We start from the raw sequence: 110,944 nt of genomic DNA, 5'->3' as shown, positions 1-110,944 counted from the left end.
ACGCGATCCCAGATCCTCGCCAAATATCACCGGCTTGGGTTTGATTTTCAGCCCGACGAAGTCATTTCCAGCCGCGATCTCGCTCTTGCGAACTTGCCGCCTTTGGCGTCGGGCCTGCTTTGGGCCGCCGGGGCCGCGGCAGATGACAGGTTCGACGACACACCGCACACGTTCGGGCAATTGCTGGACGATCCCGATCTGTACCAAACCGCAGGCGGGTTCCTGTTGCTCTCCAGTATCCGGTGGACGGATCAGGACACCCAACGCCTGATCGCTGCGCTGCGCGAAAATCCCAGACCCGTTGTGGTTGCCAATCCGGACCTCGTCGCCCCGCGTGAGGAGGGTCTGACCATCGAACCGGGTACTTTTGCGCATGCGCTGATGGATGCGACCTCCGTGACCCCTCTCTTTTTCGGCAAACCCTATCTGGACGCGTTCGAGGCCGCGATTGCCAAAATGCCGGGCATACCGCGCCGCCGCATCGCGATGGTTGGCGACACCCTGCACACCGACATTCTTGGGGGTGCGGCTTCGGGCGTCGGTTCGGTCCTGATTACGGATCACGGGCTTTTTCGTGGGCTGGACGTTCAGCAATTCATTGAGCGGTCAGGAATCCGACCGACATGGATCGTTCCTACAACTTAAAATTTGCCAAATTCGGTGCCCCTGCATTTGCCAATGGGCGCTCGAACTCAAATGGAGGCGTAAACAGAATTGATCGAGTTTCTGATCAACATCGCGGGTGCCGCGGCCTTGCTGATCTGGGCGGTTCGGTTGGTTCGAACCGGTGTGGAACGTGCGTTTATGGTCCAGTTGCGTCTTTGGTTAAGACGATCCGCGCATAACCGGCTACTCGCCGCAGGTACGGGAATGGCGTCTGCCATGATGCTGCAAAGCTCTACTGCGGTCGCCATTCTGGTGTCCAATTTTGCCGCCACCGGTGCCGTCACCACGGCCGTTGGGCTCGCGATTTTGCTGGGCGCCGATCTAGGTTCAGCCGTCGTTGCCCAGGTATTATTGGTGCGGCAAACCTGGTTGATCCCCGTTTTGTTGGTCAGCGGTGTAGCCTTGTTCCTACGCGGCCGCGCGCGACGTGTTCGGCAAAGCGGGCGTATCCTTATTGGGCTGGCGTTGATCTTCGTCTCGCTCGACATGCTTCGGGCAGCCACTTCTCCGCTTTTGGAAAGCGAAGGTGCGCTAAATGTCCTCAGTTATCTTGAAACGGACCTGTTTGCGGCTTTTGCATTGGGAGCGTTCTTTGCGTGGCTGGTGCATTCCAGTGTCGCGGCAGTGCTATTCTTCGTCACGATGGTCTCACAGGGTGCACTTCCGGCGCCTGCAGCAATGGCAATGGTACTTGGGGCCAATCTGGGCGGGTCCATGATTGCCTATGTGCTCACCTTTACTGCACCTCCCGAAACGCGACGGATGGTTGTTGCCAACCTCGTGCTGCGCGGCGGCGGTGCTGCGCTTCTTCTGGTCGCCCTTGGCACGTTTTCTACACATCTGACCTGGCTCGGACCAACAGGAGCAACCCAAGCCATCAACCTGCACATGGCTTTCAATGCACTTCTATGTGTTGTCGCCCTGCCCTTTGTCGCGCAAATCACCAGAATTTCCGAAAGCTTTGTGGCTGACAAAAGCACGGAAGACGCAAACCAGATACCATCTGCCCTTGACCCTGGTGCATTGGACGTCCCGACCCGAGCGTTATTCTGCGCTTCGCGTGAGATTATTCGGATAGGAGAGCGGATCGAGGCGATGCTGATCCGTTCCAGCGGGCTCTATGATGCCTGGGACGATGCCGCCGCTGCGCAAACACGCGCCAGCGACGCGGCCGTGCGTCAGGCTCATCAAGAGATCAAATTGTATCTCGCGGATCTGAACCGCCGCGAACTGGATGAGGGCGTGGTGAAAGGTGCGATGAATCTGTCCCTCCTCGCCGCCGGGCTGGAAGCCGCGTCTGATCTGCTTGTGCGCAACTTGCTAAGCCTCGCGCAACGACTGGAGCTTGAGGGGCTGAGCTTCTCACCCGATGGGCGAAAGGAAATCGGTGACTTTCACGATCGTGTTTTGGCCAACGTTCAACTTTCGCTGAATGTCATGATGAAGGAAAACCCTGATGACGCCCGTGAACTGGTCGCCCAGAAAGAAAATATGCGCGGGTTGGAGCAGTCTCTACAGCGAAGGCACCTAGGGCGATTGCGAGAAGGCCTCGCCGAAAGCATCGAAACCAGCACTATTCATCAAGAAACGCTCCGTGTTTTGAAACAGGTGAACACAGCATTTGCGATGGCTGGTTATCCTATCCTGACTGAGACCGGCGACCTCCTGTCGAGCAGGCTTTCTGAAAGCGGAAAATGAAGAGCGATGAATACTGATGTTTCAGCACAGTGCGTTGGTGGCTTTCAAATGTGTTTGGTGAAACGAGATCCAAGAAACCGTCCCATTGGTCATACGCTGCATGGCAAATGAAGGCACGTGACGACTGCGAAGGTCCAAATTTCAAGATCGAGAACGCCCCGCGTTTTTCAGTTGGTGTGACGCGAAGCGGATCCCGCGCATGGGCTGTCGGGCTGTACTGCTGGCCAGTTCAAGAAAGCCGTGACCCAAAAGATCGAGCTGCCGTTTACCGCCAGCTTGGGGTTGGTCACGCGGTTTCACAACCTTAGAGAAAATGGATCGACGCCAAAGCCAACTCTAGGATAGCCCACAGACGAGGTCTACAAAGAGCCCTAAGAGTGCCCAGTGCGGGTTCGGACAAAGCAGGCTCAAATGGCCTTGAGCGGCCGTTCATCTCACCCCAGGCGCGGAGCCAAGGCCGCAGGCCGCCGCGCCCATCGACGGGCCGTCCCCGCGGCACGGCGATTGAGTTGGAGTAGCGAGCCGCATAAGCCTTGCGCGCCAGTGGCTGGGATAAATCGAGGGGATAAACGGTTGCATCGCCGCACCACGGCCCGTCGATAGGCGCGGCTTGTGCTCTAACCTTGAAGTCCCGGATCAAGCCCGGGAAGAGGTGAATTCAATGACTGCTCAAGGCCAATTTCGATAACGGAACTGCTAACGGCCAGCGACCGCTTCGCCCCGCGAAGCCGACATTCAAGTCCCGCAATGACGCAACATCCTTCAAGTGACGTAGACGGGGTCAAACACTTTCCGCCTGCTCCTTCAGTCCGGAGAGCAACCCGCGCATACCTCGCCGATATGCTTTCTCGACAAATGTCTTGTCCAAGAGACGTCCCAAAACACCGTACTTCAAGGAGTAGTTCGGAGACACCGAAACGTCAGTCCTCTGGCCGTAAGCTGTCAACGTGAACGCGATATCCGCAGAGCGAAATAGCAGCGTCGAGCGGGTAATGCGGAAGGTGATGCTGCGTTTCGGTTCAAATTTGACGACTTCCTCGTCAAGGTTTTGCCGACCGTCAATATCGCAGTAGCGCGTCGCCCCCACGCCGACGACATCGTTTGTGGCTTTCGAGCCGATCAGACCGGGGTTCCAACTTGCTATGGACCCGACGTCGGCAAGTATGGCCCAAACTTGATGGACGGGGGCGTCGATTTCGATGGTTTCGGTGAAGGTGGTCATGGAAGTCTCTTTCTGATTATTGGTTTTCCCTGAACCCCTTACTGACGCCGCCGAAAAGCAAAGTGCATGACTTGTTCTGCACGCGATTTGATGAAACACGCGGAAATGGTAGGTTGCCGAATGGCCCGTCTCAGCTCCAACATCATCGCTTTCAGAATTGCCATTGCCGCTCAGGAAGGCGCTGACATGGATGACATTCTGAAAGCGTCCGGCGCACCACCCGGTGTGATGCGAGGCGATCCGCCCTACGTCGATCTTCAGACCGAGCGCAACGTCTGGCGAGCCATCGTTAACGCAACCGGTCGCGACGACATCGGACTGGTCTGCGGCCAGAGGTTCCCGACACAAGCCAACGGCATACTTGGCTACGTCATGGCGAACGCACCCACGATCCGGGTCGCAATCGAAAAGTGCTGCGCATATCAGCGCGTGATCGGGGATTCGATGGGCATGGCTTGCGACCGTGGCCCTGACACAACGCGCATCCGGATCGAACAATGGAGCCCGTGGGACGACACGTTGCGCTATACTGTCGATCTGTTCATGGCGGCAATCATGAGCTGGTCAACGGCCAATGCCCCCCAGCCCCTCAGACCGCTACGTGTCGGTTTTCGGTACGAGCGCCCCTCGGATGTGACACCCTATGACGCCCTCTTCTCGCCAGCGCCCGTCACCTTCGGAGCGCAGGACTGCTACCAGATTTACGAGAACGCCGCTTTGGACCAGCCGGTCATCGGGGCAAGTCAGGACGTCTTCGCAATGTTCGAGGACAAGGTGCAACGGTCTCTGGGCAACCTCAAGCAAGCCGATACCTGGGCCTTCCGAACACGCCAACGCATCCTGGATGGACTGAAAGGTGAGGCACCGAGCGTCGAAAAGGTCGCCGGCGAACTGGCGGTCAGCGTGCGGAAATTACAGCAACGGCTGTCCGACGAACAAACCAGTTATTCCAACGTTCTGACCGACGCTCGACGCGATCTGGCCGAAGAATTCCTGAAGGCTGGCGAGGTGGGCAATGACGAGATTGCCTACCTCCTTGGGTATTCCGAAGTGTCGGTTTTTTCGCGCTCGTTCAAGAAATTGACCGGTCAGACACCCAGCGATTTCCGCGCTGCCAACGCCTAGGCCGTGCTTGTGAGACGCGCGAGCAGCCGGTTCGTCAGTTTGTGCAGTCCCGGCGTCCAGTAGATTCCGGCGGCCACAGCGAGATATGGGAGGAAGCCTTCCAGTACAGGCAGTTGCGTAGCGACAAATGCGAGGATCAACGGAAAAACGCCGATGGCGAGGTTATCCACCGCAAAGCGGACAGCACCGTCGATCCTGCCTTTGTGGCGCAGTTTGCGTTTGCCGGGCGCCTCCGCCCCGTGCGCCTTGAACCAGGCAAGCGTCTCGGCGATCGCCTCGCGCATCGGCGTCTGCATAAAGTCGGGGTGCGCGCGGCGGAACCTGGCGTCATTCAAGATCACTGTCGTCTCGTACTTGTAGGACAGCGACGCCACTTCCCGCATCACCGGGATAACCCGTCCCAAGGCCGACACCATAAACTTCGGGGCCACGCTGGTTCTTGCCGGTACGCCCGCAACATCTGCGATCTGTTCCAGCCAGGACTGTACTGACGGCACAAGCGTGCCACCGATGTTAACGACCTCATAGGCGTTGCGCTCACGTTCATGCGCAAGCGCCATTATCGCCCGGCCCGCATCGGGCGCATAGAGCAACTGCTGCGCCGGTTCGGTCGAGATCAGCCACGGCATCGCCCTGCCCTTGAGCGCGTTTTCAAACACGGGAGCAAATTGCTTGTTGGTGACGTTTGGCCCCCAAATCTCGGCCATCCGAACGACCAGAGTTCGAATGCGGCCCTGATCGGTCGCGCGTTGCAGCATTTTTTCCAGACCAACTCGCACCTTGCCCAAAGGTGCCGAGGGATTGAACGGTGTGATTTCACTGATGGGTTGGTCGGTTTGGCCAAAGTTATAGTTGTTGCCTGGGAAGATCACGGTTGCGCCGGAATGTTCGGCGGCCTCGATCACGTTTTGGGTCATGATCGGCATCGCCGTCGCCCAGTGTTCATAGGATGCGTTGGCACCGCGGAAAATATACTCCGCCCCTTCCGCGATGCTTTTCAGAAGCGCCGTATCATTCACGTCGCCCTCCACGATGGTGAAGCCGCCCGTGTCGCCAAAAAGCGCAATGGCCTTTCGGCGGTCTCGCACCAGAAGCGTAGCCTGTTCGCCGGCCTCCTGCAGGGCCTTCGCGAAGGCATGTCCGATAGCGCCCGTGGCGCCTATGATGAGATATTTGTTGGGCATTGGTCTGGGTATCCTGATGTGTAAAGGGCGCGTGATTGCGCTGATGACCCAACCCTAGGACCAGCCGCTGCGGCTGTGATTGACGGCCCGCGCAGGAGGCTTGACCGATCGCGCAGATCGACACCAAAACGAAAAAGGGCGCGCCAGAGGCACGCCCTTTCAAGGATAGCGCGTTGTGTCAAAACTCCGGCTCAAACCCCATGGCAAGGAAAGCCTCGCGAGGTTTGTGAACCACCAGCGCCCGGCCAGAGAACTGCCGGAAGGGGATTTTGCGTCCGAAAATCTCAAAGGAAATCATACCGGTTGTACCGTCCACAAGCACATTCACAACGTAACCGCGCTTGGCAATCCCGGTGGCGGTCCGGTCCATGGCAAACCAGTCAACCGGCTCACCGGTGACGCCATCATAGGGCGCTTCATAGCCGCCGCTGGTGTTGTCGAAGTCACTGATGTCCAGCCAAAGTCCAACGGCCAGAAGAACGACAGCGGTAAATCCGATGGCGGCGAAGGGATACATGATGTAGGTCATACCGCTGCCTCCGCTTTCGCCACCTGGCAGGCAAGTCGCAGAACGGTTTCGCCTGTTGCCTTATGGGTGGATGATCCGATTGGGTGGAAACCGTACCTATCATAGAAGCGACGGCCGACGGCATTGCGGCCAAACACCTCGACTTCAAGCGTACCGAGTTTCCGTGCGGCATCGTCGACTAGTGCAAGACCGTATCCATTTCCGTGCAATGCGGGATCAAGGAACAATCCGCCAATCTCATTGCCGATCATGGCGATGAAGCCCACGACCTGACCATCCATCTCCATCACCCGTGTTGCGGCGTGAACGAGGTAGATATTGCGAAGATTCTCAGCTTCCTGCTCAACGAGTTCGTCGGCAAGAAACGGATGAGCAACCCGTGTCGCCGCGCGCCAGACCGACACAACGGCTTTGGTATCTTTGGATTCGAAATTGCGTATCATTGGTTCATGTCCTGAGTTGTTGATGCAGGACTTGTCGCCGATCTAACGCTTTCGCAGCATGACCGGAGGTGCAGAGTATTTGGCAATTTGCGCGAAAGCGCTGTGAGAAGATACTCACGGCCCATTACTGCCAATGCGAGTTTGATTGCGCGCGGCAGCGTCGCCCTCCAAAAGCCGACCCTGCAACGTCATCGCTATAGGCTAATTTTGATTAAGAAGGCCCGCCCCAGAGCGGTCAAGCGTCGCCCGACTCACCTTCATCGTGCAACGTCACCGAACTGGCGTGGCCACGGCTGCAAACTCAGGATGGGCCGGAATTGGACGTCTGCGGATCACGCAGTCGCTCGTTGACGCCAGAGCCTGTGCAACTCACGGAGTTGGCGCAGGGTGATCAGCCCCCTTCAGAGCTGGCGAACCAACTCATGGCGGATGTGGGTTTTTGAGCCGGCCGTCCACGGAGGCGTCCTCTTGCGTAACTCAAACCCCTCGCGGTGCCAGAACGCCTGAGCCCGGAGGTTTTCCTCCAAAACGCACAGCAGCAGACGTTCCATCCTGGCGCCTCGTGCCTTTTCCACGATGCGATCCAGTGCCCGCTTGCCGAAGCCTTCGCCGCGTCTTTCCCGGTCGATGCCGAGAAATCCGATGTACCAGTCCATGGGGTCGGGGTAGCCGCGCAAGATTTCCACCAACCCAACCGGTACCCCTCTCTGATCCACTACAATAAGGGATAACGTGGCGCTACGGCTGATCGTGGGCGGATGATCCTCGAAGAACTCGGTCACTGTTTCATTTGTCGGCGGATGCCCGGTCTCCAGTTCCACGTAGTCGCGACATGCGTCGAACATCGCGCGGACCTTACCAGTGTCTTTTCCTTGGGTCAGTCCAATCAATTCCAGGTCCTTGTTCATTTTCGTTTTCTCGATCTGCTGCAAAAGACTGGCACCAAGTGCACTATCGCTGGTCCCAACCGAGCGTCACGTTGCGGATCCCGACCATCGCATCGGCCCAAGCGTCGGGCTGGTCATGGAGCACCATGTGCGCGGCATCAGGAATGCGGTGGAAGCTCTTGTCCGGGGCATCGAGCGCCTGATAGTAGGCAAAGGCCAGATCTGCAGGTGTGTTCCAGTCGTCGGCGCCGGTTATGAAGTGAACCGGGATATCGGTAGCGGGCAGCAGCTCGAACAGATCGTACGTCGCTAGAAATTCTGCTTGTTCCACAGCGTCGCTCGAGATTTCCAAGCCGGGAATGTAACTCTGGACATCCGCCATGGTGTAGTATGGGCTTTGGCCGCCGAGCGCGTAGGAAAGGTATTGCTCCTCCAAGCCCGGCGTATGGTAGTCTCCGCCGAAATAGTGCGCGACCGCCTGCCGCTGGACCGAAAGATCGGCTTCGTCGAAAGCATCAAACGGAGCGATTGCTTCAAGCTGCGCCAGAATATCCGCGTCACCGCCAGCGCGCGCCTGTTCCAAAGCCCATTCATATCCCATCTCGAAGCTCCGGTCCCACACCACGCGTTCAGAGACTGCTATGAAGGCATGGAAAGGCGTGCTGTTCCGGGCAATCGTCATGAAGCCGAGCGCGCTGCCCCAGGACTGGCCGGTCAAAAAGATGTGTTCCTGTTCAAAACGCTCGCACAGGATATCCGTGAGTTCCAGTGTATCCGAAATGAAATGCCGGGGCGTCAGATCATCGACCGTCAGGTCTGGGTCATAGGAGCTTCCGGCGCCCCGCTGATCCCAGTGAACGACGACGAAGCTCTCCTCTAGAAGCGGCGTGTGAAAGAGATCAACCCACGGCATGATCGCTCCGCCCGGCCCGCCATGGAGAAACAGGAGCACGGGCAGGTCAGTGCTTGCTCCTCGAATGAGGATCGTTTGTTCGACACCACCGAGCGTGACGCGTTCGAGTGACACGATCCCGTCAGGCGCCACGTTGCCCTCCGGGGTCAAGACAGGCGGCAGGTCGTCCGCAGTCGCTTCCCGGCTCAAGGTCAGCCCAATGCCAACCAGTGTTGCCAATATGAACGGTTGGGCTCTATGTCGAATGGTCATTGTGTTCTCCAGATCTCATTGGCATCTCAAAAGGTACAATTTGCAGATCAAGCATCTGTTCGTGTTTGATTTTTTGAGCCCTCCTCAGAGGAATGCTCCGGATGCAACTGCAACTGAACCAACGATCACGAACGTTCCTTCCTGTCCGTGCAGAATGACAGGAAACCAGTTGCTGCGAAATTGCTTGGCGGGCCAGACCCAGGCCATGGTGCCAAGGATGAAGCCGAGAAACTGCGTCGGGCGGTGAAGGTGGTAGCATGCGAACAGGACCGAGTTGGCAACTCAGTCCCACTTGCCGAAAAAGCCGTTCATCTTTGGCAGAAGAACGCCGCGGAACAGCAACTCTTCCCCCAACAGGTAGTTGAAGACGCAGGAGATCACGGCAACCCCGACCAGCCACCAAGCGCCCTCCAGCTCCGGCACAGCCAATTGGGACAGGTCGAGAAAAGGGAGATCAGCAATCCATGGGAACGGGATCAGGATGAGCTCGCCGATGAACGCCCCGACTGGCGACACCTCAAGCGCTATGAAAAGTCCGAACATCGGAACAAGCCACAGGAGGAGCCAGTAATTGGCGCGCCCCGTTTTCGGACAGCGCGGCGCATTCAGCCAGACCCGATCCTTGAACACAGCCCATGAACGGAGCGCGCCTTCCTGGTAGAGCAGGATCATCGACAGGATGAACTGCCAGACCATGCCGCCGATCAGCAGATACCAGACCAGAAGGAACCACGATACTGAGCCCACCTCGACAAACATCGGAGGAATTACAAAGGCCAGAACTGGCATGGGGATCGTGACGGCGGCCCAGATCACGAGGATCTTGGTCAACGAGTATTGTTCGTGATCTTCGGAGGTCATTGCGCATACTCAAATGGGAGGTCGTTTCTCGAAGGGGCCATGACGGCGCCGAGCATCGTCGCGTCGTTATCAAGCACCCAGAGGTGCCCTGCATCGGGAATGAGGGTCAGGGAGGAATTCGGCAGTGCCTCGTGAAGATAGATCGGCATGTTGCCGACAAGCTGATCTTTGGCGGCATGCCAGATGTGGATGTGTGACTTGATCTGATGCAGCGGGATCGGCCAACACCCCGGCAGCGTGGTATCGTATGCCGAACCTATGCCGCCCTGCCGGTAGGCTTCCGGGAATTCCCGGGCAAAGAGGGCTTGCAAATCAGGACGGTCGAAGATCTTGCGATCAGCCTCGGTCAGTTCCGCGTCTCGGATCAGTTTCATGAGGCGCTCGGGGCTGTGTTGCGTCAGCCATGCAAAGATCCTCATCTGCAGGCGGACCACGGGGTAGAGCGGTCCTGCAAGGCGCCAGAGCGTGCGCAGAGATTTGAGAGCGCCCTTCACTGCTTTGGGATGGTTTGGTCCAACCGCTCCGAACAGCAGGATCTCGCCAAAGCGTTCTGGCGCTTTCCACGCACAGGCAAGCGCGTAGGGCGCGATGATCCGGATGTCATCCCGAAAAGGCGAGCCAGGCAGATCGCCCCAGGACAGGCGAGACCCGGGGTTCCCGTGCAGCATCACAACGGGTTCCCCTTTGGAAGAGCCGTACTCGGCGAAACACATTTGGGTTCCGTCAGACAGGCGAATGAAGTTGGTATCTTTGCTCATTTCTTCTCACCATCTTCGGAGTTGCGGGAAGATAGGGAGCCAGTCGACCGAACCGAGGTGAGGATCAGAGCTATGCCGGCCAAGATGAGACAAAGGCTGGCGACGACGCCCCACGACATCCTGGGCAAGACGCCAAACCCGCTGATGCCGATCACGAGTTCAAAGAAAGCCGCGGCAACGATAAAGGCGAGAAGCCCGTATCCGACGAGCGCTCGCCCATCCTTGCGTGCATCGGACTTGCCGTGGGCAACCCCAACGGCCTGCCATGCGGCTCCAACTGCCACAGGGCCCACAAGGATCCAAGCATAGGCCCAGTTTTGGAAGTGATCGAACCAATCCTGATAGGCAAGGACAAGTCCGGTTGCCAAAACGACCGAACCAAGCGTCGCTGCAAGTTGACCGAATTCCCGGACCGTTAGGCCCGCAAAGACCAGCAAAGCCCCTGGGGCGATTATGAAGAGCGACCAGTGAACAGCGTCTGCGAAGGGTACGAAACCCAATTGCGTAGACGCAAACAAAACGAGTCCGGCCTTCACGAGAGCAATGCCAGGAATGGTGGTGTCCAACTTTCGTTTCATGGTGTTTTCCACTTTGTTGCGACGTCTGACCTGTCGTCCGGTTTCCTATGGCGTGTTGGCTTGTGCGCGGAGCAATCACGAGGCGACCGCCCCCGGATCGCAAACGAGCGCCAAAAGATGTGGGCAAGCCCCCCGAAAAGTCGCGGCCAACTGAGTTTTCGCGCGCCGATGTAACGCTCCGGCCCAGTGACCGTTACAAACCGACCTGACATAGCGAGAACGCGAAACGCGCTTTTTTTCAGTTTCGCGACCGCCGACCATGTCGAAGACGATGTCACAGGAGTTTTCAGGCGCGTCTCCATCATCTCAAGGGCCCGGGCAACGCTCTCAACCTTTGGACAACACTTCACCCCAACGGCCCGCATCGTCCCGAGCAGATGGGCATCTGCTGCAATCGGCAGGGTCGCGCATGTCACATCAAGTACCGCCATCTCGGGTCGCGGGATTGCGGGGGTAAAGGTGGCAAGCCGATGTCGCGCCGGATGTGATTTGATAGGTCTGGGCAGACCCGCGGAAGCCGATTCCGCGCCTTGTGCTGTCCGGCTGTTCGAAGCCAGAACTGAAAGTTCTGAAGTGCATTCTTTAGAGCGCCGGCTTCCTGCAAGCCTTGCTGCCTCAGTAAGCTTTCCATCGTCTTTGGTCTCCATTCTCTTGGCACAACCCGACCGTCCGGCGCAGAGCATGCTCGCGGCGGCGCAGGGCTGCGATTTTAATGGTTGCGGCAGCGGGTTTTGGAAACTTGGCCTTGCGCCGCGGCCTGAGTCGAACTAAATACAGACCGATGGTCGGTATTTAAAGACCGGCGGTCGGTTTGCAAAAGCAGAAGTGGTATGAAAAAAGAGAAACGCACCAACATGAAGCCTGAAGAACGGCGCAACCAACTCCTTGATTGCGCCCAGATGTTGTTTTTTTCCAAAGGCTTCGAGGATACGACGATGCAAGACATCCTTGCCTCGGCGGGTGTGTCAAAAGGTGGCTTCTACCACCATTTCAAGTCCAAAGATGAGTTGCTTGAAGGAATCTTGAACCGATTTGTCGAGCAGACCCAGACTGCACTTAGACCGGTTCTGGAGCAAGAATATCCGACATGGCTGGATTTGTATCACGCCTACTTTGACGTGCTGCGGGCTCAGATGTCCGATGGGGCTCGCGCGCGCCTGCCGCTCTTCGTAATGATGTTTCAGGATCGAAACGCAGCTCTCCAACAACGGATGTCTGACGCCATCTACATCGCTAACCTCGAAATCTTCGCGGAAGTCTTACAAAGAGGCGTACGGAGCGGCGATTTAGACCTTCCAGACGCCGAGGTTGCAGCAGGTTTAGCTTTGAAAATCGGAACAACCCATCAGGACTGGATGAGAAAAGCCCTTCGTTCTACGGATTTGTCCGAGCTGGTCACTACTGGGCAGAAGATCGACATATCCCTGCAACTTCAGGGCATTGCAATCGATCGAATGCTGGGTTTGCCGGATGGGAACACGTGCATAAGGGCAGATGGTTTCGCGGACGACATAACAGCGGGCATCAAGGATCTTCTGTTCGATGAAGACGGACAACTGAAGTGATCGCGCCTTGGACGATGAAGCGTTTGTTGCGCGCCGATCCAGCTGTCGAGTTTTCCAACACGCGCAACCTGCTTGCCGATGAACCCGAGGTGGAAATAGGCCTCGAAAACACAGCCAACCATACGACTTCGCATAGCATTGTCGGCGGAATCGAACGGTTTCATGCGCAACCCAGAAAGAGGAACTCTCATCCGCCTTTGCTGATGGTTCACGGGATGTGGCACAACGCATCGTGCTGGAAGAACTGGCAGGCTTGGCTGGCCGATCACGGCTGGGAGAGCGTGGCATTCTCTCTGCCGGGGCACGGTCGCTCGCCCGTGCAGAGGCCTGTCGCGACCTGTTCGTTGGCGTATTATCTGAAGTTCTTGGTCGGCGAGGTTGAACGTCTCGGAGCCGCGCCGGTGCTGGTCGGCCACCGCATGGGTGGGGCGCTTGTTCAATGGTATCTGAAGCACGTGGGTCAACCCGTGGCAGCAGTTTTTGTCGCGTCCTGGACCTCGCATGACGTGCTTCGTGACTGTCTTCGCTCGGCGCTCTTGATCGACCCTTTGGGAACACTGTTGGGGGCCGTGCTCGGATGGAAGTTTCAGTTCCGTTCCGACCGGCAGGTGCGCGACTGGTTCTTTTCGAAGGCAGCGCAGGACGAAGTTACACAGTTGCGTTCAGAACTCGGCCCAGAATCCGAAATCGTCTTGATGCAGCATCGCCCCCCGCTTTGGACTCCCCCGCCATCTGTAGGCTGCCAGACGCTTTGGCTGTCTGCAGGATCCGACGCCATCATCCCGCTATCGGCGTCCCGACGATCGGCGCAGCACTATGGTTCGACGTTCGTCCGCGTCGCGGATGCCGGGCATGACATAATGCTCGATCGCGAATGGGATGCAGCTGCCAATACGGCTCACTGCTTTTTGGAGAACATGATCGGTAACGAGCCAAACGGATCGTCTCAAACGAAATGCGGCCGGTCGAGGATCTCCGAGGATTTTTCCCGATTGCGACCAGGCCAGCCACTATAAAGGCTGCGGAAGCCCTGCTCATGTTTCCATTCCTTGTCTTGGGCCTGAGCCATATCGTGAAGCCGATCCTGCAGCCTGACATGTTCGCGGAATTCTTCGACGAAGGTCACGCCGGCGCGATCAAGCGCACAGTCCTCTTCGATCTTTTGCCAGCCATCATCATCGTTGCCTTCCACCACGATTGGAGTTGGCCCGGTGTAATGTTGACCATTTAAGGACATTCTCTCGCTTGAAAGTCCGCAATCGGCCCAAAGCCGACCTTAGACGCCGGTTCGGGATGCTGCAGTGGCAGCCCTCTTAGCGGCCATTCGCTGCGATAGAGAGAACTCAAAAGTTACGAAGGGGGAAAGTGCGGGACGATTCCGACTTTCGCTGCAGCTGCGCCAATGACAGCTTTCTGAGTATAGCGCCCGCATCAACACTGCCTCAGATCGAAAAGAAGTCCTCCAGTACGCCGTTGAATAGCCACGGCTTTTCCAAGTGCGCCGCATGGGCACATCCCGGCATCACCAAAAGGTTAGCGTTGGAAATGGATTGCCACAATTGCTCGGTCTGGCACCATGGGTAGGTGCGATCGTGGTCCCCCCAGATCACCAGTGTTTTTGTCTCAATGTTCTCCAGGTGCTTGACACCACTCCAGTCTTCCATCGCGTCGAGCCCATTTAGCATAGCCGGAAGTCTGCATTTTTCGGCGATCGCTGCGCAGCCCTCATAGCCGGCAGCGTTTTCCCGTTCGAAAAACCAAGTCGCCGCGATCCGCCTGGCTGTGACCTGCGGCCCGTCCGCGAGAGCGCGGCGTTTAGAGGTGCCGATGGTCTCGAACCTACCTGGCAGGATTCCTGTGGCGCCGGTGCCGTAGAGCACCAGCCGCTCTATTCTTTCCGGCGCGCGCGCGACCATTTCTTGCACGACCATCCCGCCCATCGAATGGCCGACCAGGTTGAACCGGTTAATGCCACGGGCGCTCAGTTCGTCCAGGGCCCAGTCAGCATAGCCGGCAATACTGTCCAGAGCGTCAAGGTGAGCATTTTCGCCAAACCCTGGCAAATCCAGGCTGATGATCTCGTGCCCGGCCGCAGAGCCGGCCTGCCCCTGCCATTGCCGGCTTCCCCCCATGAAGCCATGAACGAAAACGACCGGGGTCATCTGCGTCCGCCCTGCACAATACGATCAAGGATCATGGCACAGAACAGTATCGAGAACCCGGCAAGGATACCTTGTCCGACATTGGCATATTGCAGCGCTTCCAGAACGTCTTCGCCGAGTCCCTTGGCCCCGATCAGCGAGGCCACCACCACCATGGCCAGAGACAGCATGATCGTCTGGTTGATCCCGGCGCGGATCGACGGGCTTGCCAGTGGCAGGTCGACCTTGGTCAGCAGATACCATTTGTTGGCACCAAAGCTGATTGCCGCCTCACGTACGCTTTCGGGCACGCCGCGCAGGCCCAGCACGGTCAGGCGTACCACCGGGGTGCCACCAAAAATCATGGTCACAACCACCGCCGCAGGCTTGCCGACACCGAAGAACGCGATTACCGGCACCATGAAGACAAAGGCAGGCATGGTCTGCATGAAATCCATGATCGGTTGGATGAAGGCATAAAACCGAGGCCGGCGCGCGGCGAACATGCCCAGCGGGATTCCAATGACGATGGACAGACAGGCCGCCGTGCCCAAAAGGGCCAGGGTGGTCATCGCGCCCTCCCAGAAGCCCAGAAGCCCCATATAGGCCAGAAAGGCCCCGGAATAGATGGCGGTGCGAATGCCCGCGGTGAGCCATGTCAGAAGCACGATCAGGCTTGCAATGACAATCCAGGGCGTGTGGACCAGGATGACCTCGAGCGCATCGAGTAGCGCGCGAATCCCAAAGGTCAGCCCGTCGAAAAACGCCTCGCTGTTGCGCACACACCAGGCGATGAAGTCTTCGACCCCCTGGATGCTGGTCAGGCGAATGTCCGGGTCGGTGGGAAAGTGGCTGAGCAGGGAAAACCGGCCCGGAAAGCTGTAATGCAACATGGCGGCGGTGACTATCAGCAACATGAAAACCGCGCTGAACACGATATGAGTGCTCGGCATTGCCGAGCGGATCGAACGATCCGACAGCCATTCGGAAAACCGCGCCTCGAGTACCCAGTTGGCTCCGATGGATTGCGCGGCCTTGACCAGCAACAGGATCACGATCCCGGCCATTACGATCGTGGGGCCCTGGGCGGCAAGCGCATCGGCCTCGGCGCGGATGCCACCGATGTTTTGCTCAAGGGATTCGACCGTACGACGATAGACATCAATCTTGTCTGACTCGTTTTCAATCGCGGCGGCCAACTGTTTGCGGCGCAACTCGAGCGTGCCTTCAATCGAGGCAATGCGTTGCATGGCATCGGCGGCCAGATCGCCGAACAGGCCACGGGCGATCTGCACAAATCCCAGGGTTTCGAGGATCAGAAACGGCAGTGCCCAGGACCACAACCCACGGGCCCCGAACCAGACCGGGCCCAATAGTCCAGCCATCAGGTTGAAGGTCGGCGTGAAGCGGGACGCGGCACCGATCTTGTCAAAATTCCGGATGTAGTAATCCGGGCTGGTGCGCACGAAGGTGCGAATGTTGTTGCGGCGTTCCTCGGCATAGGCCAGAGCGGCTTCGCTTTCGGTGTCTTCAAGCGGGTTGACGCCAAGATCGTCAAGATTGCTCATGATACTTCGGTCCCTTCGATCACGGTGCGCAGCAGGTCGGCGCGAGTGATGATGCCTACGTCCTTGCCGCCGTCCTGCACGAGGATGGGTTTTTCGTCGTCAATCGCCAAGTTGATCAGGTTGCTCAAGGTTTCGCTTTCGGCGACCCGGGGCACATCACTGGGAACCGGTCCGTTGGCAGCGGTATACTGGTTAAGCGGTTGCATCACTGCGTGGGCGTGCACGACCTTGAGCCGCGAGATGCCGGCGACAAAATCGGCCACATAGTCATCCGCGGGATGCATGACGATATCCTCGGCAGTGCCAATCTGTACCATCTTGCCATCGCGCATGATCGCGATCCGGTCGCCAATGCGGACCGCTTCATCCAGATCATGGGTGATGAAGATCGTGGTCTTTTTCAGGATCTTGGATAGGCGGATGAACTCGTCCTGCAATTGGCGCCGGATCAGAGGGTCAAGCGCCGAAAACGGCTCGTCCATCAACAGGACATCGGGGTTCGCGGCCAGCGCGCGCGCCAGGCCGACACGTTGTTGCATACCACCAGACAGTTCATGGGCGAATTTCGACCCCCAGGCGCCAAGCTCGACGATGTCGAGAATGGCTGCGGCCTGACGCATGCGTTCATTCTTGGCGACCTGGCGGATTTCCAGCGGCATCGCCACATTGTCCAATACCGAACGGTGCGGCATCAGGGCAAAGTTTTGGAACACCATGCCGATCTTGCGATTCCGGAACGCCTGAAGCGCCTTCGGATCCAGCGCCATCACGTCGGTGCCTTCGATTTCGATCTTGCCGGCCGTGGGTTCCAACAGGCGGTTGAAATGGCGCACCAGCGTGGATTTACCACTGCCCGACAGCCCCATGATACAAAAGATTTCGCCGCGCTTCACCGAAAGGCTGACATCGGCAACGCCAACCACGGCGCCCATTTCGGCCAGGACCTCGGCCTTGCAAAGACCCCGGTCCCGGATAGCCTGAAGGGCGGCTTGCGGGTTCGCACCGAAAATCTTCCAGACATTCGAGATTTCCACAACAGTATCTGCGGGTTCAGGGCTCATGCGAGGCATCCCAAAGCTTGAGGAGGAAAAGAGGGGAAGAGGCCGACACCGAATGGCATCGGTGTCGGCATGGGTTTACGGGGCCGGATTACAGGCCCAGCCAGGCGTCAACGCGGTCGGGGTTGGCTTCTACCCATTCACGGGCAACTTCTGCCGGATCCCGGCCTTTGCCGCTGATTTCGTAAGCGAAACCCGAAACGTCGTCGGCTGTCAGCGCGAAGTTGGCAAAGAATTCCGCAATCGCAGGAGAGCGACCTTCAAGCGAGTTCGACCATGCAATCTGCACGTTCTTCAGCGCGTCCTTGGTGGCAACTCTGGATTGGTTGTACCAATCGGGGTCATCCGACGGCTGCACCATCACGTAATTGGCCGGATCGAAAGTCGGCTCGGTCAACATTTTGACGTCGAACATGTACCAAACCGCGTGCGGTTTATAGCAGTAGAACGCATAGCCTTCGCCCTTGGCGATGCTGTCCTTGATGCGTGCGGTCTTGACGCTTTCCTCGGCGCGGATCGGATCGATGAAATCCAAAAGGCCATAGTCGCGGGTCTTGACCTCGTTCACGTTGGCCGAGGCCCAGCCCGGCGCGCCGATCCACATTTCACCCTTGCCATTGCCATCACTGTCCATCGCCGCGGCGACGTCCGGGCGACCCAGATCGGCGATATCGGTAATGTTCATCTTGTTGCCGAAATCCTGGCTGACGCAGAATCCCTGGTTACCTTCATAAGGGTTGGACGACAGAGTCACGGTGCCGGCACCGTCAACGTATTTCTTGGTAAAGCTCTCCTGGTTGGGCAGCCAGACATCGGGGTGCACGTCGATGTCACCCTTGCCCTGGTCCATCGCCTGGAAAATCGTGGCGTTGTTGCCCGGCACATATTCAACCTTACCACCGATGCGCATTTCGACCACGGCACCCAGAAGGTGGGCGATGGCTTGTGCGCCGGTCCAGGACGGCACGCCGATCTTGACCTCTTCAGCCGCGAGCGCGGGCATCGCAAAGACGCTGACCGCGGCTGCCAGGCCGAGTGTTTTCAGTTTGGTTCTCATGGGTAGTCTCCTCTGTTGAGATGCGTCGTATTCCGACGTCGGTCTGTTGTTCATTCAGTTATCCATGAATCGCGCCAGTGGCGGGGAGGCCATCATACGCGCCAGGATCCTGGACAGAGGTCCGGCACAGTGCCGGTCCGCCGATTCCTGTCTGAAAGTCTAGATCAAAGGGATTCCCGCGGGCCAATTCGAACATTTCATCAAACTATTCCATTTGTGCATAGTTTTAACTACGCTCGCCACGACCAATGGACAGGTGGGGTTACCCGGTGGATTTGAATTGGCTCCGTGATTTTGAATGCCTTGCCCGGACCCTGAACTTTACCAGGGCTTCAGACGAGCGGAACATTACGCAATCGGCTTTCAGCCGTAGGATCAAGGCCTTGGAAAACTGGGTTGGATTGCCCTTGGTCAATCGCGCCACTTATCCGGTGCAGCTGACCGACGCCGGAAAACAGTTTCTGCCGGTGGCATTGGCGGCAATTTCCCAACTGTCCGAGACCCGCCAATCGCTGCGCGATGCGGATCGTGGCGACAGCCGGTTCATCCGGTTTTCGGTGCTGCACACCATTTCCGTCAATTATCTCGCAGCGCGAATAGAAGAACTGCAACTGCAAATCCCGGAACTACGTACGCGGGTGGTGTCTGATTCCCTCAGCACCTGCTGCGAACTACTGGTCGAAGGGGCCGTTGACGTTATGCTATGTTATTATCACCACTCGGTTTCGCCAATGATCGACGAGGCAGCGTTTGAGCGAAAGGACCTGCTGGCAGACCGGCTGATCCCCGTCGCCGCCACCGGACCTACCCGAGCCAACGGATGGAACCTTGGCAAGTCAGAAGGCCCGCCGATTCCGCATCTGGCATATGAGCGGTCATCGTTCCTGGGTATGGTGGTCGAGAACACCATCGAGCGGCACATGCTGAATGCCGAGACAATCTATGTCGATGGATTGGTCGAAACGATCAAGCGACGGCTGTTGAAAGGCAGCGGATTTGCTTGGATGCCCGAAACCGCGATTTCGGCCGAACTTGCCAATGGGGTGCTGGTGCCGGTTGGAGACGACAGCTGGAGTACCACATTGACGATCTCTGCCCTGTCAAACCCCGAGGCCTTTGATACGACCGCACGCAAGCTGTGGGATCTGCTGTAACAGATCGGTTTTTGCGTGCTGATGCTTTGGCGTTTTCGAACATTTTGAATCGGAAATACCTGCCATGTCGTCGGCATTCTCGGGACATTTCCGATGGCCCAATTCAGGTTGGTTCAAAAACGCTCTAGCGGGCGGCGGTGATGATGATCTCGACCTTGAGTTCGGGCCGCGCCAACGCGGCCTCGCCGCAGGCTCGGGCGGGTTCGGTTCCGGGCACAACCCAGTTGTCCCAAACCGCGTTCATTTCAGCAAAATCCTCCATCGAGGCCAGCCAGATCGTTGCCTGCAGGATCTTGGTCTTGTCCGAGCCTGCCTCGGCCAGAAGACCCTCGATCTTGGCAAGGGTTTCGCGGGTCTGATCTGCGACGCTGGACTCCGCGTTGCCAACCTGTCCGCAGAGATAGATGGTGTCACCGTGGATCACGATCCGGCTCATCCGGCCGGTGCTGTGCAAGCGTTCAATCTGGGTCATGGGATGTCCTTTTAAGGTAATCTAGTCGCGATCCGACTGTGTTTTTGCGATAATCGCCTGCACCAGCAAATCGACCGTATCAACGGCATTGGCACCCTGTGCCACGCTGTCGGCAATCAGTGAAAACTCGGAACAGGCAACAAATTGCAGGCCGGCCCCGGCAGCGGCAACCTCTTGCGAGGCCGCCAGAAGCGTGTCACGCGCCATGTCGCACCGGCCTTCTATCTTGATCGCGCGGATCGCGGCCAGCATGGGGGCGTCCTTGGCGGGCCAGGTGACCAAAAGCCCCCGCGCCGACAGCGCCTTTTCGAAAAGCTGCGTGCGCCGCACTGCGGGCGAGGCCAGCATGCCGACACATCCCCCCGGCCCGAGTGCTCTGGCCGCGTGATCCGCCGCCAATTCGACCATGTTCAAAAGCGGGATATCGACCGCCTCGGCGATTGCGCCAGCGTAGTGATGCGCGGTGTTGCATGGCATTGCCAGCGCCACGGCACCAGCCGTCTCAAGACGCCGCGCCATATCGGCAAGCGTCGGCCCCGGATCCGTGCCCGTCCCCTCGATCAGGTGCGCGATCCGTGATGGTACCTGCGTATTCATGTCGATCAGCAAAGGGATATGGTCGCTGTCATCGCGCGCCGGTACTGCCTCCAGCAGCTTGCGCTGGAGCAGGATGGTGGCCTCCGGCCCCATCCCGCCAAGAATGCCAATTGGGCGCTGTAGGCTCATGAGTTAGAGGTTCACCCAGCGGTTCGCATTGTCAAAGGCAAAATCGTAACCGCCCAGGGCCGCCGCGCCACCGGTGTGCAGGAACACCACGCGCTGATCCTTGAACTCGCCCTTGCGCGCGAGGTCGATCAACCCCGCTGCGCCCTTGGCCGAATAGCACGGATCCAGAAGGATGCCTTCCAGCTCGGCAAACATCCGGATCGCCTCGATCCCGCTTTCGGTTGGCAGCCCATAACCTTCACCAACGTAATCGGTGTTGGCCATCACGTCCTCGCGCTTGACCACACCGGCGCAGCCCAGCTTTTCGGCGGTTTTGCAGGCAAGATCGTAAACCATCTGTTCCTGCTTGGGTTGCGGTGCCCGCGTGCCGATGCCCAGAACCGGAACCAGAGAATTCATCGCGCACATGCCTGTGACCAATCCCGCCTGCGTACCCGACGACCCGGTAGCATGAACCAGCCGGTCGATCCGCAAACCGCGGTCATTGGCCTGGGACAGAAGCTCAAAGGCTGCGTTTACGTAGCCAAGCGCCCCGGTCGGGTTCGAGCCGCCACCGGGGATAACGTAGACGTTGCGCCCTTCGGCGCGCTTTTTCTCAGCGGCCTTTTCCATCTCTTCCACCATATTGTGGCCGCCCGGGAATTTCTCGGTCGTGGCGCCATGCAGGTGATCCAGAAGAACATTGCCATTGTGGTTGTAGTTTCCATCCTGATATCCGGTCCGGTCTTCAAGCAGGATATGGCAATCTAATCCCAGCTTGGCGGCGAAGGCGGCGGTCTGGCGACCATGATTGGTCTGGGTTGCCCCTTGCGTCATCACCATGTCGGCACCCTGCGCCTCGGCTTCGGCCATCAGGAACTCCAGCTTGCGGGTCTTGTTGCCGCCGGTCGACATGCCAGTGCAGTCGTCGCGTTTGATCCAGATTTCGCAGCCAAGCTCCTTGGACAGCCGCTTCATCGGCTCCAAAGGTGTCGGCAGGTGGGCGAGGTGCAGGCGAGGAAAACGAGCAAGATGCATAAGAGGACTCCTAATTGCGATTTTCTTCAATTTACCTCCGGAAAAAGGCCTTTCCTAATGCGAAATTGGACGCATAAGTTGCGTAATTTGCATATTACTGCGACTTGCCCTATGTCACCCCCATGCGACTTGAGTGGATCGATGACATTTTGGCTGTGCTCGACGGTGGCTCGCTTGCGCGCGCGGCCGAGAGGCGATTGCTCACCCAGTCCGCCTTTACCCGGCGAGTGCGTCTGATCGAGGACAATGTCGGTGTCACCTTGTTTGATCGTCGCCGCAAACCGGTCACCCTTATGTCCGGGATCGAGGCGTTGGAACCTGATTTCCGCGACCTCAGCGCCCGTCTGCACAAGCTGCGCCATCAAATGCAGACCGCCGGTGAAAAGGCCGCGAGATCAGTGGCGTTTGTCTGTCAACACGCATTGACGACCACCGTGTCCCCTCAGGTGGTGCGCGCCTTGTCACCGGAAGGCGAGGCCACGGTTCGGGTGCGTTCGGGCAATCAGGACGAATGCCTGATGCACCTGATCTCGAAAGAGGTCGAATTCGCGATCATGTATGCGCTTCCCGATGACGCCCCCCTCGAACCCGGGAATGCGTTCGAGTCGGTGGACCTTGGAGCCGACATTCTGGTCCCGGTTTCCACCCCGGGCATCCGCGCGAAAGCCTCCGATCCGGTGCTTCCAGTCATCGGCTATCCGTCCGAGGTGTTTCTGGGCCAGGTCTTTGCCCAACGCGTCAACCCGCAATTGCCGACAGGCACAGCGATCACGACCATTGCGGAAACGGCCCTGACCCTAGCCATGGTGCAATTGGCGTTGACTGGTATCGGTATCGCCTGGCTCCCCCAGTCCCTGGTTGGTGACCACCTGACGCAAGGCAACCTGGTGCGGCTCGACAGCATACTGCCCAAGCAGCCCCTGATCGTCCGCATGGTTCGGCTCGCCGACCCCCGGACAGAGCACGCTGAACGGGTATGGCAACATCTTACCCAACATCCGCTACTCCAAACTGTGGGCGATTGACCAACGGGCGAGGAGAAAAATCTCGCTTGGCATGATGAACTTCAGTCCGACGGAAAAACCGGAAAAGCACTTTGATCAACAAAAAACGGAGGGTGTTCTTTTGGTAAGCCCTACGAGCTTGAATGTCGGATTTGTATCGGATTGCGCTAGTTCGTGCACAACGCAGAAACTGTTCGTCTGGGCTCAAAGCCGGCCTCGGAGGCCATGCAGAATTGTGTGATATGTTGCCGTGGTCAACGTCGGGCTGTCGTTGTGGGAGGGCATGGCGGATCGGAGGATCAGTCATGGAAACACCAATGCGTCAGTGCCGTTTTTGTTCGATACACATGCGATGATTTACTCCGAAGAGGCACCTGCACTTGAAGCGGCCTTGCACACTGAGTTTGCCGACCAACGGATTAACGCAACAAATATGCGTAAGGAGCTCTTTCGAGTGACCCTAGCCGAGGTCGAAGAAGCAGTGCAGCGTTTGGCCCCTGACGCGGATTTTCATACCGATATTGAGGCTCAGGAGTTTTATGAGACTTTGGCGAAGGGAAAGGAACTTGCCGAACGTCTCGCTGAGAATGATGCAAGAGAACTGCCTAAGGAGATTTAGTTTTCAGACTCAGCCAAATCTGCCATCGGCCCATTGCTGCCGTTTATCGTAGTGTAGCTCGCTGAGGTGCCGTTTCCCCGACGCAGACGCGCTGATCGCGCAGCATCGGCAACAGTGTGCCCCAAGCCTTGTTCACCCATGTCCTCCGACGCATTACAGATCATTTGGTCAACAAGGTTGAGGAACTGCTACGCCGGAACTATCAAGGGTGCAGAGCGCGCTTATGGAGTAGCCGCAATGAGCACTGATGAGTTTGAGCGACGCGCAACTCAAAAACTGATTGAAGCCGTTGCGGATAGCGTTGTCCATGAGGGTGTCGGCAGTCTTGTCAGTGGCCCCATTCTGGATGCGTTTGGATGGAGCGAAGCGGACAAACAGGCTGAGTATTTCAATGCAATCATGGATCGGCTGCATGTCATTCAAGGCCAAATCTCAGATGTTCAGGACAGCATCCACAAGGTGCAAACTGCGATCAAGGGCGTGGAGTACGCCATCGCTGACGAGGAAACACAGAGCATTCTGCGCAGTTTCCGGAACCCCGCTAGCAAAATAGATGAAAAATTCGCTACCTATGCTGAGGCGCTCTCGGGATTGGTGTCCGGAGATCAGGATCTCATCGATGAGGCGGCAAGAGAACTGTCGAACCCTGAGGGCGCTTTAAACCCTCATGAGATCAGCGAGCTTCTTGCGGAAGTTCAGGACATCTTTTTGCCCGAGCATAGCGGAATGACAGGGTTGCTTGAGGTTCAGGCCAAAGTCATTGAGGCCGCGATTGTTTCTGGTGCCCAACCCGACCCCATCGAATGGTTCGGCTTTGATCCAAAATTTGAGGCCCCGGAATTCCAGATGCGAGGCGGTCTTTGGAGCGGGGAATCGATCTATATCAAGGCAAAAGACATTGGGGAGCAGATCCTTGGCGGCCAGATCGCCGAAACATTCCGCTGGGTTTTGGGCACTCAGCTCAAGGGGCTGATCCTTTTGGCAACGGCTTGGAAGGGAAGCATTCACGAACCGCGCGTCACTGCGCATGCCAAACGTTTGACTGTTGCTGTTTTCAAGATTGAAGCGTTTCTGAATTCAGCCAATCCGGTGATCGACAAGAGTGTTTCTATCGCGCTGAAAACCAACGGGAAACCAATGGGCCCGCCCTATACAAAAGGCGGCTATCCTTGGCTAAAATGGCCACACACAAAGATCGAGTGCCCCTTTGGAGGCAATGACATCATTTGGAAGTCTTTACCCTATGACACACCCGATGGTGACCCAAACCCGAAGGGCACCCCGTATATTTTGGTCATGATTCAGTCGCCATGGGCGCCTTGGCCGTCGGGATATTGCCGTATCTCCGAAGTAGAGAAATGCCAGCTAGATACAAAACATTTTTCATTGAGCTACAAGACTCCTTCCCCAGATGAACCGAAATACAACGCTCGCATTGAGTCCTATGATCGCCCATTGCCGGGCAAGCTTCATTTTATCGTCGAACTCGCCCATCGTGCCCGTCATCCAGTACTAACCGAGGCAGACATGCAGGCGCGGTTGGACTCGATCGATAAAAAGCGTCGCGACCAAGGTGAACCCGGTCTCAGTCCCGAGGTTCGCGATGCATTGCTGCACGGCATGAAAGACCACAACGGCTGACTTTGAATAGGGCGTGCACTTTAACGCGAAGACCAGCATCCGCATTTCATAATTCGTGATGGGAAATGACTCGGCCTGCGCCATTTGTTTGCCGTGCAGATATGGGCTGACAATCAAGCTATGATTGTCACGTCAGTGAACGAAATGTGCATACACTCAAGAGTTTTTTGTCGATCAATGATTGGCGGTTTGCCTGCAGCGACGTCGGAAACTTGATTGAGAAGTTGGACCCTGACCGCCACCAATTTCTTCCGAAAAATTGATCTGCAGACGAAGATGGAGACAGCACGCTCACGGCCCACACTGGCCATTACCATTGAATGGAATGTCTGCTGTTCTTGGCGTGGGCCATGATGGCTGCGATCGCAGCGAATCCACACGTCCCGCCCTAGATCACCGTGCGAAGCCCAAAACTTAGAAAACGAGGCCGAACCTGCCTTGATCTGCCTGCGGTCGTCTGGCCAACGGCGTCAGATGTGATTTCGCCGCAGACGCGCTGCCGCGCCGCCGCAAGGCGGCTTGGAGCTCATATTACCAAGGCTGCAAATGCAGAGTGTTGCCAAGGCGGGACTTGCTCTGCTGTTGACGCGGTCCAAGGGAAATTTCAGGTTCACCAAGCGCATGACGGCTCAAAACCGTGATATCTGTTCACTGGCCTGCTTCACAGCATCGATAAAGGCCTGCACTTCCCTGGCATTTCCCTTGGTTCGATAAGAAATATAGAGGTCAATTCTTTGAACGCTTTCCCGGTAAGGAACAAACTTCAGCCCTTTGGGCGATAATGTTTGGACCCAGGCCGGTATCAGGGCAATGCCTATGCCGTGCGCGACCAGCTGCAACATCGTCGATTTGTCAATGACTTCACAGACAATATCCGGCTGCAGACCGCGTTTGCGAAAGCTGCTCCACAACATCTCGTGAAGGATCGGCCGCGAGCGTTTGGGAAATCCGATGAGAGGGAAATCCTTGATATCCTCGACGGAAACCGCGTCTTTCTCCGACAAGGGGTTGCCATCCGGCACAACAACCACCGCTGATTGGCTGGACAGATATTCGGACGACAGAAATTCGTCGTCAGGTGGATTGCGCACAAAAGCAATATCTGTCCGGTGATTGATTAGTTCCTGGGTGTGATAATCAGAGGATGATATCTCGAGCAATTCGATATGCACGTTCGGATGGTGCTTGCGAAACGCGATCAAGGCGGGCGGAAACAGCAGGGAAAGCGCCTCGTCGACACCGCTGACCCGCAACGCCTTCAGCCCACTGTCCGCCACATGGCGCACATGCGAGACCGATTTGTCGATATCGGCGAGGATGCGTTGCGCATCCTTGAGAAATTCCGAGCCGGCCTGTGTCAGACTCACCTGCCGGGTGGTTCGGAAAAACAGGGGAAATCCGAGTTCGTGTTCGAGCGAAGAGATCCGTTCGGAAAGCGCCGGTTGGCTTAAACCAAGGCGCTCTCCGGCCTTGCGAAAGTGGAGTTCCTCGGCAACCGCCACAAAGCATTGAAGTTGTCTCAGCTCCATCCCCGCACCTATTGGATAACGCTGACCCGCATCTTCTCGGTCAGAGTGCGTTCATGGGCGCGTATGGACTCGGCAAGCTTGAGGGAATCCAAGGTGTCGTCCCGCCCTTCCAGAAGCGCCCCCCGTGTCGCGTCATCCATGTCGAAGGAATGGGTCTGGGTCCCGACTGAAATCTGACGATTGGTGATGTCGATGCTGCACGCCCCGGCGTTCGGATCGCGCGCGATCTGTATCAATGCGTCCCGCACCTCGGGGCTGACAATCGGCAGCGCCAACCCGTTCTTGCGGGCGTTGTCATAGAAGATCCCGGCAAATCCGGTTCCGATGACACCCTTGATGCCCAGCTGCATCAAGCCCCAAACCGCGTGTTCACGGCTGGACCCGCACCCGAAATTGTCACCGACAACAAGGATGGACGCCTCCGTCCAGGGTGCCTGGTTCAGAACGAAGTCCGGACGTTTGTTGTTGTCTTCGTCAAACCGCAAATCGGCGAGGGTTCCATCCGCCAGCCCCTCGCGGGTGATGGTGATCAGGAACCGTTTCGGCATGATGACATCGGTATCGACATTGGGCTGCGGGAAGGCCGCCATCAATCCTGTGACCTGATCCGGCATTACTCGGCTCCTTCGGTTTGAAATTCGCGCACATCGGCCAGATGGCCCTTTACCGCGGCCGCAGCCACCATGGCCGGACTCATCAAATGGGTTCGTGCGCCGCGCCCCTGTCGGCCTTCGAAATTGCGGTTGGTTGAAGAGGCGATGCGTTCGCCATCCATCGCGATGTCATCGTTCATGGCGAGGCACATCGAGCAGCCGCTTTCCGGACGCCAGTCAAAACCCGCGTCAATAAAGACCTTGTCGATACCTTCCCGTTCCGCCTGCAGGCGCGTGAAGGTCGAGCCGGGAACGACAATGGCGGTCACGCCAGTTGCCACTTTCTGGCCTTTCAGAACCGCCGCCGCAGCGCGCAGATCTTCGATACGGCTGTTGGTGCAGGACCCGATAAAGGCGCTGTCGATGGCAATATCCTGAACAGGCTGCCCAGCCGAAAGCCCCATGTAATCCAGCGCGCGTTCAAGCGCGGCCTTGGACTTTGGCGTCGCCGTGTCTGCCGCCGTCGGGACAAGCCCGTCAATCGGAACGGACTGGTCCGGGCTGGTGCCCCAGCTCACGAGCGGCGCAATGTCTTCTGCCGCGATGTCAAAAGTCTGATCATGCACCGCGCCGTCGTCGGAGCGCCATTCTGTCCCGCCAAAGTCGATGCTTGCGCTATGCGCGTGGCCCTTGATCTTTTCCAGCGTCTTTTCGTCGGCGGCAATCAGCGCTGCCCGAGCGCCCAGCTCAACCGCCATGTTGCAGATGGTCATGCGGCCCGACATATCCTGATCGCGAATGGCGGAACCCGCGAACTCGACGGCATAGCCATTTGCGCCGCCCGCACCGACGACCTGCACCACTTTCATGATGATGTCTTTGGCAGTCACCCCGGGTGCCAACGCCCCGTCGACAGTCACCAACATGGTTTTCAGGCGTTTGTAACGCAGGGTCTGGGTCGCTAGCACGTGTTCCACCTCTGACGTGCCGATCCCGAACCCAAGCGCGCCATAGGCCCCATAGGTCGTGGTGTGGCTGTCGCCACATGCAATCAACATGCCCGGCGCAACCAGCCCCTGTTCAGGAACAACAACATGCTCAATGCCCTGTCGCGGATCGCCAAGCCCGTAGAACGCGATGTTGTGCTTTTTGCAGTTGTTCTCGAGGTTGTCGATCAGCAGTTTCGATGCATCATCATGCGGGTCGCGCTGGCGGGTGGCGTTCACGTGGTCGACGACGGACAGATGCGCTTCGGGCCGCCAGACCTTCAAACCCTTGTGGTCCAACCCGGAAAACGCCTGCGGGCTGGTGTATTCATTCATGATGTGAAAATCGACATAGACCAGCATATCGCCGTCGGGCAAGTCGCACACTTTGTGCGCATCCACCAGCTTGTCGTAGAGTGTTCGTGTCATTCCGCTGCATCCTTGGTTTTTGTCTGGCTCTGGAAAAAGGCGCGCATGCGCTGCGCGATTTCCTCGGGTATTTCCTCGGCCATGTAATGCGTGGCATCGACCGCTTCGCCGCGTACATCGGCGGCCCGGTCCTGCCAGAGTGAAAGCGCGTCAAAACAGCTTTCGATCACACCGCGCCGGGCCCAAAGGACCAGCAAAGGCTGTTGCAATTTCAAGCCATTGTCGTCGTTGTCATGGTCAATATCGATCGTTGCGGCAGCCCGGTAATCCTCACATGTGGCGTGGATCGCTTCGGGGGAGCCAAAGCACGAAAGGTATTCCTCCAGCGCCGCATCGGTAAAAGGGTTTTCGCCCCGGGCCTGGTTGAAGCATTTCGCCTTCCAGAAGCCGGACGGGTCGTTGCCGATGATCTGCTCGGGCATCGGGTGCTTCTGAATCAGAAAATACCAGTGCCAATACGTGGTTGCGAATTTCGAGCCGGCGTTTTCATACATCTCCCGCGTGGGGGCAATGTCCAGCAGGGTCATCGCCAGAACCCTGTCCGGGTGATCAAGCCCCATGCGATGCGCGACACGCGCGCCCCGGTCATGAGCGCCGACATAAAAGGTCTGGTGTCCCAGCTGCTCCGCCACAGCCACCATGTCCTTGGCCATTTCACGCTTGGAATAGGGTATGTGCAGCGGATCGGAGGCCGGTTTCGAAGAGCGGCCATAGCCGCGCAAATCCGGACAGATGACATGGAACCGATCCGTCAGGAGCGGCGCAACGGCATGCCACATCGCCGAAGTCTGCGGATAGCCATGCAGCAGCAAAAGCGCAGGCTTGGACCCGCCGTCGCGACTGTGCCGCACGAAAATCTGTTGCGCGCCGACGTCCAGTGTCAGACTTTCAAAATTTTCGAACATGAAGCGCTGTCCTTTGCGAAGCGGAACCCGTTCCATAGTGATAGCAGATTTGTCCCGGCCAATCTTTCGGTTGTAGTGATCAATACTGCCGAAGAGTGACCAGCAAAAATCTCTGTATCGTCTCATCGAGGCCGAGTCTGACGAATGGCTTTCGGCTGCGACCCAATGGGAGGATACGAGAATGAAGCTTACGAAACTTACCGCTTTGACAGTGGCAATGACGCTCACCGCAGGCGCTGCATTTGCGGCCTGCGACCCCGGTGAAACGGTCATCAAGTTCAGTCACGTCACCAACACGGACAAGCACCCGAAGGGCATTGCTGCATCCTTGTTGGAACAGCGCATCAACGACGAGATGGACGGCAAAGCCTGCATGGAGGTTTTCCCGAACTCGACACTGTATAACGACGACAAGGTTCTCGAAGCGCTTTTGCAAGGCGACGTGCACCTGGCCGCGCCGTCTTTGTCCAAGTTCGAGAAATTCACCAAGAAATTCCGCATCTTCGACCTGCCGTTCCTGTTCAAGAACATCGACGCCGTGGACGCGTTTCAGGCATCGGGCGCCGGTCAGGACCTGCTGGACAGCATGCAGCGCCGCGGGTTGCAGGGCTTGGGGTATTGGCACAACGGCATGAAACAGATGTCGGCCAATGTGTCCCTGATCACCCCTGCGGATGCACAAGGGTTGAAGTTCCGCGTCATGTCTTCGGATGTGCTGGTGGCGCAGATGGAAGCGATTGGCGGCACCCCGCAAAAGATGGCCTTCTCGGAAGTGTACGGCGCGCTTCAGCAAGGGGTTGTGGACGGTCAGGAAAACGTCTGGTCCAACATCTATGGCAAGAAGTTCTTTGAGGTGCAGGACGGGGTCACCGAAACCAACCACGGCATCATCGACTATCTTGTGGTTGCGTCCTCTGACTGGCTGGACAGCCTGGACGCGGACGTCCGCAACCAGTTCCTGACGATCCTGAACGAAGTCACCGAGACGCGGAACGCGGAATCCTACGCGGTCAATCAGAAGAACCGCCAGGCGATCCTCGATGCAGGCGGTGTCATCCGCACCCTGACCGAAGAAGAACGCGAAGCCTGGGTCACGGCGATGCAGCCCGTTTGGGACCAGTTCTCGGACGACATTGGACAGGACGCAATCGACGCAGCCGTTCGGATCAACGCCGGCTTCTGATGCGGCCTCCGGTTGGGCGCGGTCAGTGCCCAACCCCCATTCGTGATCTCATTCAGGGAGGATCAGACCCATGACAACGCAGGCGTCCTTTGTGGACCAAATCGAAGAAAAACTGATCGCGGTGATCCTCGGGCTGATGACAGCCTTGACCTTCGCGAACGTAGTGGCCCGCTACATGTTCAACTCCAACATACTTTGGGCTCTTGAAATGACAGTTTTCCTGTTCGCCTGGCTGGTGCTGCTGGGTGCAGCATACGCCGTCAAGAAAGGGGCCCATCTGGGGGTGGACCTGATCGTGAACATGCTTGACCGCGGTCCGCGCAAAATCATGGCGCTTGCCGCAGCCGCAGTGTGCCTCGGCTTTGCATTTCTCATGATGAAAGGGTCGTGGGATTACTGGGCGAACTTTGCCAACCTGCCCGCCACCGAAGGCCGCTGGTTTCCGCTGGGCTTCGAAGAGAAGTTTCGCGCAAAGGGCTGGTACGAAACCAATGACATCCCCATGCCCGGCGTTTTGGCCTGGATGAAAGACGTCTTTAACGAGGGCGAGTCCTACGAAAAGATCCCGCGCTTTCTCCCTTATTTCGTCCTTCCCCTGTCCGGCGCGCTGATCCTTGTGCGCTTTGCACAGTCCATTTTTGCCATTCTCAACGGCACGATGGACCGCCTTGTGGCCAGCCATGAGGTCGAAGAAGAGCTCGCCGAGCTTGAAGCCCAGAATGCGGAGGCAAAATAATGGAAGTTGTTCTTCTCTTTGCAATGGTCATCGGTTTTTTGCTGATCGGTGTTCCAATTGCCGTGTCACTCGGCATGTCGTCGGTTCTGTTCCTTCTGTGGTTCTCTGACAGCTCGCTGGCTTCTGTTGCGCAGACGCTTTTCGCGGCTTTCGAGGGGCATTTTACCTTGCTCGCAATCCCGTTCTTCATCCTCGCGTCGTCCTTCATGACGACCGGCGGTGTGGCGCGGCGGATCATCCGGTTTTCGATTGCCTGCGTCGGTCATTTCCCCGGCGGTCTGGCCATTGCGGGCGTGTTTGCCTGTATGCTCTTTGCCGCCCTGTCCGGGTCGAGCCCGGCCACCGTGGTCGCCATCGGGACCATCGTGATCGCGGGCATGCGCCAGGTCGGCTATTCCAAGGAATTCGCCGCCGGTGTGATTTGCAACGCGGGCACGCTGGGCATCCTGATCCCGCCATCCATCGTGATGGTGGTCTATGCGGCCTCGGTCGAGGTTTCCGTCGGCCGAATGTTCCTTGCGGGCGTCATTCCGGGTCTGTTGGCCGGTTTCATGCTGATGGTGACGATCTATGTCATCGCCAAGGTGAAAAACCTGCCGAAAGGGGAATGGCAAGGCTGGAGCGAAGTGTTCGCCGCAGGCCGCGAAGCCGGTTGGGGCCTGTTCCTGATCGTCATTATTCTGGGCGGCATCTACGGTGGTATCTTTACGCCAACCGAAGCGGCGGCTGTTGCGGCGGTCTATGCCTTCTTCATAGCGACCTTCATCTACAAGGACATGGGCCCGCTGGCTGCGCCACGCGCAAAAAGCCTGTCATCCGCGGCGATGGTTGAAAATGCGCTACTGGGCGATCCGACACCGCTGCGCCAGAAGCCATGGACGCTGATCACGGCGATTGTTCACCCGGACACGCAGAAGACTCTGTTTGATGCAGGCAAACTGACCGTAACCTTGCTGTTCGTGATCGCGAACGCCTTGATCCTCAAGCATGTTCTGACGGACGAGCAAATCCCGCAGCAGGTGGCCAATGCCATGTTGTCAGCGGGTTTCGGTCCGGTGATGTTCCTGATCGTGGTCAACATCATCCTGCTGATCGGCGGTCAGTTTATGGAACCCTCGGGGCTGTTGGTCATCGTGGCGCCGCTGGTGTTCCCGATTGCCATCGAACTGGGGATCGACCCGATCCACCTTGGCATCATCATGGTGGTCAACATGGAGATCGGCATGATCACGCCGCCGGTTGGTCTGAACCTCTTCGTCACCTCGGGTGTGGCCGGTATGCCCATGATGAGCGTGGTGCGTGCGGCCCTTCCATTCCTTGCGGTGCTGTTCGTCTTTCTGATCGTGGTCACCTATGTGCCATTCCTGTCAACGTTCCTGCCAAATACGTTCATGGGACCTGAAATCATCACGCAATAGCGCGATAAAACGCCGGCCTTCTTGGCCCGCGTTGTTCGTCTGGTATGCTCCGGAGCACACCCAAACTGACCGGGTCCTGCCCCCAAGCCCTGTCACAAAACCTTTCGATTGCCGTCACGCGCCAGTTACCCGGCCCTGCGATTTCGGCGCGCATAGTCAACCGAAGGAAACACAATGTTCCGCAGTCTCACCCTCGTGACCGCCGCTCTGCTCGCCTCTGCCCCTGCCTTTGCGCAATCTGTCGACCGGATCGATTACGGCCCCCGCCCGCTCTACCTGATCGACCGCATGGCCGACGGCCCGCTCAAGGACAAGCTGCAATCCTGCGCCGCTCAGGATGCCGCGCAATCGCTCTTTTCCATCGGCCACCGGGGCGCGCCGATGATGTTCCCCGAACACACCGTTGAATCCAACGTTGCCGCCGCGCGCATGGGTGCGGGCATTCTGGAATGTGACGTGACCTTCACCAAGGATCTGGAGCTGGTCTGCCGTCACGCCCAGAACGATCTGCACACCACCACCAACATCCTCGCCACCCCGCTGGCCGAGACCTGCGTGATGCCCTTCACCCCGGCAGAAGGCGAGGCCAAGGCCGCCGCCGAGTGCCGCACCTCCGAGATCACCCTGGCCGAGTATCGCACGCTCACTCCCAAGATGGACGCCGCCAACAAATCCGCCACCACGGCGGAAGGCTACATGGACGGCACCGCAGGCTGGCGCACCGATCTGTATGCGGCGGAGCCGACCACGCTCATGACCCATGCAGAATCCATCGCCCTGTTCCAATCGCTCGGCGCCAAGTTCACCCCCGAGCTCAAGAGCCCGTCGGTTGACATGCCCTTCAACGGCTTCACCCAGGAAGACTACGCCCAGAAACTCGTGGACGAGTACAAGGCCGCCGGCATCCCCGCCTCCGACGTCTGGCTGCAGTCCTTCAACCTTGATGACGTCCTCTACTGGATCAAGGCCGAGCCGGCGTTTGGCGCGCAGGCGGTCTACCTGATGGATGAGTACAACCTCGACGGCTACTCCCCCATGGACGCCACCACTTGGCCGAACACCATGGAAGAGCTCAAGGCCATGGGTGTGAACTACATCGCCCCGCCCACGTGGATGCTTGTCACGCTGGACGGCGACAAAATTGTCGCTTCCGAGCTGGCAAAACAGGCCAAGGCCGCCGATCTGAAGATCATCACATGGACCATCGAACGCTCCGGCCCGCTCTCGAACGGCGGCGGCTGGTACTACAAGTCCATCTCGGACATCACCAAGAGCGACGGCGTGATGTATGAGTACATCGACGCGCTGGCAATGGACGTAGGTGTCGAAGGGATCTTCTCCGACTGGCCCGCAACGGTGACCTACTACGCCAACTGCATGGGCCTGAAGTAAGCCGGGCCTGCTCAAAGACAGCAAAAACGCCCCTGCTCCAACCGGAGCGGGGGCGTCCTTGTTTCGGCGCAGATCGCTTTGCCTCTGTTCAGATGGCCACTCAGGCCTCGTCCTCTTCGAAGTCCACATGCACGTGGTTGCCGTCCGGATCACGCAAATGGTACTGCACAAGCGCCGCGGCTTTCAGATCAATGCGGTGCCTCGGCACCCCGAGACGGTCCAACGCCCTTTCAAATCCGGCCAGGTCCGTTGCCGCAAAGGCGAAATGCTCCAGCTTCAGCGTCGCTTCGGACCCGACTGCGTTCTGGTCCGCCATGCCAACCAGATGGATCACCGGGTGTTTGCCCGCGTAAAGCCACGCGCCGGGAAACGGGAAATCCGGGCGCGGGCCTTGTGTCAGCCCCAGAACCGATCCGTACCAGTCGATCATCACCTCCAGATTGCCGGTCTGGATGTTGACGTGGTCAAGCCGGACGACGGCCACCTCAGAACCCTTCCAGAACGATCTTCCCTTTCGCCTTGCCGCTTTCCAGCAGCGTATGCGCGCGGGTCAGGTTGGCCGCGTTGATCACGCCAAGGCTCTCGGTGACCGTGGATTTAATCTCGCCCGCATCCACCATCTCCGCAACCTTGTTCAGGATGACGCCCTGACGGGAAATATCCGCCGTGCCGAACAGCGAGCGCGTGAACATCAGCTCCCAGTGCAGCGAGACCGATTTGCGCTTGAGCGGCAGGATGTCAAAGGACTCCGGATCGTCGATCAGACCAAACCGGCCCTGCGGTGCAATGAACTCCGCAAGCTGCCCCACGTAACGGTCAGAGTAGTTGGTCGAGAAGACATAGCTCGGCGCGGATGTCTCCAGCGCGGCGATCTGCGGCGCAAGCTCGGCGCTGTGGTCCACCACGTGATGCGCCCCAAGCGCCTTCACCCAATCCTGCGTTTCGCTGCGCGAGGCGGTGGCGATGATCGTCAGACCGGTCATGGCGCGCAGCAGCTGGATCGCGATGGACCCCACGCCACCTGCCCCGCCGATGATCATCACCGCCGCGTCGCCACCGGGCACCGGGCGTTCGACCTCCAGCCGATCAAACAGCATCTCATAGGCGGTCAGCGCGGTCAGCGGCAGCGCAGCCGCCGCAGCGGCCGAAATGGATTTCGGCGCGTGGCCGACAATCCGCTCATCGACGCAGTGGTATTCGGCGTTGGTGCCGGTCCGGTTGATCGCCCCGGCGTACCAGACCCGATCACCCGGTTTGAAATCCTGAACCTCCGCGCCGACCTCGACGACCTCGCCCACCGCATCCCAACCCAGGATACCGAACGCCCCGGCTTCGGGCTGCGCGCGCTGACGCACCTTGGTGTCCACCGGATTGACCGAAACCGCCTCGACGCGGACCAGAATGTCCCGGCCTTCTGCGACGGGCTTGTCAATCTCGACATCGCTCAGCGCGCCCGCGCCATCAATGGGACCGATGTTCTTGTAACCAACTGCTTTCATGGGATTAAGCCTTCTCAAGGTAGGGGCAAATGTAAGATCGGCGGGCCGGGATCCCCCGCGCGCCGGATGGTTCAGGCGATTAGCGTCATCTCGTTCAGCGTGAACGCGGCAACGGCGCCTTCTGTGGCTTCCATATAGGCCGCCAGATGCGGCGCGTTCATGTGGGCCTGCCACAGCGCGCGGCTCTCCCAGATCTCATAGAACATGAAATGCGCCGGATTGTCGTTGTCCCGGTGCAGATCATAGGCGATGCAGCCTTCTTCGGCGCGGGTGATCTCGATCAGCTTTTCCAGCTCCGCCTGCACCAGATCAATCTTGTCGGCGTTCGCCATGATGGTCGCGACGATGGTCAGTGTCGACATGGGCAGGGTCCTTTGGATGTCCTTGGCGGTTTCAAAACGCTTAAAGGATTGCTTTTTCCGGTTAAATACCGTCTCGTCGGAATGATAATCCGGGGGAGCCGCACAATGCTGATCGACAATATCCGCCTCTTTGCCACCATAGCCGAAAAAGGCAGCCTCGTCGCCGCCGCGCGCGAACTGGGACTGTCCACTACAACCGTATCCGAACGGCTCGCCGCTCTGGAAGCGCATTACGGCGTGGTGCTGATGAACCGCACAACCCGCTCGCTGAGTCTGACCGATGAAGGGCGCGCGCTGCTCGAAGGGGCCAAATCGCTGCTCGCCGAGGTCGCCGAGCTCGATTCCCGCATCCGTTTCGGCGCGCAAAAGCTGGCCGGTCCGATCCGCATCAGCTCTCCGGTGGATCTGGGGCGCGCCTTCGCCTCCCGCGTGATCGACGCCTTCACCGCCGCGCATCCCGACATTCAGGTCGAACTGAGCCTGTCCGATGGCTATGTCGACATCGTCCGGCAAGGCTTCGACATCGCGCTGCGGTTCGGCGAAATTGCCGACAGCACCCTGCGCACCCGCAAACTTGGCGCCTTTCCCCGCATTGTCTGCGCCGCCCCGTCTTATCTCGACGCCCACGGCACGCCGCAATCGCCGGATGCGCTCTCCGGCCACAACTGCCTGATCATGCGCTTTGGCGAAACGCTCGACAACCTGTGGCGCTTTGGCAAGGGCAAGGCACAGCAGGTGGTTTCAGTGCGCGGCAACAAAGTGGTCAACGACGGCTCGCTGATCCGGCAATGGGCGCTGAACGGCGAAGGCATCATTCTCAAATCGGAACTGGACGTGCGCGCAGACCTGAACGCGGGCCGGTTGATCGAGCTTCTCAAGACCTACCAGGCCCCCGCCGTTCCCTTGCAGATGATGTTCCCCCCGGCGCGTGCGCAGCCCCGCCGGGTCAAGGCCCTCGCCGATGCCTTTGCCAAGGCCGCCGCCAGCCCCGGCCCTGCCGACCCGGCCTGATCGCCCCCCGCGCAGCGCCTGTCTTGCAGGCAAACGCAGATCGCTTTCACATCCGCAGCGCACATTTGTCATTCTGACGCAAACATGCGGCGCGCGGCTTCATACAGTCCAAAATATAGGCAAACTGCGCAAGAGCGCCCGAACCGGCACTCCGATATGCTTTGCATATTGCGTCACCCACGGGCTGCGCCCCGCCATAAAAAGGACCGTCTCATGCAAGTGACCAGCCTGTTTCACATCTCATTCAAGACCCAGAAGCCCAAGGCGTCCGTGCGGTTCTACAAGGAAGTTCTGGGCATGGAGGAAGCGCCGCGCCCGCCGTTTGACTTCCCGGGATTCTGGCTGAAACTGAACACCTCCCAGGGCGAGGTCCCGCTGCACCTGTATACCGATGACGTGGCCCTGAACGACGACGGGTCGATCCCCGAAGGCACCGGCGTCATCGACCACCTCGCTTTCTCGGCGCATGGCTTTCAGGAAACCCGCGACCGCTGCGCCCGCCTCGGTGTCGAATACCGCGAACGCAGCGTCCCGTCGCTCTCACTGGTCCAGCTTTTCCTCTATGATCCCAACGGCATCCAGATCGAACTGAACTTCAACGCAAACAGCGAAGAGCCCTTGCCGGAAATCAACCCCGCCAACACCCCCGGCGTCGGCAGCACCTGGTTCACACCCCAGATGGTCGCACAATGGGGGCAAGACTAGGCCGCTCAGGTTACTCAAGGCACAGCGGCAGGCCTGCCTCAACAGGCCACCGCGCAATGCGATCGCTCAAAGCCGCCCGCGCCCATTGGCAAACCACACCCAGAAACTCAAACCGATGGCAGAGGCCGAAATGAAGGTCATCACAGTGCCGGGGACAAAGTTCACGTATCCGGGGAAATCCACGAACAGCAGATAGCCGACATCCGCCAACCCGCCAACCATGCCGGTCACCCAGATCGCCGTGGTGTTCGCGCGCCAGATCAGGATACCGCCAAGGATCGTTGCGATGCCGAACCAGCCAAGGTTCCACCCGTGCTGGTTCAGGACGCCTCCGACGGCCGCGTGGTATTCCGCTTCAAGCGCCGCCGGTTCGACCGCATCGGCAATCGCCTGAAACCCGCCTGTCGCGTCACTGAACAGCACCATCACACCGGCCAGCGTGTGCACCAATCCCCAGATGATCCACAGCACCGCCGCACCTTTCAGCGCCCTTCCCTGCATATCGGTCATTTTTCTGATCCCTTCCATTGCCGCACCCGTCGCGGCCGGTTAAGTTGATATTGTCCACTAAAACGGAAAGTAGACTTAGTCAACAAAATGTCCGATATCAACCTCGCCCTCCTCATCGACCGTCTCATGCGGTCCATTCAGTTTGGACTGCAGGCGCGCGCGCCGGATTTCGACCGTGAGGCGGTTGGCCCCGGCGGCGGCATTGTCCTGATGACCCTGGCCGACACCGGCCAGATCAGCCTGCACGACCTCACCAAACGCGTGGCCCGCGACAAATCCCAGATGACGCGCATGATCCGCTCCCTGGAGACCAAGGGGCTGGTCACGCGCGAGCCCTCAGCAGAAGATGGCCGCGTGAGCCTCGTCGCGCTGACCCCGAAGGGTGAGCAGATCGTCGGGGAGTTGATGCAGACCGTGGCCGAGGTGATCAATGACATCCTCGAGCCAATCTCGGAGACCGAAAGAGCGACCCTGAGGGATCTGTTGGCCCGCGTCGTGTAAGGCGTTTCGGATTTTCCCTGTAGAAACCTTCGGCACGAACAGCCCGAAGCAGACATTCGTTCTGATGCGAGTGGAGGTCCTTAGAGCGGGACAAAGTGAGAATTCGCTGCGGCTGCGCCAATGGCCGCTTCTTACGTGTGGATCAGTGACACATGAAGCGCCGGTTGTTATGGTCCTTGGACATTTTACGCGACTGGTCCCTGACGATGACAATCTACCGAGACACTTTTCCTCCCAGCAATGCCGATCTTTTTTTGACCTACGTCGGGATGGAAACCGACCTAATATTCAATCAGGGCGTCGATTTGCCCGGCTTTGCTTCATACCCGCTTTTGAAAACCCCGGAGGGTCGAAAGCTTATCGAGGGATATCTGAAAGACCTGATCGCTTTGGGCAAGGAAACGCATTCTGGTGTTATCCTTGAAAGCCCGACATGGGTGGCCAACCGCGACCGCGGAGCTGCAATTGGGTACGACTTCGGCGAACTTAAGCAGCTTAATCAAGACGCTATCGCCATGATGGCGGCAGTTCGTTCAGCAAGCGACCATGCTCCGACAATCATCAGTGCGAATATCGGACCACGCGACGATGCATACGCGCCAGATGCGCAAATGAGCGCGGATGAGGCGGAACTCTATCATTCGGAGCAAGTATCTGTACTGGCAGACACAGATGTGGATGTGATCAGCGGATACACTTTGGCGTACCCATCTGAGGCGATTGGTATCGTCAGGACGGCCCGCGAGTTTGCGCTTCCGGTGGTCATTTCTTTCACTGTGGAAACAGACGGGCGGTTGCCAACCGGCGCTTCGCTTGAAGATGCAATATCAGAGGTCGATAGTGCGACTGATAGCTATGCAGCCTACTACATGATCAACTGCGCACATCCCGAGCATTTCTCGGGTGTCCTCGAAGACGCACCGTGGATGCAGCGCGTACGAGGTATCATTGCCAATGCGTCACGCTGCAGCCATGCAGAACTGGACAACGCCGAAGAACTGGACGACGGCAATCCGGCCGAGTTGGGTGGGCAGTTGTCTGATATCAGGCGGCGCTTTCCTCAAATTCAGGTTTTGGGAGGGTGTTGCGGCACCGACATGCGCCACATGAAGCAGATCGTGAGTGCCGCCCGGACACCTTAAGCCGACATTCGCCACATCGCAGAAACTTGGTATGTTGGGCTCACAGCCGACCTTAGCCGCGCTGTGGTCTTAGGTCTGTTGCCAGCCCGAAGCGGACTTTCGTTCAGGTGTATGCGCAAGTCCTGGGTGCGGGAATAAACCGGACATTCGAAATTGCGGGATGAATGTCCGGTTCGCGGAGGCGGCTGTTAACCAAAGACTGCCTCAACCGCGTTGACCGTCGCCGCGACAACTTCGTCGGCGTCGGCGTTGGTCAAACAAAACGGCGGCGCAAAGCCCAAGATATCTCCCTGAGGCATTGCGCGGGCAATGACTTTGCTTTGCTCCAGCATCTTCGCCGAAAGCTGCGGCCCGATCTTGTCAGCAGGACCAAAGAACAGGCTGCTGTCCTTGTCCTTCACAAATTCAACCGCACAAAGTAGTCCGTCTCCCCGCACCTCGCCTACATGCGGGTGATCCGACAGGGCGTCACGCATCGCTTGGTTCAGATAGGCGCCAACCTTGCCCGCGTTTTCCACCAAACCAAGTTCATCGATCAGCTTGAGGTTTGCCACGCCTGCCGCCGCCCCAATTGGGTGGGCCGAATAGGTCCAGCCGTGACCAATGGGGCCGTTTTCATCGGTGCCTTGCTCCAGCACTTTCCAGACTTTGTCGCCAATGATGGAGCCGGACAGCGGCGCATAAGCCGAGGTCAGCCCCTTGGCGATGGTGATGATATCTGGCGTGATACCATAGTGATCGGACCCGAACATGGTGCCGAGACGGCCAAAGCCGGTGACAACTTCATCCGCTATCAACAGGATGTCATGCTTGCGCAGGACGGCCTGAATTGCCTCCCAATAGCCCGCAGGCGGTGGAACGATACCGCCAGTGCCAAGGATCGGCTCACCGATGAACGCCGCAATGGTATCTGCGCCTTCACGCGCGATCAGGGCTTCCAGTTCCGCCACGCAATGGGCAACGAATTGCTCTTCGGTCTGGTCGCGGTCTTTGCGGCGGAAAAAATACGGTGCTTCGGTGTGGATCACCTGCTCAACCGGCAAGTCAAATTTCCTGTGGAACAGCTCCAACCCCGTAAGCGACCCCGTCACCAGTCCCGATCCATGATAGCCGCGCCACCGCGAAATGATCTTCTTTTTCTGAGGTCGGCCAAGGATATTGTTGTAATACCAGACCAGCTTGACGTTGGTTTCGTTGGCGTCAGAACCACCGAGCCCGAAATAGACCTTGGACATACCCTTGGGCGCACGATCAAGGATCATCTTTGCCAGAGTGATTGACGCCTCAGTGCCGTGGCCAACATAGGAATGGTAATAGGCCAGCTCATGCGCCTGTTGGGCAATCGCTTCCGCTATCTCGCTGCGTCCATAGCCGACATTCACACAATAAAGCCCCGCAAAAGCATCCAGCAATCGCTGGCCGTCCCGGTCCTCGATGTGAACGCCCGACCCGGTCTTGATCACGCGGTTTGGGCTTTCGCCCCGTGCGTGTTGTGCAAGGTGGGTGGACGGATGAAAAAAGGATTCACGGTCCCATTGGTCGAGTTGATCGTTTCTCAGCATTTGCACCCTTTCGGACAAGACGGCGCGCCGCCCGTTTCAAAAATCTGGAGCTTGTGGTTCGCGCGGCTGGCCGGAACACAAACGGAAAGCTCCGTTCATCTCAACAGCAGCGCGCATTGCCTTTATTGCTGAGTACGATACGCATAGCAGAGTTTTTTGAAGCTACCAAGAGCAGTCATTCGAGCAGCCTGCAGCATCCGGTAGGTATTGGCTCGCCCCCGACCGTCGCCGCATGTGTCCCCAAGGTGAACAGCCCGACCACAGCAGACATGGCAATTTTGAACGTGGGCGGATTGCGGCCGTTCGTTGCGGTTGCGTGCCAACTGATGCAGAACGGTTTGAGCAGGCATTCAAAACTCGTCAAACTCTTTGGTTCCCCTGCACCGCCGCAAGGTCACTTTGAGCCCACATCGTGGCCCAATGACAAACGAAGAGTATCCTGCAGGAGGCAGAGTACTGTCATTGGCTGCGGGGGTAGCTTGTGTTTTAGCGCGTCTCAGCGGCGGGTAATACAAGACCTGCCGGACCTCGAACGGACCTTCAAGAACCTCGTAGCTCTCGCAACATCCAGTTACGAAGTGCCACAATATTCGGTCGACGGGAATGTGCCTCGGGGTAGACAAGGTAAAAGGTTGAACCGAGGGGAATTGCCAGATCGAACAGCTCGACCACGCGTCCGGCTTGCACGTCTTTGGCGGAAAGAAATCTCCACCCAAGCACCACACCAGCGCCATCAATCGCCGCCTGAAGCCCATGGTCTGGCAGGCTGAAATGCATTCCGTGTGACGCGTCAACGCCGCTTGTGCCGCTTGCATCCAGCCAAGTCTGCCATGTTGGCGCGCTCGGGTCGAAGTCCATCGAGTGATTGTGCAGAAGAACATGTTTTCTGAGATCAGACGGAGTCCGAATTGCGTTTGGACCTTCCAAGAGCCCGGGGCTGCACATGGGAATGACGGACTCGTCGAAAAGTTTGATGGCTTCGATGCCGGGCCATTGGCCGTGGCCAAGCCGAATGGCGGCGTCAAAATCGTCCCGCTGAAAATCCACCAGACCCAAGCTCGTAGAAATACGGACGTCGATGGCCGGGTGTTGCGCGTAGAATTTCTGTAGCCGCGGGATCAACCACATCGCAGCGAATGTGGGGGCGACGGTCAAGGCCAGTGAGCCGCCTTTGTCTGCCTCCATCACGTGCTCCATCGCACGGTCAAGGTTTGCGAACACCCCGTGCAGTTCCTTGGCCAGGAGCTGTCCCGCTTCGACAAGGACAAGCCCGCGCGTCCTACGGCGAAAAAGCGGGACGCCGAGAAAGTCCTCGAGCTTCTTGATCTGATGGCTGATCGCGGCCGGGGTAACGGACAGCTCTTCGGCCGCAGCAACAAAGCTGAGGTGGCGTGCCGCCGCTTCAAAGGCACGCAACGCGTTCAGGGGATAATTTTTGCGGTTCATCTCTATGACTTATTTTTTCTAACCCTGCGATAGACATCGTCGTTTGTCAATTCGCGGTTCAAAGCGCAAATTCGCAATCAGAAACAGCCCGACCGGGCCTTCCGCTTAAAAAAACTAATGAGTATCCGAAAGGAAAACGCCATGGCACGCGCCTTTGCGACCATCGCCTTTACGCCTGCAGTGCGGTCACAGCAATCCCGGATGGGTTCTGCTGATGGCTACACCAGGTTCCTGTCTGGCGACGAGACCTCCCCCGATGAACTGGGGGCCCAAGAGGTCGACTTCATCACCGCGCGTGACGGGTTCTATCAGGCGACGGTGTCACAGACCGGATGGCCCTATGTGCAGTTTCGAGGAGGTCCGACCGGCTTCCTGAAGGTGTTGTCATCCAGAACGCTCGGGTATGCGGATTTTCGCGGTAACCGGCAATACATCAGCACAGGGAACCTGTCCGGCAACGATCGCCTGTCGATGATCCTTGTAGACTACCCCAATCGCCGCCGCCTGAAGCTGTGGGGGCGCGCCCGCATGGTCGAAGGTCCTGACAATCCTGAAATTCTGGATCAACTCCTCGACCCGTCTTATCGGGCCCGCCCCGAGCGCGCGGTGCTCATCACCGTCGAGGCGTTCGACTGGAATTGCCCCAGCCATATTCCACGACGCCTCACCATTGATGAGACGCACCACGAGATTGCGGCCCTGCGCCGCGAAAACGAGGCCCTGAGGGCCGAAAACACTGCCATGCGCGCCGCTACGGTGTCTGGCATCCCACCCAAATCCTGAAAGGACCAAAACCATGAAACATCATTTGCGCATTCCCGTTCTCGCAGCACTGCTGGCCGGCGCCACGCTGCTGCCAGCGATCCTGCCAAACAGCGCTGTGGCTGCTGAAAGCCCTTTTGCCGTGAACATGAAAACGATGGAGATCGAAGGCCGGACCATCGCCTATCGCGAGGCGGGCGATCCGTCGAATCCCACTGTCCTGCTGCTCCACGGGTTCCCCACCTCTTCGCACATGTTCCGCGAGCTGATCCCGGTCCTGGCCGAAGACTACCACGTGATTGCCCCGGACTATCTCGGCTTTGGCGCGTCGGACATGCCGCCTGCTGACAGCTATGACTACAGCTTTGCCAACGCGGCAAACTCCATCACGCGTTTGATCGATGCCAAGGGTGTGGACACCTACTCCGTCTATCTGATGGATTACGGGGCACCGATCGGCTACCGCATGTTCGCCGAGCACCCCGAGCGCGTCACCGGTTTCGTCATTCAGAACGGCAACGCCTACGATGAAGGCCTGCGCGAGTTTTGGGACCCGATCAAGGCTTATTGGGCCGACCCCAGCGCGGAAAATGGTGATGCCTTGCGTGGCTTCCTGACGCTCGACGCCACCAAATGGCAATTCACCCACGGTGTTGGCGATGTCTCGACGGTGAACCCCGACAATTTCTGGCACGTCCAGTACCTGCTGGACCGGCCGGGGAACCAAGAGGTGCAACTGAAGATGTTCCTGGATTACGGCACCAACGTCACCGAATACCCCAAGTGGCAGGCCCTGTTCCGCGAACACCAGCCTCCGGCGCTGATTGTCTGGGGAAAGAATGATCACATTTTCCCGGCCGAAGGCGCACATCCCTACAAAGCCGATCTCAACGATGTGGAATTCCATCTGCTTGAGACCGGGCACTTCGCGCTCGAGGAATATGGCGATTTCATCGCTGCCGAGATGCAGGACTTTCTGGCCCGGATAAACAAGTGACCAAACTCAGCTCCGGCGGAACACTCCGCCGGGGCCAATTGGAACCGTTCAGCCGCGCCTCCAAGGGTCTTGGCTGTCGGTTCCCGGATTGCAACGGTCGAAGAAAGGTTCAAACCCATGAAAGATACAGGAACCCCGAACATGCTGCGTGTCGCGGCCTTCTCAGATGGCACCCAAGGCGGCAACCCCGCGGGCGTCATGGTTGGTGAAACGCTTCCGCCCGAGGCCGAGATGCAGCGCCTCGCAAGAGAGATCGGATACTCGGAAACCGTCTTTGCCGCGCCCCAAGCCGGCGGGTGGCGCGTGCGGTTTTTCTCGCCCGAGGAAGAGGTGGCGTTCTGCGGGCATGCCACAATTGCACTGGGCAATGCGCTCACCGCGCGCGACGGGCCGGGGCTGTACCAGCTTGACCTGAACTCGGGGCGCATCAGTGTTGAAGCCAAAGAGGACGGCAGTGCAACGCTGACATCTCCGCCCACCCACAGCGCTGCCGCTGACCCAGAGTTGTTGAAGGCTGCGCTTGCGCTCTTTGGTCTTGACGCCGCTGACCTGGACGGTGCTTTGCCACCAGCCCTTGCCAATGCCGGGAACAATCACCTGATCCTCGCGCTTCGCGACAGGCTGACACTCGCGGGGATGTCGTATGACTTGGCCAAAGGTGCCGAGCTGATGCGGGAGTATGACCTGACGACGATCAGCCTCTTGTGGGCGGAAACCCCGCGCCTTTTTCACAGCCGGAATGCCTTCGCGATCGGGGGCGTGGCCGAGGATCCCGCGACCGGGGCTGCCGCGGCCGCGCTGTCCGGATACCTGCGCGACATTGAATGGCCCCATGAAGGGGCAATCAGCATCGTGCAGGGAGAGGACATGGGTGCAAGGTCGCTCCTGAAGGCCGAATTCAGCAGTATTCCCGGAGAGGGAATCCGCGTCTCGGGAACGACCCGGATCATTGAAGCGGATGCGACAGCTGCCCAAGGAGACAACATCACGCCCGTTACCGTTTTTTGCGCCGATCAAACTTGCCGAGGGCAAAACGGAGGCCGATCTGCTTGCTGCTTCGGCAGTTTTCCAAAGGGACTTTGTCGCACATGAAGAGGGCGTGCTGCGCCGCGAACTTGTTCGCAAACCCGACGGGACGTATCTCGATATCGTGCAGTTCCGAAGCCACGACGACTATCTGGACGTGGTCAAAAAAGAGATGGAGTCGCCCGTTTGCGCGATGTTCTTTTCCGTGATGGACCTAAGCGATTTCGACCCCGAAGCCGAGATGGATGTCCATATCTCGCTTGAAACACACTGAACGAGGGTTTGCGGCTCTCCTTTGCGCCGCAAACCGCTCAGACAAAGACTTTCTTTCTGCGACAGAAAATGTTGACCCCGTCCGCTCCGCTGCCCCCGGGCGACCAGACGGTTTCGCACATTGAGTTAATGGCCGGTTCGAGAAAGCTGCGCGGCGACGTGACCCGACATCATGAAGGCCCGGAATGGGCCCTTCGCCAACCTTTGCAAAGTCCGGGTGATCGGGCCGAACTACGGTCCAACCGGCGCGGACCCACCAGCCTGTTGCAGCGTGGCGAATGCCGACATTGGCAGTAAACCGTCTTTAGCCGAACCGAATCCGCCAATCGACACAACGCTCGGAATCGCGTCTTTCGTAGGCCTCCAATGCGTCTGCCGGGCTCTGGTCGAACTGGTCTTCGCTGTCTTCACCCAGAGCGGTCAGCCGCATCGAATACCACGCGGTGACACCTCCCCGCGGCGGACTGTCGAAATTCGGAAACTCTGGATCGCCACCTTTCTCGCTCAACCAGGTATTCGCCAGAGCTGGTTCGAGCGCCATTGCACGCGCAAGGCTGATCGCGTCAGCAGATCCGTCACGCAAAGCCTGCGCAGCCTGCTCTCGGGTCTCAAATCCACCGGTCAAAGCGATTGGAATGTTCGTCAGCGTCTTGGCCTGTTTGGCAAAGTCGATAAAATAGGGACCCGACGAAGAGGTGCCGTCGGAACTCGATGCGGCGCCGGGGAAATACGTGCCACCGCTGACATCGATCAAGTCCACTGACGTTTTATCGATGAGCCGCACGACGTCCAATGCATCTTCCGTGGTAAGGCCGCCTTCGAGTTTGTCGGTTGAGTTGATCTTGATGCCAATCGGATACGCCGGTCCGACCGCCTGCCGAACTGCCTCGATGACTTCGCAAATGATCCGGAACCGGTTCTCGACTGACCCGCCATATGCATCGGTCCGGTGGTTGAAGAGCGGCGACAAGAACTGGCTGAACAGAAACCCGTGACCGGCGTGGATCAGAACACCCCCAAACCCAACGTCTTTCGCGAGAGCTGCCGCTTGCGCATAGGCTTGGGGCAGCGCATGGATTTCATCCAATGTCATGCCGCCGCAGTGCAATCCTTCAATGTCCAACGGAGACGGCCCTTTAGGGGTGCTGATTGGCCCATGTGCCAGCGCACCGGCGTGACCAAGCTGTGGCCAGATTTGCGCGCCGTTCACCGACCCGCCCTTGGCCAGCTTCTGCATGGCGGATAAATCCGCGTCTGGGACCAAGACCAGGTTGCCGGGCTTCTCAGGATAGTGCGGGGTTACCTGCACCTCTCCGATCAACGACAACGCAGCCCCCCCTCTGCCCATCTTTCGTAGAGCCGTATCTGCGCTTCGGTAGGGTTTCCTCTGCCATCACCCAAAGAGTCAGACATGGCAGACTTCAACAATCTGTTCTTCAACTGCCCACCACATGGAAGGTCGAGTGGCTGGCCCAGCAGTTTGGTTATGTCTTCACCCTTCATTTCATCCCTCCATCGGAATATTTCGATATATCACTTTAATTCTGCAAACTTCTGCATGAGGGGCCTTCATGTCCCGCGTGCTAAGGCTTCAGAAGCTCGTCCTGCATCGCGGCGAAAAACGCCTGAATGTTTTCCTCATCCCGTCGGTAGAACGTCCATTGCCCATGGCGCTCGGAGACCACAAAGCCGACCTGTTTCAGCAGTCCCATGTAGTTTGAGATAGTGGACTGAGAAAGCTTCGCCTTTTCCTGGATGTACGCCACGCATACACCTTCGAGGTCTTCATGGCCCGGTAGGGCCGGCGGAAAGTTTGAACGATCCTTCAGCCACTCCAGAATCTGACGGCGAACCGGATTGTTCAAAGCTGATATTGATTGCTCTAAGTCCATAAATCGAGATATCTCGATATACAGTTTGAAGTCAAGCTCCCAAACTGACTGCCTTCAAAGCGGTCGCTGACACTTGCTGTCCCGGTGTCGAAATGGCCTTGAACAGCCATTCCCTTCACCCCAGGCGCGGAGTCAAGGCCGCAGGCCGCCGCGCCCATCGACGGGCCGTCCCCACGGCACGGCGATTGGGTTGTCGTATCGAGCCACACCTGACTAGCGCGCCAGTTTCTGAGATAAATCGAGGGGATCAGAAGGAGGATCGCCGCACCACGGCCCGTCGATGACGCGGCTTGTGCGCTGGCCATGAGGTTCCGGATCAGGTCCGGGACGGGTACGCACTCAATGTCCGCAAAAGGCCCGCAGCCGCCATCCCCCTCACCCGTCAATCGTCAACGTCACCCGGTCCCCGGCAAACCACGTCCGCCCATACTCGACCGGCACACCTTCGCCATCGACGTTTACCCCTGACGAGCGCAGCAGCGGATCGCCTTCGCTGAGTTGCAGATGCAAGGCCTGTGTGGCCGAGGCCCGCACCGCCGTCAGCCGCGTGCTCGCACGGGTGTAGTCAGAGACCCCAACCGCCCTTAAAGCCTCCGTCACGCTGCTGGTTTCCGCCAACGCGCGGGTCATCCCCGCAAGGCGCGCCCCCGGAAACAGGCTCTCAAACACCGCAATCGGCTGCCCATCCGCCAGCGACAGCCCGTGGTAGCTGCAAACCGGATCCCCTGCCGCAATCTTCAGCGCCCGCGCCTCGCCTTCCGTCGCCAGACGCTCCTCCACCTGCAGGACCCGCTTCTCTGGCCTGCGCCCCGCCGCGATCAGGTTTTCATGAAACCGCACCCGCCTGCCAATGGGATAATCCGTCGGCGTCGCCGCCACAAAGGCGCCGGAACCACGCCGCGTGCGCACCAGCCCCTCTTCGACCAAAGCCGAAATCCCATGCCGCACCGTATGGCGATTGACGCCAAACCGTTCGGCCAGCGCGGCTTCGGTCGGCAGCTTGTCACCGGGCGCATACCGCCCCTCCGCTACGTCGCTCCTGAGCGCATGGGCAATGGCCTGCCAGATCGGGGTCTTACCGGACGTGTCACGCAAGTTTCACAAAACTCCACTGTCTTCGGGAGGCGAATCCGTTAATATAAGTATAGTTGTATAGTATATGGAAAAGTTGTCGAGATGAAAGACACTTTCGATGAAAAATCGGACCGCCAGCGCTGGATGAGCACCCTTGCGAGGGCCGCAGAGGGCCGGGTGTCCGCCCTTCTGGACGCCGCAATGCCCCGCCCCGGCTTCACATGGCTGCGCGCGCCGGAGATCGGCAGCACCATGGTCCGGGGCCGCGCGGGCGGCACCGGCGCACCCTTCAACTTGGGCGAGATGACCGTCACCCGCTGCGCCCTGACGCTGGAAAACGGCGCGGTCGGCCACGCCTATGTTCAGGGCCGTCGCAAAGCCGACGCAACGGCCGCCGCGCTCGTCGATGCGCTCATGCAAGGCCCCGAAGCCGCGCAGATCCGCGCCGCCGTGCTGGACCCGCTCATCGCCGAGCATGCCGCGAAAACCAAAACGCGCGCCGCCAAAGCCGCCGCCACCAAGGTCGAGTTTTTCACCATGGCGAGAGGGGAAGACTGATGCAAAATCAAACCCTTGCGGGTGGTTTCACCGATCCCGCCACCCAATCCGCCAAGGCCTTTCGCAGCGTCATGGACGCCATGGCCCGCCCCGGCACATGGCAGGCCATCACCGGCGCTGAGCCGCCCGCGCCCCTCTCCCGCGCCGCAGGCTGTGTCCTGCTCACGCTCTGTGATGCCGACACGCCCGTCTATCTCGCCGGCGAGGCGGACACCCCGGACATCCGCGCCTGGCTCGCCTTCCACACCGGCGCGCCGCTGACCGGCCCGTCCCACTGCATGTTCGCCATCGGCACATGGGCTGCCCTGCTCCCGCTCAGCGCCTACCCCATCGGCACCCCGGATTACCCGGACCGCTCCGCCACGCTGATCGTGGACAAGGCCGATCTGAGCGCCCCCACGGCCACCCTCACCGGCCCCGGCATCAAATCCACCGCCAGCCTGCCGCTGCCAGCCCTCGCCCCTTTTCAGGACAACCACGCCCTCTTCCCGCTTGGGCTCGATTTCATCCTGACCTGCGACGACCAGCTCGCCGCCCTGCCCCGCTCCACGGAGATCCAACCATGTACGTAGCTGTCAAAGGCGGCGAGCGCGCCATTGAAAGCGCCCACACCTGGCTCGCCGAAGAGCGCCGCGGCCCCACCGAGATCGCCGAACTCTCCATCCCGCAAATCCGCGAGCAGCTCAAACTCGCCGTCGACCGAGTGATGGCCGAAGGCTCGCTCTACGATCCGGACCTCGCTGCCCTTGCGATCAAGCAATCGCGCGGCGATCTGATCGAGGCGATCTTCCTGATCCGCGCCTATCGCACCACCCTGCCCCGCTTTGGCCATTCGGAGCCCGTGGACACCGGCGCCATGGCCTGCGACCGGCGCATTTCGGCCACCTTCAAGGACCTGCCCGGCGGGCAGATCCTCGGCCCGACCTTCGACTACACTCACCGCCTTCTGGACTTCAAACTCGCCGCCGAAGGCGAGACCCCCGAGGCCGCCACGCAAGAGGCGGACGAGGCCCGCGTGCCGCATGTCACCGGCTTCCTCAACCGCGAAGGGCTGATCGAAGAGGCCCCGCAGGACGACACCCCGCCGCCGGACCTCACCCGCGAGCCGCTGGAAATGCCCGCCAGCCGCGCCCTCCGCCTGCAGGCCCTGACCCGCGCGGATGAAGGCTTCACCCTCGGCCTCGCCTATTCCACGCAGCGCGGCTATGGCCGCAACCATGCCTTTGTGGGCGAACTGCGCATCGGGTCCGTGCCCCTTGACATGGACATCCCGGAGCTGGGATTCTCCATTGAAATCGGAGAGATAACACTCACCGAATGTGAAACCGTCAACCAGTTCACCGGCTCCAAAACCCAGCCGCCGCAGTTCACCCGGGGCTATGGTCTGGTCTTTGGCCAGAGCGAGCGCAAGGCGATCTCCATGGCGCTGGTCGAACGCGCCCTGCGCTGGGAAGAGCTGGGCGAAGACTTTGAAGGCGCGCCCGCGCAGGACGCCGAATTTGTGCTCTACCACGCCGACAACATCCAGGCGACGGGCTTCCTCGAACACATCAAACTGCCCCATTACGTCGATTTCCAGTCCGAACTGGAACTGGTCCGCAAACTGCGCCGCGAAGCGGGCGCGGATCAGGTGCAGGAGGCGGCGGAATGAGACCGGGCACAAAAAAAGCCCCAACGGGGCCACGACATTCTCAGGTCAGGACAAAAAAAAGAGGCCGATCAATCGCCTCCGTCGCCGTCTCCTTCGCTGTCCCAATCCTCGGTAGGGTCACAGAACGAACGTCGTTCGCCACCGTGCCACTCAATCCAGACGTAGACGCCATCCTCGCGTTGCCGCAACGTGCTGCGCCGTTTGTGGTCGCGGTACAGGCCGAAACTCATCACGGCTCCGCCGAAAGCGATAGACACAACGGATTCGCCAGCATGGGCCCAGAGGCCCAACACGGCGAGGACAATCAGCAGGGTCCAATACGAAAAACTGTAGTCCGAGCGCGTGCTCGTCATCACAAATCTCCACGGTGTGTTGAAGGAAAACAGACAAGAGAGACCGCGAGGTCTGTGACGGAGCTGAAGCTGTCCAACCCCTTCGCGTCATATCGACCTTATGATTCGAGTGCTCATCATGTCTGTGCGAACGCTAACATGGCCTTTGTAACAGAATTGCGACGGGGGCTGTCATGAGCTTGATCACCTCCCTCAACGCCGCGGCCGATCAGGTTCAGGAGGCGGCGGAATGATGGCGATTTTTCCCCGAAAAAATCGACAGGTGGGCAAGGGAGTCTTTTCGCAGAAAAGAGCTCCAGCCCACTCCCTTGAAATTCTGGATACCACCCCATGAAACACGTCGTCTTTGACATCGGAAACGTGCTGGTTGACTGGCACCCGGCCCCGGCTTGGATCGATGACCTTGGCTCTGCCGAGGCGGTCGAGGCCTTCCTCAAACGCGTCGATTTCCCGGCCCGGAACCTGCGTTGCGACAAGGGTGAAACCTTCGCCGATGTGGCCCGCGAATTGCCGGACCCCGAGGACGCCCGCCTGCTGGCGCTCTACCCCTCGCGCTTTCCTCTGACGGTGGTCAACGAAGTGCCCGGCACATGGGCCATCGTGGATCAGCTTGAGGCGCGCGGCGTGCCGCTCCATGCGATCACCAACTGGTCCGCCGAAACATGGCCCGAAGGTCTCAAGGCGCACCCGCGTCTTGGCACCATGTTTCAGACCACCATCGTCTCCGGCGCGGTTGACCTGATCAAACCCGATCCGGCGATCTACCGCCTGTTCCTTGACCGCTCCGGCCTCGCGGCCTCTGACTGCGTCTTCGTCGATGACAAGCCGGAGAATATCGCCGGTGCGCACTCCGTCGGCATGGACGGCATTCACTTCACCGATGCGCGCGCCTTCGAGGCCGCGCTCAAAGACCGGGGGCTGCTATGACCTTAGTCGCCCTCGATGTGTGTACTCCATTCGGTTGCGTCCCACTGAGGCGTCGGGTCGGTGGAAGAGCGGCGCTCGGATCCGTCAAAGTCGATCCAGACGAACTCAATTCCAAACTCGGTCTTCTGGGTGCGCAAACTTTGACGCCGTTTGTATCGCCTTACAGACAGCCAGAGAGCGTACAAACCGCCCGCCACAAAAAAGAAAGAAAGGAACCGGATCAATTCAACCGGACCTTCTGTTTGACCGATGAACGCCCACAAGACAATCAAAACCGAACCACAGGTGTAAACGATAGAAAACACGATGTGAGACACTTGGCCGGCTCCGATGGAGGTATCCATGTCGGACTATAGCTTCACATTCCTGGATGAACAGACCAAACGCATTAACCACCGGGGGCTGCTATGACCTTAGTCGCCCCCGCCCCCATCACCACCGCCGCCTGCGTCAAATCCGTCGCCGCCCGGCTCGGAATACCAATCTCCACCCTTGCGATCGGGATGGGTCAGGGAACTGCGCGGGGAGCCGTCGAAATCGGTCCAGACCCAGCTTCCGCTGCTGTCCTGATGCAGGCTGTCACGCCGCTTCCGATAGCGCCGCTGCCTGAGGATCAAAACCCATATCCCGAACAGCGAAAACGCGGCCAGAGCCCCGAAAAACAACCACAATTCCAACGCCATACCCGGGCCTCACATTCCAAAGGATCGTTCCATGGCTGACTATAACTTCGCCTACCTCGATGAACAGACCAAACGCATGATCCGCCGCGCCATTCTCAAGGGTCTGGCGATCCCCGGCTATCAGGTGCCTTTTGCCTCCCGCGAGATGCCCATGCCCTATGGCTGGGGCACCGGCGGGGTGCAGGTTTCCGCCGCCGTTCTGTGCCCTGACGATATCTTCAAGGTTATTGATCAGGGCGCGGATGACACGACAAATGCTGTCTCGATTCGCGCCTTCTTTGAACGCACCGCAGGGGTTGAAACCACGACCGCCACCGCCGAGGCCAGCGTCATCCAGACCCGCCACCGCATCCCCGAAGAGCCGCTGAGCGAGGATCAGATTCTTGTCTATCAGGTGCCCATCCCGGAGCCTCTGCGCTTTCTCGAACCGCGTGAAAGCGAGACGCGCAAGATGCACAGCCTTGAGGAGTACGGCCTCATGCATGTAAAACTTTATGAAGACATCGCCCGCCACGGCCATATCGCCACCTCCTATGCCTACCCGGTGAAGGTCGAGGGGCGCTATGTGATGGACCCGTCGCCCATCCCGAAATTCGACAATCCCAAGCTGGGGGATATGGCCGCGATCCAACTCTTTGGGGCGGGCCGTGAGCAGCGGATTTACGCGCTGCCGCCCTATACCCAGGTGGTCAGCCTCGACTTCGAGGATCACCCGTTTGAGGCCTCCAAAGCCGATCAGATCTGCGGGCTTTGCGGGGCTTCGGACAGCTATCTTGACGAGGTCATCATCGACGACGCAGGCGGGCGGCTTTTCTGCTGCTCAGACACCGATTATTGCACCGGCCGCCGCGCGGCTGGCCATCAAGGCCCGGCCTTCCCGGGCAGCGAGGTAGCCGCATGACACCGCTTCTTTCCGTTCAGGGCGTGACCAAACGCTATGGCACCCACATCGGCTGCGCGGACGTGAGTTTTGACCTCTACCCCGGCGAGGTCATGGGCATCGTGGGCGAGAGTGGTTCGGGCAAGTCGACCCTGCTGAATTGCATGGCCGGGCACCTGCCCCCGGACGCCGGGCAGGTGGTGTTTGACACCCGCAGCGAGGGGCCAAAAGACACGCTCGCCATGTCGGAACCGGAACGCCGGATGCTCGGGCGCACCGATTGGGCTTTTGTCCACCAGCACGCCCGCGACGGGCTGCGGATGGGGGTCTCGGCGGGCGGCAATGTGGGCGAGCGGCTGATGGCCGTGGGCGCGCGGCATTATGGCGATATCCGCGAGCAGGCCACGGATTGGCTGGAGCGGGTCGAGATTGATGCGGCCCGCGTGGATGACCGCCCCACAACCTTTTCGGGGGGCATGCAACAACGGCTCCAGATCGCCCGCAACCTCGTCACTGGCCCGCGGCTTGTGTTCATGGATGAGCCGACCGGAGGGCTTGATGTCTCGGTTCAGGCGCGTCTGCTGGACCTGCTCCGAGGGCTGGTAAGGGACATGGGGCTGAGCGCCATCATCGTCACCCATGATCTGGCCGTGGTGCGGCTTCTGGCGGATCGGCTGATGGTGATGAAATCGGGTCATGTGGTCGAAGCCGGCCTGACCGATCAGGTGCTGGATGATCCGCAACATGCCTATAGCCAGCTGCTTGTCAGCTCGGTCCTGCAGGTCTGAGATGTTTCGCGCGCGAAACATTTTTCATTCATTAACAAAGGCTTAACGCATGATCTGCCTAGAAAACGTTTCCAAAACCTTTACGCTGCACAATCAGGGCAGCGCAGTGATCGAGGTGATCCGCGATGTGTCCTTTGATGTTGCGCCCGGCGAATGTGTGGCGCTGACCGGCTCTTCGGGGGCGGGAAAATCGACGCTGATGCGGATGATCTACGGCAACTACCTGACGCAATCGGGCGCCATTCGCATCGGCGGTGTGGACCTTGTGCAGGCCGAGCCGCGCGACGTGATTTCCCTGCGCCGCGATACGCTGGGCTATGTCAGCCAGTTCCTGCGCGTGGTGCCGCGTGTGCCGACGCTGGAGGTGGTGGCGGAGCCGCTGCGCGCGCTGGGGGTGCCAGCCGAAGCGGCACAGGAAAAGGCGCGCAACCTTCTGACACAGCTCAATATTCCAGAGCGCCTCTGGTCCCTCTCGCCCACCACCTTTTCGGGCGGCGAGCAGCAGCGGGTGAACATCGCGCGCGGCTTTGCCTATGACTATCCGGCGATGTTGCTCGATGAGCCGACCGCCAGCCTTGATGCCACCAACCGCGAAGTTGTGCTGAGCCTGATCGAAGAGGCCAAGGCACGCGGGGCGGCGATTATCGGGATTTTCCACGACGAGGCAGCGCGGGCGCGGGTCTGCGACCGGGAGATTGATGTGAGCCGTTTCACGCCGGGATTGTCCTCAAGCAGCGAAGCGGTAGGACAAAACAAGGAGTCAGCCGCGTGATGCCGGGCCGGTTGATCGCCGTTGTCGGCCCCTCGGGCGTGGGCAAGGACAGCGTGATGCGCGGCCTTGGCGAGGCGATGCCGGGGCTGCATCTGGTGCGGCGGGTGATCACCCGCGCGCCGGGTCTGGGCGGCGAAGAGTATGACGCGGTCACCCTGCCCGCTTTTGAGGATATGGTGGAGAACGGCGCCTTTGCGGTGCATTGGGGCGCGCATGGGTTGCGCTATGGCATCCCGCAGACGGTGCGGTTTCACCTGACCAAAGGCACCGATTGTCTGGCGAATTTTTCGCGTGGGGCGCTGGCGGAAGCCGCTGAAACCTTTGAGAATTTTATCGTTCTGAACATCACCGCCACACCCGAGACGCTGGCCCTGCGGCTGGCCGCGCGGGGCCGCGAAAGCGCCGAAGAGATTGCCGGGCGTCTGGCGGTCACGCAAAAGCCGCTGCCCAAAGGGCTGGAGGTGATCGAGATCAGCAATGACGGGCCGCTGGATGAGACCCTCGCGCGCGCCGTGGCGCGGCTTCAGCCGGTGAGCGTGTAGCGATGGATCACCTCGAACCGCCCGTCCTCCCGCTCGCCGCAGAGCGCAACCTGATCGATCCCGAAGGGCTCTGGCAGGCTGGGCAAGTTGTCCTGCACGGTTTTGATCCAGGTGTCGATCTGGGCCTTGGGGAGCTTGCCGGTCAAGGTCAGGTGGAAGCGGAACTCTTCGAAAACATAGGGATAGCCCCACTGGGTGAGCAGAGCCTCTTGCCTGTCGCTGAGCGGCGCCTTGCGGCGGCGTTCCAGTTCGGCGGCGCTGGCCGGGGCGCGGAAGGCGTCGGGCGCGCGCACGCAGGCTTCGGCCACGCGTTGCAGGCCGCTCAGGTCCCCATGCGGGGTGAGCGCGAGGAAGCGACCCAGCCGGGTCAGCTCCAGCCCGTCGCAGACTGCCGGGGCAAGCGTTTCGGCCATTTCGGCCACCGCCCTCTCAAGACCCGCCGCCGTTTGCCCGTCCTTGAGCCGGAACGGCGGTTTCAACGTGCCGTGAAACCCGTATTTGCGCGGTGTCATCGTGATGTCATGCAAAGCGGGCATGTCGAACTGCGGCACGGCAAGCCCCGAGACGATGTCCCAGCCCAGCCAGGTTGCCCCGAAGTCCGCAAGCGGCCCCTGGGGCGGCACGTAGTAAATCGCAAAGCGAGCGTATGACATGAATTCCCCTTTCCCTGCGTCCTCTTTGGCCCATGTGTGTGACAACGACGTGTCAGGGTCCCTGTGCCTTGCCGGGGCCCGGCTTGTTCTGGCGGATCGCGTTGCCCTTGGCTCCGTGACCATCGAAGACGGTTTGATTACAGAGATTTGCGAGGGGGACGCAATCCCCGATGGCGCAATTGACTGCGCGGGGGATTACGTATTGCCCGGGTTGGTGGAGCTGCATACGGACAACGTGGAGCGGCATATCGAGCCGCGCCCGGAGGTGGACTGGCCGCATCTGCCCGCGCTTCTGGCGCATGATGCAGAGCTGGCCTCGACCGGGATCACCACGGTGTTTGACGCCATGCGGGTTGGCTCGATCCATTCCGGCAAGGGGCGCTACATTGATTACGCGCGCAGGCTGGCCGACGAGTTGCTGGCGGCGCGGGCGGAAGGGCTGTTCAAGATCAGCCACTTCCTGCACCTGCGGGCAGAGATTTGTTCGGAGACGCTTTTGGAGGAGCTGGCAGGGTTTCGCCCGGAGGACCGCATCGGGATTGTCAGCCTGATGGATCACACCCCCGGCCAGCGGCAGTTCCGCGATCTTAGCGCGCTCAAGACCTATGTGGCGAAGAAACGCGGCATGAATGATGCGGAGTTTGCCGATCACGTTGAGAATCTGCTGGGGTTGCAGGAGCGGTTCGGGGCGAAGCATGAGGCGGGCGCGGTTATCGAGGCGGCGCGTCTGGGCGCGGTTCTGGCCAGCCATGACGACACCACGGCGGGCCATGTGACACGTTCGGCGCAGAACGGCGTGGGCTTTGCCGAATTCCCGACGACGGTGGAGGCGGCGGAGGCCTGCCGTAGCCACGGCATTGCGGTGATGATGGGCGCGCCGAACCTGATCCGGGGCGGCTCGCATTCGGGCAATGTGGCGGCAGAGGATCTGGCGCGGCGGGACCTTTTGGACATTGTCTCGTCCGATTATGTGCCCTCGGCGCTGCTGCTGGCGGCGTTCCGGCTGGCGGTGATCTGGGACGACCTGCCCCGCGCCATGGCCACCGTCACGCGCAACCCGGCTGAGGCCGCGCGGCTGGACGATCGCGGCGTGCTGGAGTGCGGGATGCGCGGCGATGTGCTGCGGGTGCGCCCGGTGGGCGCGACCCCGCTTTTGCGCGGGGTCTGGAGCCAGGGGCAGAAGATCGGCTGATCTCCGTTTTCATTGCGCCCATGCGCCTGTAGGCTGCGTCTCTGATTTGGGCAATCGGCGGAGGCGCACTCATGACCTGGGAAATCTGGACGCTCTATGTGGCGACGGTGCTGGCGTTGATGAGCACGCCCGGGCCGAGCCAGCTTCTGATGCTGTCGAACAGCGGCATTCACGGCTTTCGCCCGGCGCTGGCCACCGCTGCCGGGGACCTGACGGCAAATGCCTTGCAGATGCTGGCGGCGGGGCTGGGGCTGGCGGCGGTGATCGCGGCCTCTGCCACGGCGCTTTCGGTGATCAAATGGGCGGGTGTGGCCTATCTGATCTGGCTTGGCCTGCGGATGATCCGGCGGGCGGATCCCACGGTGGCACAGCGCGGCGCGGCCCCGGCCAAGACCGCGCTCGGCACCTTGTGGATGCAGGGTTTTCTGACCTCCGCCGCGAACCCCAAGGCGGTGGTTTTCTTTGCCGCGCTCTTCCCGCAGTTCATCGACGGCGGGGCGCCGTTCTGGCCGCAGTTCCTGATCCTGTCGCTGACCTATATCGGCATGGACGGCTGTTTTCTCGCCGCCTATGGCCTCGGGGCAAGCTGGGTCGCCAAGAGGTTCAAAGGCGGCGCGAAGCTGTGGATCGAACGCATCGGCGGCGGGTTCATGATCGGGGCAGCGGTGCTGCTCGGGCTGAAATCGCTCAACCCATCATAGCCGCGCGGACCTTGGCTGCGGCGCGGGTGAAGGCGGCCTCCGTCAGGTCCAGATCGGCCTCGGTCAGGGCCAGCGACGGGTAGAGCTTGCCCGGCGATTTGAAAACGCCGCAAGCGCGCAGTTCCGCGTTCCAGACCGCGTTCAGATTGGGATCGCTGTGCCGGGCGCTGCGGTAGTCGACCGGATCGGCCTCGGTGAAGTAGATGTCAAAGAGCGTTGCGTCGCCGCAGATCCGGTGGGCAACCCCCTCGGCGTCCAGAGCCGCGCTTTGCATGTCCATGAGCCGCTGGCCAAGCGCGCGCAGACGGTCGTATTGGCCTGGACGGCGCAGCACTTCCATGGTTTTCAGTCCGGCGGCGGAGGCCACGGGGTTACCCGAGAGCGTGCCAAGCTGCATGAGCCAGTTTTCCGCGCCGACGGTGTCCTTGTCAAAATGCGCCATGATCTCGGCGCTTGCGCCCAAAGCGGCCAGAGGGAAGCCGCCGCCGATGATCTTGCCCAAGGTACAGATGTCCGGCACCACGCCGTAGCGTTCCTGCGCGCCGCCGTAATCGAGCCGGAAGCCGGTGACGATCTCGTCAAAGATCAACAGAACGCCGTGCTTCGTGCACAGATCACGCAGGCCCGTGAGGAAACCCGGCTGGGCCGGGATGATCCGCTGCAAAGGCTCGGCGATGATGGCGGCGATGTCGTCATGTTCGGCCAGAAGCGAGGCGACGGCCTCCAGATCGTTGAAAGGCGCAATCAGCATTTCATCAGCGACGCCCTGCGGGATGCCGGCGCTGTCGGGCACGGCGGTGGGGAAGTTGACCTGTTTGCTCGGCGCAAGGCTCATCTGGGCTTCGGCGCTCATGCCGTGGTAGCCGCCTTCGAACTTCAGGATTTTGGGCTTGCCGGTATAGGCCCGTGCAAGCCGGATTGCGTACATGTCCGCCTCGCCGCCCGAGGCGACAAAGCGCACCTGCTCGCAGCAGGGCACGGCCTCCACGATGGCTTCGGCCAGTTCGATCCCCTTGGCATTGTTGGCAAAAAACGTCATGCCTTTGGGCAGTTGTTCCAGCACCGCCTCCATGACTTCCCCGTCGCCATGGCCCAGAAGCATGGGGCCGGAGCCGATCAGGTAATCGACGTATTCGCGGCCATCTTCGTCCCAGACGTGGCTCCCCTCCCCCCGTGCAATGACGATGGAGGCGTCGAAGTTGCCGAAGCCTGCGGCGGGCAGGACGGCGCGGGCGCGGTTAATCCAGTCGGTTTGCGTGTCGATGCGGTTCATGGTGTTAATCCAGTATCAGGTCCGGTGCCCCAAGGGCGGTTTTGTCAACGGTGATCCCCAGTCCGGGGGCATTTGGCGGCGCGATGCGACCCTCTTTGCGAGTGGGCGCGGTGGGGGCGACGCGCGGGGCGACATAGCCCGACAGATCGCAGACGTTCAGCACACGGGTCGGATCGGTTGCTGCGCCCAGATGCAGGGCGGCGGCGGTGACGATGTCGCTGCCCCATGTGCATTCGATGCACATTTTCGCGCCCAGATGCAGGCTCAGATCGCGGGCGCGGCGCAGGGCGGAGAGACCGCCGAACTTGGAGATCTTGAGCGCGACCACGTCCATGATGCCAAGCCGGTACGCCTCCAGCATCGACGCCGTGTCATGGGCCAGTTCGTCCATTTTCATCGGCAGGAGCGTGGCGCGCTGAACCCGCGCGCACTCCTCCAGCGTGGCGCAGGGGGCTTCCAGCATAACGTCAAGATCGGACGCCCCGCGCCCGACGCGGATCGCATCAAGCGTGGTCGCGCCGCAGTTCCAATCGCCGTAGACCAAAGGCCCCGGCCCCACGGCCTCGCGCACCTTTGCGAGGCGCTCCACATCGGTTTGCCAGTCGCCGGACGCGCCAAGTTTGGCCTGAAACTGGGTGATGCCCGTGGCCTGCGCCTCGCGGGCGATGCGGGCCATCTCGTCCGGCTCCACACAGGTGATCGAGTGATAAAGCGGCAGGTCGGCCTGCCGTTGGCCGCCGAGCAGCGTGTGCAGCGGCAGGCCTGCAGCCTGCCCGGTGATGTCCCAGAGCGCGATGTCGAGCGCGGATTTGGCGTAGCGGTGATCGGGCAGATAGGCCTCCGCCCGCGCCATCAGCGCCTCGACGCCGACGGGATCCGCGCCCAGAAGGACGGGGGCCAGTTCCTGCAAGGCGGGGGCGACGCCGCGCGCATAGGCGGGCAGGTAATGCGGGATCGGGCAGACCTCGCCCCAGCCGGTGATGCCCTGATCGGTGTCCACCGAGAGAACAACGGTCTCGACGGTGTCGCAGGTCTTGCCTTCGGCCATGTAATAGGCGGTGTGGCTGGTCAGCGGCAGGTGCCAGAGGGCAATGCGGGTGATCTTCATGGCAGGGCCTCGTTGCGGTGAATTGGGGCAAGGCGGAGGTCAGAGCGCATAGCGGGCGACCTTTTTGAGCTGGTCCTCATCGGGGTGTACGCCAAGGCCCGGTGTTTCGGGCAGATGCAGGTGGCCAGCCTGATTGCGCGGCCCCCTGCCCCCGGCGATGTCGACGGTGATCATGTCCTGACAGGCCCAGACCGCGCGGCAGGCGTGATCGGGGATGGTGGCGGCGAGATGCAGGGCTTCGGTGTCGGCCAGCACGCTGCCGCCGGTGGCCATGACAAACATGTCGATGCCATGGGCGAGCGCGATGTCGCGCATGCGGGCGGCCTTGGTCAGACCGCCGACGCGGTTGAGCTTGATGCCGAACACCTCGGCCAGACCATCCCGGGCGATGCGCGCGGCGTCCTGCAGGGTGACGAGGCTCTCATCGACGGAGACCGGAGAGGCGTGTTTGTGCGAGATGGCGGCGATGTCGTCGAGGCTCTCGCCCGGCTGCTCGAAGGTGACGTGCAGGTCCTCGCAGGCGCGCATGACCTGAAGCGCCTGCGCCCGGCTCCAGCCCCGGTTGACATCGTAGAGCACGATCTCTCCGTCGCGGCGGATGACTTCGACATCGCGCACGCGGGCAATGTCGCGCGCCACGTCGCCGCCGATCTTCACCGAATGGGCGATGTAGCCGCGGGCGCGGTAGCGTTCCATGACGGCGCGGGTCTCTTCCGCCGTCTTGGCACCAACGGAAGAGGCAATGGGACGGGGCGTGCGCGAGCCGCCGCCCATGAGATCGGCAATCGGCAGGCCCGCCGCCTGCCCCGCGATGTCCCAGCAGGCCATGTCGATGGGGGATTTGGCGTAGAGATGACCCGGTAGTGCCAGATCCATCGCCCGCTCCACATCGAGAACCCGGCGCGGATCAAGGCCCAGCACAAAGCCCGCCATGGTCTCGATCCCGGCGCGGATGCCGGGGCCGTGGGCGGGCACGTAGGTATGACCCCAGGGCGTGCCCTCGCCCCAGCCGGTGAGGCCATCGTCGGTCTCGATCTTGACCAGCGTGGCGTCGAGACATTCGAACTTCAGCCGCCCGCCGGAGAGCCAGTACGGGTGCTCCAGAGGCAGATCGACCTGATAGGTGGTGATGCTGGTGATTTTCATTGTGCCGCCCCTTTTGAGGCGGCACCGGTCAGATGTCGCGCCCGCCTCTGCCGCGCACCGGTTTGCCGGTGACCAGACGATAGATTGTATTCGCCGCGAGCCCCCATCCCGCCAGGGCGGCAATCAGCCAGCCGATCAGGAACAGGCCCCCTTGGCCGCTTAGAACAAAACGCAGCGCCGTCAGGCAGGCCACGCTCCAGGCGAAAATCCAGCCCAACAGGAAGATCAGCATAAACAGTCGTTCGCCGGTCATGGGAATCCTGCCGTGTTTTTCGGTCTCCGATGCCCGCCCTTGCGGCGTTTCGAAACTGCCGAGCGCGCCCGGCTCGCCCGCGCTCGGCGCCAAAGCTGTGGAGCGCCATCGCAAACCCGCGCTCCATCGACCCAAAGCAAAGGCTGCGGCGGCGATGAGGGCGTGGCTTACAATCGATGGCATTCTGTCTCCTGCTTCTATGCTTCACCATAGAAGTGGGGAGCGCGTGGGACGGCCCCAAGGGGTACGCTGCCAGTTTATGCATACCGTTGCATACAAACATCATGACTGTTCTCCATATACCGCCACGGGGTCTCCAAGGCTGTCAAAATCCGGTGTCACACCCAGCCCTGGCACGTCCGGCGCGTAGAGCTTGCCGCCCTGCGCCACCGCGCCGCCGATCCCGGTTGAGCGGGTGTTGTAGTTCATCAGGTCGGTGGTGTTTTGCAGGTAGTCCTCGGGCGTGGAGGCGGCGAAATGGGCGAGCGCGGCAGAAGCGATTTCGCCGCCCCATGTGTCTTCGGCCACCACCGGCATGCGGTTTTCGATCAGGTAATCGCGCACCCGGCGCGCCTTGGACAGACCGCCCAGGTTGGAGATTTTCAGACAGCAAATCTCGGCCCCGCGATCCGCCACGATGCGCTGTGCCGCGCCCATGCCGGTCACACATTCGTCGAGCTTCATCGGTTGCTGCGCCACGCGGCGCACCTGCTGGCATTCCTCATAGGTGCGGCAGGGCTGTTCGAGGATGTAATCAAGCTCGGCCGTAGCCCGCGCCACGCGGATGGCATTGTCCACACGCCAGCCCTGATTGGCGTCGGCCATGGCTTTCTCGCCCGGCTGAAGCAAGGCCACGCCCTGATGGATGCGGTCAATGTCCCCGGCCCAGTCGCTGCCGACCTTGATCTGGAACTGGCGGTATCCCTGATCGCGGTAGCGCTGCATCTCGGCCAGCGTCTCTTCCGTCGCCTTTTGCGGGGCGACGCGGTACATGGGCGCGCCATCCGTCAGCTTGCCGCCCATGAGCATCCAGACCGGTTGGGCGCAGGCTTGCCCGAGAATGTCCCAGCAGGCCGCATCGAAGGGCGCCTTGGCATAGCCATGGCCCTGCACCGCGTGATCCATGATCTGCTCGATCCGCGCCACCTGACGCGGGTCTTCGTCGATCAGCAGAGGCGCGACGAGACGGGCCAGCGCCTCCACCCCTTCGGAATGGGCCACCATGTAGTTCTCGCCGCAGGGGGTGAACTCGCCGCAGCCCTGAAGGCCCGCGTCGGTGTCGATCACCACAACCGAGGCCATGGCCGTTTCAATCGCATTGCCCGCGCCCCAGCCATAGCTGCCGCCCACATAAGGCAACGGGGTTTTGTAGATGCGGATTTGGGTGATCTTCATGTCAAAGCCTCCGGTGGCGTCAGGACCGGGCGCGTGCCCAGATCGCCGCGCCAGAGCACCAGCGCCAGCAAAGGATGGGCGTGGGTCCGCGTGGCGTGCGGCTGGTTCGAGGGATGAAAGACGTGGCTTCCGGGGCGCAGAGTGCGGGGAGGCTCGCCATGCAGGCGAAACTCAGCCTCGCCTGCGATCACAAAGTAAATCTCTTCGGCGGGATGGTGGTGCCAGGGGTAATCCAGCCCGGCGGGCATATAGACCAGAAAAACGCCTGTCTCCCCGGCCTCAAAGGCTCCGCCACCTCCGGCCACCGCATAACAGCCGAACCGGTCGAGGAAGTCCTGCCCGAGCGCGGTGCCTTTGTAGGTCTCGCGCCACTGCGCGAAGGGCGCGGCGGCCTGCGCCGCATCGCGCAGCGCGGCATGATCTTCGGTGTACAGCCCGGTCTCCGCCTGAAACTGCGCGCTTGCCGGGATGTGATGCGGGGTCATGGCCTGCCGCGCAGGCGACGGCGGCAGCGGGCCAAAGCCATGCAATGCAGGCTCCGCCGCGTGCACCTGTCGGATCTGCGCCCAAAGCGCCTCAAAAGCTTCTGCGCTGGTCATGCCACCTCCATCTGCGGCAGCCCCGCAAGCCCTGCGCCGCGCCAGACCACATAGGCGAGGAAAGGCTGATCCGTGGTGGTCATGGCGTGCGGTTGGTTGCAGGCGTGTTCGGCTGTGCCGCCGGTTGAAATGGTTTTGTCGGGCACGCCGCGCGCCTGAAACTCCGCCGCGCCGGAGAGGCAGGCATAAAGCTCCTCGGCCTCGTGCAGGTGCCAGTCATAGCGCAGACCCGGCCCCCAGTAGCCGATATAGCCGCGCGCGGTATTGGTGTGGAAATGGCCCGAGGGGCCGTAGAGCTCAAGATAGCCATAGTTGGCGAGGAAGGCCGCGCCGACCTCTGCCTCCGAATAGGTCTGCCGCCATTCCGCCTGTCCCGCTGCCGCGCAGAGGGCGGCGGTGACGGGCTGTGTCTGTCGGTTTCCGGGCAGAGGGTTTTGGGCCAGAAGGCTGGCTGCTCGGCAGGGCATCGGGGGCAGGTTAGCGGCGCGCAAACCCTTGGGAAATGGCGCAAAATCCTGCAAGGCGGGCGTGCTCTCGTGCAGCGCCCGCACCGCGTTCAGAAGCGCGGCGAGGCTCACGGGACCACCACGATGTTGCCGGTGTGCGCCTTGGCGATGAAGGCGGTTTGCGCCGCGTGCAGGTCCTCCAGAGGGTAGCTGGCCGCAAGGGCCGGTTTGATCTCGCCCGCTTCGATATAGCGGATGAGGTTTGGCATGACCTCGGGGTCGATCACCGTTGATCCGGTGAAGGTCAGGTCGCGCAGGTAGAAGGTGCGCAGGTCCATCTCCACCATCGGCCCGGCGATGGCCCCGGAACAGGTGTAGCGCCCGCCCCGTTCGAGAACGTCGATCAGGGTGGACCAATACGCGCCGCCGACCACATCGGCGACGACGGTGATTTGCTCCGCGCCAAGCGCGGCGCGCAGGTTTTCCGGCGCGCGCGGCAGAAGGACGTCGGGGCCGAGCGCGGCCACATCCCCGTGTTTGGCCTCGGACGCCATGGCGATCACCCGCGCGCCGCGCCGTTTGGCCAATTGCACCAAGGCGCCGCCGACGCCGCCGGATGCGCCGGGCACCACAACGGTGTCCTGAGCGGTGACGGCGGCGCGGGTCAGCATGCCTTCGGCGGTGGAATAGGAGCAGGAAAAGGTAGCCAGTTCCGCGTCGCTCAGCTCCGATTGCACGGCGAGGGCGTTGCGCGAGGGGATCACCGTGTAATCGGCAAAACCGCCATCCCGCTCGGAGCCGAAATAGCCGGTTTTGCTCTTGTTCAGCGGATCGTCCGGATCGCGCAGCCAGTTGTCGGTGATCACCCGCGTGCCGATGCGGGCGGGATCGACGCCCGTGCCCACGCTGACAATGCGCCCGCAGACATCCGCGCCCTGAATGCGCGGAAAGGTAATTGGCGCGCCGCCCCATGTGGGATCGTCGGCGTTGACCGTCTCATAGGCGCCGCCGGTGGTGGCCTCGCTCACCGCCTTTGAGTACCAGCCGGTGCGGGTGTTGATGTCGGTGTTGTTCAGCCCGCAGGCGCCGACCTTGATCAGCACCTCGCCGGGGCCGGGATCCGGGCGCGGCCAGGTGCCATGCAGAACCAGCTTGTCCAGATCGCCATGCCCTTCGGTCACCATGGCGCGCATCGTGTCCGGCAGGTTCATTCCGCCGCCTCCTGGACCGCGTCGGTGCGAGGCAGCAGGCTTTGCGGATCATAGACCGGATCGGCGAGCACCTGTGCGGCGCGCGGCTTGCCATGGATCACCACCTCCAGAGCGGTGCCGGGCGTGGCGGCCTCGGGTTTGATATAAGCAAAGGCGAGCACCTGATCGGCGGTGGGGCTGTAGACCACAGAGGCGGTGGAGCCGACGACCGCGCCGTCTTGCAGGACCGCCTCGCCGCCATGGCCGTCGATCTCGCCATCGGAGGTGATGCCGAGGTAGGCGCAGACCCAGCGCAGGTCCGGGTTCAGCGTCTTGTCCTTGCCGAGGTAGTCCTTGTCGCGGCGGGCAAAGCGCAGCACGTCGGCCTCCGCCAGGGTGACTTCGTTGGTCAGCTCCCCTGCCCCTTTGAACCCTTTTTCCATGCGCATGACGTTCATGGCAAAGCTGCCGTAGTCGACCATGCCGTGGGCCGCCCCGGCCTCCGAGAGCGCGGTGTAGACATCGACCATGGCGTCAAACGGCATGTGCAGCTCCCAGCCCAGCTCGCCGGCATAAGACATGCGGAAAGCCCAGACCTTGTGCCCGGCGACGGTGATTTCCTGCGCCGAAAGCCAGCGGAAGGAGGCGTTGTCCAGAGCGGCATCGGTGCAGGCGCTGAGAATGTCGCGCGAACGCGGGCCGTTGAGCGAGAGCGCGCCCCAGGAGGAGGACAGCGCCGTGACCGTGGCATCCGCCCCGTTCATATGGGTGGCCAGATGGTCAAGCAGGCGCTGTTCGAAGAAGGCCGCGCAGACGAGATAAAACCGATCATGTTTTTCGCCTACCGCTTCGCTACTTGAGGCGTCTGGCGCCATCCGCACGATGGTTGTCTCAAGCTCGATCCGGCCCGCGCGGTTCAGCATGTGGGTCAGGGTGATCGAGCCGGTTTTCTGCGGCATCCGGTTTGCTGTCAGACGATCCAGAAGCGCGTAGGCCTCCGGCCCTTCGACCAGCACCTTGGTGAAGGCCGTCACGTCCATCAGACCGGCCGCTTCGCGCACCGCTTTGACCTCGGCGGCCACCATGTCATCGGCGGCGGTGCGGCGGAAACCGTAGTGGTCGCGCTGCTCGACACCATTACGGGCGAACCAGCGCGGGCGCTCGAAGCCGTAGACCTCCTCATGCACCGCGCCTTTGCCCTTCAGGATCTCATAGAGCGGAGACGGTTTGACCGGACGCCCGGCGAGGCGGTTGAAATGCGGGAAGGGAATTTCGTGACGCAGGCAGTAGTCTTCCTTCGCCTTGATCACCTGCCACTCCTTGGTGGCATAGCTGCCGAAGCGGCGCGGGTCATAGTCGCGCATGGAAATATCCGCCGCGCCATGCACCATCCAGCGCGCCAGCTCGCGGGTCAGCCCCGGCCCCCAGCCGATGCCGATCTGCGTGCCGCAGCAGCACCAGTAATTCCGCACGCCCGGTGCCGGGCCAATCAGCGGGTTGCCATCGGGCGGATGCGAAATTGCGCCATGCACATCACGGGTGATGCCCAGCTCCGCAAAGATCGGCATGCGATTGAGGCTTTCCTCCAGCCACGGCATGACCCGCTCGTAATCGGCGTCAAACAGCTCGTTCTCCGCTTCCCACGGGCAATGATCTTCCCAGACCGTGTTCGGATTTTCCTTTTCATAGATGCCGATCAGGCCCTTTTTCTGCTCCATGCGGATGTAGCCCGAGACCTTGCGGTCATCGCGGATCACCGGCAGCTCCTTGTCCAGATCCTGAAACTCCGGCACTTCATCGGTGACAAAATAGTGGTGCGTCATGGAGGTCATGGGCAGTTGCAGGCCGGACCATTCGCCCATCTGCCGGGCATAGGTGCCGCCCGCGTTGACCACATGTTCGCACAGGATGGAGCCTTGCTCGGTCTCGACCAGCCATTCGCCGGAAGGCTGCTGCGTGATGTTCGTGGCGCGGCAGCGGCGGATGATGCGCACGCCTTTGGCCCGCGCGCCCGCTGCCATGGACATGGTGACGTTGGTCGGGTCCACATGGCCGTCATCGGGCGTGTAGAGCGCGCCCAGAACCCCTTCGAGATTGTAGAACGGGTGCAGCTCCGCCACTTTTTCCGGGCCGACCAGCTCGATGTTGAAACCAAGGCTGCGCCCAACCGAAAGCGTGTGCCGCAGCCAGTCCATCTCGTCCGTCGTATAGGCCAGCCGGAAGGAGCCGCAGCCATGCCATGTCACCGGCTGGCCGGTCTCAGACTCCAAAGCGCCGGAGTAGAGATCAATGTTGTAATCCACGCATTTGCCAAGGCTGAAGCTGGAGGTGGAATGGGTGATCTGGCCTGCCGCGTGCCAGGTGCTGCCGCTTGTCAGCTCGGCTTTCTCAAGCAGCACCGTATCGCTGCCCCAGCCTTCGTGGCCGAGGTGATAGGCAAGACCAACCCCCATGACACCGCCACCAACGATGACAACGCGGGCGGTTTTCGGGAAAGACTCAGTGGACATGACCATTTTCCTTGCAAGGAGTCGCAAAACTGATGGACAGGCTAATTAAACATATGTACCACTGTCAATCATGAATGACACAAATGTATCATCGAGCGTTCTGGACCGCCTGTCAGAGGAATGGGACGCACTGACCCCGGAGGCGCAGAAAGCGGCGCGCTATGTTCTGGAGAACCCTGCGGATGTGGGGGTTTCGACCGTGCGCGAGATCGCGGAGGCGGCCAATGTGAAGCCCAACACCTTTGTGCGCATGGCGCGGCAGGTGGGATTCGAAGGCTACGAGGATTTTCGCGCCCCCTTCCGCGAGGCCATCCGAAAGGGTGGCGTGAGCTTCCCCGATCGGGCGCGCTGGTTGCAGGATATTCGCAAGTCCGGGGATCTGGGCGGGCTCTATGCGGATATGGCGCAGGCGGCGATGCGCAATCTTGAAGAGACCTTTGCGGGCATTGAGGCCGATACGCTCAAGGCGGCGGCGGAAGAAATCTGGTCCGCGCGCAAGGTTTTTGTGCTGGGCGTCGGGGTCAATAACTCCAATGCCCGGAACTTCAGCTACCTGGCTTCCACCGGCATGAAGGATTTTCATCCGATCCCCCGCCCCGGCTCCACCCCGGTGGATGATCTGGCCTGGGCCGGGCCGGAAGATGCGCTCATTGCCATGACCTGCCGCCCCTACCGCAGCGAAGTGGTCGAGGCGGTGCGCATCGCGCGTGAACAGGGGCTGCGCATCGTCAGCATCTCGGACAGCCCCGCCAGCCCGATCATCCGGGCGGCGGATCATGGCTTTATCGTCGCGGCGGACACGCCGCAGTTCTTTCCTTCGTCGGTCTCGACCATTGCCCTGCTGGAGACGTTGCTCAGCTTCGTCATCGCCGTGGCCTCGGATGAAATCGTCGAACGGGTCGAAACCTTTCACCGCCGCCGCCATCAACTCGGCATATACTCGGAGGACGCAGAATGAATGATCTTAGCCCGCCCGTGCGCTCGCTCGACGCGCGGTATTATACCGACCCGGCCGTCTTCCAGATCGAGAAAGCCGGTCTGCTCGCGCGCACATGGCAGTTTGCCTGCCACGCCTCGGAGCTGGAAAATCCGGGCGATTACGTGGCCTTTGAGCTGGCCGATGAGAGCCTGTTTTCGATCAAGGGCCGCGACGGGGTGATCCGCACCTTCTACAACGTGTGCCAGCACCGCGCGCATCAGCTTGTCTCCGGCACCGGCACCGCGCGCGTGGTGGTCTGCCCGTACCACGCCTGGACCTATGAGCTGACCGGCGGGCTGCGCGCCGCGCCGAACTCCAAGACCGTGCCCGGCTTTGACAAGTCCAAGATCTGCCTGACCGAAGTGCGCACCGAGGTGTTCCTTGGCTTCGTCTTTGTGAACCTCGATCCCGAAGCCGCACCGATGGAAGACTGGTTCCCCGGCGCGCGTAGCGAACTGGAGGCCTTTGTGCCGAACTGGGCAGAGCTCAAGCCGCTGGAATGGGTGGATATTCCGGAGAATTGCAACTGGAAGGTTTCGGTCGAGAATTACTCCGAATGCTACCATTGTTCGCTCAACCACCCGACCTTTGCCACCGGGGTGATCCGGCCCGAAACCTATGACATCCAGCCACAGGGTCACTGCCTGCGTCACACCACGGAGTGCAATGACCTGAGCCAGATGACCTATGACATCGACAGCGGCTTTGCCAACAACGACAAGTATTCCTCGTGGTTCCTGTGGCCGATGTTCTCGTTTCAGGTCTACCCCGGCAACCTGCTGAACACCTACCACTGGCGCGCGATTGATGCGGATCACGTGGTGGTCTGGCGCGGCTGGTATTCGCTCGACGGGGCGGACGACGAGACCGTGCGCCGCATGGCGCAGCAGGACCGGGCGACCACCGTTGAAGAGGACATTCACCTCGTGGAATCGGTGCAGCGCGGGCTCAAATCACGCGGTTATGTGCCGGGGCCGCTGGTGGTTGATCCCGGCTGCGGCGTGAACTCCGAGCATTCGATCATGCACCTGCAAAAGTGGATGCGCGAAGCGGTGGACGGGGCGGCGAATCCCTGAAAGGGTTTCGGTCCCATGACAAAGGAGCCGCCCATGCCCCCCAAGCTCTCTGGCCGCTGCCTGTGCGGCGCTGTGCGCTACAAGACCACCGCCGCGCCGCTCTGGACGGCGCTGTGCCATTGCGAAAGCTGCCGCCGCGCCTGTTCGGCGCCGGTGGTGGCGTGGATGGGGTTTGCGCCTTCGGATGTTAAGTGGGAAGGCACCCGGAAAACCTACCAATCGTCCGAGATTGCCACGCGCGGTTTTTGCGAGACCTGCGGGACGCAGATAAGCTTTGAGAGCACGCGCTGGCCGGGTGAGATCCACCTTTACGCGGTCTCGCTCGACGATCCCGCTGACTATCAACCGCAGCTGCATTGCCATGCCGCCGAACGCCTGCCGTGGCTTCACATGGCCGATGATCTGCCGGTCTTTAAGGCCGGCGCAGACCTCTCCTGACCCGAACAAAAGGCCCTACCCCGTGCAAATTGCCCCCTACTGGAAAAACTACATCGACGGATCCTGGTGTGATGGCGGCGCGGGCCGCATCGCGGTCAGTGACCCGGCCACCGGAGAGACGCTGGCCGAGCACGCGCTGGCCGATGCGGGGGACGTGGACCGCGCCGTTCGGGCCGCCCGCGCCTGTCATCTGTCCGGTGCGCTCAGCGCCATGCGCCCGATCGAACGCGGACGGCTGGTGCAGGCCATGGGGCGCTATCTCATTGAGAACAAAGACGAGATCGCGCAGATTCTGACGCTGGAACAGGGCAAACCCTTGTGGGAATCCCATATCGAGATCGACGGCGCGGCGCTCTATTTCGAGTATTACGGCAATCAGGCGAGCACCGTTGAAGGCCGCTCCATCCCGCTGGGCGCGGGCTATTTCGACTGGACCGAGAACGAGCCCTTTGGTGTTTCGGCCCAGATCATCCCGTGGAATTACCCGGTCGAGATGACCGCCCGGTCGCTTTCGGCGGCGCTGGCAACGGGCAATGCCTGCGTGATCAAATCGCCCGAACTGACGCCGCTGACCAACGCCTGGTTTGCCCGGGCCGCCGAAGCCGTGGGCCTGCCGCGCGGGGCGGTCAATGTGCTTTGCGGGCTGGGGCGGGACGCGGGCGCGGCGCTGGCCGGGCATCCTCATGTGAACCAGATCGTCTTTACCGGCTCTGTGCCCACGGGCGTGGCCATCGCCACGGCGGCGGCGCAGAACGTGGTGCCCTGCGTTCTGGAACTGGGCGGCAAGTCGGCGGCCATCGTGCACGCGGACGCGGACCTTGACGCTTTTGAAAATGACATCCGCTGGGGGATCTATTTCAACGCCGGTCAGGTCTGTTCGGCCATGTCGCGGGTGATCGTGCATGAAAGCCGTCAGGCGGAAATGCTTGAACGGGCTGAGAAAATCGCCAAGAGCCTGTCTGTCGGGCCGGGGATCGAGCGGACCGCGTTTGGGGCGAACATGGGCGCGATGGTCTCTGACGGGCAGCGCGACCGCGCCCTGGGGCTTGTCTCTGCCGCACAGGAACAGGGCGCGCGGCTTGTCACCGGCGGCCATGCGCTGAACCGGCCCGGGGCCTTTTTGGAGCCGACGGTTGTGGCCGCGACGCCGGAGATGGATATCGCCCGGACGGAGATTTTTGGCCCGGTGCTGACCGTGCTGCCGTTCCGGGAGGATGCGGAGGCCATCGAGATTGCCAACGGCACCGATTACGGGCTTGTTGCGGGGGTCTTTACTGCCGATCTTGACCGCGCCACCCGCGCCGCACGGCAGTTGCGCGCCGGTCAGGTGTTTGTCAACGAATGGTACGCGGGCGGTGTGGAGACACCCTTTGGCGGCTTTGGCAAATCCGGCTATGGCCGCGAAAAGGGGCGCGAGGCGCTTTGGAATTACGTGCAGACGAAGAACGTCGCGATCAGGCTTGGCTGAGCGCGCAAAAAACAAGAGATCAGGCTTGGCTGAGCGCGCAAATAGAAAAGCCGTTAAACTGAAAGGATAATCCCATGAGCACATTTGACGAGGACCTCTTTCTCAAGGGGCTCGAACAGCGCAAGTCCACGCTTGGCGCAGAGTATGTCGAGAAGAACCTCGCCGCCGCCGATGACTTCACCCGGCCTTTTCAGGAGGCCATGACAGCCTGGTGCTGGGGGTTTGGCTGGGGCGATGATGTGATCGACGCCAAGACCCGTTCGATGATGAACCTGTCGATGATCGGCGCGTTGGGCAAGATGCACGAATGGGAAATCCATTGCCGGGGCGCGATCAACAATGGTGTGACCAAGGAAGAAATTCGCGCGATTATTCATGTGGTTGGCATCTATTGCGGTGTGCCGCAGGCGCTCGAATGTTTCCGCGTGGCGCGCAAGGTGCTGGAGGAAGAGTGACCTCGGAAACGGAGGTTCGCCCCCGGCCTCGAGGGCGGGCCTGTTGTTTGCACCTACGGTTTTTCCAAGCACACACACCGAACACTTTGAGACGTTAGGCTATTTCGCCCCCGCCGTCGAACCACAGGTTCGCCGAAGCAGAATTGGTTCGCCTTTGGCGAAACTGGGGCGAGGTCGGGGGCGAACCGGATCGCAGGCGATCCGGGGCGTTCTAAGACCAATGCTCCCATTCCTTCAAACGATCTCTCTACACAGCGCCCCTTCCACCCAATCGGCGAAGGCCGCCGCCATGCCGTCCGGTTCGGCGCGCAGGAAATAGCCTTCCTGCGCCTCTATTGCCCCTTCGGCGGCATAGGCCAACTGCCCGGAGGCCACCGCGTGCCGGGCAAGCAAGGCGCTGACCAGAGCCACGCCGTTGCCATCCGCCGCCAGTTGCATCGCCTGACCGTAGGTATCCGTGTAGAAGGCCGGGGTTTGCAGCGACCCATGGCGGTCCTGCCACGCGCGCCAGCCGCCCGAGGTGCCCACGGTTTCGATCAGCGGCAGGTCCTGTGGCCCGCCCGCCAGCCCCGGCGCTTTGACCGGTACGAGACGGTTTGGCTCCAAAGCCCGCGCCCCCGGCCCCGCCTGCGCCCTGGAGCCGAAGCGGATTTCCACATCCGCATGTGACGTCTGGAAATCGTCCGGCCAGACCGCGCTCAAGAGGCGAATGCGCACGTCCGAGTGACGCACGGTGAACTCCGGCAGGCGCGGCGAGACCAGCCATTGCGCCACGCTCACCGAGGTGGCCACGGTCAACAGGTTCGGCCCCGCGCCCACATCAAACGGCTCCGTCGCCTGAGCCAGAACGCCAAGCGCCGCGCCCACCTGCGGCAGAAGTTTGCGGCCCGCATCCGTCAGGGCCAGTGACCGCGGTTTGCGCACAAACAATGGCGCGCCGAGCCGCAGTTCCAGTGATTTGATCTGCTGGCTGACCGCCGATTGCGTCAGGCCGATCTCTTCGGCGGCGGCGGTGAAACTGAGGGTCCGCGCGGCGGCCTCGAACGAGCGAAACCAGGTCAGGGGCGGCAGGCGTCGGGACATAGGGCAAGCAATACATTAGTGTTGCTAATGGCAAAGCACATAAAACCTTCGTTTGTCAAAATCTCCGGCGCTTTTTACCTCTCGAAGGGCGAACAAGGAGACCCCCATGCAGCCAGAAATCCGCAAGATTGTGACCTATGACGAAGAGGTCCTGATCGAAGGCTTCAAACCCGCCGCCGAACCGTGGCGCATGTTCGCCGTCGCCGCCGTGCTGCGCAACCCGTGGGCGGGGCGCTATGTGGAGGATCTCAAACCGGAAATTCAGGCTTTTGGGCCGGTTCTGGGTGAGATGATGACCGAGCGGATGCTTGCGCTGGCCGGGTCCGGCGCGGCGATTGAAGCTTATGGCAAGGCTGCCGTGGTGGGCCTGAACGGTGAGATCGAACATGCCTCCGGCCTGATCCACACCCTGCGCTTTGGCAATTTTTACCGCGAGGCCGTGGGCGCAAAAGCTTACCTCGCCTTCACCAACACGCGCGGCGGGGCAAATGCGCCGATCATGGTGCCCTTGATGGACAAGAACGACGCAGGGCGACGCTCGCATTACCTGACCATCCAGTTCGCCATCCCCGACGCGCCGCGTGATGATGAGGTGGTGGTGGTTCTGGGCGCGGCCATGTCGGGCCGTCCGCACCACCGGATTGGCGATCGCTATCAGGATCTGAAGGACCTCGGGCATGACCTGGATAACCCGGCCGCGGTCTGAGATCGGCGGGCTGGCCGCCATCGTGCGGGGGGTCGGGCCGGATGTGCTCTTGCTGCATGGCGTAGGGCTCAGGGCCGAGGCCTGGGGAGCGCAGCTTGGCGCTTTGCCGGGGCGGATCACCGCGCCGGACATGCCCGGTCACGGCGGCAGCGCGCTGCGCTCTGATGTGCAGATGGACGGCTATGTCGCGGCGGCCCTGTCGGTGCTTGAAGCGCTGGAGGGTCCGGCGGTTGTGGTGGGCCATTCCATGGGGGCGATGCTTGCGCTTGAACTGGCGCTGCGCGCGCCGGAGCGGGTGCGGGCTGTGGCGGCTTTGAACGGCGTATTTGAGCGCCCGGATGCGGCGGCGGAGGCTGTTTCGGCGCGCGCCAAGACTCTGACAGGTCTGGATAATCCTGATCCCACGCCGACGCTTGAACGGTGGTTCGGGGCGGAGGCATCGCCTGAGCGGGAGGCTTGCGAAGGCTGGCTGAGAGGCGTTGATCCGCAGGGTTACAAACAGGCTTACACCGCCTTTGCATCGAGCACCCTGCCCCGCCGCGACGCGCTGCAATCCCTCCAGTGCCCCGCGCTTTTCATGACCGGCAGCGAAGAGCCGAACTCCACCCCGGCCATGTCCAAGGCCATGGCCAGCCTCGCGCCCAAAGGCCGCGCGCTGATCATCGAAGGGGCCGCCCACATGATGCCGATGACCCACGCCGCCGAGGTCAACGCGGCGCTGACAGAGTTGATCATGGAGGTTCGGAGATGAGCGCGCTTGATCCGCAAACCCTGCGCCGCGCCTTTGGCAGTTTCATGACTGGCGTAACGGTGGTGACAGCCCGCGACGGGGACGGTGCGCCGATTGGGTTTACCGCCAACTCCTTTACCTCTGTCTCGCTCGACCCGCCGCTTCTGCTGGTCTGCCCGGGGAAGTTTCTTTCCACTTACAAGGACTTCGCCGCCTCATCGCATTTCGCCATCAACGTGCTGGGCGAAGATCAGGAGGCGGTCTCCAACACGTTTGCCAGCTTCAAGGGCGACCGCTTCGCATCGGTGCCGCACAGCTTTGACGCCGCGAATACGCCACTGATCGACGGCGCGCTGGCGCAGTTTTCCTGTGCCACGCATGAGGTGATCGACGCGGGCGATCACTGCATCCTGATGGGCCGGGTTGAGGCGGTCCGCCACGCGGATGGTCCCGGCCTTGGCTATGCGGGTGGGCGCTATTTCACCTTGAAGCGCGAACGTGCAGCGGCGGCGCAGAGCGGGCGCGCGGCGCTGTTTGGTGCGGTCTTGGAGACCGGCGGGCATGTGCTCCTGGAGGAAACCGAGGACGGGTTGCGCCCGCCGCAGATCACGGCCGAAGCGCGCGGCGGGCAGCGGGCGGCGCTCTGCAAAATGCTTGCAGAGCAAGGCGTTACCGCACATCTCAGCACCGCCTATTCCGTCTTTGACGAAGGCGCGCTGCACTGCGCTTATGTGCTTGGCCGCGCCGAGACACCCCCGCAGGACTGCCCGCTGAAGACCATCCCGATCCCGAATCTGCCGGATCAGACCTACACCACCCCCGCCATCGCCGCGATGATGACGCGCTATGCCGCCGAGGCCGATCAGCGCGATTTCTCGCTCTATCTGGGCGACGCGCAGCGGGGCGAAACCCACAGCCTGACCCAGAGGAGATAAGCCATGGAGTTTTCCCTTTTTGCCCATATGGACCGGCAGGATGCCGACTCCTCGCAAGAGAAGATGCATGAGGAATTCATTGCCCTGTGCCAGATGGCTGATGAGGCGGGGATGCGCGCGGTCTGGACCGGCGAACATCACGGCATGGATTTTACAATTGCGCCCAACCCTTTGATGTCTCTGGTCAATCTGTCCTATCATACGAAGAACGTGCGGCTGGGCACCGGCACGGTGATTGCGCCGTTCTGGCATCCGATCAAATTGGCCGGAGAGACCGCCTCGGCGGATCTGATGACTGGCGGGCGGATCGAACTGGGGATCGCGCGCGGGGCGTATTCCTATGAGTATGAGCGGCTGATGCCGGGGCTGGACGCGTGGCAGGCTGGCCAGCGGATGCGGGAGATCGCGCCGCTTTTGCCCAAGCTCTGGGAAGGCGATTGCGCCCATGAAGGGGAGTTTTTCCAGTTCCCCGCGACCACGTCCACGCCGAAACCGGTGCAGAAAGACGGCCCACCGATCTGGATCGCGGCGCGTGATCCGAACAGCCATGAATTTGGCGTGCACAACGGGTTCAACATCCAATGCACGCCGCTCTGGATGGGCATGGAAGAGATCGAAACGCTGATGGGACGGTTCAACGACGCCTGCGCCAGCTTTGACGGCCCGCGCCCCAAGATCATGCTTTTGCATCACAGCTATGTCGGTTCGGATGCCGACGATGTGGATCTTGCCGCACAGGAATTGTCGCGCTTTTACAATTACTTCGGCGCGTGGTTTCAGAACAAGCGGCCGGTTGAGCAGGGTATGATCCAGCCTCTGACGGAGGAGGAAATGGCGGCGAACAAGATGATGGCGCCGGAGAACCTCGCCCGTGATCTGACCATCGGGACGGCGGCGCAGGTGACGGACAGGCTTAGGGCCATTGAGGATCTGGGTTATGATGAGTTTTCATTCTGGATCGACAGCGGCATGAGTTTCGAGCGCAAACGCGCCTCGCTTGCCCGGTTCATCGACGATGTCATGCCGAAATTCGCCTGAGGAGGCCCCATGAAACACTATCCGCTTTTAATCGACGGGGCCTGGGTTGAGGGCGCTTCGGGCCAGACCATGACCTCGGAAAACCCGGCCACAGGCGCGTCTTGGGCGACATTTGCCTGCGCCGCGCCCGAGGATGTAGAGCGCGCGATTTCGGCTGCGCGCCGCGCGCTGAGCGATCCGGCCTGGCGCGATCTGACCCAGACGCAGCGCGGCAAGCTGCTCTATCGCCTGGCGGAGCTGGTCGAGGAAAACGCCAGACATATCGGGGAGATAGAGACCACGGACAGCGGCAAGCTGCTGGCTGAAACCGCCAGTCAGACGGGCTATGTGGGCGATTATTATCGCTACTACGCGGGGCTGGCGGACAAGATCGAAGGGGCGGTTTTGCCCATCGACAAGCCCGACATGCACGTCTTTACCCAACGCGCGCCGATTGGCGTGGTGGCGGCCATCGTGCCGTGGAATGCGCAGATGTTCCTGACCGCAACGAAGCTTGGCCCGGCGCTGGCGGCGGGTTGCACCGTGGTGCTCAAGGCCTCGGAAATGGCCCCGGCCCCGATGCTGGAATTTGCCAGATTGATCGAGGCGGCGGGCTTCCCGCCCGGGGTGGTATCGGTCATCACAGGGGATGCGGAGAACTGCGCGATCCCGCTCACGCGGCATCCGGATGTGGACCGCATTGCCTTTACCGGCGGGCCGGAAACGGCGCGGCACGTGGTGCGCAATTCGGCGGAGAATTTCGCGGTTACGTCTTTGGAGTTGGGCGGAAAATCCCCGATTGTCGTGTTTGAGGATGCGGACCTTGATGGCGCGGCCAATGGGCTGATTGCGGGCAATTTCGGCGCGTCCGGGCAAAGCTGCGTCGCGGGCTCGCGCGGGATTGTGCACCGCTCGGTGCTGGAGACCGTGGCGGCAAAGATCGAAGAGCGCATGGCGGGGGTGGTTATTGGCGATCCGCTGGAGCCGGGCACGCAGATCGGCCCGCTCTGCACGGCGGCGCAGGTGGCGCGGATCGAGGACACGCTGGCCAAGGCGCAGGCGCAGGGCGCGCGCATCCGGTTTGGCGGCGCGCCGCTGGATCGGCCCGGCAACTACATGGCACCGACGCTGGTGGAATGTGCGGGGCCGGAGACGGAAACGCTCAAGGTCGAGATGTTCGGCCCTGTCATGTCGCTCCTGCCGTTTGACACCGAGGAAGAGGCGATTGCGCTGGCCAATGCATCCGTATTCGGGCTTGGCTCTGGCGTGTTCACGGAAAACCTCGCGCGCGCGCATCGGGTCTCTGCGCGGATCAAGGCGGGGATTTGCTGGGTCAATACGTATCGCGCGGTGTCGCCCATCGCGCCATTTGGCGGGCTGAACCAGTCGGGTTACGGGCGCGAGGCGGGGATCGAAGCGGTGCTTGATTACACGCGGACCAAGACGGTCTGGATCAACACCTCTGACAAGCCGATGAGCAATCCATTTGTGATGCGGTAGACCGTTTTCCGCAGACTCGCCTTCTACACCTGAAGTCCATGACGTGGAGGTGTTCCCCCGGATCGCGCGCGATCCGGTTCGCGCCCGACCCCGCCCCCCAGGGCGGGCGCGAAATGACCGCAATGTTTCAAATGGGTTGCCCCGAGTTCGTTTTTCGTATCAGCCACCAGGCGCAAAGGCGCCCGCCCTCGGTGCCGGGCGCGAACCGATGTGGTTACCAGCGTCCAAGTCGCGAAAGTCCGCCTCAGCCCTCAAGGACCAGGGTTGCGATCAGGTCTTCGTAGCTGCGCGGGCGGCGTCCGCCGAGGCCGTTGGTGATCTCTCCGGCTGCCGCCAGCACCGCGCGGATGCTCAGGGCGCGTTGCGCGTCGCTCATCCGGTGCGAGGGGGTGGAGACGGAGACCCCGCCGCAGGCCTTGCCCGTGCGGTCAAAGAGCGGCGCGGCCAGCCCGTGCACCTCTTCTTCGTTGGTCTGGTCCGATTCCGCATAGCCCTGCGCGCGGACCGCATCGACACGGGCGCGCAGCGTTTCGGCGTCGGTCACGGTGAACGGGGTGAGGCTCGCGCGGGGGGCGGCCAACACCCGGTCGAGCAGGCTCTCGTCGGCAAAAGCCAGCGTTGCCAGCCCCGAGGCGGTGCTGTGGAACGGCAGGACCTCGCCTGCGACCAGCGACACCCGGTTGCTCTTGCGGCTTTCGCAAGTGGCGATGTTCGCCAGCGCGCGGCCCGAGATCAGCGAGGCGTGTACGGTCTCGCCGGTCTGCGCGGACAGAGTTTCGAGAATGGGCTGGACCACAGAGGCGATGGGAAAGGCCGTCTCGCGCACCCGCGCCAGCCGCAGCACCCCGGCCCCGAGCCGGTAGAGCCTCGAATCGGCCTGCTGCTCCACCAGCCCGGATTCGGCCATTGCGCCCAGCATCCGGTGCACCGCCGCCTTGTCGACACCTGACCGACGGGCAATTTCCGACAGGCCCAGTTCCGGCTCTTCTTCGGAAAAATGTTCAAGCAACATGAGGGCTTTTGCGACGGTCGAGGACATTTCGGCTCCTTGTTCGGGGCCCCTTTTGGACAGAGGATCGTTGACACAGCAAGGGGTTTTGCGTCAAAATCACCAGTGTTGATAATATAACACCAATAGACTCGAACAGGGAAGCCGTCAATGTCCACAATCAAATCCATTCTCGGGGGCGCTCTGCTGGCCGCGCTCGCAGCACCTGCCTTTGCAGACTACCCCAACAAGCCCGTCAGCTTCGTCGTGCCCTTCCCGCCGGGCGACCTCGAAGACGTGCTGACACGCATGATCGCAGAAGACTTCGAAGACGAATATGGCGTTGCCGCCGCGGTGGTAAACAAGCCGTCCGACGGTGGCCCCTTCCCCGGCGCGGCCGAAGTGGCCATGGCCCCGGCGGATGGCTACACCATCGGCTCTTTCGTGGTGGGCGTGCCGGTGGTTGGCCCCGAGGTTGGCATTCCGGCGCTCAGCCCCGATCCGTTTGACCCGCTCGGCGTCTTTGTCACCTACCCCTTCGTGATTGCCGCCTCCAAGAACGCGCCTTACGCGACCATGGAAGAGCTGGCCGCCCATTCGGCGGACACCCCGCAGCTGCTGGGCCATTTCGGCGCTTTCCTGCTGCCGACGCAGGCCACTTTTGCCGCCGCCAAGAGCATGGGTTTCGAATGGGGCGGTGAAGCCTCTGCCGGGGCGCTGGACTGCAACTCGCTGGCCTCCGGCGACTTTGACGTGATCAACACCACGATCCAGCTGGTCCTGCCCTGCCTTGACGATGTGAACATCCTCGCCGCCATCACCGAAGCGCCGATCTCTGTCGCGCCCGATGCGCCGACGCTGGCCTCCATCGTGCCGGATCTGAATATCTCGCTGTGGAACGGATTGTTTGTGCACAAGGACACGCCGCAGGACGTGCGTGACAAGATCGTTGCCGTGGCGGAGAAAACCATGGCCTCCGAGCGCGCCCAGACGCTGGCCGCGCAGACCGGTGCGCTGGTCTACTGGCAGAACGCCGAAGATGCGGCGGCGCGGATCGCCTCCGACATTGCCGTCTCGGGCAAGATCAACGCGATGATCGCCGAGTAATCCCGGCCCCCGGCGCGCCCGCCAACAGGGCGCGCCTCTTTGCGGCCCGCCGCCGCATCATGCCCTTCCCCTGCACTTTGGCCGGACTGAAAATGAACGCTGACCTTCTCACCCGCCGCCAGAGCCTGCTAGGCCCCAATGTCTCCACTTTCTACGATGAACCTGTGCACATCACGCGTGGCGAAGGCGTCTGGATGTGGGATGCGCAAGGGCGTAAGTATCTCGATTGTTACAACAATGTCCCCCATGTCGGGCATTGCAACCCGCGCGTGGTGGAGGCGATCACCCGGCAGGCGCAGACGCTCAACGTGCACACACGCTATCTGCACGAGGGCATTCTCGATTATACCGAAGCCCTGACGGGCACCTTTGCGGAGCCGCTCAGCACGGCGATCCTGACCTGTTCCGGGTCGGAGGCGAATGACATTGCCCTGCGCATGGCCGAGGCGATGACCGGCAAGCGCGGGATCGTGGCGACGGACGCCACCTATCACGGCAACACGGCGCTGGTCTCGCAGTTGTCGCGCTCCAATATCCCCGAGGTGGGCTTTGGCTTGGATCAGTATTTCCGCCATGTCGAAGCGCCGGACAGTTACCGCATCCCGGACCCGGACGGGCGGCGCTTTGCCGAACATGTTAAGGCGGCGATTGACGATCTGGAGGCGTCAGGCGTGGGCTTTGCCGCGCTGATTGTCTGCCCGCTGTTCCTCAACGAAGGCTTCCCGGATCAGGGTGAAGGCTGGCTCCGGCCCGCCGCCGAAGCCGCCCGCCGCGCCGGGGGGCTGCTGATCTGCGACGAGGTGCAATCGGGGTTTGGCCGCTCCGGCTCGCATTTCTGGGCGCACGCGCGGCAAGGGGTGACGCCGGATATTGTCTGTCTGGGCAAGCCCATGGGCAACGGGCATCCGGTGGCCGGTCTGGTCACAACCGCCGAAATCATGGCCCGGTTCCGCCATGCGTTTCGCTATTTCAACACCTTCGGCGGCAACCCGGTCTCCTGCGCGGCGGCCATGGCGGTTCTGGAGGAACTGGAGGCCGAGGACCTGCAGGCCAATGCGCTGCGGATCGGCAGGCTGGCGGCGGAGCGGCTGAAAGCGCTTGCCGAAAAACACGTGGTGATCGGCGATGTGCGGCAATCGGGCATGGTCTTTGGCGCGGAGTTTGTGCTGGACCGGGAGAGCAAGGCCCCCGCAAGCGCCTATGCGGACCGCGTGGTCAATGCCATGCGCCAGCGCGGCGTGCTGCTCTCCAAACTGGGCCGACACAAGAACACCCTGAAGATCCGTCCGCCGATGCCGTTTGGCGAGGCACATCTCGATCTGCTGATGGACACGCTTGATGCGGTGCTGACCGACACCCCGGTGACGCCGTGACGGACCTTGCCAGCGCGGCCCTGACGCTTTGGGGCATGCAAGGCGCGCCTTGCAGCTTTGTCGCCGGGCGGGAAAACCGTGTGTACCGGGTGCAATCGGATCGCGGCGATTTTGCCCTGCGGCTGCGCCGCCCCGGCCTGCGCTCTGCCGCGGAGTTGCGCTCGGAGCTGGATTGGATGGCCGCCATGGGCGCGGCCGGGCTGAGCGTGCCGCGCCCGGAGCCGTCGCGTTCCGGCCAACTGCTCGAAGAGGTAGACGGCCATCGCGTGGACATGGTCAGCTGGCTTGACGGCACGCCTTTGGGCAAAAGCCGCGAGGCGCTGACGCTACCCGATCCCGAAGGCGCGTATCTCCGGCTGGGTCAGGAGATGGCCCGTCTGCACGACGCCTGCGACAGCTTCACCCCGCCTCAGGGGTTTCACCGCATCGCGTGGGACCGGGAAGGCCTGCTGGGCGAAGCGCCGCTCTGGGGCCGGTTCTGGGAGAACCCGACGCTGGATGCGGAAACCCGCGCGCTGCTGGAAGCGTTCCGCGCCCGCGCCGCCCGCGATCTGGAAGCCTTGCAGGACAGTCTCGATTACGGGCTGATCCACGCGGATCTCGTGCGCGAAAACGTGCTTCTGGACGGAGGCACGCTGTCGCTGATCGACTTCGACGATGGCGGCTATGGCTTTCGCCTGTTCGACGTGGCCACGGCCCTGCTCAAGAACCGCAACGAGCCGCTATATGAACCCCTGACAGCCGCGCTGCTTGCGGGGTATCGCAGCCAGCGCCCGCTGGAGAGCGCGCAGCTTGGCCTGTTCATGGCGCTGCGCGCGGCGACCTATGTCGGCTGGATCGTGCCCCGGATGGGCGAGGACGGCGCGGCGGCGCGCAACGCGCGGTTCACCGAAGACGCCCGCGCGCTTTGTGCGGATTATCTGCGGCACCCTGCTTTGAGCTAGGGTCAGGACCCATTAATTTACGACGCGCAGTTTGCCAGATTTTTGCTCCAGACAAGGCATAGGGCCGCAGGAATAGTTATCTATTTCAAGGCTCTATAACGCAGGCCGGGGCAAAATCCGTCAAACCCGAAGGGCAAGGAGAAATGCACGCTCTCAGCCGCTTGGCTTCCTTGACAAGGCAACCAGCCTTGCCTGCGAAACCCAAACATCTGATAATGCGCATTTTTCCTTGCTGCGCATCGCAAATTAATGGGTCCTGACCCTAGCGCGACCAGCCCGGAAACGCCGCCACCTGCGCGGCGAGGCGGGTTTGGGCGGCGCGGAATTCGGCCTCGATCCGGTCCACCAGCGCGGCGGCGGGCACCACCGCATCGACCGCGCCGATGCCCTGCCCTGAGCCCCAGATCTGTGCCCAGCTTTTCGGCTTTTCCTTGCGGTCTTCGTCAAAGCTCATGGTCGACGGATCTGACGCCCCGAGATTGTCGGGATCGAGCCCCGCCGCCGCAATGGACGGGCGCAGGTAGTTGCCCCAAACCCCTGTAAACACATCGGAATAGACGATATCTTCTGCGCCGCTCTCGGTGATCATCTGCTTGTAGGGCGGCACGGCGTTGGCCTCTTCTGTGGCGATGAAGGCCGAGCCGGAATAGCCGCCATCCGCCCCCATGGCGAGCGCCGCCAGAAGCGCATCCCCGGTGGCAATGGAGCCGGACAAATAGAGCGGTCCGTCGAACCAGGCGCGGATTTCCTGAACCAGAGCCAGCGGCGATTGCGCGCCCGCATGCCCGCCCGCCCCGGCGGCGACGGCGATCAGCCCATCGGCCCCCTTCTCAATCGCTTTGCGGGCAAAGGTGTTGTGGATGATGTCATGCAGCACGATGCCGCCGCAGCTGTGCGCCGCCTCGTTGACCTCTGGCCGTGCGCCGAGCGAGGTGATCCAGACCGGCACCTTGTGGCGCACGCAGGTCTCCATGTGCTGCTCCAGCAGGACGTTGGAGCGGTGCACGATGTGATTGACCGCAAAAGGCGCGGCGGGGGTGTCCGGGTGCGCCTGATTGTGGCGGTCGAGTTCCTCTGTGATCCGGGTCAGCCATTCGTCCAGGCTATGGCCGTCTTTCTCCCGCGCATTGAGCGCCGGAAACGCCCCGACGATCCCGGCCTTGCACTGGGCAATCACCAGGTCGGGGTGCGAGACGATGAACATCGGGCTGCCGATGAGCGGCAGACGGGTGTTATGCAGGATGCTGGGAAGGGTCATGTGGGGGTCCTGATCAAAGCGGGTCTTGCCGGCAATCGAACCTCGGTTATCCGGCGCGCACAAGCGCCGGGGGTTTGTTCCGTTGCGTCGGACCTCCGCTCCTGCTCAATGACAATTCCTCCAAAGGAGACGCCAAAGTGACCGTTCCGCCTTGAACCAATTGGCGTCTTCAATCAGGTTCATCGGCGATAATTTTCAAAGAGTTTGTGTTCAGGATTTTTTGACATGCCCAACCCGTCCCAATGCCGTTATTTCCCGATCAGCACAGACCTCGCCTATCTTACGAGGCATGGGCATGGGCCATTGGACGACGCCTCGCAACGCGCAAAAATGTATTGGGCAAAGGCGGGTGAGCTCGGGCTGATCTGGGACCACAGCGCTGATCCCTTCATCCGTTCTCCGAAGGAAATCCCAAACAAACAAGCGCCGCGTTTGACTGTAGAATTGAGCAACAAGCGCACGCCCTTACCCGATTTTCTGAACATCACCTCCAATGGATTGATCTTCATACGGCCCGGGTGGTCCGATAGCCTTGACGGGCTGCCGATCGACAGCCTCGCATGGCCGCCGGCCCTGTTCCAGATCGCGTTTCAATCGTCATCAGACAGTCGGCTTTGTAGCTATGTTGCGGGGCTGCCGTATCTCGGGTGGCAAGAAAACCTCGCTCAGCATACTGGGATCGACTGGGGTAAAAGCCGCTTTTGTCGGGTCAAGGCGTTGTCCTTGATGCGCGACGACAAGCCGGTGCAGCGCGCGGTGGAGGACCTTTCGTTTGCCAACGGTCAGGACGCGGAAGACTATCTTGAAAAGAACGAAGGCGGGCGGACAAGCGATCGTATTCTCAGAATTCTATATCCGCAGGCCCTTGCCTTGAAACTCAAAGCCTTCCCCGCGTTTTTCCAGTTTGAGACCAAGCTGTTCGTCTCAGAAGAAATCGCCAGATCGCGTCGCGGGAAAGCGCCCTTTGGAATGGAAGTCTACGAGCAAAACGGGTTTGTCGCGGAGTTGGCTTCTTAGGATTCTGACCCAGAAACGTAGAGCAATAGGCGAGGCCGGTCATTGTGGCGTTGATCGTCGACAAAGGAGGCACCCTACGACCAAAGCGCGGGTGGTTCTCGGCGCTGCCAGACCCTAGCGTCGCGGCGCAAGGAGGAGGCGCGGCTCGGCTTCGGGGAGAGACCATGGTTTATGCAAGGCATGCAGATAAGGTGGCTGAGGCGGCTCTGTCGGACAGGGCGGCGGCGCATTCGATGATCGTGGCGTCGTGGCGGCGGTCGATGCTGGCGCATGATCTGGACCCGTCGAGCAAGGCGCGCGGCCTGCGGCTGACGGCGTCAGAGCAGGCGGAGCGGCGCGAGGCGAGCGCCTCCTTGCTGAGCATTGCCAGCCCCCTGCTGGACGATCTGCACATGCTGGTCGCGCAATCGGGCTGCGGTGTGTTCCTGTCCGATGCCGAAGGCGTGGTGCTGGAACAGCGGATGCGCGACGGCGATGCGGCGGCGTTTGATGCGTGGAACCTGTGGAGCGGCGCGCATTGGGGTGAAGAACACGAAGGCACCAATGGCATTGGCACCTGTCTGGCCGAAGGGCGGCGGGTGGTCATTCACCGCGACGAACATTTCGCCGCGCGCAACACCGCGATGAGCTGCATTGATGCGCCGATCCACGATGCCTGTGGGCGGATTGTCGGGGCGCTGGATGTCTCTTCGGCGCGCTCTGATCAAAGCGGCGGGATGAACCGGCTGATGGCCGAGGCGGTGACGCAATGCGCCCGCAAGATCGAAACCGGCCTGTTCCGCGCCAGCTTCCCCGATCATCGCATCATGATGGCGGATGAGGACGGGGCGGCGCTCTTGGCGGTGGATGCGGATGACGTTGTGCAGGGCGCAAACCGCGCGGCGCGGCGGCAGTTCGGACTGGGCCCGCGCGGCACTCTGGCCCCGCGCCCGGCGGTGGATTTGCTGGGGCACGCGCCGGAGCATCGCGGTTTTGACCGGGGCTCGGCAGCCGCCATCCGGCGCGCCTTGCTGCGCAATGATGGCAACGCCAGCGCGGCGGCGCGGGAGCTTGGGATTGGCCGGGCGACGTTTTACCGAAAGCTGCGCAAGCTGGGGATCGCAACCGGCTGAGACGCCGGTCTGGGCGAACGCCGCCCATAACGGGGCCGCCTGCCCCACCTGTCCCCATCGCCCCTCTCAGCGCCCCGGCAAACCCGGCACCCCCTCCGAATTTCCCCTCGCCTGAAATTACAGGCTTTGCAGAAAACAGATTTTGTTTGATGATGAGGGGGGATGGAGACCTTTTAGTGCCTATAGAACTGACATTTGAGATGATGGTCGTACTCGCCGTTTTGGGTATCACCGTTGTCCTTTTCGTGACCGAATTTTTCCGGATCGATTTCACCGCCATACTCGTGATGATTGCGCTGGGGCTGCTGTCTCAGTTTCCCGGGCTCGAAAATCTGGCCGATCCGAGCCGATTGTTCGAGGGCTTTGCATCAAACGCGGTGATCTCGATCATCGCGGTCATGATCATCGGGGCCGGGCTCGACAAGACCGGGCTGATGAGCAAGGTCGCATCGACCATCCTGAAATACGGCGGCAAGACCGAAGCCCGCATCATCCCGATCATTTCCGGCACGGTCGGGATCATTTCCAGTTTCATGCAGAATGTCGGCGCGGCGGCGCTGTTCCTGCCCGTCGCAAGCCGAATTTCCGTGCGTACGGAGCTGCCTCTGGGCCGGTTGCTCATGCCCATGGGGTTTTGCGCGATCCTTGGCGGGACGGTCACGCTGGTCGGCTCGTCACCCCTGATCCTGCTCAACGATTTGCTGGTCACGGCAAACGAGGCGCTGCCCGAAGACAGCCAGATGGAGATGTTTTCGTTGTTTTCCGTGACGCCGGTCGGGCTGGCGCTGCTGGTCAGCGGCATCCTCTATTTCATGCTGCTCGGGCGGTGGGTTCTGCCCAGCCAGGCCACCAAGGAAGAGGGCAGCACCGGCCAATCCGTGCGCGATTATCTCAAGCGGATATATGGTCTGAAGTCCGATCTTGTCGAAGTGGTGGTGCCCGAAGGGTCGATCCTGCGGGGGCAGACCTTTGCGGACATCATGCTGGCGCACAACCTTTATATCGTTGGCTCCTACCACCGCGGCCAGCGCTGGTTCACGCCCATTCTGACGACCAAGGTCGAGGATCCGTGCCGCCTCGCCATCCTCGGGCGGCGCAAGGTGATCGAAGACATTGCCGACGTCTACGGGCTCAAGGTGCTTCCCGATCTCGACATTTTTGCCGAGCCTTTTGCGCCCACGGTGGCCGGGGTTGCCGAGGTTGTCATCCCGCCTGAATCCGACCTGATCGGCAAGACCGCGCGGGATGTGCTGATGCGCAAGACCTATGGTCTGGGCCTGCTTGCCATCCACCGCGCCGGGGAGACCCTGAGCCTTGTCGAAACGCCCGACCACGAGGCGGTGAACGTCAGTCAGGAACCGTTCCGCTCCGGCGACACGCTTGTGGCTTTCACCGCATGGGACCGGCTGGCGCGGCTGACCAAGGACCGCAATTTTGTTGTTGTGACCAGCGATTTCCCGATGGAAGAGCTGCGCCCGAACAAGATGTTCTGGGCGCTTGTCTTCTTTGCCATTTCGGTCTCGCTGATCCTGTTCACCGACTTGCGGCTGTCGCTGGCGCTTCTGGTCGGCGCGGGCGGCATGATTGCCACCAACGTGCTGCGCATCGACGAAGCCTATGAGGCGGTCAGCTGGTCCACGGTCTTCCTGTTGGCCAGCCTCATACCCTTGGGGCAAGCGGTGCAGAACACCGGCACCGCCGCCTGGATTGCCGAACAGGTTCTGATTGTGCTGGATGGCTGGCCCATATGGGGCTTGCAGGCGGGGATTGCGGTGCTGGCCACCGTATTCACGCTGGTGATGTCGAACGTCGGCGCGACGGTTCTGCTCATTCCGCTTGCGGTCTCAATAGCCGTGGCCGCCGGTGGCGATCCGGCGATCTTTGCCCTGACGGTTGCGATTTCGACGTCCAACTCCTTCATCATCCCGACCCATCAGGTGAATGCCCTGATCATGGGTCCGGCGGGCTATCGGGTGATGGATTTTGTCCTGGGCGGCGGGATCATGTCCGTGCTGTTCCTCGTCGTCTCGATGACCATGATGAACCTGATCTTTTAGCGGCGGGCGCGCGCCCCGGACAGGCCGCGCGCCAGACACCCTTTCAAGCCGGGACTACCCGCGCGCGAGCGCGCGCCCTTCTGCCTTGAGCTTCCTGTTCAGGATCTGGCGCACCTTGATCCCCGCGCCGTCGGCCCCAAGCGTGACCTCCAGAAAATCAAGGCCGCGCGGGTCCGCCGCCACGCTGGCCTGCAGCTTTTCCAGGAGATGCTTGTCCTCGTCAAAGGCCGCTGTCACGCTGTTGCGGGTCTTTTCGGCGACCTCCTCGGTCAGGCTCGGCACGTCGAAGGCGGCCATCCAGAAGTAATGTGTCTTGCCCCGCTGGGCGGGCGTCACGATGTGGCAGCCGCGCACGATGAAATCGGCGCGTTTGCCGGCCTCCGGCGCGGGGTCATGCACGTTCCAGTCGGAAAACGAGATCGCCAGCGTCGGCATCCGGCCTTTCTGCACCCGCTTGATCGGCTTGTCTTCGGGCAGCCCCATGCCCGCACAAAACAAAGGCGACAGCGGCGCAAGATCGAAGGCCTGCTCGTAACACAACGTCTCGCCCTCCATGTAGGTCTCGGGGGCGGTGATCCAGTCGTCCTGTTTGAAGGTGTTCTTGTGCAGGAAGGCGATGTGGGTCAGATCCAGCACGTTTTCGCGGATCAGGACCCAGTTTGCCGCCACTTCGTAATAGCCGTGAACCGGGGTCCAGTCCGGGCTGATCTGATAGCCCACCTCGGGCGGCTCGCAGTCAATGGCGTCCTGATCCCCCATCCAGATCCAGACATAGGCCCCCGCTTCCTTCACCGTGAAGGCGGGGATCTCGGCGGTCTTGGGTTTCATGTGCTGGGTCGGGGCCTTGGTGCAGCGCCCGGCGGTGTTGAACTCCATCCCGTGGTACGGGCAGACGATCTTGTCCCCGGCCACGTGGCCTTCGCTGAGCGGTGCCCAGCGGTGCGGGCAGCGGTCATAGAGCGCCGCCGGTGTGCCGTCTTCGAGCCGGTAGAGCACCACCGGCGTCTCCAGCAGCCAGCGCGCCAGCGGGCGGGTTGTCACCTCGTCGCGGTGCGCGGCCACCCACCACATGTTCCGGGGGTAGTTGTCTTCCAGCATCCCGTTGGGGATCGTCTGGCCGTTGGCTTGGGTGTTGCTGTCTTTCATGGTGCGTCCTCCCCCTTCAAGAGCGCCGCGAACCGTGTGATTTCGGCGGGTTTCATCGTGTAGCTGTGCTCGGCGTCCGGAAAATGACCGCTGCGCACATCCTGCGCATAGGCAGCAAAGGCCTCTGTCGCGATCTCGGCCAGATTGGCGTAGCGCTTGGCGAATTTCGGTTTAAACGTGTCGAAAGCGCCCAGCAGGTCATAGCCGTTGAGCAGCTGGCAGGTGCCCGCAGCGCCCGCCCCAATCGAAAAGGTGAAGATGTCCACCGCCTCATCAACCGCCTTGCCCACCTCATAGGGCATGGCTTCGATCTCCAGACCGATGGCCCCGGCGGCTTCGATGGCGCGGGCGTCCTCGACAATGGCCATTGCGGCTTCGGCGGTGCGGCCCTGCATCCGGAAGCCGCCAAGCTGATGCACCTTGTGCGGCAACAGGCCGACGTGGCTCATCACCGGCACACCGGCATCCGCCACCGCGCGAATGATATGCGCGCCTTCGCGGCCCAGCTGCAGCTTCACCGCATCCGCGCCGCTTTCCTTCATCATGCGCAGCGCATTTGCGACCGCCAGATCGGGGGTGGCATAAGATCCGTAAGGCATGGACACGATGCAGAGCGTGTTCGGCGCGCCGCGCCGCACCGCCTGCGTGTGCATGATCATCTGATCCACGGTCATCGCCAGGGTGTTCTCGTGGCCATGCAGTGTCATGCCCAGACTGTCACCCACGCCGACAATGTCGACCCCGGCGCGCTCGGCCCAGGCGGCGGTCAGCACCTCGCCCACAGCCACCATCACAAGGCGCTCTCCCGCGGCCTTCTTTTCCGCCAGTTCCGGCAGCGTGAGTTTTGTCCCGGACATTTTCACCTTTTGCGACAGGAGCGACATGGGGAGGTCGCATTTATTGTTCCATTTGGAACAACATGCGGTAAAACATCCTCTGTTGGCAATGAAAAACCGAGCGGCACTTTAGGCGGGGACGGCGCAATGGCGGATACAGACGGCTCAGACCTCACGCGGATTTTCGACACGATCGAATACCCGGAGGCTTTCAGGATAACCTATCTGGCCAACGCGATTGTCTTCCCGGCCTATGCGGAGATCAAACGGGACTTCGGCCTCGTGCGGGCCGAGTACATCCTGCTGGCCTGCCTGTCGCATTTCGACATTCTCACGGCACAGGAGGTTGCGCGCATCTCCAGACGCCCGCGCAACACGATCAGCCGCGCGGTGCACCGCATGCTGCAAGAGGGCTACCTCGACCGCGCGCCCGATCCCGACGATGGCCGGCAAGCCCGGCTTCGGATCACGGCGAGCGGACGGGATCTGCACAGCCGGATCTCCGGCTACCTGCGCCGGAGGCAGGACACGGTGCTGGGAAAACTCACCGATGCGGAACGCAAAACCCTCTCCACGCTGCTGAAAAAGGCCGCGTTGAACGCGGCCGAGCTTGATGACTGAGGCGCACGACCATGGCTGAAATCGGACCCAACACACGCTTGCGGGTATCGCCCTTTTACAACGCCACGGTGCAGGACGGGGTGACGGCGTTTTCCCCGTATAATGCGATGCTGATGCCCGTGTCTTATGGCAATCCTGACGCGGAATATGACAGGCTGCTCAACGGCGTCTCGCAATGGGACGTGAGCGTGGAGCGTCAGGTCGAAATCACCGGACCAGACGCCGCGCGGCTTGTTCAGCTGTTGTCGGTGCGGGATCTGTCGACCATCGAGGTCGGCAAGGGCAAGTACATCCCCATGTGCGACCACCGCGGTGTTTTGATCAACGATCCGGTTGTGCTCAAGCACGGCAGCCACACGTTCTGGCTCTCGATCGGGGACAACAACATCCTGATGTGGGCGCGGGCCATCGCCGCCGAGCGGGGCCTGAACGTGGCGATTTGCGAGCCGGATGTCTCGCCCATGGCTGTTCAGGGCCCCAAGGCCGAAGAGGTGGTTGCGGCGGTCTTTGGAGACTGGGTCCGGGCGCTGCGGTATTTCTGGTTTGCCCCTGCGGAAATCTCGGGGATTCCGGTGATTGTGCAGCGCTCCGGCTATTCCAAACAGGGCGGTTTCGAGATCTACCTGCGTGACGGATCGCGGGGCACGGAGCTTTGGAACATCGTCAAGGAAGCGGGCCAGCCCTGGGGCATCGGGCCGGGCAATCCCAACCCGATTGAACGCATCGAAAGCGGATTGCTGTCTTATGGCGGCGACACCGACGACCAGACCACCCCGTTCGAGGTGCGTCTGGGCAAATACGTCGATCTTGATCTGGACGACGACGTGATTGGTATCACGGCGCTGCGCCGGATCAAGGCCGAGGGCGTCCGGCGTCAGCAGCTTGGCATCGTCTTTGACACCTCCGAACGGCACCCCGGCCACGCGATCTGGTACGACATCGAAAAGGACGGACAGAAGATCGGGCACATGACCTGCGGGGCCTGGTCTCCGCGGGCGCAGGCGATGATCGGCTTTGCGCTGGTCGGCGCGGAGCATCGTGTCGGGGAGGCTGTCGACGTCAAACGCGGCGGGTATCGGGACAAGGCCAGGCTCTGCGCGCTGCCGTTTTTCTGACGACCGGGACCGGGGTACAAGGCCCGGCATTCCCGATGATCTGCGGTCCTTTGGCCATTCCCGCTGAGACCTGTCTCATCTGTGAGACAGGTCCCCTGTCCTGCCCTCTTGCCCCCGGTTTTGCGGGAGAAGTCCGCGAGGCATCCTCCCCTCACAGCGGCCCAGCCTGTGGCCGATACCTGGAGGAGACAGTTATGAACGAGATGACCCAACTCGACACGGCGGCCTACGAGTCCCCGTTCAAACCGCGCTATGACAACTTCATCGGCGGCACATTCGTGGCCCCCGTAAGCGGCGAATACTTCGACAACATCACGCCGATCACCGGCGAGAAGGTCTGTGAAGTGGCCAAGTCCGGCGCGGCGGATGTGGAGCTGGCGCTGGATGCGGCCCACGCAGCCAAAGACGCCTGGGGCAAGACCTCGGCGGCGGAGCGTTCCAACGTCCTGCTGAAGATCGCCGACCGTCTCGAAGAGAACCTCGACCTGCTCGCCAAAGCTGAAACATGGGACAACGGCAAGCCGATCCGCGAGACAACCGCCGCCGACATTCCGCTCTCCGTGGACCATTTCCGGTACTTCGCGGGCGTGCTGCGCAGCCAGGAAGGCTCCATGTCCGAGATCGACGCGGACACGGTCGCCTATCACTTCCATGAGCCGCTGGGCGTGGTTGGCCAGATCATTCCGTGGAACTTCTCCATCCTGATGGCCGCGTGGAAGCTGGCCCCGGCGCTGGCGGCGGGCAACTGCATTGTGCTGAAACCGGCGGAACAGACCCCGGCGGCGATCATGGTGCTGATCGAGGTCATCGCGGACCTGCTTCCCGCAGGTGTTTTGAACATCGTCAACGGCATGGGCCCGGATGTGGGCGCGCCGCTGGCGGAAAGTGACCGCATTGCCAAGATCGCCTTTACCGGCTCGACCGAGACCGGCCGGATCATCATGAAGGCCGCGACCAAGAACCTGATCCCGGTGACGCTGGAGCTGGGCGGCAAGAGCCCGAACATCTTCTTCTCGGACGTGATGGCCGAGGATGACGCTTTCCTCGACAAGGCGGTCGAAGGCTTTGTTCTGTTTGCCTTTAACCAGGGTGAGGTTTGCACCTGCCCGAGCCGTGCCCTGGTTCAGGAAGACATCTACGAAGAGTTCATCAAGCGCTGCATCGCCCGCGTGGAAGCGATCATCCAAGGCGATCCGCGCGACATGAACACCATGGTCGGCGCGCAGGCCAGCCGGGAGCAGCAGGACAAGATCACGTCTTATCTGACCATCGGTGTCGAGGAAGGCGCGGAAGTGCTGACCGGCGGCGCGGCGGCGCGGTTCAACGGCGATCTGGCAGGCGGTTTCTATGTCCAGCCGACGATCCTGAAAGGCCACAACAAGATGCGCGTCTTCCAGGAAGAGATCTTTGGCCCGGTTGTGTCGGTGACGACCTTCAAGGACGAAGAAGAGGCGCTGGCGATTGCCAATGACACCATGTACGGCCTCGGCGCCGGCGTGTGGTCGCGTGATGCAAACCGCTGCTACCGTTTTGGCCGCAATATTGAAGCGGGCCGTGTCTGGGTCAACAACTACCACGCCTACCCGGCGCATGCGGCCTTTGGTGGCTACAAGCAGTCCGGCATCGGGCGCGAGACTCACAAGATGATGCTGGACCACTACCAGCAGACCAAGAACATCCTGATGAGCTACAACCCCAACAAGCTTGGTTTCTTTTAATCCCTCCCAGGATGGAAAACCGAAGCTTGAGACCCCGCGCGCCTTGTGCGGGGTCTTTTTGCACGACGGTGCAGGAGGCGGCGCCGGATCGAATTCGGAACTGCGTTGGATCGGGAAGTCGGAGAAAGCTTCAGAACTCGAACCCTGCTTCGTCGCCGAGGAAGCCTTCGAAGAATTCCGCAAAGGTGGCGACCAGCGGCGGCAGGGCCTCATATGGCGGATAGAACAGCGACAGCCAGAGCGGCGGCAAGGTCCAATCTGGCAAAACTTCCTCGATCAGCCCCGCCTTGACCCCCTCATCGGCGTGGAAGCCGGGCAGAACCACGATCCCCGCCCCTGAAAGCGCCAGTTGATAGAGCAGATCGCCGTTGTTGGTATGCACGCCCTGCCCCGCCGTGACCGGACGTTTGAGACCGCCCTTTTCAAACCGCCAGACCTCGGGCGCCTCTCCCGCGCCGTAAGACAGGCAGAGTGCCGGGTCGAGGTCATCTGGGGATTGCGGGCGCGGGGCGCGGTCAAACAGGGCGGGCGCGGCGACGGCGCGCATCGGCACCTCGCAAAGCTTGCGCCAGATCGTTGATTTGTCCTGCGGCGGGCGCGAGACGCGGATCGCCAGATCACAGCGTTCGGCCACCACATCCACCAGCCTGTCGGTCATCTGGATGTTGAGATCAATGTTCGGATAGGCCAGCCGGAACGCCTCCACCAGACCCGGCATGACACGCAGGCCAAAAGACATGGGCGCGTTGATCGAGAGCCGCCCGCGATGGGACATCATCTCGCGGCTGAGATCCTCCCCGGCCTGATCGAAGGCCGCAACCAGCGGCCTGTAGCGCGCTGCCACAAGCGCCCCGGCGGAGGTCATGGAGACTTGCCGTGTGGTGCGCAGGAGCAGTTGGCGGCCAAGGTCTTCCTCCAGTTTCGCCACGATCCGCGTGACGGAAGCCGGGGTCAGCCCGAGCGCCTTGGCGGCGGCGCTGAAGCTCTGCCGTTCGGCCACTTCGAGGAAGGTTCTGATGGGTTTGAGATCTTGCATGACGCCACTATTATCATTCTCGCAATAATGAATGCAAATTACGATCTATAGATTTTCATAATGGAGGCGTTAAGTCTGGTTTCAACAGAACACAGGAGACGCGCCATGGAAAAGCACATCAAAGGTCTGCATCACGTCACCTCGATGGCCGGGGATGCCAATCAAAACAATCGCTTCTTCACCGATACGCTCGGCCTGCGCCGGGTCAAGAAGACCGTGAATTTCGACGCGCCGGAGGTGTATCACCTCTATTTCGGCGACGAACACGGCACGCCGGGATCGGTCATGACCACCTTTCCCTTTGGCCAGATGCCGCGCGGCACGCGCGGGACCGGCGAGGTTGGTGTGACGGAGTTTGCCGTGCCGAAGGGATCGCTGGGCTTCTGGCAGGAGCACCTGACGACCAAGGGGGTTACAGGTCTGAAAACGGACAGTTTTCTGGGTGAAGCCCGGCTGAATTTCGACGGACCGGATGGCGATGATTTTGCTCTGGTCGAGGCCGAGGACGAAGGCCGGATCGCCTGGACCGGGGACGGTGTTGGCTCGGGCGAAGGCATCCTTGGCTTTCACGGCGCACGCTTCCGGCTGCGGGACGCGGCGGCGACGGGCGAATTGCTGCAGTTCATGGGGTACGAGAAGGGCGAGCGCGAGGGCGCTGTGACCCGCTACCGGATTGAGGACGGCAATGCGGCGCGCACCATTGATCTCGAAGAGTTGCCAAGCGCCGGTCAGGCGCAGCAGGGCGCGGGATCGGTGCATCACATCGCTTTTGCCGTGGAGGACCGCGCGGCGCAGCTTGAGGTGCGCAAGGCGCTGATGGACACGGGCTATCAGGTGACGCCGGTCATTGACCGCGATTACTTCTGGGCGATTTATTTCCGCACGCCGGGAGGAGTTCTGTTCGAGATTGCCACCAATGAGCCCGGGTTTGACCGGGACGAGGACACGGCGCATCTGGGTGAGGCGTTGAAGCTGCCCGAGCGCTATCGCCCCTTCCGCGCACAGATCGAAAAAGGGCTGCCAGAGATTGCATGACCCGCTTGTCGACCCTGATGGGTCGCCGCGCAAATGTCCCTGATGGGTCGCCGCGCTTAATCAAAGGGTGCCTTCCATGACCGAGACCTACCACCACCTTTCCCACGCCCCGACCGGCGGCGCGCCATTGATCTTTGCCTTTCACGGCACCGGCGGAGATGAGACGCAGTTCTTTGACTTCACCCGCCAGATCGCGCCGCAGGCGGGGGTTGTCTCGCCGCGCGGGGATGTCTCCGAGTTCGGCGCGGCGCGGTTCTTTCGCCGCACGGGTGAGGGCGTTTATGACATGGACGATCTGGCGCGGGCCACGGCGAAGATGGCCGCATTTGTTGAAGGATGGAAGGCGCAGCACCCCGGCAGCCCCGCATACGGCTTTGGCTATTCCAACGGGGCAAATATCCTTGCCTCGGTGATGATGGCGCGGCCTGATCTGTTTGATCGCATTGGGCTTTTGCACCCTTTGATCCCATGGACGCCGGAGCCTGCGCCAGGGCTGCGCGGCAAAGAGGTGCTGATCACCGCCGGGCGCAATGATCCGATTTGCCCGTGGCCCATGACAGACCGGCTTGTAAGCTGGACCCGGGCGCAGGGCGCGGCGGTGGAAACCGTTGTGCACGATGGCGGGCATGAGATCCGGCGCGAGGAAGGCACGGCGCTGGCCGGGTTTCTGCAAGCTCCGACAATGACGCGCGGTGAGGCGCAAACGGGAGACGTGGCATGAGAGATATCACCATCAAAGCCGATCACAGCGGCAACAAAGGCCGGTATGTGGCCCGTGTGGCCGGGGCGGAGGACGAGGCGGAGCTGACCTTTTCCCGCGCCTCGGACAGGCTGATCATCGTCGATCACACCGGCGTGCCGGACAGCCTGCGCGGCAAAGGGCTGGCCGCCGCATTGGCGGCGCGCGCCATTGAAGACGCCCGCGCCGCCGGCACGCGGATCATGCCGCTCTGCCCGTTCTTTCGCGCCTATGCCATGCGCCACCGGGCGCAGGTTGAGGATGTTGTTGATCTTTGAACCGCGGGACCACCCCCGCCAAGGAGACGCCTTATGAGCTGGAATCCCACGCAGAATCCCGACTGCCCGAACGCCGGTCTTGACGGGCTGGAGACACTGATCATCCCGCGCGCCCGCGATCTGGGCGGGTTCGAGGTGCGCCGTGCCCTGCCCTCGCCGAAACGGCAGATGGTGGGCCCGTTCATCTTTTTCGATCAGATGGGACCGGCGGAGTTCATCACCGATGGCGGCATCGACGTGCGCCCGCATCCGCATATCGGGCTGGGCACGGTGACGTATCTCTATCAGGGCGAGTTCGAGCATCGCGACAGTCTTGGAACGCACCAGATGATCTATCCCGGCGAGGTGAACTGGATGGTTGCCGGGCGCGGCGTAACCCACTCGGAGCGCACCAGCGCCGAGACGCGGGCGACACGGCACAAGCTCTTTGGCATCCAGACCTGGATCGCCCTGCCCGAGGACCGCGAAGACATGGCCCCGGATTTCGAGCATCACAAGAAAGAGGCGCTGCCGGAACTGGATGACAAAGGCGTCGCGGCCAAGCTGATCCTTGGGTCCGCCTATGGCAAGACCAGCCCTGTCACCATGCAATCCGAGACGTTTTACGTGGACGTGGTGCTCGCAGCCGGGGCGCAGTTTCCGCTGCCCGACGATCATGAGGATCGCGGCCTCTACGTGACCGAAGGTTCCGTAGAGATCGGCGGGGAAGTGTTTGAGGCGGGCCGGATGATGGTGTTCCGACCGGGCGATCGCATTTCTGTGCGCGCAGGCGAACGCGGCGCGCGGCTGATGGCGCTTGGCGGGGAAACGATGAACGAAGGGCGCTATATCTGGTGGAACTTCGTCTCATCCTCGCGCGACCGGATCGAGGAGGCCAAGGAGGCGTGGAAAGCCGCCGATTGGGAGAACGGGCCGTTCCGCCTGCCGCCCGGCGATGATGCGGAGCATATCCCGATCACGCCAGAGCTTGAACGCGGGAAGCCGCGCAAGCCCAAGTGAGACAAGGCCGCGCCGCTACAGATAGGTCTCCGCCAGCTTGCCGCCAAACAGGCGGGCAAAGCCGCTGACCGTCTTGAGCCGTGCTGCGATGTTCGGAGCGTTCAGCACCTCCATCGTGGACAGCTGCTTGATGAAATCGCGGGTGGCGATGGTCAGCGTGCCCGAAGCCAGGATCGGCCCGTCCGGATCGTGGCCTTCGACAAGGCGCGAGGACAGCGTTGTGGTGTCGGCCCAGACGTCAAATCCGGGATCGTCGCGGATTGTCTTGCGCCCGACAAAGAGCACCGGCCGACCTTCGGCGGTTACACAAGGCATGGTGTATTCCATCGCCTTTGCGCCAGGCACGGTGGGGTGCTTGGAGAAGAGCTTGAACCGACCGTCCACCGCCGTGAGCGGCGCATCCGAGATCATCGGGGCGGTGAGCGTGGCGGTGATCTCAGCTTCTGCTTCGCGGTCAGCAAAGAAGGTCTGCGCGTTTTCCATGGTGATGGTCGCCACAAAATGGCAGTCCGCTTCGCGGCCATCTGTGCCTGTCATTTGCCCGCCCATTTTCTCGGTAAAGCGCAGCCCGATGGGGCGCAGGGGCGGCTCTGGCAGAGGTGGCGGGGCGCTGTCCGTGTCGAGCGGCAATCCGCGCGCTTGAGCCAGCCGCGCCATGGCGCGTTCAGCCACGGCGCTGATGGTGATGAGCGGGTTCACCCCGACGGAGCGCGGCAGCACCGCGCCGTCGCAGACAAACAGCCCCGCATGGTGTCCACCCGCCCCGTCAAACACGCGGCAGTCGCCGTCGACAACGCCCTGCCCCGGATCGTCAGACATGGGGCAGCCGCCGAGCGGGTGCACGGTGATCAGCGCCTTGTCCATGAGATCGGTCCAGAGCGGGTTGGGCACATAGGTGCCGCCTAGGGCCTTTGTGGCTGTGCGCAGCGCGTCGGCCACTTTTTCGAATTGTGGACGGTGGCCCACGTCCGGCCAGTGGATCGCCAGCCGATCCCCGTCGAGCGCCAGCCGCCCGTCGGAGCCATCGTGCGACATGACCAGATAGGTCTGGGTATGGGCCACCGCGCCGTGCTGCGCGCCCAACACAAGGCTGGTCAGCTCGCGCATCTGTTCGGGCAGCCAGTCGCCGCTGTCCGTGTCCTCGCCAAAGGCCCCGGCGGCGGCGGCCATGACCGGAGGCAAGAGACTGGCGAGACCACCGGGAATGACCCCTTCTTCGAGGATCATGCCATCGGCGAGGTCTTCGGTGTCGCGCCGGTCGATGCCGCCGACGATGCAGGGGCCAACGGGCGGGCGGCTGCCTTCGGAGGCGTCATAGCTCATGCTCTGCGCGCCCATGCCGATGGCATTGGTTTCAACGTCGTTGTTGTAACCAAATCCCAGCACATCGCCATTGCCGGAGAAGCGCGCCCCCAGCGCCGGGGAGAGCGCCAGCCCTTCCTCGCGCGAGCGCAGCAGGATGCGGGTGGAGCCGAGCGCGCCCGCGCCGAGCACCACGGTGTCTGCGTGGATGTGCAAAAACGCCTCGCCCAGACGGTCCCGCTTGCCTTCCGTCAGCCGATAGGCCACCCGCCAGCCGTCCCCGGCGCGGCTCAGGTGATCCACCCCGATGCCGCAGAAGATCGCCGCGCCGTGGGCAACTGCATCGGCCAGATAGGTCATGGCGGTGGTGGTCTTGGCCCCGGTGTTGCAGCCCGAACAGCAATCGCCGCACAGGTTGCAGGCCGGTTGCACGACACCCGCGGCATTGGGGCCGGCCTCGAAATTGACGTTGATCGGCAGGCGTTTGGCCGGGGTGCCAAGGGCCGCGCCAGAGGATTTCATCGCCTCATACTTGGCAAGCTGTGGCCAGTCTTCGGGATAGGGGCGCGGGCGCAGCATGGCCTTGGCGCGGCGGTAGCCTTCGGTCAGAGCCTCCGGCGCGCGCAGGGCATCGGGCCAAACCGGATCGTCGAAAACGCGGGCATCCGGCTCCAGCGCCACGCTGGCGTTGATCAGCGAGGTGCCACCCAGCCCACAGCCCACAAGAACGGAGATGTCATCCCCCACATGCAGATCGAAGAGCGCGGTCTCATCGCCCATCTGGCCGATCCGCCCCTGCGCCTGAAAGGCCCGGCTGGCCTCCCAGAGCGTATCGGGAAACGCGCCCGGCAGGATCTCAAGGCCCCGTTCCAGCACCGCCACCCGCAGCCCCATGCGCGCCAGCCGCGAGGCGGCAACGCCGCCGCCATAGCCGGAGCCGACAACAATGGCGTCATACTGCGCCTCGAGGTCCGTGAGGGATTTTGACAGGCGTTTCATAGGTCGGCTCTCCTGCTGGCCCCGGTGCGATCAGGGGGCGAAGTGGATGGGCGGTTCGATCATTTCCGGCTTTGGCGCGCGGTAGGCATCATCGCTGCGCGGCACCTCGCGCAGGCCAATCGGATAGACCGTCAGCCCGCCGTTGCCGTCGATCTTCAGCCGCAGGAAGTTGCGGAACTGGTCAATGCGGATGGAGGAAAACGCCTCGTTGTAATGCCTGCCGAAGACGTTGAGCATGATCCACAGGTAAAGGCCAAAGAGCGTTGCCGAGACCAGCGCGGCGCAGGCGGCGCCGAGCACCACAATGGGAAACTCGGGAAATGCCGCGGCCCCGCCCTGCGCCGGGCTGAAAAGCTGCAACACCCCCCAACCGGTCAGCAGCGCGCCCAGCGTCTGCGCCAGCCAGTGCAGCCCGCCCGCGATCCAGCGCACCCGCCATCGCGCCGCGCCGGTAAAGGTGTAGTAGGCCGCAAAACTGCCGAGCACTGCCAGCAGATGGGTCGGTGCATGGGTGATCAGCCCGGCATAGGTGCACAGCGCGGACCACCAGCTTTGCCCGGCGATCAACGCCAGCAAGGTCTGGCCATGCAGCGCCTCGCTCCAGAGCGACAGGGTCCAGATGAAAAACAGGTAGATCCCGAACAGCGTTGTGGTCATGCCAGGGTTGAGGAAGGCAAACGCGAGGTTGTTTTTGGTCAGCGCGCGGGAGTCGTCTCGGGACGGATAAAGCGCCTCTGCCCCGTTGGCCTTGTGTGCGATGCGGAACTGGCGTTCGGTGAGTCCGTTGCGCTCTTCTGCCTTGCCTTCGAGCGGATGCCGCTCGACCGGATCGAGATGATGCGTCGGATGCAGAAAAGCCCCGCCACCGCCCGCAACGATCAGGGTGCGCGGACGCGGGGCCTGCCCGTCGTCGCTCTGCACCGGCCCCTCCGGCCCGCGTTCTTCGTAGCGGACATAGTGGTGGTGATCGCCGGTCAGGATGAGCCGGACGCGGTGGTCCTTGGGGTTTCCTTCCGGGTCCTTGATCCGTTCGGCGAGGGTTGAGACATAGTCAAACTGCAAAAACGCCTTTTGATCCAGCGCCTGCGCCGCGCCGACCCAGCCGGGGCTGGACACGGCCAGCACCACGTTGGATCCCGCATCCATCCAGTGCCGCCCCACATGGGCGAAATACTCGACCTGCGCCTGATCCACATAGCCCGCCAGCTGCGAATCCACCGCCCAGAGCCACCAGTTGCCCGGCAGTTTCAGGGCGAAATAGCTGCGCGTCTGCTGGGTGTTCCAAAAGCCAATCCTGCGCCCCGGGCGCGAGACCGTAGCCTGCCCCGGCACCTTGATGCGGCGGCGGCAGAACAGGTGTCCAAAAGCGATCAGCCCGTCGTACCAGTCATGGTTGCCCGGCAGCGCGTACATGTCCGCCCCCCCGGTCTCTGCCCCGCGCTCTGTCCGGCTCGCCGCTTCGAACGGGTCGATGAACCGCCGTTGATATTCGTCTTTGGACGGATCCGGGTAGACCTCGTCCCCACCCAGAACCAGAACCCGCCCCTGCTTCAACGCCTCCTCCGATCCTGCCGGGGTCAGGCCCTCCTGCGCCAGCATCCGCGCCATGGCAAAGGTGGCGTCATAGCCATCGCCGGTGTCGGACATGTAATCGAGCCAGAAGCCGCCCTCCGGCACCACCCCGCCGTAATCCATCGCCGGATCAAGCGCGGCATCGGAGGCCGGGCTTTCCAGCGCCATGATCGTGCGGCGGTCCGCGAAGTTGCCAAAGACGGAGGACAGGACAACCCGCACGCCAGTGCGCAGCCCCAGTTTGGGCGTGTACCAGCGGGTCATTTCAGGTCTGGACATGGGATCACTATATCATTGGTTGTAATCGTGTTACTTTAAGGCGAACCACCCCCCCTATTTCAATCAAATTCTTGTTTGCCGCTGCCATGACCTCAAAACTCTACGACATTCGCAAAGTCCCGTTTCAGACCGCCGACGGGCTGACACTGGACGTGACCAACATTCGCGGGGCCAAGCCGCCGACCAAATCGCCGGTCCTGCTGGTGCATGGCGCGGGGGTACGCGGGAATATCTTCAACGCGCCGGTTGAGACCACCGTGATTGATGCGCTGCTGGCCGAAGGCTTTGACGTCTGGCTGGAGAACTGGCGCGCCAGCATCGACTTTCGCTTGCACGACTGGACGCTCGACCAGGCCGCATTTTTTGATCACCCGGAGGCGGTGAAGACGGTACTGCATGAGACCGGCGCGCAGACGATCAAGGCGATCATCCATTGTCAGGGCAGCACGTCTTTCACCATGTCCGCTCTGGCGGGGCTGGTGCCGCAGGTCGAAACCATCGTCAGCAATGCGGTCTCCTTGCACCCGATTGTGCCGCGTTGGTCACGGGTGAAGCTGCGGCTGGCGGTGCCGGTTCTGGCGCGGCTCATGCGCTCGATGAACCCCGGTTGGGGCGATGACACGCCCGCGGGCCTGCCGCGCCTTTTGGGCTGGCTGACCAAAGCGGCGCACCATGAATGCGACAACACCGCCTGCCAGCTGGTGAGTTTCACCTATGGCGCGGGCCGCCCGGCGCTTTGGGAGCATGAGAACCTGAACGACGAGACCCATGACACCTTCATCCAGGCGGAGTTCGGCCATGTGCCGCTCAGCTTCTTCCGTCACATCCGCGCCTGCGAGGCGGCGGGGCACCTGATCAGTCTGGAGACCTACGGGACACTGCCCGAAGACTACGCCGCCGCGCCGCCTAAGACAGACGCGCGCTGGGTGTTCTTTGCCGGGGAGGAAAACAAGTGCTTCCTGCCAGACAGCCAGCAAGCCTCTTTTGAATGGTTTGACGGCCACGCGCCGGGCAAACACGCATTGCACTGGCTGCCGGGATACAGCCATCTGGATGTTTTTATGGGTAAAAACGCCGCGACAGACGTGTTTCCAAAGATGATCGCCGCGCTTGGATAAGGCAGGCGGGGCACAGCCCCGCCCTACGGTCCGTGATTCTTGAGATCAACCGCGCGCGCAGCGACGGGCCTCATCAAGGGCGGCGCTCAGAGCGGCGCGATCCCCGACGTGGTTGGCCAAGAGCAGGATCAGCCGCGCGTTCAGCGCAGCACTGTCCTCCTCGCTCAGCCCATCATGGGCCGCGATCAGCTCCGCATAAAACCCATCCGGATCCGGGATGTTCGGGTCTGTCTTCAGATCTGCCATGCTCACCCCTCCTGCCCGCAAGCCAGCCGCAGCGCGGCCCGTACGGCGGTTTCATCAAAGCTGTCCCAGCGCGCCACAACGTGCTGATCCGGTCGGATCAGGTAGACCGCCTGCGACGCTTCCCCGAGATACCGTTCCGCCAGTTCAGGCGAAAGCGGGTTTGGCAAGGGGATGGCCTTCACCTCAACCGCCCCTTCGGAGAGACCTTCCGGCACTTCCGCGTTCACCCCAAGCAGAGCAAAGCCATTGCCCAGCCCGTCCAGAAGGAACCCATCCCCCAGGGGCGCATCGGGACAAGGCGCGCCGGGCCGCGTGCGCGCGGGGCCTTCCGGCAACGCATCTGCGCCCGTCAGCGACAGCCCGTCATAGACGCAAGGCACCGAAAGCCGCCCGCTGTTCACCAAAGGCCGCGCAAAGGCGTGGTGTTCGGCCAGATCCAGCACCGCGTTGCGGAACAGATGGCTGACCTTGGACTTCGGCGTGATGAAATCGGTGGCGCGAGTCGAGTTCAGAATGTTCTCATCCGCCCCATAGGCGCGCTCTTCGTGGTAGCTGTCCAAAAGCCGTTCCGGCGCTTCGCCCCGGATCACCATGCCCAGCTTCCAGCCAAGATTGTCCACGTCCTGCATGCCCGAATTGGCACCGCGCGCGCCGAAGGGCGAAACCTGATGCGCGGAATCTCCGGCAAAGAGCACCCGCCCATGGCGGAATTCCTTCATGCGGCGGCATTGGAAAGTGTAGATCGAGGTCCAGACGATCTCGTATTCCACGTCGCCCAGCATCGCATCGAGCCGCGCGCGCACGTTCTCTTCCTGCAGTTCCTTCTTGCGATCCACATCCCAGCCGATCTGGAAATCCACGCGCCAGACACCATCGGGCTGCTTGTGCAGAAGCGTCGAGGCCCCGGACTTGAAGTGCGGCTCAAACCAGAACCAGCGCTCCGTCGGGAAATCGTCGTTCTTCATGCGAATGTCCGCGATCAGGAAGCTGTCCTCGAAGACCCGCCCTTCGAAATCGAGCCCCATCATGCCGCGCAGCGGGCTGGAAGCGCCGTCACATCCGATCAGCCAATCGGCCTCCATCGTGTACGGCCCGTCCGGCGTGGTGATCTCCAGCCGCACGCCATCATCCGTGACCTCAACGCTGTCCACCCGGTTGCGACCGCGAATTTCAATCGGCGCACCGTCCGCCTGCGCCTGCCGCACACGGTCTACGAGGAACTTTTCGAAATAGGGCTGCTGAAGGTTGATGAAGGCGGGGAACTTGTGGCCATCTTCCGGCAAGAGGTTGAATTCATAGACCTTTCGATCATCATGAAACACCTTGCCGAGGTTCCAGACCACGCCTTTGCCCAGCATCGCCTCGCCCGCGCCATAGCGGTCGGCAATCTCAAGGCAGCGCTTGGCAAAGCAGATCGCGCGGCTGCCCTGACCAATGCCTTCGTGATCGTCCAGCACCACAACGGGGATGCCCTGCAACCCCAGGTCAAGCGCCGTGGCAATGCCAATCGGTCCGCCCCCCATGACGACGACCGGATGACGCACGGGGGCGTCCGCATCCTGATCGGCGCTGCGCGCGTAGGGGTAAAGTTTGAACGCCAGTTGATAGCGGTCATGAATCATGGCTTCCCTCCCAAGCCGGATGACACGTGGTTGATCATTCCAAATGAATATCAGCCACTTACATCACATATTTCATGTAAATTCGAAGACGCTCACTTTTTGCCGGGTGTGCCGTCGAATTTCTTCTCAAGACTTTCCCAGCAGTCGATGTAGTCATCCTGCAATGGCGCATCTTTTGCTGCAAATTCAGTGAGATGCTGCGGGAACCTCGTCTCGAACATGAAGGACATCGTGTTGTCGAGCTTCTCTGCCTTGAGTTCCGAATAGGACGCTCCTTCAAAAGCATTCCGATCCGGCCCATGCGGGATCATCATATTATGCAGGCTCATCCCGCCCGGCACAAAACCCTGTGGTTTCGCATCATACTGGCCATAGATGTTGCCCATCAGTTCGGACATGATGTTCTTGTGATACCATGGCGGGCGGAATGTATCCTCGGCCACCATCCAGCGCTCGCGGAACAGAACAAAATCGATATTCGCCGTACCCGGCACGCCGGACGGCGCGGTCAGAACCGTGAAAATCGACGGATCGGGATGGTCAAACAGGATCGCGCCAACCGGACAATATGTTTTCAAATCATACTTGTACGGGGCGTAGTTGCCATGCCAGGCCACCACATCCAGCGGGCTTTGCGCAATCTCGGTCTCATGGAACTGGCCACACCATTTGATTGTCAGGGTCGAGGGCACTTCGCGGTCTTCGAAAGCGGCAACCGGCGCCTTGAAGTCGCGCGGATTGGCCATGCAGTTCGCCCCGATCGGCCCCCGCCCGGGCAACTCGAATTTCTGGCCATAGTTCTCGCAGACAAACCCGCGACACGGCCCCTCAAGTACTTCAACTCTGTAGACCAAGCCTCTGGGAATAATGGCAATTTCCTGCGGCTCAAGATCAATGATGCCAAGCTCCGTGCAGAACCGCAGCCGTCCTTCCTGAGGAACGACCAGCAACTCACTGTCAGCACTGAAGAAATAGCTATCGACCATGCTTTGCGTGATAAGATAGATATGGCTCGCCATACCCACCTGCGTGTTCACATCTCCCGCCGTGGTCATGGTCCGCATGCCGGTCAGCCAGGTGGTCTCGCCCGTCGCCTCAACCGGATCCCAGCGGTACTGGCCCAGACTGATCACATCCGGATCGACGCAGGGCGCGCTTTTCCAGAGCGGCAGGTCGATCTTCGTATAGCGGGCCGAATGCTTGACCGAAGGGCGAATGCGATACGTCCAGGTCCGCTCCGGTGGATTCGCGGTAAAGGCGGTCCCGGAAAGCTGCTCGCCATAAAGGCCGTAGTTGCACCGCTGCGGGCTGTTCATGCCCTGCGGCAGCGCGTCCGGCAGCGCCTCGGTTTCAAAATCATTCGCAAATCCGGGCATATAGCCCTCATTTGCCCCCACGGCTTGCGGCGCACGGACCATGCCCTTGGGCAGTTCAAAACGGCTCATCTGATGTCCTCCTCAGCAGCGGGGCACTCGACCCGCACGCTTGTGTTTCCCAAAGATGAATAAACGTTGCACCTGCAACGAAGTCAAGAAAAAGCGCACGCCCCTGTTTCTTTGTGCCCGAAATATCCCGGGGGAGGCCCGCATCTTGCGGGACGGGGGCTGGCCCCCAAAACAAAATTTTGTTCCGGCAAAATTTTCCCCGCTCAGGCCAGGGACGGCAACCACAAGACAATCGCGGGGAAAGCCACCAGAAGCGCGATGGTCACCGCGTCGGCCACGAAGAACGGCATCACGCCGCGGAACACGTCCTGCACCGAAAGCTCCGGCCGCACACCCGCCACGACAAAGCAGTTCAACCCGATAGGCGGCGTGATCAGACAGAACTCCGCCATTTTCACCACCAGAATGCCGAACCAGATCGCGCACATCGGCCCCGACATGCCAAAGGTGCTGTCCGCCGCCGAGACAAACTCGCCGCCATTGAGCGCCATGATCGCAGGGTAGACCACCGGCAGGGTCAGCAGAAGCATCCCGATGGCATCCATGAACATGCCGAGCACCGCATAGGCCAGCAGGATACAAACAAGGATCAGCATCGGCGGATAGGGCAAAGCCGAGATCCAGTCGGCAAAAGCGCTTGGCAGGTCGGCAAAGCCAAGGAACCGCACATAGATCAGCACGCCCCAGATGATCGAAAAGATCATGATCGAAAGCTTGGCGGTTTCCACCAGCGCGTCCTTGAGTTCCGGCAGACGCATGCCCCGAAACAGCGCCATACAAAAGACAATGAACGCGCCAATCGCCCCGCCTTCGGTGGGCGTGCCCCAGGCGTCCCCGCCGAACGGATTGTAAACAAAGAAGATAATGATCACGACCACTGCCACGATGGGCAGCGCGGGCGGCAGGCTGACGAGCCGTTCGCGCCATGTGAAGCCGCTCACCGGCGGGCCGAAGTTTTTCATGGTCAGCGCCAGCCCGATGATCAGCCCACCGTAGATGAAGGCCGAGAAAACGCCGGGGATGAAGCCCGCAAGCAGCAGTTTGCCCACGTCCTGTTCGACGATGATCGCGTAGATCACGAGGATGGCCGAAGGCGGGATGAGCGAGGCCAGCGTGCCGCCTGCCGCCACGACCCCAGCCGCAAACCGCTTGTCATACCCCACCTTGAGCATCTCGGGGATGGCAATGCGGGCAAAGACCGCCGCCGTCGCCACGGAGGCCCCGGAGACCGCCGCAAAGCCAGCCGTTGCAAAAACGGTAGAGACCGCAAGCCCGCCCGGCACCCAGGCAATCCAGCGCTTGGCCGCTTCGAAAAGCGCGCGCGTAAGTCCCGCGTAATAGGCAAGATAGCCGATCAGGATAAAGGTCGGGATGAGGGACAGCGCCTGCGAGGACACCTTGCCATGTGGCACCTGCCCCGCGATTTTCACACTGATTTCCAGGGCCTTGCCAAAGCGGTCCGGATCGTAGCCGAACTGGTCCCAGCGCAGCCAGATCAGCCCGACCATCCCCGCCAGCGCCGCCGCAAAAGCCACGCGCATGCCGAGGACAACAAGGACGAACATGCCGCCCGTCACCCAAAGGCCGATTTCAATGGAGTCCATCTGCCCTGCCCCTCAGCCGTCGTGGCCTTGTATGTGTTCGGCCTCTGCCGCGGCCTGCTCTGCTGCGCTTTGCACCAGCGGCACCGCCACCGGCCGCGCAGTCCCGCGCAGGAATGCCGCGCCAAATCCCCAGAGTTGCAGCACCAGCCGCAGGCTCATCACCGAAAACGCCACGGGCACCACCAGTTTTGCAGGCCAGATCGGCAGGCCGATGTCGATCGAGCTGTCTCGGCTCCAGTTCGGTTTCGAGAAATCGAAGCTGCGATCGAAGTGTGACCACGTGCCCCAGACCAGCAGCAGCATCAGCACCAGAACCGCCGAGGTTGTCAGAAATTCCGCCAGCCAGAGCGCCCGCCCGCGCAGCCGCCCGACAAGGATGTCCATGCGAATGTGGCCGCCTTCCCGCTGCACATAGGCAATGCCGAAAATCGCGATCAGCGGCATTGCCGCCTCGATCCAGTCGACATAGCCGCGAAGCGGTTCGTTGAAGAAATTCCGGCCGGAGACAGAGAAAACGGCGAGCACCATCAACGCAAAAGCGCCGATCCCCGACACCACGGCCATGCTCCATTCCACCTGCAAAAGCCGCCGGTCAAGACGGCTCAGCAGGCTGTCATCGCTCAACACCGTTGCGCTGCCAGCCATTGTCTTTCCTACCTGTAAAGAGAAGGCCGGGGCGAAATCTTCCCCCCGGCCACCGGTCTCAGTTCGACGCGCGCACCGTGTCGAGCGTCGAGAAGACGAGGTCGTAGAGTTCCTGCGCCGGCAGACCTTGCGCACTCATATCCGCGATCCAGGCATCATGGATCGGCTGACCTGCCGCATCCTTGAACTTGGCCAGCTCATCGTCCGACAGCATGACCTTCTGCACGCCCTTCTCTTCCAGAACGCTGTCCCAGCGGGTCAGAAGATCACCGTAGTTGGCAAGGTAATGGCCAATCGCCTCGTCGATGGAACTGTCGAGCGCCGCGCGCTCTGCGTCGGACAGCGAGTCATAGGCGTCGATGTTCACCACGACCGGGCAATTCACCGTGCCGGGGTTGAGGTTGGCCGTCCACCAATCCGCCCGGTTGATCGTGCCAAAGGCGAGGTGCGCGTGTTGGGCAAAGGCCACCGTATCGACAACGCCGGATTCCATCGCCTGGTAAGCTTCTGTCGCGGTCACGGAGGTCGGCACACCACCCACGGCGCTGAAGGCTTTGCCCAGACCGCCGGTTGCGCGCACGCGCATGCCGTCGAACTCGGCAAGTTCGTCGCGCGGGTCGCCTGTGCCGACAATGTTGTATTGCGGCATGGGCGAGGTCATCAGAAGCTTGGCATTCCAGTTGGCCATTTCTTCGGACACCGCCGGGTGCGCATAGATCGCGTGGCTCACTGCCACCTCTTCATCCAGATTGGCGACACCGAGGAACGGCAGTTCCAGCACGGTAATCGCGCGGTTCTTGTCCGCGTGGTAGCCCGCACAGAACTGCGCCATCTCGAAGGCACCAATAGAGATGCCGTCGAGGTTCTCGCGGTTTTTCGACAGACCGCCGTAGCTGATGTTCATGGTGAATGCGCCGTCGGTCTTCGCCTCAACCAGCTCGGCGAGCTTGTGGATGTGTTCGGTGAAGGCGCGGCGCTTGCCCCAGACCGAGACATTCCATTCCGTCGCGGCCGCCTCGCTGGCGAAAGCGAATGCAATGGCCGTGCACAGCAGTTTTCCGGTGATATTCATGATTTGGACCTCCCATTGGTATGCAGTGGCGATCAATGCCGCCTTGGAAACGCAGGGTAGTGCTTCCGCCGCCATGTGCAAGGATTTCCGGATTCGCACGAAACCGCCGCCCTGGGGCACCGCGCGCGGCTTCAAGGCGCCCGGAACGATATGTCGCAGCGCAGCAAAAACGGCGAGCGCCTCACAAAGTCGCGACCAGTCGAAAAAACCGCTGAAAATGTTAGCGCATGAGAAAGCTGCATAAACAGACACTTAAGCGAAGGTCGCAAATTTATTTTCAGATTTCCAAACGTGCTATAAACTATTTTACAAATTAAACGTTATATTTGAGATGCTTATTCTATTGTTTTCATCGAATGTTATAGTGCCTCCATCTTGCGACGCTGCGTAAGGTCTAGCCGCAGTGCGCGTCCGATCACGAGGGAGGATCGCCATGACCGATCAAACACCAACAGCCAACACCTACCCCCCCAGCGCGGAACTTTCTGCGTCTGCGAATGTTGATGCGGCGCAGTATGATGCGATGTATGCGCAGTCTGTGGCCGATCCGGAAGGGTTCTGGGCCGAGCAGGCCAAGCGGCTG

Annotated in this window: 115 protein-coding genes (1 of these 115 cut by a window edge); 58 read left to right on the top strand and 57 right to left on the bottom strand. The window is 61.3% G+C overall.

Features of this window, described 5'->3' with window-relative positions; genetic code table 11:
• Nucleotides 1-645, top strand: the 3' portion of a protein-coding gene (locus tag E4662_RS14080) for an HAD-IIA family hydrolase (protein WP_136442235.1). 270 nt of this gene lie to the left of the window's left edge; 645 of the gene's 915 nt are visible here — the last part of the coding sequence; its start codon lies beyond the left edge, outside the window; its stop codon occupies nt 643-645.
• A 69-nt stretch (nt 646-714) separates the two neighbouring features.
• Nucleotides 715-2,364 (top strand): Na/Pi cotransporter family protein, encoded by a 1,650-nt coding sequence (locus tag E4662_RS14075; RefSeq protein WP_136442234.1) that lies wholly within the window; start codon nt 715-717, stop codon nt 2,362-2,364.
• A 781-nt stretch (nt 2,365-3,145) separates the two neighbouring features.
• Here the strand turns inward: E4662_RS14075 and E4662_RS14070 are convergent.
• Nucleotides 3,146-3,586: an SRPBCC family protein gene (locus E4662_RS14070; protein WP_136442233.1), complete on the bottom strand. Its 441-nt coding sequence runs from the start codon at nt 3,584-3,586 to the stop codon at nt 3,146-3,148.
• A gap of 120 nt (nt 3,587-3,706) precedes the next feature.
• Here E4662_RS14070 and E4662_RS14065 point away from each other — a divergent pair, with 120 nt between their 5' ends.
• Nucleotides 3,707-4,711 (top strand): AraC family transcriptional regulator, encoded by a 1,005-nt coding sequence (locus E4662_RS14065; protein ID WP_168797981.1) that lies wholly within the window; start codon nt 3,707-3,709, stop codon nt 4,709-4,711.
• On the opposite strand, the gene E4662_RS14060 is transcribed toward E4662_RS14065, so the two are convergent.
• From E4662_RS14060 to E4662_RS14020, 9 genes are all read right to left on the bottom strand, one after another.
• Entirely contained in the window at nt 4,708-5,895 is a 1,188-nt protein-coding gene (locus E4662_RS14060) for an NAD-dependent epimerase/dehydratase family protein (RefSeq protein WP_136442231.1), read from the bottom strand. The two genes, E4662_RS14065 and E4662_RS14060, sit on opposite strands and share 4 nt — an antisense overlap.
• A 178-nt stretch (nt 5,896-6,073) precedes the next feature.
• Complete coding sequence (locus E4662_RS14055) at nt 6,074-6,424, bottom strand: hypothetical protein (protein WP_136442230.1); 351 nt, start codon at nt 6,422-6,424, stop codon at nt 6,074-6,076.
• Nucleotides 6,421-6,867: a GNAT family N-acetyltransferase gene (locus tag E4662_RS14050; RefSeq protein WP_136442229.1), complete on the bottom strand. Its 447-nt coding sequence runs from the start codon at nt 6,865-6,867 to the stop codon at nt 6,421-6,423. Before E4662_RS14050 ends, E4662_RS14055 begins: the two co-directional genes overlap by 4 nt.
• Nucleotides 6,868-7,268: 401 nt before the next feature.
• Nucleotides 7,269-7,775, bottom strand: a complete 507-nt coding sequence (locus E4662_RS14045) for a GNAT family N-acetyltransferase (RefSeq protein ID WP_136442228.1) — start codon at nt 7,773-7,775, stop codon at nt 7,269-7,271.
• Between the two features lie 43 nt (nt 7,776-7,818).
• Entirely contained in the window at nt 7,819-8,919 is a 1,101-nt protein-coding gene (locus E4662_RS14040) for an alpha/beta fold hydrolase (protein WP_136442227.1), read from the bottom strand.
• An 84-nt stretch (nt 8,920-9,003) separates the two neighbouring features.
• Nucleotides 9,004-9,186: a hypothetical protein gene (locus tag E4662_RS24525; protein WP_136442521.1), complete on the bottom strand. Its 183-nt coding sequence runs from the start codon at nt 9,184-9,186 to the stop codon at nt 9,004-9,006.
• A gap of 15 nt (nt 9,187-9,201) precedes the next feature.
• Nucleotides 9,202-9,780, bottom strand: a complete 579-nt coding sequence (locus tag E4662_RS14030; RefSeq protein WP_136442226.1) for a hypothetical protein — start codon at nt 9,778-9,780, stop codon at nt 9,202-9,204.
• Nucleotides 9,777-10,538 (bottom strand): alpha/beta fold hydrolase, encoded by a 762-nt coding sequence (locus tag E4662_RS14025; protein ID WP_136442225.1) that lies wholly within the window; start codon nt 10,536-10,538, stop codon nt 9,777-9,779. The genes E4662_RS14030 and E4662_RS14025 overlap by 4 nt, the downstream gene beginning before the upstream one ends.
• On the bottom strand, nt 10,535-11,116 hold the full coding sequence (locus E4662_RS14020) for a hypothetical protein (protein WP_136442224.1): 582 nt from the start codon (nt 11,114-11,116) through the stop codon (nt 10,535-10,537). Before E4662_RS14020 ends, E4662_RS14025 begins: the two co-directional genes overlap by 4 nt.
• Nucleotides 11,117-11,946: 830 nt before the next feature.
• On the opposite strand from E4662_RS14020, the gene E4662_RS14015 reads away from it, so the two are divergent.
• Genes E4662_RS14015 through E4662_RS14005 form a run of 3 tightly spaced genes read left to right on the top strand, consistent with a single transcriptional unit; the run spans nt 11,947 to nt 13,912 of the window.
• On the top strand, nt 11,947-12,681 hold the full coding sequence (locus E4662_RS14015; RefSeq protein ID WP_136442223.1) for a TetR/AcrR family transcriptional regulator: 735 nt from the start codon (nt 11,947-11,949) through the stop codon (nt 12,679-12,681).
• Complete coding sequence (locus E4662_RS14010) at nt 12,678-13,697, top strand: alpha/beta hydrolase (RefSeq protein ID WP_168797980.1); 1,020 nt, start codon at nt 12,678-12,680, stop codon at nt 13,695-13,697. The genes E4662_RS14015 and E4662_RS14010 overlap by 4 nt, the downstream gene beginning before the upstream one ends.
• A gap of 20 nt (nt 13,698-13,717) precedes the next feature.
• Complete coding sequence (locus E4662_RS14005) at nt 13,718-13,912, top strand: hypothetical protein (protein WP_136442221.1); 195 nt, start codon at nt 13,718-13,720, stop codon at nt 13,910-13,912.
• Nucleotides 13,913-14,123: 211 nt separating this feature from the next.
• On the opposite strand, the gene E4662_RS14000 is transcribed toward E4662_RS14005, so the two are convergent.
• The 4 genes from E4662_RS14000 to E4662_RS13985 form a co-directional block, all read right to left on the bottom strand.
• Nucleotides 14,124-14,843: an alpha/beta fold hydrolase gene (locus tag E4662_RS14000; RefSeq protein WP_136442220.1), complete on the bottom strand. Its 720-nt coding sequence runs from the start codon at nt 14,841-14,843 to the stop codon at nt 14,124-14,126.
• A complete protein-coding gene (locus tag E4662_RS13995; protein ID WP_136442219.1) occupies nt 14,840-16,390 on the bottom strand; it encodes an ABC transporter permease subunit in 1,551 nt (516 codons plus the stop codon). Before E4662_RS13995 ends, E4662_RS14000 begins: the two co-directional genes overlap by 4 nt.
• The gene (locus E4662_RS13990) at nt 16,387-17,451 is read right to left on the bottom strand and encodes a quaternary amine ABC transporter ATP-binding protein (RefSeq protein ID WP_136442218.1); all 1,065 of its coding nucleotides are present in this window, start codon (nt 17,449-17,451) and stop codon (nt 16,387-16,389) included. Before E4662_RS13990 ends, E4662_RS13995 begins: the two co-directional genes overlap by 4 nt.
• Before the next feature lie 88 nt (nt 17,452-17,539).
• Complete coding sequence (locus tag E4662_RS13985) at nt 17,540-18,505, bottom strand: ABC transporter substrate-binding protein (protein ID WP_136442217.1); 966 nt, start codon at nt 18,503-18,505, stop codon at nt 17,540-17,542.
• 248 nt (nt 18,506-18,753) lie between these two features.
• Between E4662_RS13985 and E4662_RS13980 the strand changes: the two genes are divergently transcribed.
• Nucleotides 18,754-19,659: a LysR family transcriptional regulator gene (locus E4662_RS13980; RefSeq protein ID WP_240705199.1), complete on the top strand. Its 906-nt coding sequence runs from the start codon at nt 18,754-18,756 to the stop codon at nt 19,657-19,659.
• Nucleotides 19,660-19,783: 124 nt separating this feature from the next.
• On the opposite strand, the gene E4662_RS13975 is transcribed toward E4662_RS13980, so the two are convergent.
• From E4662_RS13975 to cuyA, 3 genes are read right to left on the bottom strand one after another with little or no spacing between them, the layout of a single operon-like run.
• Nucleotides 19,784-20,131: a RidA family protein gene (locus E4662_RS13975; protein ID WP_136442215.1), complete on the bottom strand. Its 348-nt coding sequence runs from the start codon at nt 20,129-20,131 to the stop codon at nt 19,784-19,786.
• Nucleotides 20,132-20,152: 21 nt separating this feature from the next.
• The gene (gene cuyB, locus E4662_RS13970; RefSeq protein WP_136442214.1) at nt 20,153-20,857 is read right to left on the bottom strand and encodes a cysteate racemase; all 705 of its coding nucleotides are present in this window, start codon (nt 20,855-20,857) and stop codon (nt 20,153-20,155) included.
• 3 nt (nt 20,858-20,860) lie between these two features.
• The gene (gene cuyA / locus E4662_RS13965) at nt 20,861-21,874 is read right to left on the bottom strand and encodes a D-cysteate sulfo-lyase (RefSeq protein WP_136442213.1); all 1,014 of its coding nucleotides are present in this window, start codon (nt 21,872-21,874) and stop codon (nt 20,861-20,863) included.
• Nucleotides 21,875-21,996: 122 nt separating this feature from the next.
• On the opposite strand from cuyA, the gene E4662_RS13960 reads away from it, so the two are divergent.
• The 3 genes from E4662_RS13960 (at nt 21,997) to E4662_RS13950 (ending at nt 25,138) form a co-directional block, all read left to right on the top strand.
• The gene (locus E4662_RS13960) at nt 21,997-22,899 is read left to right on the top strand and encodes a LysR family transcriptional regulator (protein WP_136442212.1); all 903 of its coding nucleotides are present in this window, start codon (nt 21,997-21,999) and stop codon (nt 22,897-22,899) included.
• A 229-nt stretch (nt 22,900-23,128) separates the two neighbouring features.
• The gene (locus E4662_RS13955) at nt 23,129-23,497 is read left to right on the top strand and encodes a GIY-YIG nuclease family protein (RefSeq protein WP_240705198.1); all 369 of its coding nucleotides are present in this window, start codon (nt 23,129-23,131) and stop codon (nt 23,495-23,497) included.
• Nucleotides 23,498-23,734: 237 nt separating this feature from the next.
• Nucleotides 23,735-25,138, top strand: coding sequence for a hypothetical protein (locus E4662_RS13950; RefSeq protein ID WP_136442211.1), 1,404 nt, complete (start codon nt 23,735-23,737; stop codon nt 25,136-25,138).
• Between the two features lie 629 nt (nt 25,139-25,767).
• Here E4662_RS13950 and E4662_RS13945 read toward each other — a convergent pair.
• Genes E4662_RS13945 through E4662_RS13930 form a run of 4 tightly spaced genes read right to left on the bottom strand, consistent with a single transcriptional unit; the run spans nt 25,768 to nt 29,580 of the window.
• Nucleotides 25,768-26,667, bottom strand: a complete 900-nt coding sequence (locus E4662_RS13945; RefSeq protein ID WP_136442210.1) for a LysR family transcriptional regulator — start codon at nt 26,665-26,667, stop codon at nt 25,768-25,770.
• An 8-nt stretch (nt 26,668-26,675) separates the two neighbouring features.
• Nucleotides 26,676-27,281 carry a 3-isopropylmalate dehydratase small subunit gene (gene leuD, locus E4662_RS13940; RefSeq protein ID WP_136442209.1) on the bottom strand — a complete coding sequence of 202 codons (606 nt, stop codon included), beginning with the start codon at nt 27,279-27,281 and terminating at the stop codon, nt 26,676-26,678.
• Nucleotides 27,281-28,675 carry a 3-isopropylmalate dehydratase large subunit gene (gene leuC, locus E4662_RS13935; RefSeq protein ID WP_136442208.1) on the bottom strand — a complete coding sequence of 465 codons (1,395 nt, stop codon included), beginning with the start codon at nt 28,673-28,675 and terminating at the stop codon, nt 27,281-27,283. The genes leuD and leuC overlap by 1 nt, the downstream gene beginning before the upstream one ends.
• Nucleotides 28,672-29,580, bottom strand: a complete 909-nt coding sequence (locus E4662_RS13930; protein ID WP_136442207.1) for an alpha/beta fold hydrolase — start codon at nt 29,578-29,580, stop codon at nt 28,672-28,674. The genes leuC and E4662_RS13930 overlap by 4 nt, the downstream gene beginning before the upstream one ends.
• Before the next feature lie 181 nt (nt 29,581-29,761).
• On the opposite strand from E4662_RS13930, the gene E4662_RS13925 reads away from it, so the two are divergent.
• The 4 genes from E4662_RS13925 to E4662_RS13910 all read left to right on the top strand — a co-directional run bounded on the left by E4662_RS13925 (nt 29,762) and on the right by E4662_RS13910 (nt 34,309).
• Nucleotides 29,762-30,763: a DctP family TRAP transporter solute-binding subunit gene (locus E4662_RS13925; protein ID WP_136442206.1), complete on the top strand. Its 1,002-nt coding sequence runs from the start codon at nt 29,762-29,764 to the stop codon at nt 30,761-30,763.
• 70 nt (nt 30,764-30,833) lie between these two features.
• Nucleotides 30,834-31,499, top strand: a complete 666-nt coding sequence (locus E4662_RS13920) for a TRAP transporter small permease (protein ID WP_136442205.1) — start codon at nt 30,834-30,836, stop codon at nt 31,497-31,499.
• On the top strand, nt 31,499-32,917 hold the full coding sequence (locus E4662_RS13915; RefSeq protein WP_136442204.1) for a TRAP transporter large permease: 1,419 nt from the start codon (nt 31,499-31,501) through the stop codon (nt 32,915-32,917). The genes E4662_RS13920 and E4662_RS13915 overlap by 1 nt, the downstream gene beginning before the upstream one ends.
• A gap of 174 nt (nt 32,918-33,091) precedes the next feature.
• Nucleotides 33,092-34,309 (top strand): glycerophosphodiester phosphodiesterase family protein, encoded by a 1,218-nt coding sequence (locus E4662_RS13910; protein WP_136442203.1) that lies wholly within the window; start codon nt 33,092-33,094, stop codon nt 34,307-34,309.
• A 100-nt stretch (nt 34,310-34,409) separates the two neighbouring features.
• Here the strand turns inward: E4662_RS13910 and E4662_RS13905 are convergent, their stop codons facing one another.
• The 3 genes from E4662_RS13905 to E4662_RS13895 all read right to left on the bottom strand — a co-directional run bounded on the left by E4662_RS13905 (nt 34,410) and on the right by E4662_RS13895 (nt 36,170).
• Nucleotides 34,410-34,793, bottom strand: a complete 384-nt coding sequence (locus E4662_RS13905; RefSeq protein WP_136442202.1) for a VOC family protein — start codon at nt 34,791-34,793, stop codon at nt 34,410-34,412.
• A gap of 1 nt (nt 34,794) precedes the next feature.
• Entirely contained in the window at nt 34,795-35,808 is a 1,014-nt protein-coding gene (locus E4662_RS13900; protein ID WP_136442201.1) for a zinc-binding alcohol dehydrogenase family protein, read from the bottom strand.
• A 71-nt stretch (nt 35,809-35,879) separates the two neighbouring features.
• Entirely contained in the window at nt 35,880-36,170 is a 291-nt protein-coding gene (locus E4662_RS13895) for a putative quinol monooxygenase (protein WP_136442200.1), read from the bottom strand.
• Nucleotides 36,171-36,275: 105 nt separating this feature from the next.
• Here E4662_RS13895 and E4662_RS13890 point away from each other — a divergent pair, with 105 nt between their 5' ends.
• Nucleotides 36,276-37,181 carry a LysR family transcriptional regulator gene (locus tag E4662_RS13890; RefSeq protein WP_136442199.1) on the top strand — a complete coding sequence of 302 codons (906 nt, stop codon included), beginning with the start codon at nt 36,276-36,278 and terminating at the stop codon, nt 37,179-37,181.
• 213 nt (nt 37,182-37,394) lie between these two features.
• The gene (locus tag E4662_RS13885; protein ID WP_168797979.1) at nt 37,395-37,886 is read left to right on the top strand and encodes a VOC family protein; all 492 of its coding nucleotides are present in this window, start codon (nt 37,395-37,397) and stop codon (nt 37,884-37,886) included.
• A gap of 66 nt (nt 37,887-37,952) precedes the next feature.
• On the opposite strand, the gene E4662_RS13880 is transcribed toward E4662_RS13885, so the two are convergent.
• Nucleotides 37,953-38,396 (bottom strand): hypothetical protein, encoded by a 444-nt coding sequence (locus E4662_RS13880; RefSeq protein WP_136442197.1) that lies wholly within the window; start codon nt 38,394-38,396, stop codon nt 37,953-37,955.
• An 87-nt stretch (nt 38,397-38,483) separates the two neighbouring features.
• Here E4662_RS13880 and E4662_RS13875 point away from each other — a divergent pair, with 87 nt between their 5' ends.
• Both E4662_RS13875 and E4662_RS13870 read left to right on the top strand, forming a co-directional pair.
• Entirely contained in the window at nt 38,484-38,897 is a 414-nt protein-coding gene (locus E4662_RS13875; protein WP_136442196.1) for a MarR family winged helix-turn-helix transcriptional regulator, read from the top strand.
• Between the two features lie 152 nt (nt 38,898-39,049).
• On the top strand, nt 39,050-40,039 hold the full coding sequence (locus tag E4662_RS13870) for a homocysteine S-methyltransferase family protein (RefSeq protein ID WP_240705197.1): 990 nt from the start codon (nt 39,050-39,052) through the stop codon (nt 40,037-40,039).
• Between the two features lie 188 nt (nt 40,040-40,227).
• On the opposite strand, the gene E4662_RS13865 is transcribed toward E4662_RS13870, so the two are convergent.
• The gene (locus E4662_RS13865) at nt 40,228-41,601 is read right to left on the bottom strand and encodes an aspartate aminotransferase family protein (RefSeq protein ID WP_136442194.1); all 1,374 of its coding nucleotides are present in this window, start codon (nt 41,599-41,601) and stop codon (nt 40,228-40,230) included.
• A 540-nt stretch (nt 41,602-42,141) separates the two neighbouring features.
• Entirely contained in the window at nt 42,142-43,047 is a 906-nt protein-coding gene (gcvA, locus tag E4662_RS13860; RefSeq protein ID WP_136442193.1) for a transcriptional regulator GcvA, read from the bottom strand.
• A 141-nt stretch (nt 43,048-43,188) separates the two neighbouring features.
• Here gcvA and E4662_RS13855 point away from each other — a divergent pair, with 141 nt between their 5' ends.
• From E4662_RS13855 to E4662_RS13840, 4 genes are all read left to right on the top strand, one after another.
• Nucleotides 43,189-43,830, top strand: coding sequence for a pyridoxamine 5'-phosphate oxidase family protein (locus E4662_RS13855; protein WP_136442192.1), 642 nt, complete (start codon nt 43,189-43,191; stop codon nt 43,828-43,830).
• Between the two features lie 13 nt (nt 43,831-43,843).
• The gene (locus tag E4662_RS13850; RefSeq protein WP_136442191.1) at nt 43,844-44,806 is read left to right on the top strand and encodes an alpha/beta fold hydrolase; all 963 of its coding nucleotides are present in this window, start codon (nt 43,844-43,846) and stop codon (nt 44,804-44,806) included.
• Nucleotides 44,807-44,923: 117 nt separating this feature from the next.
• Nucleotides 44,924-45,898 carry a PhzF family phenazine biosynthesis protein gene (locus tag E4662_RS13845; RefSeq protein ID WP_206080297.1) on the top strand — a complete coding sequence of 325 codons (975 nt, stop codon included), beginning with the start codon at nt 44,924-44,926 and terminating at the stop codon, nt 45,896-45,898.
• A 7-nt stretch (nt 45,899-45,905) separates the two neighbouring features.
• Nucleotides 45,906-46,106, top strand: a complete 201-nt coding sequence (locus E4662_RS13840) for a hypothetical protein (protein ID WP_136442190.1) — start codon at nt 45,906-45,908, stop codon at nt 46,104-46,106.
• A gap of 303 nt (nt 46,107-46,409) precedes the next feature.
• Here E4662_RS13840 and E4662_RS13835 read toward each other — a convergent pair whose 3' ends face one another.
• The 3 genes from E4662_RS13835 to phnF all read right to left on the bottom strand — a co-directional run bounded on the left by E4662_RS13835 (nt 46,410) and on the right by phnF (nt 49,092).
• Nucleotides 46,410-47,432, bottom strand: a complete 1,023-nt coding sequence (locus tag E4662_RS13835) for an oxidoreductase (protein WP_240705196.1) — start codon at nt 47,430-47,432, stop codon at nt 46,410-46,412.
• A 256-nt stretch (nt 47,433-47,688) separates the two neighbouring features.
• Nucleotides 47,689-47,997 (bottom strand): ArsR/SmtB family transcription factor, encoded by a 309-nt coding sequence (locus E4662_RS13830; protein WP_136442189.1) that lies wholly within the window; start codon nt 47,995-47,997, stop codon nt 47,689-47,691.
• Between the two features lie 375 nt (nt 47,998-48,372).
• Nucleotides 48,373-49,092 (bottom strand): phosphonate metabolism transcriptional regulator PhnF, encoded by a 720-nt coding sequence (gene phnF, locus E4662_RS13825; RefSeq protein WP_136442188.1) that lies wholly within the window; start codon nt 49,090-49,092, stop codon nt 48,373-48,375.
• A gap of 81 nt (nt 49,093-49,173) precedes the next feature.
• Here phnF and phnG point away from each other — a divergent pair, with 81 nt between their 5' ends.
• The 3 genes from phnG to E4662_RS13810 are packed head-to-tail and all read left to right on the top strand — an operon-like array spanning nt 49,174 to nt 51,280.
• Nucleotides 49,174-49,629, top strand: coding sequence for a phosphonate C-P lyase system protein PhnG (gene phnG, locus E4662_RS13820; protein ID WP_136442187.1), 456 nt, complete (start codon nt 49,174-49,176; stop codon nt 49,627-49,629).
• The gene (gene phnH, locus E4662_RS13815; protein ID WP_136442186.1) at nt 49,629-50,201 is read left to right on the top strand and encodes a phosphonate C-P lyase system protein PhnH; all 573 of its coding nucleotides are present in this window, start codon (nt 49,629-49,631) and stop codon (nt 50,199-50,201) included. Before phnG ends, phnH begins: the two co-directional genes overlap by 1 nt.
• Nucleotides 50,192-51,280 (top strand): carbon-phosphorus lyase complex subunit, encoded by a 1,089-nt coding sequence (locus E4662_RS13810; protein WP_136442185.1) that lies wholly within the window; start codon nt 50,192-50,194, stop codon nt 51,278-51,280. The genes phnH and E4662_RS13810 overlap by 10 nt, the downstream gene beginning before the upstream one ends.
• A gap of 68 nt (nt 51,281-51,348) precedes the next feature.
• Here the strand turns inward: E4662_RS13810 and E4662_RS13805 are convergent, their stop codons facing one another.
• Complete coding sequence (locus E4662_RS13805; RefSeq protein ID WP_136442184.1) at nt 51,349-51,633, bottom strand: hypothetical protein; 285 nt, start codon at nt 51,631-51,633, stop codon at nt 51,349-51,351.
• 330 nt (nt 51,634-51,963) lie between these two features.
• Between E4662_RS13805 and E4662_RS13800 the strand changes: the two genes are divergently transcribed.
• Entirely contained in the window at nt 51,964-52,560 is a 597-nt protein-coding gene (locus E4662_RS13800) for an HAD family hydrolase (RefSeq protein ID WP_136442183.1), read from the top strand.
• 2 nt (nt 52,561-52,562) lie between these two features.
• On the opposite strand, the gene E4662_RS13795 is transcribed toward E4662_RS13800, so the two are convergent.
• Both E4662_RS13795 and E4662_RS13790 read right to left on the bottom strand, forming a co-directional pair.
• Nucleotides 52,563-52,904 (bottom strand): hypothetical protein, encoded by a 342-nt coding sequence (locus tag E4662_RS13795; RefSeq protein WP_136442182.1) that lies wholly within the window; start codon nt 52,902-52,904, stop codon nt 52,563-52,565.
• 69 nt (nt 52,905-52,973) lie between these two features.
• Nucleotides 52,974-53,243, bottom strand: coding sequence for a hypothetical protein (locus E4662_RS13790; RefSeq protein WP_136442181.1), 270 nt, complete (start codon nt 53,241-53,243; stop codon nt 52,974-52,976).
• Between the two features lie 31 nt (nt 53,244-53,274).
• On the opposite strand from E4662_RS13790, the gene E4662_RS13785 reads away from it, so the two are divergent.
• The 4 genes from E4662_RS13785 to phnN are packed head-to-tail and all read left to right on the top strand — an operon-like array spanning nt 53,275 to nt 56,225.
• On the top strand, nt 53,275-54,144 hold the full coding sequence (locus E4662_RS13785; protein ID WP_136442180.1) for an alpha-D-ribose 1-methylphosphonate 5-phosphate C-P-lyase PhnJ: 870 nt from the start codon (nt 53,275-53,277) through the stop codon (nt 54,142-54,144).
• Nucleotides 54,141-54,911 carry a phosphonate C-P lyase system protein PhnK gene (gene phnK / locus E4662_RS13780; protein WP_136442179.1) on the top strand — a complete coding sequence of 257 codons (771 nt, stop codon included), beginning with the start codon at nt 54,141-54,143 and terminating at the stop codon, nt 54,909-54,911. Before E4662_RS13785 ends, phnK begins: the two co-directional genes overlap by 4 nt.
• Nucleotides 54,912-54,960: 49 nt before the next feature.
• Entirely contained in the window at nt 54,961-55,683 is a 723-nt protein-coding gene (phnL, locus tag E4662_RS13775; RefSeq protein ID WP_136442178.1) for a phosphonate C-P lyase system protein PhnL, read from the top strand.
• Nucleotides 55,683-56,225 carry a phosphonate metabolism protein/1,5-bisphosphokinase (PRPP-forming) PhnN gene (gene phnN, locus E4662_RS13770; protein ID WP_136442177.1) on the top strand — a complete coding sequence of 181 codons (543 nt, stop codon included), beginning with the start codon at nt 55,683-55,685 and terminating at the stop codon, nt 56,223-56,225. Before phnL ends, phnN begins: the two co-directional genes overlap by 1 nt.
• On the opposite strand, the gene E4662_RS13765 is transcribed toward phnN, so the two are convergent.
• Nucleotides 56,207-56,878, bottom strand: coding sequence for a DUF1045 domain-containing protein (locus tag E4662_RS13765; protein ID WP_136442176.1), 672 nt, complete (start codon nt 56,876-56,878; stop codon nt 56,207-56,209). The genes phnN and E4662_RS13765 overlap by 19 nt on opposite strands.
• Here E4662_RS13765 and E4662_RS13760 point away from each other — a divergent pair.
• Nucleotides 56,877-58,070, top strand: coding sequence for an alpha-D-ribose 1-methylphosphonate 5-triphosphate diphosphatase (locus E4662_RS13760; protein WP_136442175.1), 1,194 nt, complete (start codon nt 56,877-56,879; stop codon nt 58,068-58,070). The genes E4662_RS13765 and E4662_RS13760 overlap by 2 nt on opposite strands.
• 71 nt (nt 58,071-58,141) lie before the next feature.
• Entirely contained in the window at nt 58,142-58,771 is a 630-nt protein-coding gene (locus tag E4662_RS13755) for a LysE family translocator (RefSeq protein WP_136442174.1), read from the top strand.
• Here the strand turns inward: E4662_RS13755 and E4662_RS13750 are convergent.
• The 9 genes from E4662_RS13750 to E4662_RS13710 form a co-directional block, all read right to left on the bottom strand.
• Nucleotides 58,758-60,044, bottom strand: a complete 1,287-nt coding sequence (locus E4662_RS13750; RefSeq protein WP_136442173.1) for an aspartate aminotransferase family protein — start codon at nt 60,042-60,044, stop codon at nt 58,758-58,760. The two genes, E4662_RS13755 and E4662_RS13750, sit on opposite strands and share 14 nt — an antisense overlap.
• Before the next feature lie 4 nt (nt 60,045-60,048).
• Nucleotides 60,049-61,152 carry a mandelate racemase/muconate lactonizing enzyme family protein gene (locus tag E4662_RS13745; protein WP_136442172.1) on the bottom strand — a complete coding sequence of 368 codons (1,104 nt, stop codon included), beginning with the start codon at nt 61,150-61,152 and terminating at the stop codon, nt 60,049-60,051.
• Between the two features lie 39 nt (nt 61,153-61,191).
• Nucleotides 61,192-62,298: a mandelate racemase/muconate lactonizing enzyme family protein gene (locus tag E4662_RS13740; protein WP_136442171.1), complete on the bottom strand. Its 1,107-nt coding sequence runs from the start codon at nt 62,296-62,298 to the stop codon at nt 61,192-61,194.
• Between the two features lie 28 nt (nt 62,299-62,326).
• Entirely contained in the window at nt 62,327-62,734 is a 408-nt protein-coding gene (locus E4662_RS13735) for a hypothetical protein (protein WP_136442170.1), read from the bottom strand.
• A 99-nt stretch (nt 62,735-62,833) separates the two neighbouring features.
• A complete protein-coding gene (locus E4662_RS13730) occupies nt 62,834-63,946 on the bottom strand; it encodes a mandelate racemase/muconate lactonizing enzyme family protein (protein WP_136442169.1) in 1,113 nt (370 codons plus the stop codon).
• Nucleotides 63,943-64,545, bottom strand: coding sequence for a dimethylsulfonioproprionate lyase family protein (locus E4662_RS13725; protein ID WP_136442168.1), 603 nt, complete (start codon nt 64,543-64,545; stop codon nt 63,943-63,945). The genes E4662_RS13730 and E4662_RS13725 overlap by 4 nt, the downstream gene beginning before the upstream one ends.
• Nucleotides 64,542-65,123: a dimethylsulfonioproprionate lyase family protein gene (locus E4662_RS13720; RefSeq protein ID WP_136442167.1), complete on the bottom strand. Its 582-nt coding sequence runs from the start codon at nt 65,121-65,123 to the stop codon at nt 64,542-64,544. The genes E4662_RS13725 and E4662_RS13720 overlap by 4 nt, the downstream gene beginning before the upstream one ends.
• Entirely contained in the window at nt 65,120-66,202 is a 1,083-nt protein-coding gene (locus tag E4662_RS13715; protein ID WP_168797978.1) for an alcohol dehydrogenase family protein, read from the bottom strand. The genes E4662_RS13720 and E4662_RS13715 overlap by 4 nt, the downstream gene beginning before the upstream one ends.
• The gene (locus E4662_RS13710) at nt 66,199-68,691 is read right to left on the bottom strand and encodes an FAD-dependent oxidoreductase (RefSeq protein WP_136442166.1); all 2,493 of its coding nucleotides are present in this window, start codon (nt 68,689-68,691) and stop codon (nt 66,199-66,201) included. Before E4662_RS13710 ends, E4662_RS13715 begins: the two co-directional genes overlap by 4 nt.
• Nucleotides 68,692-68,761: 70 nt before the next feature.
• Here E4662_RS13710 and E4662_RS13705 point away from each other — a divergent pair, with 70 nt between their 5' ends.
• The 5 genes from E4662_RS13705 (at nt 68,762) to E4662_RS13685 (ending at nt 73,107) form a co-directional block, all read left to right on the top strand.
• The gene (locus E4662_RS13705) at nt 68,762-69,649 is read left to right on the top strand and encodes a MurR/RpiR family transcriptional regulator (protein ID WP_136442165.1); all 888 of its coding nucleotides are present in this window, start codon (nt 68,762-68,764) and stop codon (nt 69,647-69,649) included.
• Entirely contained in the window at nt 69,646-70,746 is a 1,101-nt protein-coding gene (locus E4662_RS13700) for an aromatic ring-hydroxylating oxygenase subunit alpha (protein WP_136442164.1), read from the top strand. Before E4662_RS13705 ends, E4662_RS13700 begins: the two co-directional genes overlap by 4 nt.
• A 33-nt stretch (nt 70,747-70,779) precedes the next feature.
• Nucleotides 70,780-71,184: a GFA family protein gene (locus E4662_RS13695; RefSeq protein ID WP_168797977.1), complete on the top strand. Its 405-nt coding sequence runs from the start codon at nt 70,780-70,782 to the stop codon at nt 71,182-71,184.
• Nucleotides 71,185-71,206: 22 nt separating this feature from the next.
• A complete protein-coding gene (locus tag E4662_RS13690) occupies nt 71,207-72,652 on the top strand; it encodes an aldehyde dehydrogenase family protein (protein WP_240705195.1) in 1,446 nt (481 codons plus the stop codon).
• A 74-nt stretch (nt 72,653-72,726) separates the two neighbouring features.
• On the top strand, nt 72,727-73,107 hold the full coding sequence (locus tag E4662_RS13685) for a carboxymuconolactone decarboxylase family protein (protein WP_136442161.1): 381 nt from the start codon (nt 72,727-72,729) through the stop codon (nt 73,105-73,107).
• Between the two features lie 234 nt (nt 73,108-73,341).
• Here the strand turns inward: E4662_RS13685 and E4662_RS13680 are convergent, their stop codons facing one another.
• Nucleotides 73,342-74,190, bottom strand: a complete 849-nt coding sequence (locus E4662_RS13680; RefSeq protein ID WP_136442160.1) for a LysR family transcriptional regulator — start codon at nt 74,188-74,190, stop codon at nt 73,342-73,344.
• Nucleotides 74,191-74,296: 106 nt separating this feature from the next.
• Here E4662_RS13680 and E4662_RS13675 point away from each other — a divergent pair, with 106 nt between their 5' ends.
• Genes E4662_RS13675 through E4662_RS13655 form a run of 5 tightly spaced genes read left to right on the top strand, consistent with a single transcriptional unit; the run spans nt 74,297 to nt 79,078 of the window.
• Nucleotides 74,297-74,896: an amino acid synthesis family protein gene (locus tag E4662_RS13675; RefSeq protein ID WP_136442159.1), complete on the top strand. Its 600-nt coding sequence runs from the start codon at nt 74,297-74,299 to the stop codon at nt 74,894-74,896.
• Nucleotides 74,868-75,647 carry an alpha/beta fold hydrolase gene (locus tag E4662_RS13670; protein ID WP_136442158.1) on the top strand — a complete coding sequence of 260 codons (780 nt, stop codon included), beginning with the start codon at nt 74,868-74,870 and terminating at the stop codon, nt 75,645-75,647. The genes E4662_RS13675 and E4662_RS13670 overlap by 29 nt, the downstream gene beginning before the upstream one ends.
• The gene (locus E4662_RS13665; protein ID WP_136442157.1) at nt 75,644-76,561 is read left to right on the top strand and encodes a flavin reductase family protein; all 918 of its coding nucleotides are present in this window, start codon (nt 75,644-75,646) and stop codon (nt 76,559-76,561) included. The genes E4662_RS13670 and E4662_RS13665 overlap by 4 nt, the downstream gene beginning before the upstream one ends.
• A 3-nt stretch (nt 76,562-76,564) precedes the next feature.
• Nucleotides 76,565-77,599 (top strand): LLM class flavin-dependent oxidoreductase, encoded by a 1,035-nt coding sequence (locus E4662_RS13660; protein WP_136442156.1) that lies wholly within the window; start codon nt 76,565-76,567, stop codon nt 77,597-77,599.
• Nucleotides 77,600-77,608: 9 nt separating this feature from the next.
• Nucleotides 77,609-79,078 (top strand): aldehyde dehydrogenase, encoded by a 1,470-nt coding sequence (locus E4662_RS13655; protein ID WP_136442155.1) that lies wholly within the window; start codon nt 77,609-77,611, stop codon nt 79,076-79,078.
• Nucleotides 79,079-79,322: 244 nt separating this feature from the next.
• Here E4662_RS13655 and E4662_RS13650 read toward each other — a convergent pair whose 3' ends face one another.
• Entirely contained in the window at nt 79,323-80,117 is a 795-nt protein-coding gene (locus E4662_RS13650) for an IclR family transcriptional regulator (protein ID WP_136442154.1), read from the bottom strand.
• Between the two features lie 120 nt (nt 80,118-80,237).
• Here E4662_RS13650 and E4662_RS13645 point away from each other — a divergent pair, with 120 nt between their 5' ends.
• The 3 genes from E4662_RS13645 (at nt 80,238) to E4662_RS13635 (ending at nt 83,490) form a co-directional block, all read left to right on the top strand.
• A complete protein-coding gene (locus E4662_RS13645; protein WP_136442153.1) occupies nt 80,238-81,173 on the top strand; it encodes a tripartite tricarboxylate transporter substrate binding protein in 936 nt (311 codons plus the stop codon).
• Nucleotides 81,174-81,265: 92 nt separating this feature from the next.
• Nucleotides 81,266-82,546, top strand: a complete 1,281-nt coding sequence (locus E4662_RS13640) for an aspartate aminotransferase family protein (protein ID WP_206080296.1) — start codon at nt 81,266-81,268, stop codon at nt 82,544-82,546.
• Nucleotides 82,543-83,490: a homoserine kinase gene (locus E4662_RS13635; protein ID WP_240705194.1), complete on the top strand. Its 948-nt coding sequence runs from the start codon at nt 82,543-82,545 to the stop codon at nt 83,488-83,490. The genes E4662_RS13640 and E4662_RS13635 overlap by 4 nt, the downstream gene beginning before the upstream one ends.
• 262 nt (nt 83,491-83,752) lie before the next feature.
• On the opposite strand, the gene E4662_RS13630 is transcribed toward E4662_RS13635, so the two are convergent.
• Entirely contained in the window at nt 83,753-84,748 is a 996-nt protein-coding gene (locus tag E4662_RS13630; protein ID WP_136442152.1) for an NAD(P)H-dependent flavin oxidoreductase, read from the bottom strand.
• A 225-nt stretch (nt 84,749-84,973) separates the two neighbouring features.
• Between E4662_RS13630 and E4662_RS13625 the strand changes: the two genes are divergently transcribed.
• The 3 genes from E4662_RS13625 to E4662_RS13615 all read left to right on the top strand — a co-directional run bounded on the left by E4662_RS13625 (nt 84,974) and on the right by E4662_RS13615 (nt 88,934).
• A complete protein-coding gene (locus E4662_RS13625; protein WP_168797976.1) occupies nt 84,974-85,765 on the top strand; it encodes a hypothetical protein in 792 nt (263 codons plus the stop codon).
• A gap of 164 nt (nt 85,766-85,929) precedes the next feature.
• A complete protein-coding gene (locus E4662_RS13620) occupies nt 85,930-86,877 on the top strand; it encodes a GAF domain-containing protein (RefSeq protein ID WP_136442150.1) in 948 nt (315 codons plus the stop codon).
• A gap of 200 nt (nt 86,878-87,077) precedes the next feature.
• Nucleotides 87,078-88,934, top strand: coding sequence for an SLC13 family permease (locus E4662_RS13615; protein ID WP_136442515.1), 1,857 nt, complete (start codon nt 87,078-87,080; stop codon nt 88,932-88,934).
• A gap of 54 nt (nt 88,935-88,988) precedes the next feature.
• Here E4662_RS13615 and E4662_RS13610 read toward each other — a convergent pair whose 3' ends face one another.
• Together E4662_RS13610 and panB are read right to left on the bottom strand one after the other, a co-directional pair.
• Nucleotides 88,989-90,080, bottom strand: coding sequence for an aromatic ring-hydroxylating oxygenase subunit alpha (locus E4662_RS13610; RefSeq protein ID WP_136442149.1), 1,092 nt, complete (start codon nt 90,078-90,080; stop codon nt 88,989-88,991).
• A complete protein-coding gene (gene panB / locus E4662_RS13605; RefSeq protein ID WP_206080295.1) occupies nt 90,077-90,937 on the bottom strand; it encodes a 3-methyl-2-oxobutanoate hydroxymethyltransferase in 861 nt (286 codons plus the stop codon). The genes E4662_RS13610 and panB overlap by 4 nt, the downstream gene beginning before the upstream one ends.
• Before the next feature lie 126 nt (nt 90,938-91,063).
• Between panB and E4662_RS13600 the strand changes: the two genes are divergently transcribed.
• The 3 genes from E4662_RS13600 to exaC all read left to right on the top strand — a co-directional run bounded on the left by E4662_RS13600 (nt 91,064) and on the right by exaC (nt 94,370).
• Entirely contained in the window at nt 91,064-91,537 is a 474-nt protein-coding gene (locus E4662_RS13600; RefSeq protein WP_136442147.1) for a MarR family winged helix-turn-helix transcriptional regulator, read from the top strand.
• An 11-nt stretch (nt 91,538-91,548) separates the two neighbouring features.
• Nucleotides 91,549-92,652: a glycine cleavage T C-terminal barrel domain-containing protein gene (locus E4662_RS13595; RefSeq protein WP_136442146.1), complete on the top strand. Its 1,104-nt coding sequence runs from the start codon at nt 91,549-91,551 to the stop codon at nt 92,650-92,652.
• 194 nt (nt 92,653-92,846) lie between these two features.
• Nucleotides 92,847-94,370, top strand: coding sequence for an acetaldehyde dehydrogenase ExaC (gene exaC / locus E4662_RS13590; protein ID WP_136442145.1), 1,524 nt, complete (start codon nt 92,847-92,849; stop codon nt 94,368-94,370).
• Between the two features lie 130 nt (nt 94,371-94,500).
• Here exaC and E4662_RS13585 read toward each other — a convergent pair whose 3' ends face one another.
• A complete protein-coding gene (locus E4662_RS13585) occupies nt 94,501-95,406 on the bottom strand; it encodes a LysR family transcriptional regulator (protein ID WP_136442144.1) in 906 nt (301 codons plus the stop codon).
• A 105-nt stretch (nt 95,407-95,511) separates the two neighbouring features.
• Here E4662_RS13585 and E4662_RS13580 point away from each other — a divergent pair, with 105 nt between their 5' ends.
• From E4662_RS13580 to E4662_RS13565, 4 genes are all read left to right on the top strand, one after another.
• On the top strand, nt 95,512-96,441 hold the full coding sequence (locus E4662_RS13580; protein ID WP_136442143.1) for a VOC family protein: 930 nt from the start codon (nt 95,512-95,514) through the stop codon (nt 96,439-96,441).
• Between the two features lie 76 nt (nt 96,442-96,517).
• A complete protein-coding gene (locus E4662_RS13575) occupies nt 96,518-97,162 on the top strand; it encodes an alpha/beta hydrolase (RefSeq protein ID WP_136442142.1) in 645 nt (214 codons plus the stop codon).
• On the top strand, nt 97,159-97,458 hold the full coding sequence (locus E4662_RS13570; RefSeq protein WP_206080294.1) for a GNAT family N-acetyltransferase: 300 nt from the start codon (nt 97,159-97,161) through the stop codon (nt 97,456-97,458). The genes E4662_RS13575 and E4662_RS13570 overlap by 4 nt, the downstream gene beginning before the upstream one ends.
• Nucleotides 97,459-97,491: 33 nt before the next feature.
• Complete coding sequence (locus E4662_RS13565; RefSeq protein WP_136442141.1) at nt 97,492-98,457, top strand: pirin family protein; 966 nt, start codon at nt 97,492-97,494, stop codon at nt 98,455-98,457.
• Between the two features lie 15 nt (nt 98,458-98,472).
• Here E4662_RS13565 and E4662_RS13560 read toward each other — a convergent pair whose 3' ends face one another.
• On the bottom strand, nt 98,473-100,758 hold the full coding sequence (locus tag E4662_RS13560; RefSeq protein WP_136442140.1) for a GMC oxidoreductase: 2,286 nt from the start codon (nt 100,756-100,758) through the stop codon (nt 98,473-98,475).
• A gap of 30 nt (nt 100,759-100,788) precedes the next feature.
• A complete protein-coding gene (locus E4662_RS13555) occupies nt 100,789-102,609 on the bottom strand; it encodes a hypothetical protein (RefSeq protein WP_136442139.1) in 1,821 nt (606 codons plus the stop codon).
• A gap of 86 nt (nt 102,610-102,695) precedes the next feature.
• Here E4662_RS13555 and E4662_RS13550 point away from each other — a divergent pair, with 86 nt between their 5' ends.
• Entirely contained in the window at nt 102,696-103,727 is a 1,032-nt protein-coding gene (locus E4662_RS13550) for a lipase family protein (RefSeq protein ID WP_136442138.1), read from the top strand.
• 45 nt (nt 103,728-103,772) lie between these two features.
• Here the strand turns inward: E4662_RS13550 and E4662_RS13545 are convergent, their stop codons facing one another.
• The 6 genes from E4662_RS13545 to dctP all read right to left on the bottom strand — a co-directional run bounded on the left by E4662_RS13545 (nt 103,773) and on the right by dctP (nt 110,361).
• Entirely contained in the window at nt 103,773-103,973 is a 201-nt protein-coding gene (locus E4662_RS13545) for a DUF2783 domain-containing protein (protein ID WP_136442137.1), read from the bottom strand.
• A gap of 2 nt (nt 103,974-103,975) precedes the next feature.
• On the bottom strand, nt 103,976-105,595 hold the full coding sequence (locus E4662_RS13540) for an FAD-dependent oxidoreductase (RefSeq protein ID WP_136442136.1): 1,620 nt from the start codon (nt 105,593-105,595) through the stop codon (nt 103,976-103,978).
• Nucleotides 105,596-105,687: 92 nt separating this feature from the next.
• The gene (hmgA, locus tag E4662_RS13535; RefSeq protein WP_136442135.1) at nt 105,688-107,040 is read right to left on the bottom strand and encodes a homogentisate 1,2-dioxygenase; all 1,353 of its coding nucleotides are present in this window, start codon (nt 107,038-107,040) and stop codon (nt 105,688-105,690) included.
• Between the two features lie 203 nt (nt 107,041-107,243).
• The gene (locus E4662_RS13530) at nt 107,244-108,644 is read right to left on the bottom strand and encodes a TRAP transporter large permease (protein WP_136442134.1); all 1,401 of its coding nucleotides are present in this window, start codon (nt 108,642-108,644) and stop codon (nt 107,244-107,246) included.
• A 12-nt stretch (nt 108,645-108,656) separates the two neighbouring features.
• On the bottom strand, nt 108,657-109,289 hold the full coding sequence (locus tag E4662_RS13525) for a TRAP transporter small permease subunit (protein ID WP_136442133.1): 633 nt from the start codon (nt 109,287-109,289) through the stop codon (nt 108,657-108,659).
• A 58-nt stretch (nt 109,290-109,347) separates the two neighbouring features.
• Complete coding sequence (dctP, locus tag E4662_RS13520; protein WP_136442132.1) at nt 109,348-110,361, bottom strand: TRAP transporter substrate-binding protein DctP; 1,014 nt, start codon at nt 110,359-110,361, stop codon at nt 109,348-109,350.
• On the opposite strand from dctP, the gene E4662_RS13515 reads away from it, so the two are divergent.
• Both E4662_RS13515 and E4662_RS24520 read left to right on the top strand, forming a co-directional pair.
• Entirely contained in the window at nt 110,360-110,605 is a 246-nt protein-coding gene (locus tag E4662_RS13515; protein ID WP_136442131.1) for a hypothetical protein, read from the top strand. The two genes, dctP and E4662_RS13515, sit on opposite strands and share 2 nt — an antisense overlap.
• A gap of 189 nt (nt 110,606-110,794) precedes the next feature.
• The coding region (locus E4662_RS24520) for an acetyl-coenzyme A synthetase N-terminal domain-containing protein (RefSeq protein WP_136442130.1) at nt 110,795-110,944 on the top strand (150 nt) is incomplete at its 3' end.

Source organism: Pacificoceanicola onchidii, assembly GCF_004804335.1.
Classification (GTDB): domain Bacteria; phylum Pseudomonadota; class Alphaproteobacteria; order Rhodobacterales; family Rhodobacteraceae; genus Pacificoceanicola; species Pacificoceanicola onchidii.
Note: the sequence above shows the minus strand (reverse complement) of the source record. Positions and strands in the feature narration are given on the sequence as shown.

Bases quoted from the DNA above. Each gene is read 5' to 3' on its own strand.
- phnG (WP_136442187.1), top strand. From the start codon at position 49,174: ATGAAAGACACTTTCGATGAAAAATCGGACCGCCAGCGCTGGATGAGC.
- E4662_RS13980 (WP_240705199.1), top strand. From the start codon at position 18,754: ATGGACAGGTGGGGTTACCCGGTGGATTTGAATTGGCTCCGTGATTTT.
- E4662_RS13595 (WP_136442146.1), top strand. From the start codon at position 91,549: ATGGCTGAAATCGGACCCAACACACGCTTGCGGGTATCGCCCTTTTAC.
- E4662_RS14015 (WP_136442223.1), top strand. From the start codon at position 11,947: ATGAAAAAAGAGAAACGCACCAACATGAAGCCTGAAGAACGGCGCAAC.
- E4662_RS13785 (WP_136442180.1), top strand. From the start codon at position 53,275: ATGGCTGACTATAACTTCGCCTACCTCGATGAACAGACCAAACGCATG.
- E4662_RS13830 (WP_136442189.1), bottom strand. From the start codon at position 47,997: ATGGACTTAGAGCAATCAATATCAGCTTTGAACAATCCGGTTCGCCGT.
- E4662_RS13530 (WP_136442134.1), bottom strand. From the start codon at position 108,644: ATGGACTCCATTGAAATCGGCCTTTGGGTGACGGGCGGCATGTTCGTC.
- E4662_RS13985 (WP_136442217.1), bottom strand. From the start codon at position 18,505: ATGAGAACCAAACTGAAAACACTCGGCCTGGCAGCCGCGGTCAGCGTC.
- E4662_RS14005 (WP_136442221.1), top strand. From the start codon at position 13,718: ATGTTTCCATTCCTTGTCTTGGGCCTGAGCCATATCGTGAAGCCGATC.
- phnK (WP_136442179.1), top strand. From the start codon at position 54,141: ATGACACCGCTTCTTTCCGTTCAGGGCGTGACCAAACGCTATGGCACC.
- E4662_RS13515 (WP_136442131.1), top strand. From the start codon at position 110,360: ATGATTTGGACCTCCCATTGGTATGCAGTGGCGATCAATGCCGCCTTG.
- E4662_RS14060 (WP_136442231.1), bottom strand. From the start codon at position 5,895: ATGCCCAACAAATATCTCATCATAGGCGCCACGGGCGCTATCGGACAT.
- E4662_RS14045 (WP_136442228.1), bottom strand. From the start codon at position 7,775: ATGAACAAGGACCTGGAATTGATTGGACTGACCCAAGGAAAAGACACT.
- E4662_RS13865 (WP_136442194.1), bottom strand. From the start codon at position 41,601: ATGCTGAGAAACGATCAACTCGACCAATGGGACCGTGAATCCTTTTTT.
- dctP (WP_136442132.1), bottom strand. From the start codon at position 110,361: ATGAATATCACCGGAAAACTGCTGTGCACGGCCATTGCATTCGCTTTC.
- E4662_RS13990 (WP_136442218.1), bottom strand. From the start codon at position 17,451: ATGAGCCCTGAACCCGCAGATACTGTTGTGGAAATCTCGAATGTCTGG.
- cuyA (WP_136442213.1), bottom strand. From the start codon at position 21,874: ATGCATCTTGCTCGTTTTCCTCGCCTGCACCTCGCCCACCTGCCGACA.
- E4662_RS13645 (WP_136442153.1), top strand. From the start codon at position 80,238: ATGTCCACAATCAAATCCATTCTCGGGGGCGCTCTGCTGGCCGCGCTC.
- cuyB (WP_136442214.1), bottom strand. From the start codon at position 20,857: ATGAGCCTACAGCGCCCAATTGGCATTCTTGGCGGGATGGGGCCGGAG.
- E4662_RS13745 (WP_136442172.1), bottom strand. From the start codon at position 61,152: ATGAAGATCACCCGCATTGCCCTCTGGCACCTGCCGCTGACCAGCCAC.
- E4662_RS13685 (WP_136442161.1), top strand. From the start codon at position 72,727: ATGAGCACATTTGACGAGGACCTCTTTCTCAAGGGGCTCGAACAGCGC.
- E4662_RS13960 (WP_136442212.1), top strand. From the start codon at position 21,997: ATGCGACTTGAGTGGATCGATGACATTTTGGCTGTGCTCGACGGTGGC.
- E4662_RS13740 (WP_136442171.1), bottom strand. From the start codon at position 62,298: ATGAAAATCACCAGCATCACCACCTATCAGGTCGATCTGCCTCTGGAG.
- E4662_RS13670 (WP_136442158.1), top strand. From the start codon at position 74,868: ATGACCTGGATAACCCGGCCGCGGTCTGAGATCGGCGGGCTGGCCGCC.
- hmgA (WP_136442135.1), bottom strand. From the start codon at position 107,040: ATGAGCCGTTTTGAACTGCCCAAGGGCATGGTCCGTGCGCCGCAAGCC.
- E4662_RS13995 (WP_136442219.1), bottom strand. From the start codon at position 16,390: ATGAGCAATCTTGACGATCTTGGCGTCAACCCGCTTGAAGACACCGAA.
- E4662_RS13575 (WP_136442142.1), top strand. From the start codon at position 96,518: ATGACCGAGACCTACCACCACCTTTCCCACGCCCCGACCGGCGGCGCG.
- E4662_RS13580 (WP_136442143.1), top strand. From the start codon at position 95,512: ATGGAAAAGCACATCAAAGGTCTGCATCACGTCACCTCGATGGCCGGG.
- E4662_RS13570 (WP_206080294.1), top strand. From the start codon at position 97,159: ATGAGAGATATCACCATCAAAGCCGATCACAGCGGCAACAAAGGCCGG.
- E4662_RS13850 (WP_136442191.1), top strand. From the start codon at position 43,844: ATGAAACATCATTTGCGCATTCCCGTTCTCGCAGCACTGCTGGCCGGC.
- E4662_RS13875 (WP_136442196.1), top strand. From the start codon at position 38,484: ATGTCCGATATCAACCTCGCCCTCCTCATCGACCGTCTCATGCGGTCC.
- E4662_RS13665 (WP_136442157.1), top strand. From the start codon at position 75,644: ATGAGCGCGCTTGATCCGCAAACCCTGCGCCGCGCCTTTGGCAGTTTC.
- E4662_RS13525 (WP_136442133.1), bottom strand. From the start codon at position 109,289: ATGGCTGGCAGCGCAACGGTGTTGAGCGATGACAGCCTGCTGAGCCGT.
- E4662_RS13915 (WP_136442204.1), top strand. From the start codon at position 31,499: ATGGAAGTTGTTCTTCTCTTTGCAATGGTCATCGGTTTTTTGCTGATC.
- E4662_RS13540 (WP_136442136.1), bottom strand. From the start codon at position 105,595: ATGATTCATGACCGCTATCAACTGGCGTTCAAACTTTACCCCTACGCG.
- E4662_RS14025 (WP_136442225.1), bottom strand. From the start codon at position 10,538: ATGAGCAAAGATACCAACTTCATTCGCCTGTCTGACGGAACCCAAATG.
- E4662_RS13545 (WP_136442137.1), bottom strand. From the start codon at position 103,973: ATGGCAGATCTGAAGACAGACCCGAACATCCCGGATCCGGATGGGTTT.
- panB (WP_206080295.1), bottom strand. From the start codon at position 90,937: ATGTCCGGGACAAAACTCACGCTGCCGGAACTGGCGGAAAAGAAGGCC.
- E4662_RS14065 (WP_168797981.1), top strand. From the start codon at position 3,707: ATGGCCCGTCTCAGCTCCAACATCATCGCTTTCAGAATTGCCATTGCC.
- E4662_RS13890 (WP_136442199.1), top strand. From the start codon at position 36,276: ATGCTGATCGACAATATCCGCCTCTTTGCCACCATAGCCGAAAAAGGC.
- E4662_RS13810 (WP_136442185.1), top strand. From the start codon at position 50,192: ATGTACGTAGCTGTCAAAGGCGGCGAGCGCGCCATTGAAAGCGCCCAC.
- E4662_RS13555 (WP_136442139.1), bottom strand. From the start codon at position 102,609: ATGTCCAGACCTGAAATGACCCGCTGGTACACGCCCAAACTGGGGCTG.
- E4662_RS13560 (WP_136442140.1), bottom strand. From the start codon at position 100,758: ATGAAACGCCTGTCAAAATCCCTCACGGACCTCGAGGCGCAGTATGAC.
- E4662_RS13705 (WP_136442165.1), top strand. From the start codon at position 68,762: ATGAATGACACAAATGTATCATCGAGCGTTCTGGACCGCCTGTCAGAG.
- E4662_RS13600 (WP_136442147.1), top strand. From the start codon at position 91,064: ATGGCGGATACAGACGGCTCAGACCTCACGCGGATTTTCGACACGATC.
- leuD (WP_136442209.1), bottom strand. From the start codon at position 27,281: ATGCCGGATCAGGTCACAGGATTGATGGCGGCCTTCCCGCAGCCCAAT.
- E4662_RS13925 (WP_136442206.1), top strand. From the start codon at position 29,762: ATGAAGCTTACGAAACTTACCGCTTTGACAGTGGCAATGACGCTCACC.
- E4662_RS13895 (WP_136442200.1), bottom strand. From the start codon at position 36,170: ATGTCGACACTGACCATCGTCGCGACCATCATGGCGAACGCCGACAAG.
- E4662_RS13710 (WP_136442166.1), bottom strand. From the start codon at position 68,691: ATGTCCACTGAGTCTTTCCCGAAAACCGCCCGCGTTGTCATCGTTGGT.
- E4662_RS13920 (WP_136442205.1), top strand. From the start codon at position 30,834: ATGACAACGCAGGCGTCCTTTGTGGACCAAATCGAAGAAAAACTGATC.
- E4662_RS13880 (WP_136442197.1), bottom strand. From the start codon at position 38,396: ATGACCGATATGCAGGGAAGGGCGCTGAAAGGTGCGGCGGTGCTGTGG.
- E4662_RS13910 (WP_136442203.1), top strand. From the start codon at position 33,092: ATGTTCCGCAGTCTCACCCTCGTGACCGCCGCTCTGCTCGCCTCTGCC.
- E4662_RS13800 (WP_136442183.1), top strand. From the start codon at position 51,964: ATGAAACACGTCGTCTTTGACATCGGAAACGTGCTGGTTGACTGGCAC.
- E4662_RS13735 (WP_136442170.1), bottom strand. From the start codon at position 62,734: ATGCCATCGATTGTAAGCCACGCCCTCATCGCCGCCGCAGCCTTTGCT.
- phnN (WP_136442177.1), top strand. From the start codon at position 55,683: ATGCCGGGCCGGTTGATCGCCGTTGTCGGCCCCTCGGGCGTGGGCAAG.
- E4662_RS13620 (WP_136442150.1), top strand. From the start codon at position 85,930: ATGGTTTATGCAAGGCATGCAGATAAGGTGGCTGAGGCGGCTCTGTCG.
- E4662_RS13805 (WP_136442184.1), bottom strand. From the start codon at position 51,633: ATGACGAGCACGCGCTCGGACTACAGTTTTTCGTATTGGACCCTGCTG.
- E4662_RS13885 (WP_168797979.1), top strand. From the start codon at position 37,395: ATGCAAGTGACCAGCCTGTTTCACATCTCATTCAAGACCCAGAAGCCC.
- E4662_RS13655 (WP_136442155.1), top strand. From the start codon at position 77,609: ATGAAACACTATCCGCTTTTAATCGACGGGGCCTGGGTTGAGGGCGCT.
- E4662_RS14000 (WP_136442220.1), bottom strand. From the start codon at position 14,843: ATGACCCCGGTCGTTTTCGTTCATGGCTTCATGGGGGGAAGCCGGCAA.
- E4662_RS13700 (WP_136442164.1), top strand. From the start codon at position 69,646: ATGAATGATCTTAGCCCGCCCGTGCGCTCGCTCGACGCGCGGTATTAT.
- E4662_RS13585 (WP_136442144.1), bottom strand. From the start codon at position 95,406: ATGCAAGATCTCAAACCCATCAGAACCTTCCTCGAAGTGGCCGAACGG.
- E4662_RS13795 (WP_136442182.1), bottom strand. From the start codon at position 52,904: ATGGATACCTCCATCGGAGCCGGCCAAGTGTCTCACATCGTGTTTTCT.
- E4662_RS13870 (WP_240705197.1), top strand. From the start codon at position 39,050: ATGAAGCGCCGGTTGTTATGGTCCTTGGACATTTTACGCGACTGGTCC.
- E4662_RS14050 (WP_136442229.1), bottom strand. From the start codon at position 6,867: ATGATACGCAATTTCGAATCCAAAGATACCAAAGCCGTTGTGTCGGTC.
- E4662_RS14055 (WP_136442230.1), bottom strand. From the start codon at position 6,424: ATGACCTACATCATGTATCCCTTCGCCGCCATCGGATTTACCGCTGTC.
- E4662_RS13565 (WP_136442141.1), top strand. From the start codon at position 97,492: ATGAGCTGGAATCCCACGCAGAATCCCGACTGCCCGAACGCCGGTCTT.
- E4662_RS13765 (WP_136442176.1), bottom strand. From the start codon at position 56,878: ATGTCATACGCTCGCTTTGCGATTTACTACGTGCCGCCCCAGGGGCCG.
- E4662_RS13930 (WP_136442207.1), bottom strand. From the start codon at position 29,580: ATGTTCGAAAATTTTGAAAGTCTGACACTGGACGTCGGCGCGCAACAG.
- E4662_RS13760 (WP_136442175.1), top strand. From the start codon at position 56,877: ATGAATTCCCCTTTCCCTGCGTCCTCTTTGGCCCATGTGTGTGACAAC.
- phnL (WP_136442178.1), top strand. From the start codon at position 54,961: ATGATCTGCCTAGAAAACGTTTCCAAAACCTTTACGCTGCACAATCAG.
- E4662_RS13680 (WP_136442160.1), bottom strand. From the start codon at position 74,190: ATGTCCCGACGCCTGCCGCCCCTGACCTGGTTTCGCTCGTTCGAGGCC.
- E4662_RS13660 (WP_136442156.1), top strand. From the start codon at position 76,565: ATGGAGTTTTCCCTTTTTGCCCATATGGACCGGCAGGATGCCGACTCC.
- E4662_RS13550 (WP_136442138.1), top strand. From the start codon at position 102,696: ATGACCTCAAAACTCTACGACATTCGCAAAGTCCCGTTTCAGACCGCC.
- E4662_RS13845 (WP_206080297.1), top strand. From the start codon at position 44,924: ATGAAAGATACAGGAACCCCGAACATGCTGCGTGTCGCGGCCTTCTCA.
- E4662_RS13650 (WP_136442154.1), bottom strand. From the start codon at position 80,117: ATGTCCTCGACCGTCGCAAAAGCCCTCATGTTGCTTGAACATTTTTCC.
- E4662_RS14030 (WP_136442226.1), bottom strand. From the start codon at position 9,780: ATGACCTCCGAAGATCACGAACAATACTCGTTGACCAAGATCCTCGTG.
- E4662_RS13750 (WP_136442173.1), bottom strand. From the start codon at position 60,044: ATGAACCGCATCGACACGCAAACCGACTGGATTAACCGCGCCCGCGCC.
- E4662_RS13625 (WP_168797976.1), top strand. From the start codon at position 84,974: ATGCCCAACCCGTCCCAATGCCGTTATTTCCCGATCAGCACAGACCTC.
- E4662_RS13945 (WP_136442210.1), bottom strand. From the start codon at position 26,667: ATGGAGCTGAGACAACTTCAATGCTTTGTGGCGGTTGCCGAGGAACTC.
- E4662_RS13610 (WP_136442149.1), bottom strand. From the start codon at position 90,080: ATGAAAGACAGCAACACCCAAGCCAACGGCCAGACGATCCCCAACGGG.
- leuC (WP_136442208.1), bottom strand. From the start codon at position 28,675: ATGACACGAACACTCTACGACAAGCTGGTGGATGCGCACAAAGTGTGC.
- E4662_RS13790 (WP_136442181.1), bottom strand. From the start codon at position 53,243: ATGGCGTTGGAATTGTGGTTGTTTTTCGGGGCTCTGGCCGCGTTTTCG.
- E4662_RS13640 (WP_206080296.1), top strand. From the start codon at position 81,266: ATGAACGCTGACCTTCTCACCCGCCGCCAGAGCCTGCTAGGCCCCAAT.
- E4662_RS13675 (WP_136442159.1), top strand. From the start codon at position 74,297: ATGCAGCCAGAAATCCGCAAGATTGTGACCTATGACGAAGAGGTCCTG.
- E4662_RS13950 (WP_136442211.1), top strand. From the start codon at position 23,735: ATGAGCACTGATGAGTTTGAGCGACGCGCAACTCAAAAACTGATTGAA.
- E4662_RS13900 (WP_136442201.1), bottom strand. From the start codon at position 35,808: ATGAAAGCAGTTGGTTACAAGAACATCGGTCCCATTGATGGCGCGGGC.
- E4662_RS13630 (WP_136442152.1), bottom strand. From the start codon at position 84,748: ATGACCCTTCCCAGCATCCTGCATAACACCCGTCTGCCGCTCATCGGC.
- E4662_RS13755 (WP_136442174.1), top strand. From the start codon at position 58,142: ATGACCTGGGAAATCTGGACGCTCTATGTGGCGACGGTGCTGGCGTTG.
- E4662_RS14020 (WP_136442224.1), bottom strand. From the start codon at position 11,116: ATGAAACGAAAGTTGGACACCACCATTCCTGGCATTGCTCTCGTGAAG.
- phnH (WP_136442186.1), top strand. From the start codon at position 49,629: ATGCAAAATCAAACCCTTGCGGGTGGTTTCACCGATCCCGCCACCCAA.
- E4662_RS13855 (WP_136442192.1), top strand. From the start codon at position 43,189: ATGGCACGCGCCTTTGCGACCATCGCCTTTACGCCTGCAGTGCGGTCA.
- E4662_RS14070 (WP_136442233.1), bottom strand. From the start codon at position 3,586: ATGACCACCTTCACCGAAACCATCGAAATCGACGCCCCCGTCCATCAA.
- E4662_RS14040 (WP_136442227.1), bottom strand. From the start codon at position 8,919: ATGACCATTCGACATAGAGCCCAACCGTTCATATTGGCAACACTGGTT.
- exaC (WP_136442145.1), top strand. From the start codon at position 92,847: ATGAACGAGATGACCCAACTCGACACGGCGGCCTACGAGTCCCCGTTC.
- E4662_RS13615 (WP_136442515.1), top strand. From the start codon at position 87,078: ATGATGGTCGTACTCGCCGTTTTGGGTATCACCGTTGTCCTTTTCGTG.
- E4662_RS13730 (WP_136442169.1), bottom strand. From the start codon at position 63,946: ATGAAGATCACCCAAATCCGCATCTACAAAACCCCGTTGCCTTATGTG.
- gcvA (WP_136442193.1), bottom strand. From the start codon at position 43,047: ATGAACCGCAAAAATTATCCCCTGAACGCGTTGCGTGCCTTTGAAGCG.
- E4662_RS13975 (WP_136442215.1), bottom strand. From the start codon at position 20,131: ATGACCCAGATTGAACGCTTGCACAGCACCGGCCGGATGAGCCGGATC.
- E4662_RS13715 (WP_168797978.1), bottom strand. From the start codon at position 66,202: ATGAACCTGCCGGACACGATGCGCGCCATGGTGACCGAAGGGCATGGC.
- E4662_RS13695 (WP_168797977.1), top strand. From the start codon at position 70,780: ATGCCCCCCAAGCTCTCTGGCCGCTGCCTGTGCGGCGCTGTGCGCTAC.
- E4662_RS13725 (WP_136442168.1), bottom strand. From the start codon at position 64,545: ATGACCAGCGCAGAAGCTTTTGAGGCGCTTTGGGCGCAGATCCGACAG.